This window comes from Parazoarcus communis, assembly GCF_003111665.1.
Taxonomy (GTDB): domain Bacteria; phylum Pseudomonadota; class Gammaproteobacteria; order Burkholderiales; family Rhodocyclaceae; genus Parazoarcus; species Parazoarcus communis_B.
The window spans coordinates 735,389-850,731 of the sequence record NZ_CP022188.1 but is presented as its reverse complement, the minus strand read 5'-3'; the positions used below and the strand labels follow the sequence as shown (position 1 = coordinate 850,731).

At 62.6% G+C, this 115,343-nt stretch carries 94 protein-coding genes (2 of these 94 running past the window's edge); 60 read left to right on the top strand and 34 right to left on the bottom strand.

Annotation, left to right across the window (positions count from 1 at the left end):
* The 10 genes from CEW87_RS03890 to CEW87_RS03845 form a co-directional block, all read left to right on the top strand.
* On the top strand, nucleotides 1-162 hold the 3' portion of the coding sequence (locus tag CEW87_RS03890; RefSeq protein WP_108971534.1) for a hypothetical protein. 144 nt of this gene lie to the left of the window's left edge; the window shows 162 of its 306 coding nt (coding positions 145-306); the start codon falls outside the window, past its left edge; its stop codon occupies nucleotides 160-162.
* Complete coding sequence (locus tag CEW87_RS03885) at nucleotides 162-1,799, top strand: hypothetical protein (protein ID WP_108971533.1); 1,638 nt, start codon at nucleotides 162-164, stop codon at nucleotides 1,797-1,799. The genes CEW87_RS03890 and CEW87_RS03885 overlap by 1 nt, the downstream gene beginning before the upstream one ends.
* Before the next feature lie 291 nt (nucleotides 1,800-2,090).
* Nucleotides 2,091-4,055, top strand: a complete 1,965-nt coding sequence (locus CEW87_RS03880; protein WP_199917111.1) for an AMP-dependent synthetase/ligase — start codon at nucleotides 2,091-2,093, stop codon at nucleotides 4,053-4,055.
* 10 nt (nucleotides 4,056-4,065) lie between these two features.
* The gene (locus CEW87_RS03875) at nucleotides 4,066-4,887 is read left to right on the top strand and encodes an ABC transporter ATP-binding protein (RefSeq protein WP_108971531.1); all 822 of its coding nucleotides are present in this window, start codon (nucleotides 4,066-4,068) and stop codon (nucleotides 4,885-4,887) included.
* Nucleotides 4,888-4,920: 33 nt separating this feature from the next.
* Nucleotides 4,921-5,847 (top strand): branched-chain amino acid ABC transporter permease, encoded by a 927-nt coding sequence (locus CEW87_RS03870; RefSeq protein WP_108971530.1) that lies wholly within the window; start codon nucleotides 4,921-4,923, stop codon nucleotides 5,845-5,847.
* 72 nt (nucleotides 5,848-5,919) lie between these two features.
* Nucleotides 5,920-6,987, top strand: a complete 1,068-nt coding sequence (locus tag CEW87_RS03865; RefSeq protein ID WP_108971529.1) for a branched-chain amino acid ABC transporter permease — start codon at nucleotides 5,920-5,922, stop codon at nucleotides 6,985-6,987.
* Nucleotides 6,988-7,076: 89 nt separating this feature from the next.
* Nucleotides 7,077-8,399, top strand: coding sequence for an ABC transporter substrate-binding protein (locus tag CEW87_RS03860; protein ID WP_108976909.1), 1,323 nt, complete (start codon nucleotides 7,077-7,079; stop codon nucleotides 8,397-8,399).
* Nucleotides 8,400-8,586: 187 nt separating this feature from the next.
* Complete coding sequence (locus CEW87_RS03855; protein WP_108951388.1) at nucleotides 8,587-9,423, top strand: ABC transporter ATP-binding protein; 837 nt, start codon at nucleotides 8,587-8,589, stop codon at nucleotides 9,421-9,423.
* An 86-nt stretch (nucleotides 9,424-9,509) separates the two neighbouring features.
* A complete protein-coding gene (locus CEW87_RS03850) occupies nucleotides 9,510-10,742 on the top strand; it encodes a phenylacetate--CoA ligase family protein (protein ID WP_108971528.1) in 1,233 nt (410 codons plus the stop codon).
* Nucleotides 10,743-10,857: 115 nt separating this feature from the next.
* Nucleotides 10,858-12,024, top strand: a complete 1,167-nt coding sequence (locus CEW87_RS03845) for a CaiB/BaiF CoA transferase family protein (RefSeq protein ID WP_108971527.1) — start codon at nucleotides 10,858-10,860, stop codon at nucleotides 12,022-12,024.
* A 26-nt stretch (nucleotides 12,025-12,050) separates the two neighbouring features.
* Here CEW87_RS03845 and CEW87_RS03840 read toward each other — a convergent pair whose 3' ends face one another.
* From CEW87_RS03840 to CEW87_RS03825, 4 genes are all read right to left on the bottom strand, one after another.
* Nucleotides 12,051-12,467: a PhaM family polyhydroxyalkanoate granule multifunctional regulatory protein gene (locus CEW87_RS03840; RefSeq protein ID WP_108971526.1), complete on the bottom strand. Its 417-nt coding sequence runs from the start codon at nucleotides 12,465-12,467 to the stop codon at nucleotides 12,051-12,053.
* Between the two features lie 90 nt (nucleotides 12,468-12,557).
* A complete protein-coding gene (locus CEW87_RS03835; protein ID WP_108971525.1) occupies nucleotides 12,558-14,480 on the bottom strand; it encodes a response regulator in 1,923 nt (640 codons plus the stop codon).
* Nucleotides 14,477-15,406, bottom strand: coding sequence for an ABC transporter substrate-binding protein (locus CEW87_RS03830; protein ID WP_108971524.1), 930 nt, complete (start codon nucleotides 15,404-15,406; stop codon nucleotides 14,477-14,479). The genes CEW87_RS03835 and CEW87_RS03830 overlap by 4 nt, the downstream gene beginning before the upstream one ends.
* A 6-nt stretch (nucleotides 15,407-15,412) precedes the next feature.
* Nucleotides 15,413-17,392 (bottom strand): TonB-dependent receptor plug domain-containing protein, encoded by a 1,980-nt coding sequence (locus CEW87_RS03825; RefSeq protein WP_108971523.1) that lies wholly within the window; start codon nucleotides 17,390-17,392, stop codon nucleotides 15,413-15,415.
* A 158-nt stretch (nucleotides 17,393-17,550) separates the two neighbouring features.
* Here CEW87_RS03825 and CEW87_RS03820 point away from each other — a divergent pair, with 158 nt between their 5' ends.
* A complete protein-coding gene (locus CEW87_RS03820) occupies nucleotides 17,551-18,180 on the top strand; it encodes a response regulator transcription factor (protein WP_108951387.1) in 630 nt (209 codons plus the stop codon).
* A 112-nt stretch (nucleotides 18,181-18,292) separates the two neighbouring features.
* Here CEW87_RS03820 and CEW87_RS03815 read toward each other — a convergent pair whose 3' ends face one another.
* The 4 genes from CEW87_RS03815 to CEW87_RS03800 all read right to left on the bottom strand — a co-directional run bounded on the left by CEW87_RS03815 (nucleotide 18,293) and on the right by CEW87_RS03800 (nucleotide 25,116).
* Nucleotides 18,293-19,000, bottom strand: coding sequence for a ParA family protein (locus tag CEW87_RS03815; protein WP_108971522.1), 708 nt, complete (start codon nucleotides 18,998-19,000; stop codon nucleotides 18,293-18,295).
* A 98-nt stretch (nucleotides 19,001-19,098) separates the two neighbouring features.
* Nucleotides 19,099-19,854 carry a class I SAM-dependent methyltransferase gene (locus CEW87_RS03810; protein ID WP_108971521.1) on the bottom strand — a complete coding sequence of 252 codons (756 nt, stop codon included), beginning with the start codon at nucleotides 19,852-19,854 and terminating at the stop codon, nucleotides 19,099-19,101.
* Between the two features lie 142 nt (nucleotides 19,855-19,996).
* Nucleotides 19,997-23,530 carry an indolepyruvate ferredoxin oxidoreductase family protein gene (locus CEW87_RS03805; protein WP_108971520.1) on the bottom strand — a complete coding sequence of 1,178 codons (3,534 nt, stop codon included), beginning with the start codon at nucleotides 23,528-23,530 and terminating at the stop codon, nucleotides 19,997-19,999.
* 182 nt (nucleotides 23,531-23,712) lie between these two features.
* A complete protein-coding gene (locus tag CEW87_RS03800; RefSeq protein ID WP_108971519.1) occupies nucleotides 23,713-25,116 on the bottom strand; it encodes an FAD-binding oxidoreductase in 1,404 nt (467 codons plus the stop codon).
* 151 nt (nucleotides 25,117-25,267) lie between these two features.
* On the opposite strand from CEW87_RS03800, the gene CEW87_RS03795 reads away from it, so the two are divergent.
* The 3 genes from CEW87_RS03795 to CEW87_RS03785 all read left to right on the top strand — a co-directional run bounded on the left by CEW87_RS03795 (nucleotide 25,268) and on the right by CEW87_RS03785 (nucleotide 28,023).
* Complete coding sequence (locus CEW87_RS03795) at nucleotides 25,268-26,425, top strand: CobW family GTP-binding protein (protein WP_420094126.1); 1,158 nt, start codon at nucleotides 25,268-25,270, stop codon at nucleotides 26,423-26,425.
* Nucleotides 26,426-26,598: 173 nt separating this feature from the next.
* Complete coding sequence (locus tag CEW87_RS03790) at nucleotides 26,599-27,357, top strand: DUF3047 domain-containing protein (RefSeq protein ID WP_108976906.1); 759 nt, start codon at nucleotides 26,599-26,601, stop codon at nucleotides 27,355-27,357.
* Nucleotides 27,358-27,480: 123 nt separating this feature from the next.
* On the top strand, nucleotides 27,481-28,023 hold the full coding sequence (locus tag CEW87_RS03785; protein ID WP_108971518.1) for a DUF2946 family protein: 543 nt from the start codon (nucleotides 27,481-27,483) through the stop codon (nucleotides 28,021-28,023).
* A 230-nt stretch (nucleotides 28,024-28,253) separates the two neighbouring features.
* On the opposite strand, the gene CEW87_RS03780 is transcribed toward CEW87_RS03785, so the two are convergent.
* The gene (locus tag CEW87_RS03780; RefSeq protein ID WP_108971517.1) at nucleotides 28,254-28,478 is read right to left on the bottom strand and encodes a DUF3079 domain-containing protein; all 225 of its coding nucleotides are present in this window, start codon (nucleotides 28,476-28,478) and stop codon (nucleotides 28,254-28,256) included.
* Nucleotides 28,479-28,713: 235 nt separating this feature from the next.
* Between CEW87_RS03780 and CEW87_RS03775 the strand changes: the two genes are divergently transcribed.
* The 15 genes from CEW87_RS03775 to CEW87_RS03705 all read left to right on the top strand — a co-directional run bounded on the left by CEW87_RS03775 (nucleotide 28,714) and on the right by CEW87_RS03705 (nucleotide 48,275).
* A complete protein-coding gene (locus CEW87_RS03775; RefSeq protein ID WP_234421658.1) occupies nucleotides 28,714-29,409 on the top strand; it encodes a TetR/AcrR family transcriptional regulator in 696 nt (231 codons plus the stop codon).
* A gap of 66 nt (nucleotides 29,410-29,475) precedes the next feature.
* Nucleotides 29,476-31,950: an acyl-CoA dehydrogenase gene (locus CEW87_RS03770; RefSeq protein WP_108971515.1), complete on the top strand. Its 2,475-nt coding sequence runs from the start codon at nucleotides 29,476-29,478 to the stop codon at nucleotides 31,948-31,950.
* The gene (locus CEW87_RS03765) at nucleotides 31,947-33,233 is read left to right on the top strand and encodes an acetyl-CoA C-acetyltransferase (RefSeq protein WP_108971514.1); all 1,287 of its coding nucleotides are present in this window, start codon (nucleotides 31,947-31,949) and stop codon (nucleotides 33,231-33,233) included. The genes CEW87_RS03770 and CEW87_RS03765 overlap by 4 nt, the downstream gene beginning before the upstream one ends.
* Nucleotides 33,230-35,239 carry a 3-hydroxyacyl-CoA dehydrogenase NAD-binding domain-containing protein gene (locus tag CEW87_RS03760; RefSeq protein WP_108971513.1) on the top strand — a complete coding sequence of 670 codons (2,010 nt, stop codon included), beginning with the start codon at nucleotides 33,230-33,232 and terminating at the stop codon, nucleotides 35,237-35,239. The genes CEW87_RS03765 and CEW87_RS03760 overlap by 4 nt, the downstream gene beginning before the upstream one ends.
* On the top strand, nucleotides 35,236-35,640 hold the full coding sequence (locus CEW87_RS03755; protein WP_108971512.1) for an acyl-CoA thioesterase: 405 nt from the start codon (nucleotides 35,236-35,238) through the stop codon (nucleotides 35,638-35,640). The genes CEW87_RS03760 and CEW87_RS03755 overlap by 4 nt, the downstream gene beginning before the upstream one ends.
* 86 nt (nucleotides 35,641-35,726) lie before the next feature.
* Nucleotides 35,727-37,001 carry an OmpP1/FadL family transporter gene (locus tag CEW87_RS03750; protein ID WP_108971511.1) on the top strand — a complete coding sequence of 425 codons (1,275 nt, stop codon included), beginning with the start codon at nucleotides 35,727-35,729 and terminating at the stop codon, nucleotides 36,999-37,001.
* 112 nt (nucleotides 37,002-37,113) lie between these two features.
* Nucleotides 37,114-39,495 (top strand): 3-hydroxyacyl-CoA dehydrogenase/enoyl-CoA hydratase family protein, encoded by a 2,382-nt coding sequence (locus CEW87_RS03745; RefSeq protein WP_108971510.1) that lies wholly within the window; start codon nucleotides 37,114-37,116, stop codon nucleotides 39,493-39,495.
* A 495-nt stretch (nucleotides 39,496-39,990) separates the two neighbouring features.
* Nucleotides 39,991-41,190: an acetyl-CoA C-acyltransferase gene (locus CEW87_RS03740; RefSeq protein WP_108971509.1), complete on the top strand. Its 1,200-nt coding sequence runs from the start codon at nucleotides 39,991-39,993 to the stop codon at nucleotides 41,188-41,190.
* A gap of 263 nt (nucleotides 41,191-41,453) precedes the next feature.
* Complete coding sequence (locus CEW87_RS03735; RefSeq protein ID WP_108971508.1) at nucleotides 41,454-42,791, top strand: Na(+)-translocating NADH-quinone reductase subunit A; 1,338 nt, start codon at nucleotides 41,454-41,456, stop codon at nucleotides 42,789-42,791.
* Nucleotides 42,792-42,793: 2 nt separating this feature from the next.
* Nucleotides 42,794-44,008: an NADH:ubiquinone reductase (Na(+)-transporting) subunit B gene (locus tag CEW87_RS03730; RefSeq protein WP_108971507.1), complete on the top strand. Its 1,215-nt coding sequence runs from the start codon at nucleotides 42,794-42,796 to the stop codon at nucleotides 44,006-44,008.
* Nucleotides 43,998-44,786: a Na(+)-translocating NADH-quinone reductase subunit C gene (locus tag CEW87_RS03725; RefSeq protein WP_108971506.1), complete on the top strand. Its 789-nt coding sequence runs from the start codon at nucleotides 43,998-44,000 to the stop codon at nucleotides 44,784-44,786. The genes CEW87_RS03730 and CEW87_RS03725 overlap by 11 nt, the downstream gene beginning before the upstream one ends.
* A 2-nt stretch (nucleotides 44,787-44,788) precedes the next feature.
* Entirely contained in the window at nucleotides 44,789-45,457 is a 669-nt protein-coding gene (locus CEW87_RS03720) for an NADH:ubiquinone reductase (Na(+)-transporting) subunit D (protein ID WP_108971505.1), read from the top strand.
* A gap of 1 nt (nucleotide 45,458) precedes the next feature.
* On the top strand, nucleotides 45,459-46,067 hold the full coding sequence (gene nqrE, locus CEW87_RS03715) for an NADH:ubiquinone reductase (Na(+)-transporting) subunit E (RefSeq protein ID WP_108971504.1): 609 nt from the start codon (nucleotides 45,459-45,461) through the stop codon (nucleotides 46,065-46,067).
* A 16-nt stretch (nucleotides 46,068-46,083) separates the two neighbouring features.
* Nucleotides 46,084-47,310 (top strand): NADH:ubiquinone reductase (Na(+)-transporting) subunit F, encoded by a 1,227-nt coding sequence (nqrF, locus tag CEW87_RS03710; RefSeq protein ID WP_108971503.1) that lies wholly within the window; start codon nucleotides 46,084-46,086, stop codon nucleotides 47,308-47,310.
* 164 nt (nucleotides 47,311-47,474) lie between these two features.
* Nucleotides 47,475-48,275, top strand: coding sequence for an enoyl-CoA hydratase (locus CEW87_RS03705; RefSeq protein WP_108971502.1), 801 nt, complete (start codon nucleotides 47,475-47,477; stop codon nucleotides 48,273-48,275).
* A 62-nt stretch (nucleotides 48,276-48,337) separates the two neighbouring features.
* On the opposite strand, the gene CEW87_RS03700 is transcribed toward CEW87_RS03705, so the two are convergent.
* The gene (locus CEW87_RS03700) at nucleotides 48,338-49,123 is read right to left on the bottom strand and encodes a YdcF family protein (RefSeq protein ID WP_108971501.1); all 786 of its coding nucleotides are present in this window, start codon (nucleotides 49,121-49,123) and stop codon (nucleotides 48,338-48,340) included.
* Nucleotides 49,124-49,259: 136 nt separating this feature from the next.
* Between CEW87_RS03700 and CEW87_RS03695 the strand changes: the two genes are divergently transcribed.
* The 9 genes from CEW87_RS03695 (at nucleotide 49,260) to CEW87_RS03655 (ending at nucleotide 57,274) form a co-directional block, all read left to right on the top strand.
* Nucleotides 49,260-49,841 carry a DUF2802 domain-containing protein gene (locus tag CEW87_RS03695; RefSeq protein ID WP_108971500.1) on the top strand — a complete coding sequence of 194 codons (582 nt, stop codon included), beginning with the start codon at nucleotides 49,260-49,262 and terminating at the stop codon, nucleotides 49,839-49,841.
* On the top strand, nucleotides 49,838-50,401 hold the full coding sequence (locus CEW87_RS03690) for an SPOR domain-containing protein (RefSeq protein WP_108971499.1): 564 nt from the start codon (nucleotides 49,838-49,840) through the stop codon (nucleotides 50,399-50,401). Before CEW87_RS03695 ends, CEW87_RS03690 begins: the two co-directional genes overlap by 4 nt.
* A gap of 59 nt (nucleotides 50,402-50,460) precedes the next feature.
* Nucleotides 50,461-50,895: a flagellar assembly protein FliW gene (gene fliW / locus CEW87_RS03685; RefSeq protein WP_108971498.1), complete on the top strand. Its 435-nt coding sequence runs from the start codon at nucleotides 50,461-50,463 to the stop codon at nucleotides 50,893-50,895.
* A 203-nt stretch (nucleotides 50,896-51,098) separates the two neighbouring features.
* Complete coding sequence (locus CEW87_RS03680; RefSeq protein ID WP_108949650.1) at nucleotides 51,099-51,479, top strand: RidA family protein; 381 nt, start codon at nucleotides 51,099-51,101, stop codon at nucleotides 51,477-51,479.
* 15 nt (nucleotides 51,480-51,494) lie between these two features.
* Nucleotides 51,495-53,564 carry an ATP-dependent DNA helicase RecG gene (gene recG, locus CEW87_RS03675; RefSeq protein WP_108971497.1) on the top strand — a complete coding sequence of 690 codons (2,070 nt, stop codon included), beginning with the start codon at nucleotides 51,495-51,497 and terminating at the stop codon, nucleotides 53,562-53,564.
* A 40-nt stretch (nucleotides 53,565-53,604) separates the two neighbouring features.
* Complete coding sequence (gene ubiA, locus CEW87_RS03670) at nucleotides 53,605-54,474, top strand: 4-hydroxybenzoate octaprenyltransferase (RefSeq protein ID WP_108976905.1); 870 nt, start codon at nucleotides 53,605-53,607, stop codon at nucleotides 54,472-54,474.
* 27 nt (nucleotides 54,475-54,501) lie between these two features.
* The gene (gene pyrF, locus CEW87_RS03665) at nucleotides 54,502-55,314 is read left to right on the top strand and encodes an orotidine-5'-phosphate decarboxylase (protein ID WP_108971496.1); all 813 of its coding nucleotides are present in this window, start codon (nucleotides 54,502-54,504) and stop codon (nucleotides 55,312-55,314) included.
* A 12-nt stretch (nucleotides 55,315-55,326) separates the two neighbouring features.
* Nucleotides 55,327-56,817 (top strand): 4-hydroxy-3-polyprenylbenzoate decarboxylase, encoded by a 1,491-nt coding sequence (ubiD, locus tag CEW87_RS03660; RefSeq protein ID WP_108971495.1) that lies wholly within the window; start codon nucleotides 55,327-55,329, stop codon nucleotides 56,815-56,817.
* A gap of 37 nt (nucleotides 56,818-56,854) precedes the next feature.
* Nucleotides 56,855-57,274 (top strand): DUF4870 family protein, encoded by a 420-nt coding sequence (locus CEW87_RS03655; RefSeq protein ID WP_108971494.1) that lies wholly within the window; start codon nucleotides 56,855-56,857, stop codon nucleotides 57,272-57,274.
* 43 nt (nucleotides 57,275-57,317) lie between these two features.
* Here CEW87_RS03655 and dacB read toward each other — a convergent pair whose 3' ends face one another.
* Nucleotides 57,318-58,772, bottom strand: a complete 1,455-nt coding sequence (gene dacB, locus CEW87_RS03650; protein WP_108971493.1) for a D-alanyl-D-alanine carboxypeptidase/D-alanyl-D-alanine-endopeptidase — start codon at nucleotides 58,770-58,772, stop codon at nucleotides 57,318-57,320.
* 112 nt (nucleotides 58,773-58,884) lie between these two features.
* On the opposite strand from dacB, the gene CEW87_RS03645 reads away from it, so the two are divergent.
* Nucleotides 58,885-59,229, top strand: coding sequence for a hypothetical protein (locus tag CEW87_RS03645; RefSeq protein WP_108971492.1), 345 nt, complete (start codon nucleotides 58,885-58,887; stop codon nucleotides 59,227-59,229).
* Nucleotides 59,230-59,262: 33 nt separating this feature from the next.
* Here the strand turns inward: CEW87_RS03645 and lysA are convergent, their stop codons facing one another.
* Together lysA and lptM are read right to left on the bottom strand one after the other, a co-directional pair.
* Nucleotides 59,263-60,525 (bottom strand): diaminopimelate decarboxylase, encoded by a 1,263-nt coding sequence (gene lysA, locus CEW87_RS03640; protein WP_108971491.1) that lies wholly within the window; start codon nucleotides 60,523-60,525, stop codon nucleotides 59,263-59,265.
* Nucleotides 60,522-60,707, bottom strand: coding sequence for an LPS translocon maturation chaperone LptM (lptM, locus tag CEW87_RS03635; protein ID WP_108949641.1), 186 nt, complete (start codon nucleotides 60,705-60,707; stop codon nucleotides 60,522-60,524). Before lptM ends, lysA begins: the two co-directional genes overlap by 4 nt.
* 45 nt (nucleotides 60,708-60,752) lie before the next feature.
* On the opposite strand from lptM, the gene cyaY reads away from it, so the two are divergent.
* Entirely contained in the window at nucleotides 60,753-61,079 is a 327-nt protein-coding gene (gene cyaY, locus CEW87_RS03630) for an iron donor protein CyaY (RefSeq protein ID WP_108971490.1), read from the top strand.
* Here cyaY and CEW87_RS03625 read toward each other — a convergent pair whose 3' ends face one another.
* Nucleotides 61,080-63,491 (bottom strand): penicillin-binding protein 1A, encoded by a 2,412-nt coding sequence (locus CEW87_RS03625; protein WP_108971489.1) that lies wholly within the window; start codon nucleotides 63,489-63,491, stop codon nucleotides 61,080-61,082. It abuts the gene before it with no gap.
* Between the two features lie 182 nt (nucleotides 63,492-63,673).
* Between CEW87_RS03625 and CEW87_RS03620 the strand changes: the two genes are divergently transcribed.
* The 11 genes from CEW87_RS03620 to CEW87_RS03570 all read left to right on the top strand — a co-directional run bounded on the left by CEW87_RS03620 (nucleotide 63,674) and on the right by CEW87_RS03570 (nucleotide 78,696).
* Nucleotides 63,674-64,750 (top strand): pilus assembly protein PilM, encoded by a 1,077-nt coding sequence (locus CEW87_RS03620; protein ID WP_108971488.1) that lies wholly within the window; start codon nucleotides 63,674-63,676, stop codon nucleotides 64,748-64,750.
* Nucleotides 64,747-65,319 carry a PilN domain-containing protein gene (locus tag CEW87_RS03615; RefSeq protein ID WP_108971487.1) on the top strand — a complete coding sequence of 191 codons (573 nt, stop codon included), beginning with the start codon at nucleotides 64,747-64,749 and terminating at the stop codon, nucleotides 65,317-65,319. Before CEW87_RS03620 ends, CEW87_RS03615 begins: the two co-directional genes overlap by 4 nt.
* Nucleotides 65,316-65,990 (top strand): type 4a pilus biogenesis protein PilO, encoded by a 675-nt coding sequence (locus tag CEW87_RS03610; RefSeq protein ID WP_108971486.1) that lies wholly within the window; start codon nucleotides 65,316-65,318, stop codon nucleotides 65,988-65,990. Before CEW87_RS03615 ends, CEW87_RS03610 begins: the two co-directional genes overlap by 4 nt.
* Before the next feature lie 107 nt (nucleotides 65,991-66,097).
* Entirely contained in the window at nucleotides 66,098-66,508 is a 411-nt protein-coding gene (locus CEW87_RS03605; RefSeq protein WP_332871694.1) for a pilus assembly protein PilP, read from the top strand.
* Nucleotides 66,505-68,610 carry a type IV pilus secretin PilQ gene (gene pilQ / locus CEW87_RS03600; protein WP_108971484.1) on the top strand — a complete coding sequence of 702 codons (2,106 nt, stop codon included), beginning with the start codon at nucleotides 66,505-66,507 and terminating at the stop codon, nucleotides 68,608-68,610. The genes CEW87_RS03605 and pilQ overlap by 4 nt, the downstream gene beginning before the upstream one ends.
* An 86-nt stretch (nucleotides 68,611-68,696) precedes the next feature.
* A complete protein-coding gene (locus tag CEW87_RS03595) occupies nucleotides 68,697-69,227 on the top strand; it encodes a shikimate kinase (RefSeq protein WP_108971483.1) in 531 nt (176 codons plus the stop codon).
* Nucleotides 69,215-70,297 (top strand): 3-dehydroquinate synthase, encoded by a 1,083-nt coding sequence (gene aroB, locus CEW87_RS03590; protein ID WP_108971482.1) that lies wholly within the window; start codon nucleotides 69,215-69,217, stop codon nucleotides 70,295-70,297. The genes CEW87_RS03595 and aroB overlap by 13 nt, the downstream gene beginning before the upstream one ends.
* Complete coding sequence (locus tag CEW87_RS03585) at nucleotides 70,294-71,427, top strand: deoxyguanosinetriphosphate triphosphohydrolase (RefSeq protein ID WP_234421656.1); 1,134 nt, start codon at nucleotides 70,294-70,296, stop codon at nucleotides 71,425-71,427. The genes aroB and CEW87_RS03585 overlap by 4 nt, the downstream gene beginning before the upstream one ends.
* 248 nt (nucleotides 71,428-71,675) lie before the next feature.
* Nucleotides 71,676-76,349, top strand: coding sequence for a glutamate synthase-related protein (locus CEW87_RS03580; protein ID WP_108971481.1), 4,674 nt, complete (start codon nucleotides 71,676-71,678; stop codon nucleotides 76,347-76,349).
* A 2-nt stretch (nucleotides 76,350-76,351) separates the two neighbouring features.
* A complete protein-coding gene (locus tag CEW87_RS03575; protein WP_108971480.1) occupies nucleotides 76,352-77,818 on the top strand; it encodes a glutamate synthase subunit beta in 1,467 nt (488 codons plus the stop codon).
* A gap of 122 nt (nucleotides 77,819-77,940) precedes the next feature.
* Nucleotides 77,941-78,696, top strand: coding sequence for a sulfite exporter TauE/SafE family protein (locus CEW87_RS03570; protein WP_108971479.1), 756 nt, complete (start codon nucleotides 77,941-77,943; stop codon nucleotides 78,694-78,696).
* Between the two features lie 22 nt (nucleotides 78,697-78,718).
* On the opposite strand, the gene CEW87_RS03565 is transcribed toward CEW87_RS03570, so the two are convergent.
* The gene (locus CEW87_RS03565; RefSeq protein ID WP_108971478.1) at nucleotides 78,719-79,906 is read right to left on the bottom strand and encodes an acetate/propionate family kinase; all 1,188 of its coding nucleotides are present in this window, start codon (nucleotides 79,904-79,906) and stop codon (nucleotides 78,719-78,721) included.
* The gene (locus tag CEW87_RS03560) at nucleotides 79,903-81,312 is read right to left on the bottom strand and encodes a bifunctional enoyl-CoA hydratase/phosphate acetyltransferase (protein WP_108971477.1); all 1,410 of its coding nucleotides are present in this window, start codon (nucleotides 81,310-81,312) and stop codon (nucleotides 79,903-79,905) included. The genes CEW87_RS03565 and CEW87_RS03560 overlap by 4 nt, the downstream gene beginning before the upstream one ends.
* Nucleotides 81,313-81,501: 189 nt before the next feature.
* On the opposite strand from CEW87_RS03560, the gene glmU reads away from it, so the two are divergent.
* The 3 genes from glmU to CEW87_RS22300 are packed head-to-tail and all read left to right on the top strand — an operon-like array spanning nucleotide 81,502 to nucleotide 85,048.
* A complete protein-coding gene (gene glmU, locus CEW87_RS03555) occupies nucleotides 81,502-82,860 on the top strand; it encodes a bifunctional UDP-N-acetylglucosamine diphosphorylase/glucosamine-1-phosphate N-acetyltransferase GlmU (protein WP_108971476.1) in 1,359 nt (452 codons plus the stop codon).
* Between the two features lie 48 nt (nucleotides 82,861-82,908).
* Nucleotides 82,909-84,735 carry a glutamine--fructose-6-phosphate transaminase (isomerizing) gene (gene glmS / locus CEW87_RS03550; RefSeq protein WP_108971475.1) on the top strand — a complete coding sequence of 609 codons (1,827 nt, stop codon included), beginning with the start codon at nucleotides 82,909-82,911 and terminating at the stop codon, nucleotides 84,733-84,735.
* A 22-nt stretch (nucleotides 84,736-84,757) separates the two neighbouring features.
* Nucleotides 84,758-85,048: a hypothetical protein gene (locus CEW87_RS22300; protein WP_159098073.1), complete on the top strand. Its 291-nt coding sequence runs from the start codon at nucleotides 84,758-84,760 to the stop codon at nucleotides 85,046-85,048.
* A 256-nt stretch (nucleotides 85,049-85,304) separates the two neighbouring features.
* On the opposite strand, the gene CEW87_RS03545 is transcribed toward CEW87_RS22300, so the two are convergent.
* Nucleotides 85,305-86,396, bottom strand: coding sequence for an IS5 family transposase (locus tag CEW87_RS03545; protein WP_108971474.1), 1,092 nt, complete (start codon nucleotides 86,394-86,396; stop codon nucleotides 85,305-85,307).
* Between the two features lie 104 nt (nucleotides 86,397-86,500).
* A complete protein-coding gene (locus tag CEW87_RS03540) occupies nucleotides 86,501-87,937 on the bottom strand; it encodes an IS1182 family transposase (RefSeq protein WP_108971473.1) in 1,437 nt (478 codons plus the stop codon).
* 279 nt (nucleotides 87,938-88,216) lie between these two features.
* On the opposite strand from CEW87_RS03540, the gene CEW87_RS22295 reads away from it, so the two are divergent.
* The gene (locus CEW87_RS22295) at nucleotides 88,217-89,557 is read left to right on the top strand and encodes an MBL fold metallo-hydrolase (protein ID WP_159098072.1); all 1,341 of its coding nucleotides are present in this window, start codon (nucleotides 88,217-88,219) and stop codon (nucleotides 89,555-89,557) included.
* Nucleotides 89,558-89,741: 184 nt separating this feature from the next.
* On the opposite strand, the gene CEW87_RS03530 is transcribed toward CEW87_RS22295, so the two are convergent.
* Both CEW87_RS03530 and CEW87_RS03525 read right to left on the bottom strand, forming a co-directional pair.
* Complete coding sequence (locus tag CEW87_RS03530; protein WP_108971471.1) at nucleotides 89,742-92,012, bottom strand: AAA family ATPase; 2,271 nt, start codon at nucleotides 92,010-92,012, stop codon at nucleotides 89,742-89,744.
* Nucleotides 92,013-92,449: 437 nt separating this feature from the next.
* Nucleotides 92,450-93,247 carry a hypothetical protein gene (locus tag CEW87_RS03525; protein WP_199917110.1) on the bottom strand — a complete coding sequence of 266 codons (798 nt, stop codon included), beginning with the start codon at nucleotides 93,245-93,247 and terminating at the stop codon, nucleotides 92,450-92,452.
* A 618-nt stretch (nucleotides 93,248-93,865) separates the two neighbouring features.
* Here CEW87_RS03525 and CEW87_RS03520 point away from each other — a divergent pair.
* On the top strand, nucleotides 93,866-97,483 hold the full coding sequence (locus CEW87_RS03520) for a response regulator (protein WP_108971470.1): 3,618 nt from the start codon (nucleotides 93,866-93,868) through the stop codon (nucleotides 97,481-97,483).
* A gap of 313 nt (nucleotides 97,484-97,796) precedes the next feature.
* Nucleotides 97,797-98,690 carry a diguanylate cyclase gene (locus tag CEW87_RS03510; protein WP_234421655.1) on the top strand — a complete coding sequence of 298 codons (894 nt, stop codon included), beginning with the start codon at nucleotides 97,797-97,799 and terminating at the stop codon, nucleotides 98,688-98,690.
* A gap of 133 nt (nucleotides 98,691-98,823) precedes the next feature.
* On the opposite strand, the gene CEW87_RS03505 is transcribed toward CEW87_RS03510, so the two are convergent.
* Nucleotides 98,824-99,504 (bottom strand): NAD(P)-dependent oxidoreductase, encoded by a 681-nt coding sequence (locus tag CEW87_RS03505; protein ID WP_108971467.1) that lies wholly within the window; start codon nucleotides 99,502-99,504, stop codon nucleotides 98,824-98,826.
* 87 nt (nucleotides 99,505-99,591) lie between these two features.
* Nucleotides 99,592-100,584 (bottom strand): cyclase family protein, encoded by a 993-nt coding sequence (locus CEW87_RS03500; protein WP_108971466.1) that lies wholly within the window; start codon nucleotides 100,582-100,584, stop codon nucleotides 99,592-99,594.
* A gap of 110 nt (nucleotides 100,585-100,694) precedes the next feature.
* Here CEW87_RS03500 and CEW87_RS03495 point away from each other — a divergent pair, with 110 nt between their 5' ends.
* Nucleotides 100,695-101,603, top strand: a complete 909-nt coding sequence (locus tag CEW87_RS03495) for a LysR family transcriptional regulator (protein ID WP_108971465.1) — start codon at nucleotides 100,695-100,697, stop codon at nucleotides 101,601-101,603.
* Here CEW87_RS03495 and CEW87_RS03490 read toward each other — a convergent pair whose 3' ends face one another.
* The 3 genes from CEW87_RS03490 to CEW87_RS03480 all read right to left on the bottom strand — a co-directional run bounded on the left by CEW87_RS03490 (nucleotide 101,604) and on the right by CEW87_RS03480 (nucleotide 104,325).
* Nucleotides 101,604-102,554: a DMT family transporter gene (locus CEW87_RS03490; RefSeq protein ID WP_108971464.1), complete on the bottom strand. Its 951-nt coding sequence runs from the start codon at nucleotides 102,552-102,554 to the stop codon at nucleotides 101,604-101,606.
* A 42-nt stretch (nucleotides 102,555-102,596) separates the two neighbouring features.
* On the bottom strand, nucleotides 102,597-103,226 hold the full coding sequence (locus CEW87_RS03485) for a nitroreductase family protein (RefSeq protein ID WP_108971463.1): 630 nt from the start codon (nucleotides 103,224-103,226) through the stop codon (nucleotides 102,597-102,599).
* A 370-nt stretch (nucleotides 103,227-103,596) separates the two neighbouring features.
* Nucleotides 103,597-104,325 carry a FadR/GntR family transcriptional regulator gene (locus CEW87_RS03480; protein WP_199917109.1) on the bottom strand — a complete coding sequence of 243 codons (729 nt, stop codon included), beginning with the start codon at nucleotides 104,323-104,325 and terminating at the stop codon, nucleotides 103,597-103,599.
* A gap of 49 nt (nucleotides 104,326-104,374) precedes the next feature.
* Between CEW87_RS03480 and CEW87_RS03475 the strand changes: the two genes are divergently transcribed.
* A complete protein-coding gene (locus CEW87_RS03475) occupies nucleotides 104,375-104,554 on the top strand; it encodes a hypothetical protein (protein WP_108971461.1) in 180 nt (59 codons plus the stop codon).
* Nucleotides 104,555-104,705: 151 nt separating this feature from the next.
* Here the strand turns inward: CEW87_RS03475 and CEW87_RS03470 are convergent, their stop codons facing one another.
* The 5 genes from CEW87_RS03470 to CEW87_RS03450 all read right to left on the bottom strand — a co-directional run bounded on the left by CEW87_RS03470 (nucleotide 104,706) and on the right by CEW87_RS03450 (nucleotide 110,229).
* Nucleotides 104,706-106,295 carry an aldehyde dehydrogenase (NADP(+)) gene (locus tag CEW87_RS03470; RefSeq protein WP_108971460.1) on the bottom strand — a complete coding sequence of 530 codons (1,590 nt, stop codon included), beginning with the start codon at nucleotides 106,293-106,295 and terminating at the stop codon, nucleotides 104,706-104,708.
* A 46-nt stretch (nucleotides 106,296-106,341) separates the two neighbouring features.
* Nucleotides 106,342-107,874, bottom strand: coding sequence for a tripartite tricarboxylate transporter permease (locus tag CEW87_RS03465; protein ID WP_108971459.1), 1,533 nt, complete (start codon nucleotides 107,872-107,874; stop codon nucleotides 106,342-106,344).
* 3 nt (nucleotides 107,875-107,877) lie between these two features.
* A complete protein-coding gene (locus tag CEW87_RS03460) occupies nucleotides 107,878-108,363 on the bottom strand; it encodes a tripartite tricarboxylate transporter TctB family protein (RefSeq protein WP_159098071.1) in 486 nt (161 codons plus the stop codon).
* A 55-nt stretch (nucleotides 108,364-108,418) separates the two neighbouring features.
* Nucleotides 108,419-109,384 carry a Bug family tripartite tricarboxylate transporter substrate binding protein gene (locus CEW87_RS03455; RefSeq protein ID WP_108971457.1) on the bottom strand — a complete coding sequence of 322 codons (966 nt, stop codon included), beginning with the start codon at nucleotides 109,382-109,384 and terminating at the stop codon, nucleotides 108,419-108,421.
* A 122-nt stretch (nucleotides 109,385-109,506) separates the two neighbouring features.
* Nucleotides 109,507-110,229 carry a ribonuclease activity regulator RraA gene (locus tag CEW87_RS03450; protein WP_108971456.1) on the bottom strand — a complete coding sequence of 241 codons (723 nt, stop codon included), beginning with the start codon at nucleotides 110,227-110,229 and terminating at the stop codon, nucleotides 109,507-109,509.
* A 432-nt stretch (nucleotides 110,230-110,661) separates the two neighbouring features.
* Between CEW87_RS03450 and CEW87_RS03445 the strand changes: the two genes are divergently transcribed.
* On the top strand, nucleotides 110,662-112,302 hold the full coding sequence (locus CEW87_RS03445; RefSeq protein WP_199917108.1) for an MFS transporter: 1,641 nt from the start codon (nucleotides 110,662-110,664) through the stop codon (nucleotides 112,300-112,302).
* 12 nt (nucleotides 112,303-112,314) lie between these two features.
* Here CEW87_RS03445 and CEW87_RS22550 read toward each other — a convergent pair whose 3' ends face one another.
* The 4 genes from CEW87_RS22550 to CEW87_RS03425 form a co-directional block, all read right to left on the bottom strand.
* On the bottom strand, nucleotides 112,315-112,446 hold the full coding sequence (locus CEW87_RS22550) for a hypothetical protein (RefSeq protein WP_234421654.1): 132 nt from the start codon (nucleotides 112,444-112,446) through the stop codon (nucleotides 112,315-112,317).
* A gap of 57 nt (nucleotides 112,447-112,503) precedes the next feature.
* Nucleotides 112,504-114,150, bottom strand: coding sequence for a sensor histidine kinase (locus CEW87_RS03435; RefSeq protein WP_159098070.1), 1,647 nt, complete (start codon nucleotides 114,148-114,150; stop codon nucleotides 112,504-112,506).
* A gap of 79 nt (nucleotides 114,151-114,229) precedes the next feature.
* Nucleotides 114,230-115,129 (bottom strand): PhnD/SsuA/transferrin family substrate-binding protein, encoded by a 900-nt coding sequence (locus CEW87_RS03430; RefSeq protein ID WP_108971452.1) that lies wholly within the window; start codon nucleotides 115,127-115,129, stop codon nucleotides 114,230-114,232.
* Nucleotides 115,126-115,343, bottom strand: partial view of a TolC family protein gene (locus CEW87_RS03425; RefSeq protein WP_108971451.1) — the end only. Its footprint extends 1,180 nt past the window's final position; 218 of the gene's 1,398 nt are visible here — the last part of the coding sequence; the start codon falls outside the window, past its right edge; it ends in the stop codon at nucleotides 115,126-115,128. The genes CEW87_RS03430 and CEW87_RS03425 overlap by 4 nt, the downstream gene beginning before the upstream one ends.

The window sequence follows — 115,343 nt, the reverse complement described above, 5'->3', positions numbered from 1 at the left end:
GCAACGCTGGTGTTCGAGGAGTCCGACTACACGCTGCGGCAGTATTGGACAGAGCGTCCCGTGGCTGTGTCGTCTGACGGGCTGCTGGTCGTCTATGCGGGGCCGATCAAGTCCGTCGATCTTGTCGGCGGGACTCCTGCAACTTTTGATGATCCAGTCTGATGGATAAAGGCGGCATCCTCCCGCAGCACCCGCTGGCAAAGCTTGGCGTGTTCGGGTCGCCCTACCATGGCCTTGTCACCGGTGGCTCGCTCACGCTCCCGACCGGGGCCGCTATTACGTACCCGCAGCCGTTCGGCGCGTGGCCGGATCTCGCCGGGGCGACGCACATGGTGCGTCACCCCTCCGCGCCAACGCTGTCGAGCACGCCGCTGCAGGACGCCATCTACGCATCGCATGGCCACCAGTGGCGCGACGTCGCGATGCTGTCAGGAAGTCGCATGCAGCTCTACGGCGTGCCGCTGGATGGCTGGATCTATATTGATAGCGCGGGCGACCGGTGGCTGGTTAAAACCGGCTCGCTGACCACCGCATACCAGACGTGGGCATCCGGTCTGCTGTTCTCTGTGACGCTGGAGCGGTTCGGGGATTTCGGCCGACCCGCAGAGATCTACACGTATTCGGTATCTCTGTCTGACGTCGGCCAGGCGACGCCAGATGCGACGTTCGGCGGTGTCAGTCAGACTCAGGGCTGGGTGTCGCTGTGGGCAGTGCAGCCACAGGGCCAGGCTGCGGCATTCATGCTGCACCCGACCCCGCGCACAGCGATGGCCCCCGGATCGCCAGTGATCGATAACCATGTTCACTACGCGCTGGGCTGGCTTGAACTGTCGATAACCGGCCTCGGTGGTGCTGCGTCCGTGTCGCTGTCGGTGCTGCGCACCCGGGCTCAGACGATCATCGCGACCGGCGATGCATGGGATACCGACGGGCTGACGGATGGGCTCCAGTATGGCGTCGTCGAGGTGTATTGGAACGGCGGCACGTCGAGCATGGCATACATCGAAAACCCGGGTGATCCGTATCCGCCTCCGGGGGTGACCGAGCCGTATTACGGGTTCTCGGTTCATCCCCGCACCCACAATCGCAGCGCGTCGGGATCGAGGTCGAGCATCGTCTCGATCATGGCAAAGCCTGGTGGCGGCTGGTCTGAGTGCAAGCTGTCTATGGAGCGCTCGCGGTGGCTGGAGATGACCGCGCCCGTGCTGCTTTCGTCGTTCCCGACTGTGGCCGAGCGCTCGCGGTCGGCGACTGCGTCGGTGTCGGCGTCTCTGACTGTTGATGGTGTAGAGGTCTGGTCGGAGTCTGGCAGTGCGTCGATGTCTGCGACCGAGCAGTGGGGGCTTTCTCCTGCGTTCAATACGGTCACAGCATCGTGGTCAGGTAGCTTTGGCGGGGTGTCTTTCTCCGGGTCTGAGACGATAGACCCTGTTCCCCCGTCAATGCTGAGGGATGACTCGGCCCGGCTTGATGCCTTCCCCCAGCCCGCCGCAGGTGACTGGTTTGCCGGGTTTCCATTTGGATCAGCGCGGGTGCTGTATCAGGACGGCGCTGTGGATTACGCGCGCGAGATCAACATGATTCGATACAGCGCCCAGGTGCTTGGACTGGCTCTTCTGACGCATACCGGAGACGGTCTCGGGACGACAACGTATCGTGCGCCGGTAACGCCGGACGGATCGAGTGGCACGCCTCAGACGAGGTCGTGGGGGGCGACAAGCCGGCGGCTCTACGGCTCGTGGTGCCCGCACACAGGAGCGGTGTCATGGCTGCAAGAACAGCCCGTCTGCTGGGTCTGAACTGCTGATACTGTTTTACGCGTAGCAATTCGTTTGCAGTGTGCACAACCTGCCTTTCGCGTAATTATTCAGCCAAACCTGCACCAGTTTTCGCGGCGCGCTTCATGTGAATGCAGATTTCTGCCAACTGCAACAATTCAGTACATTGCGCAAACAGTTGCGCAAACATGCCCTGCGACACTAAGACCTGACAAAAGACCAAGGCGCCAACAGTGCGCCACATCCGGGCAAGCGGAAACGCTGCGAATTCCGGGTGCGGAGACAGGCAGGATCAACCGAAGGAGGATGGGCATGTCCGATACTCACGGGCAGACGGGGCTCGACACGTTTCCACGGCTGCTGATGCAGCACGCAAAGCTCAGGCCGAACCGGCCGGCGATGCGGGAAAAGGCGTATGGCATCTGGCAAACCTACACCTGGGCGCAAGTGGCAGAGAGTGTCAGGGCGATTGCCTGCGGTCTCGCCGAGCTCGGTTTCAAGCGTGGCGACCGTCTTGCCATCATCGGCGACAACCGTCCGCGTCTGTACTGGTCGGTCGCAGCCTGCCAGTGCCTCGGCGGTATTCCCGTGATGCTTTACCAGGATGCGGTGGCACAGGAAATGGCCTACGTGCTCCAGGATGCCGAGATCCGCTTCGCGGTGGTCGAGGATCAGGAGCAGGTCGACAAAATGCTCGAGATCCAGCCCGAGGTGCCGCTGCTCGAGCGCGTGATCTACGACGATGCGCGCGGCATGCGTCACTACACCCAGACCCTGCTGATGGGGCTGGACGAGTTGCAGGAGATGGGTCGCATCCACGACCGCAACCAGAGCGACTTCCTCGATGGCGAAGTGGCCAAGGGGGCGTCGGACGACATCTCCATCATGCTCTACACCTCCGGGACCACCGGCAAGCCCAAGGGCGTGTGTCAGACCCACGGCGCCTTCATTGCTGCCGCCCGTGGCGGTGTGCAGTTCGACAAGCTGACCGATCAGGAAGACATCCTGTCCTACCTGCCGATGGCGTGGGTGGGTGATCACCTGTTCTCGTTTGCCCAGGCCATGCTGGCCGGTTTCACCATCAACTGCCCGGAATCGGGCGAAACGGTGATGACCGACTTGCGCGAGATCGGGCCCACTTACTACTTTGCCCCGCCGCGCGTGTTCGAGAACCTGCTCACCCAGGTCATGATCCGGATGGAGGATGCGGGCGCTTTCAAGCGCAAGATCTTCCATCACTTCATGGAAGTCTCCCGCCGCTGCGGTGCGGACATCCTCGACGGCAAGCAGGTCTCCGCGGGCGACCGCTTCCAGTACTGGCTCGGCAATCTGATGGTGTACGGTCCGTTGAAGAACGTGCTCGGCTTCAGCCGCATCCGCGTGGCCTACACCGCAGGTGCAGCCATCGGCCCCGACCTTTTCCGCTTCTATCGTTCGATCGGTGTGAACCTGAAGCAGCTCTACGGCCAGACCGAAACCTGCGCCTATGTCTGTCTGCAGCCCGACGGCGAGATCAAGCTCGACTCCGTCGGCAAGCCGGCACCCTTCGTCGAGGTGAAGCTCGCCGACAACGGCGAGATTCTGGTCAAGGGGCCGATGCTGCTCAAGACCTATTACAAGCGCCCTGATGCCACGGCCGAGTCGATCAATGCCGATGGCTACTTCATGACCGGCGATGCAGGTTTCTTCGATGAAGACGGCCATCTGAAGATCATCGATCGCGCCAAGGACGTGGGCAAGCTCAACGACGGTTCGATGTTTGCCCCGAACTACGTCGAGAACAAGCTCAAGTTCTTCCAGCACATCAAGGAAGCCGTCACCTTCGGCAACGGTCGCGATTTCGTCACCGCCTTCATCAACATCGACCTCGAAGCCGTCGGCAACTGGGCCGAAAGAAAAGGCATGGGCTATTCCGGCTACACCGATCTGGCCTCTCAGGACGCGGTGTACGAGCTGATCAGGGAGGGCATTGAGGCAGTGAATGCCGACCTCGCGGCCGATCCCAAGATGAGCGGCTCGCAGATCAAGCGTTTCCTCATTCTGCACAAGGAGCTCGATGCCGACGACGGCGAGCTGACGCGTACGCGCAAGGTACGCCGCAACTTCGTGGCGGAGCGCTATCAGGTGCTGGTCGATGGCCTCTATGCCGGCAAGAAGTCGCAGTACATCGAGACCCAGGTGAAGTACGAAGACGGTCGCACCGGCAAGGTCAGTGCCGACCTGCGCATCGAGGAGGTGAAAACCTTCACGCCGCAGGCCGCGAAGCAGGCCGCTTGAGGAGACAGGGATGATGATGAATGACATGGCGCAGGACGCTACGACTGGGGACGGTCGCCGGATCGGAGAAGTGATTCTCGATCTGCAGCACATCTCGCTGAGCTTCGGCGGGGTGAACGCGCTGACCGATATCAGTTTCGATGTGAGAGAGCACGAGATCCGCTCGATCATCGGCCCCAACGGGGCAGGCAAGAGCTCGATGCTGAACGTGATGAATGGCGTCTACCATCCGCAGAAGGGCAACATCCTCTTCCGTGGTGAGCCACGGCAGAAGATGGATCCGCACACCGCTGCGGCGCAGGGCATTGCCCGCACCTTCCAGAACATCGCGCTGTTCAAGGGCATGAGTGTGCTCGACAACATCATGACCGGGCGCAATCTGAAGATGAAGTGCAACCTGCTCGAGCATGCGCTGTTCTGGGGTCGGGCCCAGCGTGAGGAGATCGAGCACCGCAGGAAGGTCGAGGAAGTCATCGACTTCCTCGAAATCCAGAGCATCCGCAAAACGCCGGTTGGGCGCCTCCCCTATGGCCTGCAGAAGCGGGTCGAGCTGGGCCGCGCACTGGCAGCCGAGCCCACGCTGCTGTTGCTCGATGAGCCGATGGCCGGCATGAACGTCGAGGAAAAGCAGGACATGTGCCGCTTCATTCTCGACGTCAATGATCAGTTCGGCACCACCATTGTGCTGATCGAGCACGACATGGGCGTGGTGATGGACATCTCCGACCGCGTCGTGGTGCTCGATTACGGCAAGAAGATTGGCGATGGCCCTCCGGACGAAGTCAAGAACAACGCGGATGTGATCGCGGCCTACCTCGGCACCTCGCACTGAGCCCGCCAGAACAAGAAGGACAAGGAGACAACAATGGGTTTCTTTTTCGAAGTGCTGATCGGCGGACTGCTCTCGGGGGTGCTCTACGCCCTCGTTGCCCTCGGCTTCGTGCTGATCTACAAGGCCTCGGGCGTGTTCAACTTTGCCCAGGGGGCGATGGTGTTCTTTGCCGCGCTTACCTTTGTCGGCTTTCAGGAGTTGCTGCCCGGCTGGACCGGACTGGAAGAGGGCAGCGCGGTGGTGTTCTGGCTCGCCTTCATCCTTGCGCTGGCCTCGATGATCCTGCTCGGCATCCTGACCGAAAAAGTGGTGCTGCGGCCGCTGGTAAACCAGCCACACATCACCCTGTTCATGGCCACCATCGGCCTCACCTTTCTCGTCGAGGGCATCGCCCAGGCGATCTGGGGAGCCAACGTACGTGCCCTGGACCTCGGCATCACCGACGAGCCGATTGAATGGATTCTCGACAGCGCGGACATGATCGTGTCCAAGTTCGACGTCTTCGCGGCAGCTCTGGCGGGCATCCTGGTGGCGGCACTGGCACTGTTCTTCCAATACACCAAGGTCGGACGCGCCCTGCGTGCCGTGGCCGATGATCACCAGGCCGCCTTGTCGATCGGTATTCCGCTGCAGCACATCTGGGCAATCGTCTGGGGTGTGGCGGGCTTTGTTGCCCTGGTCGCAGGCCTGATCTGGGGCGCTCGCAGCGGGGTTCAGTTTGCACTCACCTTCACCGCGCTCAAGGCCTTGCCGGTGCTGATCCTCGGCGGTTTCACGTCGGTGCCGGGGGCGATCGTCGGCGGTCTGATCATCGGCGCGTCGGAGAAGCTGGCCGAAGTCTATATCGGCCCCTTCGTAGGCGGCGGTATCGAGGGCTGGTTCCCTTACATGCTTGCGCTGTTCTTCCTGCTGGTGCGGCCGGAAGGTCTGTTCGGCGAGAAGCACATCGACAGGGTCTGACCGCGAAAGCCTGCCGGCGCCCGCAAGCGCCCAGGCAGGCTGTCATAACGACAAGGTTTTCGGAGACAACACATGCTTTATCGTGAAGCCGGCCAATTCAAGGCCAGTTACAAGGAGGATCAGCAGATCCTGCCGATCCGCCAGGACAGGGTCGGCATGATGGTGATCCTCGCCATCTTCTTCCTTGCAGTGCCGATGTTTGCCAATGAGTACTGGTTGCAGGCAATCCTGATTCCGGTGCTGATCTTCTCGCTCGCCGCGATCGGTCTCAACATCCTCACCGGCTATGCAGGACAGCTGTCGCTGGGCTCTGCCGCGTTCATGGCGGTTGGTGCGTTCGGTGCCTACAACTTCATGCTGCGCATCGATGGCATGCCCTTCATCGTGGCGCTGATCCTTGGCGGTCTGTGTGCGGCACTGGTCGGTGTCGCGTTTGGCCTGCCCAGTCTGCGCATCAAGGGCTTCTATCTGGCGGTGGCGACGCTTGCGGCTCAGTTCTTCATTGTCTGGGCGCTGGTGAAGTTCTCGTGGTTCTCCAACTACTCGTCCTCGGGCGTCATCTCCGCACAGGAAGTGAATATCCTCGGCGTCGCCTTCAATACACCGATCCTGAAGTATCTGCTGACGCTTGCCATCGTCGTCGTGCTGGCGCTGCTGGCCAAGAATCTGGTGAGGTCTGCGACAGGTCGGCGCTGGATGGCGGTGCGCGACATGGACGTGGCAGCCGAGGTGATCGGCATCCGCCCGATGCGCGCCAAGCTCAGTGCCTTTGCGGTGTCGTCGTTCTACTGCGGTGTGGCCGGCGCACTCTACGCCTACACTTATCTGGGGACGGTGGAGCCTGAAGGTTTTAACCTCGACCTGTCGTTCAAGATCCTGTTCATGATCATCATCGGTGGCGTGGGCTCGATTCTGGGTTCCTTCCTGGGCGCCGCATTCATCGTGCTGCTGCCGATCTTCCTCAACGTTTTCATGCACTCGGTTTTTGCGGGAAGCCTGCCGGCCGGCCTCGGCTCGAACCTCGAGCTGATCGTTTTCGGCGGACTGATCATCTTCTTCCTGATCGTCGAGCCGCACGGCCTGGCGCGTTTGTGGACCCTGGCCAAGGACAAGTTGCGCCTGTGGCCATTCCCGCACTGAGCATTTTCGAGCATCAGGCCGACGCTGCCGCGTCGGTCGGTTTCAAGGCAGTACCAAGCAGCACCACACACATAAGAGAGGAGACACTCATGAAACTGAAGCAATCCGCACTCATCGGCGCCGCCATCGCAGGTCTGCTCGTGAGCGGCTATGCCGCCGCGCAGGAACAGTTCATCGGTCTGCCGAGCTATCGCGTCGGCCCCTATGGTTCGAACGGCGCCTCGCTGTATGGCGGCTGGATCGATTACATGGCCATGGTCAACGCCCGTGACGGCGGCGTAAACGGCGTCAAGCTGACCTGGGAAGAATGCGAGACCGAATACAACAACGCCCGTGGCGTCGAGTGCTACGAGCGCCTGAAGAACAAGGGGCCGACCGGTAACTCGGTGTTCCAGCCGCTGTCGACCGGTATCACCTACTCGGTGCTGGAGAAGGTCGAGCAGGACAAGATTCCGATGGTCACCATCGGCTACGGCCGTACCGACGCTGCTGACGGCAGCGTGTTCCCGTGGGTCTTCCCGATGGTTACGACCTACTGGTCGCAGGCTTCGGCCATCGTGAACTACATCGGTACCAAGGCCGGTGGCATGGACAAGCTCAAGGGCAAGAAGATTGGTCTGCTGTATCACGACTCGGCCTATGGCAAAGAATCGCACGCCATCATGGACAAGCTCGCCGAGAAGCATGGCTTCGAAGTGCAGAAGGTTGCCGTTGCCCACCCGGGTAACGAGCAGCAGGCCCAGTGGCTGCAGATCCGCCAGCAGAAACCCGACTACGTGATCCTGTGGGGCTGGGGCGTGATGAACGCGACCGCACTGCGCACTGCAGCCAAGACCGGCTATTCGCGTGACAAGGTCATCGGCGTGTGGTGGGCGGGTTCCGAAGAGGACGCGATCCCGGCGGGCGATGCAGCCAAGGGCTTCGTGGCTGCCGGCTTCAACGTGGCAGGTGCCAACTATCCGGTGATCAAGGACATCCAGACCAACGTCTACGCCAAGAACGCCGGCAACATGGAAGACAAGGAGCGCGTTGGCAGTGTGCTCTACAACCGTGGTGTGGTGCACGGCATCATCACCGTCGAAGCCATCCGCACGGCGCAGGAAAAATTCGGCAAGGGCAAGCCGATGACCGGCGAGCAGATGCGCTGGGGCTTCGAGCACCTCAACCTCGACACCAAGCGCCTCGCCGCACTGGGTGCCGCCGGCTTCATGCCTGACCTCAAGATCAGCTGCAAGGATCATGAAGGCGCAGGCAAGGTCAAGTTCCAGCAGTGGGACGGCGCCAAGTGGAACGTCGTGACCGACTGGATCGAAGCTGACAAGCCTCTGGTGCGCGGCATGATCGAAGAGTCGGCTGCGGCCTACGCCAAGGAAAAGGGCATCACCCCGCGCGACTGCTCCAAGGAGATGTAAGTCGCACAAGCATCCAGGCCGCATGGCGGCCTGGAACGCAGACGAAGCCGCCCGGCAGCAGCCTGGCGGTTGCAGGCTCCCCGCGCAAGCGGGGGTCTGCAGGGCGTTTGTACGGTTCGTACGAGCATCCTGCAGACCCTCTGCCGGCAAGACCGGGGAGGTGGGACGGAGACACAAGGCAAAAACCATGACTAATGCAGCCACCGCAAACGCCGCCAGCGCGGCGCCCTACCTCAGCATCAACAACGTCGAGGTGATCTACGATCACGTCATTCTCGTGCTCAAGGGCGTGTCCCTGCAGGTCGAGAAGGGCAGCATCGTGGCCCTGCTCGGAGCCAACGGCGCGGGCAAGTCGACCACGCTGAAGTCCATCTCGAACCTGCTCGGTGCAGAGCGCGGCGATGTCACCAAGGGCAGCATCGAGTTCAAGGGCCAGCGTGTCGACCAGATGACACCGAACGATCTGGTCAAGCGTGGCGTGATTCAGGTGATGGAGGGCCGTCACTGTTTCGGCCACCTGACCATCGAGGAGAACCTGCTGACCGGTGCCTACACCCGCAGCATTTCGCGTGCAGAGCTCAAGGACAGCCTGGAGAAGGTCTATCACTACTTCCCGCGGCTCAAGACCCGACGCTCGTCGCAGGCCGGTTACACCTCGGGCGGCGAACAGCAGATGTGTGCAATCGGTCGTGCTCTGATGGCCAAGCCCGAAATGATTCTGCTCGATGAGCCGTCAATGGGCCTGGCACCGCAGATCGTCGAAGAGATCTTCGAGATCGTGAAGGACCTCAACAGCAAGGAGCAGGTCAGCTTCCTGCTCGCCGAGCAGAACACCATGGTCGCGCTGCGTTATGCCGACTTCGGCTACATCATGGAGAACGGCCGCATCGTGATGGAAGGCGCTGCCAGCGAGCTCGCCACCAACGAGGACGTGAAGGAGTTCTATCTTGGCCTCGCGGGCGAGGGACGCAAGAGCTTCCGTGACGTCAAACACTATCGTCGTCGCAAGCGCTGGCTCAGCTGAGCGCTGCCAAACCGACCCCATGCCTTCGCCCGCTTGCGGCCGCGCCTTGTCAGGCCGCCGGGCTCACTCATATTCAGGATCCACGCATGAGCCATTACGATGACAGAGAGATTCGCGATCCAGCAGAGCGCGAGCGCGACCTGTTCGCGCGGCTGCCTGCGCAGATCGCTCACGCACAGTCCAGCGCTCCGGCGTTCGCGGCGAGCCTGAAGGGGATCGATCCCGCAACGGTGACGAGTCGCGAGGCGCTCGCCCGGCTGCCGGTGATCCGCAAGTCCGAACTGCTCGAGCAGCAGAAGCGCGCCAGGCCCTTCGGCGGTTTTTCCGCGGTGCGCTGGGGCGCGGCCTGCAAGCGCGTGTTTTCGTCTCCCGGGCCGCTGTACGAACCGGAGGGCGCACGCCCCGACTATTACCGGCTGGCACGCGCACTGTATGCGGCAGGCTTTCGCGAAGGCGACCTGGTGCACAATACTTTCGCCTATCACTTCACCCCGGCGGGATCGATGATGGAGACGGCGGCCCATGCGCTTGGCTGCACCGTGTTTCCTGCTGGCGTCGGACAGACGGAACTGCAGCTTGCTGCAATGGCGGACCTGCAGCCCAATGCCTACGTCGGGACACCGTCTTTCCTGCGCATCCTGCTCGACAAGGCTGATGAGATCGGGGTGAAGCCCACGTTCACCAAGGCCTTCGTCTCGGGTGAAGCCTTTCCGCCCAGCATCCGCGACGCCTTTGCCGCGCGCGGCGTTCGCGCCAGCCAGGCCTATGCTACCGCCGACATCGGGCTGATTGCATACGAGACGCCGGGTGGCGAGGGCATGGTGGTCGGTGAGGACATCGTGCTCGAAATCGTTCGCCCCGGCACCGGCGACCCGGTGCCAGACGGCGAAGTCGGCGAGGTGGTGGTGACGACCTTCAATCCGGACTATCCGTTGATCCGTTTCGGCACTGGCGATCTGTCGGCAATCATGCCTGGCACGTCCACTTGCGGCCGCACCAATGTTCGCATCAAGGGCTGGATGGGGCGGGCGGACCAGACCACCAAGGTCAAGGGCATGTTCGTGCACCCGGGGCAGATTGCTGATGTTGTCCGGCGCCATCCCGAGATCGGTCGTGGACGCCTGGTGGTCGACAATCCGGAGCTCAACGACCGCATGACGCTGCACTGTGAGAGCACGGTTGGCGGTGATACGCTTGCGGCGAATATTGCTGCGAGTATTCGCGAACTGACCAAGCTGCGCGGTGAGGTGAGCTTTTGTGCGCCCGGCAGTCTGGCCAACGATGGCAAGCTCATCGACGATATTCGCAAGTACGACTAGTACTGCACCCGGTGTTGTGTGTGGGCAGCTTCGGCCCGGCGATGCCGGGCCGATTTTTTTGACGCCCGGGCTCTTGCCCTGGCCCTTCCCGTTTACGCTTTAGCCGAGATCCGCCATGCAAACTCAACCTCTGTCCGGCCTGCGCATCCTCGACCTCACCCGGCTTCTGCCCGGCCCGCTGGCAACCCAGCATCTGGCGGATTACGGTGCCGAGGTCATCAAGATCGAGGATACCGGTGCGGGCGATTACGCCCGCACGATGGGTGCAATGGCCGGCGACAGCAGCTATTTCTATCAGGTGGTCAATCGCAACAAGCAGAGCTTGCGCCTCGATCTCAAACAGGAGGCCGGCCGGGCCGTGTTCCTGCGCCTGGTGGAGACGGCCGATGCCGTGGTCGAGGGCTTTCGGCCCGGGGTCATGGACAAGCTTGGACTCGGCTACGCACAACTGGCAGAGATCAATCCGCGTCTGGTGTTCTGCAGCATCACGGGTTACGGGCAGACCGGGCCCTATGCGCTCCGGGCGGGCCACGATATCAACTATATCGGCTACGCCGGCGTGCTCGACCAGATTGGCGTGGCCGGGGGCGCACCGGCGATCTCCAATCTGCAGATCGGCGATCTGCTGGGGGGAACGATGGCGGCCGTGGTCGGCATGCTGGTTGCGCTGCTGGACGCGCGCAGCAGCGGGCGTGGCCGTCACGTCGATGTGGCAATGACCGATGCCGCGCTCGCGCACGCAATCTTTCCGCTGGTCGAGGTCTTGGCGCAGGGTGCCGTGCGTCCGCGCGGAGAGGATCTGCTAACGGGCGGTGTGCCGTGTTATGGCGTGTATGAAACCGCAGATGGTCGCCACATGGCGGTCGGTGCGCTGGAGGAAAAGTTCTGGTACTTGCTGTGCGACACCCTGGGAAGGCCCGATCTCAAGCCCGCGCATCTCGATACCGGTGCGGCCGGCGCTGCTGCACGCGACGAACTGTCGGTGATTTTTCGCGGTCGCAGCCAGCACGACTGGAGCACTCTGTTCGACCAGATCGATTGCTGCGTGACCCCGGTGCTGCGCCTTGAGGAGAGCCTGTCGAACCCGCAGGTACAGGCACGCGGCATGGTTGTGGAGGTTGGCGGTGTGCGCCAGTTCGGCCCGCCGGTGAAACTGTCCGGCCATGTGCCGCCCGCACCGTCACCCGCGCCGGGCGCAGGCGCGGATACCGACGCGTTGCTGTCGGGTCTGGGTTTGGATAGCGAAGAAATCCGGCGCCTGCGAGACGCAGGCGTGATTTGAAGCTGCTGGCAGAAGCTGGACGCAGCTTACTTTTCAGCCGCCTTGCGCCGCGTACGAGGCTTGCTTTCTGCCGGCTTGTCGTCCGTCTCGGTGCTTTCCGGCGCGGCCTGGGTCATCATGCTCCACGGCCACATCGCGGCGGCAGAGGCAAAGGGGTTGTTCTCGCCGCTGGATGCCGGGTCAGTGCTTTCGCGCGCCTGCTGGCTCATGGCCTTCACTGCAGCGATGGTTGCGCGCTGCATGTCCAGCCCCTGGATCGAGATCTGCAGCATGTTCAGGTTCATCTTCAGCCAGCCCTCGACCGCCCGCATGTCGGCGATGCGCTTGTCGAGTTCGTCAACGTCCAGCGTCGGCGTCACCATTCCGGGCAGGTTGAAACCCATGTTGCTCCACATGCCACGCACGAATTCGAGCGGGTCTTGTGCTGCCTGATCGTTTGACATTTCTTGTTCTCCCGGTTGAGCCGTTATTCCATGGTAACCGATGCGTATGCGTGAGCGCATGGCGCACAGCAGCATTGGTATTAACGCAGCTTAGTTGTTGCCGATGAGCCGGTGAATGAGTGCGCGCAGGCGGGCCGGTCGCACGGGCTTGTGCAGCAGGGGGATGCCCGCCTGCTGGGCGAGACGCAGGGTTTCGGCGCCGGTGTCTCCGCTGATGAGGATGGCGGGCAGTCCCGGCCCGAGTTTGCTGCGTGCGGCATGGATGACGTCGATGCCGTGGTGCTCGCCGTGCAGGCGGAAGTCGCTGACCATCAGATCGAGTGGGGAGGTGCTGAGCGTCATCATCTTGAGCAGGACTTCCGGTGATTCGGCGGACATCATCCTGCATCCCCAGGAACGCAGCAGGCTTTCCATGCCGGCGCGTGCGAGGGGGTCGTCGTCCACGAGTGCGACGTGAAGCCCCTTCAGATCCCCCGGCGTGCGGGCCTGAGCGGACAGTTCAAGTTCGTGCTCCGGGGCTGCGGACTGCATCTCGATCGCAAACACCGATCCGATGCCAGGGGTCGAGCGCAGTGAGAGGTCGTGACCCAGCAGTGCCGCGAGCCGGCGCACGATCGCAAGGCCAAGTCCGAGTCCCTTGACCCGGGCACGCTCCGCATTGTCGAGCTGGATGAACTCCTGAAAAATGGCGTCATGCGATTCCGCAGGGATGCCCACGCCGCTGTCGCGTACCTCGATGCGTACCTTGTCACCGCGCTTGCGGCAGGCGATCAGAATGCTGCCGCTGGCCGTATAGCGGATGGCATTGCTCACGAGGTTGGTGATGATGCGCTCGAACAGCACCGGGTCGGTGTACGTCCAGCAGCTTGTCGGGCGCGCCTTCAGGCGCAGTTCGCGCTCTTCGGCCGCCGGCCGTTGCTCGGCGGCAATGCGTTCGAGAACGGGCTGAAGCGCAAACGGCCGCGGATTGGGATGGAGCACGCCGGCGTCGAGCTTGGAGATGTCGAGCAGACTGTCGAGCAGGTTGTCCATGGCCTCTGCGGAAGCGGCAATGCGCTGCACGAGACGCCGGCTCTCGGGCGCATGTGTGTGCTGCGCAAGCTCCGACACGAACAGGCCCAGTGCGTGCATCGGCTGACGCAGGTCGTGACTGGCCGCAGCCAGAAAGCGTGACTTGGCCAGATTGGCGCGTTCTGCTTCTTCCTTGCGTGCGCGCATCTCGGATGTGGCCTCTTCGACCTTGCGCACCAGCTCGTCGTGCGCGCCGGCCAGGCGCGCCGCCATTTCATTGACGCCTTCGGCCAGCGTGGCGAGGCTGCCGCCGCCGAGGACGGGAACGCGCTCCTGGAGTTGGCCCTGCCCGATGCGGGTGACGGTTTCAGCCACCTCGCGGATGGGCACGCTGACGCCCCGGCTGAGTCGTGTCGCCAGCAGGATGCTCCCGATCATCACCAGCAGCACCGAGCCTGCGCTGGTCCAGAGCAGATCGTCGCGCTGACGCTGCAGCCGGCGCAGCGAGATTTCCACCACTACGCTGCCCAGCGGCTCTTCGCCCAACTGAGCGGCTACGCCAGGGGTGATGGCCGCAAATCCGTCGTCGAGCTCAAGGCGGCTGGGACGAATGGGCTCGATCAGACGCAAGGTCGGCCCCTTGACCAGACGCAGGGGACCGCTCGCCGGGCTCGACGGCAAGGGTGGAAGCTGGCCGTCGAGCATGCCGCTGCGGGCGAGAATCTCGCCGACGTTATTGACGATGCTGATGCCAGCGATGTCGTCTTCGGACAGCACGGCACTGGTAATCTGCTGCAGCGCGTCGCGGTTGCCCGAGAAAACCGCGTACTCGCTTGCCGCAGCCAGCTGACGGGCGACGGCCCGGCCACGTGCGCTCAGGGCTTCGTCGAGGTCGGCCAGACGCGAGCGCGTGGAATACACGGTCAGAACCACCGCCAGTACGAGTACCGGCAGCACGGCTGCCAGCATCACCCGTGCACGGATGCCCCAGCGCTTGTTCATCGGCCTCCTGCCTCCTGCCGGGCCAGGGCGGCGGTCAGCGCCTGGGCACTGTCGAGCGAGATGCCGAGGGAGCGGGCGACGTTGGTGTTAACCGCGACCTCGAACGCTTGCGGCACTTGCGTCGGGGGAAGGGACTGGCCGTCCAGCAGGCGCAGGATCATGTCGGCCGTCTGCTGTCCGATCTGGGCTGGTGTCGAATACAGGCCAAGCAATGCGCCGGCTCGCACGTAGGCGGCGGAAAAACCAAGCACGGGAGAACGATGGCGGTAGGCGGTCAGGAGCACGTTCTGCACGGTATAGCCGTTGAAAATGCGTGAATCGGGGGTGACGATCAGGACTGCCGGCTCTCGCAGCACCCGCTGCAGCGCGGGAAAAAGCTCACGCTCGGAACTGACGGTAGCCTCTCTAACCTCAAACTGCGCGGCTTTTGCCGCAGTCGTCAATTGTCGTTGCGTCGGTCCTGTCTGGGGTCCGGCAAGCAGCGCGACACGCCGCCAGTCGGGAAGGGCCAATTCTAGCAGTGCCACCTGGCGCGTTGCGGGCTGATCCAGCAGGATCGCCGATGGACGTCCCGCGCCGTAGTGGTGCGCGGGCAGGCTTTGCCATGCACTTTCGGACAACAGGCTGTGAATGACCGGCTTGGAAAGCTGGCAGTCGGCCACGACGTGTGCCGCATGCGAGCCGAGGCTGACGATGACGCTGGCCTCAGCAAGGCGTGCCTTGGCGGTCGCCGAAATATCGATCTCGTTGACCTGCAGACCGGGCAGCGGGGTCTGCAAGGTGTCCCTGATCGCTGCAAGGGTCTCGCGATGCGCGTCATCGGCCGTGCGCATGACGACAGCAATCTCACCTCCCGCGCGCACATGTCCGCCGCCCAGCATCAGCGCGGCGGCAAGCAGCCAGAGCAGTACGCCGGGAGGTCGCATCGGAAATCAGAACTCCACGCGCAGGCTTGCGTGCGAGACGGGCCCCGATTTCTGGTCGGGCAGATAGTCTGCGTCGTGAGGTCCGGCATCCGAGACAGTGACCGCAAGCTCGTTTCGCGTCGGACCAAGCTGGAAGCGGTAGGCGAGCCGGATGTCCGTCCGGTAATGGGCGGGCAGCTGATCCGACGCGCTACGGTACCAGGACATGCTCCCGGTTCGGTGGTGATTTGCGCTCAGCGTCCATCGCGGGCTTGGGCTCCAGGCCGCCAGCACCGACCAGCTGGCACGCGGGGCCGAGCGGACATACCGGTCGTTCGCGCTGTCGATATCGATCCGGCTGTAGTTCACGCCAAGCCAGGTTCTTGCGGATGGGCGCCAGAGCACTGCCAGTTCCGCCCCGCGCACGGTAGCGCGCCCCAGGTTCTTTGCCTGGCCAGCCTCGAGTGAGGAGCTGAGCGGGCTGTCGGTACTCTCGAACTCGATCAGGCCATCCGTCCTTTCTTCGAAGAGCCGGAGGTCGATGCTTGTCCTGATTGCGCTGAACTCTCCAAGGTAGCCCAGTTCGCGAAAGCGCATGCGTTCCGCCTCGACATCCGGTGCAGGCTGAAAGGTGTGACGCAGCAAGGTGTTCGTCACCGCTTCGCTGAAGCGCATGTCGGCATAGCGCTCGAACGGTACCGGGTTACGGTAGGCCTTGCCTGCGGCAACGCGCAAGGTCTGACCGCTACCGAGATGGTAGTTGAGGCCAATGCGTGGTGATATCTGGGAATCATCCGTGCCGCTGCGCTCCGCCATTGCACCGATATTCGCAAGAAGGTCCGGGGTGATGCGCCATTCGAGGTTTCCAAAAAGTCGGGTCGAGCGGTACGACAGTGCATCGTTGCGGGCGAAGATGCCGGGGCTCAGAACCCTGTCTTCACGGTAACCCATGCCCCACAGGCCGCGTATGCCGTGCGTCAGGCTTACAGTGTGCTCGAGTTCTATGTCATCTCGCATGATATCGTTGTCATAGATGATATCAACATGCGCAAGTGGCGGGAATAGCCCCAGCAGCGGCACGTCTGCCGCTGTCAGCGTGTAGGCGTCGCGCGTCGATTCCTCCTGGTGCGAGTACGTGATGCTCAGCTCATCCCCGCCATCCTGTTGCCAGTTCCAGCGAATCTGGCCGAAGCTGACCTCACTTCGCTGGGTTCGAACCGGATCGGTCGTGGCGGGTTCGCTGTAGCCGATCTGCTCACGCAGCCTGATCGTTCCCGCCTGCAACTCGAGGCGCTGATTCAGTGCCAGTTGCAGCTCTGTGCGTAATTCAGCTTTCTGCCGCCGGTGGCTGTCGGCGAGTCCGGGCCGGCCCCTGTCCTGTTCCTGTCCGGCGTTCAGGCGCATTGCGAGCACATCCGTCGCATAGCCGAGACTGACGTTCCGGTCCTGTATCCCGTTTTCGCCCTGATCGATGCGCAGGCGCATGCGTGGAGTTTCCGCTGCCGTGCGCGTGATGATGTTGACTGTGCCCATGAAAGCCTGGCTTCCATAGGCCACGGTGTTGGTGCCACGGAAGACCTCGATGCGGTCGATGTCGTCGATATCGACAGACAGTTTCTGCCACTCGATGCCGCTGGTGACATAGGGGGCATAGGCCGAGCGGCCGTCGACCCGGACCAGCATCCGGCGCGGCGCGTTGTCGGCGAGACCATGATAGGTTGTGACTGCCTGGTGGCCATTGATGGCGCCGACCTGGAAGCCCGGGACGAGGCGCAGCAGTTCCGGGATGGAGCGTGCGCCGGAGGCCCGGATCATGTCGCGATCGATGACCGTTACCGCGCCCGGTGCGTCCCGCGTAGGCTGTGACAGGCGGGAGGCGGACAGGACAATCGGAAGTTCGCCGAGGAAGTTCGATTCGGAGATCTCGCCTTCAGCCGCATGAGCAGGCATTATTCGCAAGACCAGCGAGAGCGCCAGCACCGCTTTCGGAACGTTTCGCACTTTCATGGCCCGGATTTTATGACTAACGTCATGGTGCGCAGAGTACCCGGAGGTGATTCTTGCCGGTTTTCTGCTGTAGTGGTGGAGGAAAAACCAATGACAGTGCTGCTGTGATATGCTCCGCGCATCTTCCGCCTCGATGAAAGTGATTTATGGAGCCCTTTGTGATCAAGATACTCATCGTTGAGGATCACGCGCTTGTGCGTGAGGCCGTAGCGCAGACGCTGTCGCGTCTTCAGGAGGGTGTCGAATGCGTTGAGGCCAAGGGTGCGGACGATGCGCTGGCGAAGCTGGAAGCTTCGTCCGACTGGGATCTGGCGGTCATCGACCTGATGCTGCCGGACATGAACGGCTTTTCCCTGCTGGCAGTTCTCGCAAAGCGCTTCCCCGACGTGCCGGCCATTGTGGTTTCGGCGATGGATGACGAAGCCTCGGTCAGGCGTGCCATCAAGGGCGGCGCTTCCGGCTTCGTGTCCAAGTCCAGTTCCGGCGAAGAGATGCTGCAGGCGGTCAGGGTGGTGCTCGCCGGTGGCGTGCACACGCCGGATACCACCGATCGCGCCCCCGGACGCCGTTCAGGTGCGCCAGTCAGCGAGCGTTTCGGGCTGACCGCCGCGCAGACCCGCGTGCTCGAACTGCTTGCCCAGGGCAAGACCAATCGCGAAATCGCCGATCTCCTCGGGCTTTCGGAGGGCACCGTCAAGGTGCACATGTCGGCGATTTTTCGTGCGTTGGGCGTCTCCAACCGTGCTCAGGCGCTGGTCGTCATCTCGCGCCACGGCACCCGTCTCTGAGTCTGTCCGTTCGGTTGTGACGCAAGTGCGATATCGCCGCCCGTCGTACCGCTGTCCGGGTCCGGGTGCGCTGCGCAGCGGCCTTCAGCAGGCCACGCGCGAATTCAGTGCTTCAGTGCGGGCGACGTGATGTCACATTGAGCCGCATCGGCATCTCGGCGGGGGGCAGCCGGTCCGCCGTCCCGGTTTCACCCCGCATTTCGCAGGCGTTGCCGACGTCGATCTCAAGGACTTCAAGCACCTGACGTGCAACCGCGCGACAGGCGTTGGCCAGCGGCGTCGGAAGCTGGTCGGGTACCTGCTTCTGCAGCAGCAGCTTTGAAGCCGACAGCGCGCCCACCGGATTCAGGATGCGGTGCCGATACGTATTCATCAGGTGCGCCACGTTGCGGTCCGCGGCGTCGCGCTGCCAGGCGTTGCTTGGCCATTGTGAGGGCACTGCGTAGGCGCGGGGAAACATCTCCAGGTCGCGGATCACGGTACGGATGTCCTCGTGTGATTCGCGAAAGGGCAGCAGCACGATGTCGGAAAGCGCATAGAGTTTGCGGTCCATCTCGGTGCGGTTGCCGCCGCCGTCGATGATGCCGATCCAGTCGTCGAGCATGCGCAGTTTGTCGACCACTTTGGTCAGTGCGTCGCGGGTGCGGGCGTCGGCCGTGATATAGCGCCTCCCTTCGGGGGAGAGCGGTTCGCGGGATGTGTCGGTCAGCACGCAGGCGGAGCGATGTCCCAGCAGTCCGAGTCCCTGACACAGCATGTGCGAGAGAGTCGTCTTGCCGGTGCCGCCCTTGTTGCCGATCACGCAGATGATCTCAGCCATGAATCCATTCCTCAGCTCAAGGCAAGGGGTTGCCGTACGCTTGCATTATTTCGTGTTTGCAAGCAAAGGCAGGCGTGAAAAAGCGGCGTTTCGTCAGGCTAATTCCGCGCTTTCGCGGGTTGGATGCGATAGACGAGCAGTCGCGTTTTGCGGCGATCGTCTACTTCGACGACGCGCTCGGGGTCATGGCCCGGAATTGCGAAGCTGTTGCTGACCAGCATGCTGCCCGCAGGCATTTCCCGGTTTGCCTTCTGCCACACCGCGGACATCGGCACCGGGGAAAGGAAAGCATACACCACGTCCTGTCCCTGCCACGAGCGCGCAAAGAAGTCGCCGCGGCGCCATTCGAGGTTGGCAAGGCCCCGGCCCAGCACCCAGCCCAGGGCCCAGGGTGCCGGAGCGCTCTCGATTCCGGTGAAATGACTGTCAGGGCGCAGTCGCGCGAGCACTCGCAGCAGCGATCCGGTGCCGCTGCCAATGTCCAGTACCTGCAGCGGCCGGTCCGTGGGAAGCAGTTCAGCGAACGCGGTCGCAGTCTTTCTGTTGCTCAGGTAAAGCGGCACCTGGGTGCGGAAGCTGCTCCAGTAGATCAGCGCCAGCAAGGTGAATGCGGCCAGGTACCAGGCAGGTGCGAGGTCGATGCGCAGCGCGATGACGGCCAGCGGAGTGAACACGAGATGGATGGGCAGCCACCAGCGCGCGCTGCGAAGCAGCACGGCGCTCAGCGTGGCGCCAAGTGCCTGCGCGATGAGCAGTGGCCACAGGCCCGGTGGCAGGATGCCTGCGCGACCCAGCAGATAGGCGATCAACCAGCCCGCGATCTGGGCGACAAGGGCTTTGAGGGCAGGAGGCATTGGGCGCTGCGCGATGAAGGGTGGCTGGCATCATAGCGAAGAGGGCGGGGATGCGCGAAGTCCGGCCCTGCCGGTGTTCGGCGCGCCGCACCTGCCGGAGTGGCGTGTCCATCTGGACGAACCCCTCCGGCACAGCTTGCGCTCAGGCTACGCGGGCGTCCCCGGTCGTGCTGCGCCAGCGTGCGAGCAACTGCTCGCGCTTCAGTGCCGCAGCTTCCATGTTGCGCATCTTGACGTGGCCATAGCCGCGAATGCCCTGCGGCAAGGCGGCGATCTCCTGCGCCAGCGCAAGCCGGCTGTAGCTCAGGGTGTCGAGCAGTTCTCCGATGTCCTGCTCGTACTGGGTGATGAGCGCGCGCTCGGCGCGACGTTCGGCTGTGTGGCCGAACACGTCCCAGCGCGTGCCGCGTAGCCCCTTGAGCTTTGTCAGCATGCTGAACACGCGCATCATGCCCGCGCCGAAAGCCTTCTTCGGGATGCGTCCGGTGAGCGGGTCGAGGCGGGACACGAGCGGCGGGGCGAGGTGGAAGCGGACCTCGAAATCACCTTCGAAGCTGGCGTTGACCTTGTCCCAGAACGCCGGCTCGGTGAACAGGCGGGCGACCTCGTATTCGTCCTTGTAGGCCAGCAGCTTGAAGTAATTGTGGGCGACGGTTTCGGCCAGGCGGGTGCTGCCACGGCCTGCGCGGCGCTCCTCGGTTTCGCGCACGCGCTCGACCAGCAGGCGATAGCGCGCCGCATAGGCTGCGTCCTGATAGGCCGTCAGGAACTCGGTCCGGCGTTCGATCAGCGCATCCAGACCGGGCGGACGGATCGGGATCGCGGGCTCGGGGTGGGCAAAACGCTTGACTGCGGCAAGGTCGTGGGCAGCGCGGCGGCCCCACAGGAAGGCCTTGCGGTTCATGTCGAGCGCCACGCCGTTGAGTTCGATCGCGCTCATCAGGGCAGCATGCGATACCGGGACCATGCCTTTCTGCCAGGCAAAGCCGAGCAGGAAGAGGTTGGTGGCGATGGCGTCGCCCATCAGGGCGGTGGCCAAGCCTTGTGCGTCAAGGAAATCCACGTTTTCGTCGCCGACGGCTTCGCGTATCGCCGCCTGCATTTTCTCGAGCGGGAACTGCCAGTCCGGGTTGTGGGTGAAATCCGAGGTCGGGGTCTCGGAAACGTTGACCACCGCACGGGTGCGCTGGCCCGACATCTTTGCCAGTGCCTCGACGCTGGCGCTGACCACCATGTCACCGCCAATCACTGCGCTGGCCTCACCCGCTGCAATCCGCACCGCATGCAGGTCGTCGGGATGATCAGCAAGGCGGATGTGGCTGAAGACAGAGCCGCCCTTCTGCGCAAGACCGGTCATGTCGAGCACGGTCACACCCTTGCCGTCGAGGTGGGCGGCCATGCCGATCAGGGCGCCGATGGTGACCACGCCTGTGCCGCCCACGCCGGTCACCATGATGCCGAAGGGGCGGGCCGTGTCCTGCAGAACCGGCTCAGGCAGGGTGGCGAAGTGCGATTCATCGGCCTGCAGGGCGCTGCCCTTGCGCACCTTGCCGCCTTCGATGGTGATGAAGCTCGGACAGAAGCCGTTGAGACAGGAGTAGTCCTTGTTGCACGAGGACTGGTCGATTGCGCGCTTGCGCCCGAACTCGGTCTCGACCGGGACAATGGACATGCAGTTCGATTGCTCGCCGCAGTCGCCACAGCCCTCGCACACGGCATCGTTGATGAACACCCGGCGCGCGGGGTCGGGAAAGGTGCCGCGCTTTCTGCGCCGGCGTTTCTCGGCGGCACAGGTCTGGTCGTAGATCAGGGCCGTAACGCCGCCCGATGCGCGCAGCTCGCGCTGAATGGCGTCGAGTTCGTCACGGTGGCGGATGGGTACATGCGGAATGTCGGACGGGCCGTATGCGCGTGCTGTGCCGTCGGTGACGACAACGATGTTGTGCACGCCTTCGGCCTGCAGCTGGTCGACGATTTTCGGCACCGACAGTTCGCCGTCGTGCGGCTGGCCGCCGGTCATGGCCACCGCGTCGTTGTAAAGAATCTTGTAGGTGATGTTCACCTTGGCGGCGACCGCCTGGCGAATGGCGAGCAGGCCGGAGTGAAAATAGGTGCCGTCGCCGAGGTTGGCAAAGATGTGCTTCTCGCTGGTGAAGGGCGCCTGGCCCACCCAGGGCACGCCCTCGCCGCCCATCTGGGTAAAGGTGCCGGTGCGGCGCTCGGGCATCCAGGTCACCATGTAGTGGCAGCCGATGCCGGCCAGCGCGCGGCTGCCCTCGGGGACGTGGGTCGAGGTGTTGTGCGGACAGCCGGAGCAGAAGGTCGGCACGCGGTCTATCGAGAACAGCCGCTCGGACAGGGATTTCTCCTTCGCCTGGAGAAAGGCGAGCCGGGCCTGAATCCGGTCCGAGGTGAAGAAGCGTTCGATGCGCCCGGCAATGACGCGCGCGATCATCGCCGGTGTCAGCTCGCCGGCAGCCGGCAGCAGCCAGTCGCCGTGGTCGACCGTGCCGTCGCTGCGGCCGATATGCGCCCATTCGCCTTTCTCGTCGAACTTGCCGATCACGCGCGGGCGCACGTCTTCGCGCCAGTTGTAGAGCTCTTCCTTGAGCTGGTACTCGAGCAGCTGGCGCTTCTCCTCGATCACCAGGATCTCTTCCAGTCCGGCCGCGAACAGACGCACGCCGTCCGCTTCGAGGGGCCACACCATGCCGACTTTGTACAGACGGATGCCGATTTCGGCCGCCAGTGCTTCGTCGATGCCGAGGTCGTCGAAGGCCTGGCGCACGTCGAGATAGCTCTTGCCGCTGGTGATGATGCCAAGCCGTGCGTCGGGGGCGTCGATGATGACCCGGTTCAGCCGGTTGGCTCTGGCGTAGGCCAGTGCGGCGTAGAGCTTCTGATTGAGCAGGCGTTTTTCCTGCACCAGCGGCGGATCGGGCCAGCGGATGTTGAGGCCGTCGGCCGGAATGGCGAAGTCTTCCGGGATCACCACCTGCACCCGGTCTGGATCAACGTCGACCGAGGCCGAGGTTTCAACGGTGTCGGCCAGGGCCTTGAACGCCACCCAGCAACCCGAGTAGCGCGACATGGCATAGCCGTGCACGCCGAAGTCGATGTATTCCTGCACGCCGGCCGGCGCGAGCACCGGCATCATCATCGACTTGAAGAAGTGGTCGGTCTGATGCGGCAGCGTGGAGGATTTGGCTGCATGGTCGTCGCCGGCAATGGCCAGCACGCCACCATGCTTCGACGAGCCTGCTGCATTGCCATGGCGGAACACGTCGCCGCTGCGATCCACGCCCGGGCCCTTGCCGTACCACATGGCGAATACGCCTTCGTACTGCGCCTGCGGCGACAGGTTGACCTGCTGCGAGCCCCACACTGCGGTGGCCGCCAGATCTTCGTTGATGCCGGGCTGGAACACGATGTCGTGGCTGGCGAGGTGCTTTTTTGCTTTCCACAGGGTCTGGTCGAGTCCGCCCAGGGGCGATCCACGGTAGCCGGACACGAAGCCGGCGGTGTTCAGCCCGGCGGCGCGGTCGCGTTCCTTCTGGATCATCAGCAGGCGCACCAGCGCCTGGTAGCCGGTCAGGTACACGCGACCGGAAACGAGGGTGTATTTGTCTTCCAGGCTGGGTTTGTGCGTGCTGCCCAGCGGATCTGATTCGGCCATGAGAGGACTCCTGCCAAAAATCGTATTTCTGGAGTGCTGCACGTCGCTGCGCCCGCCCGCCTTGTGAGCGGACGACGCGGCAATGCTTCAGGTTAGTCGCGCGCAAGGCACGGCTCAATCCTTGGATACCCTAACCGAAGCAAAGGTTGCGGATGCGGCAAGGCCGCACCCGCGGGCAGTATTCAGGCAGGCGGGAGGATCTTGCCCGGGTTGAGCAGGTTGTCGGGGTCGAGCGCCTGCTTGACCAGGCGCATGGCGTCGATGGCGGCGCTGCCGTGCTCTTCGAGCAGAAAGGCCTGCTTGCCGATGCCGATGCCGTGCTCGCCGGTGCAGGTGCCACCGAGCGCGAGCGCGCGCTGCACGATCTTGTTGTTGAGCGCCTCTGCACGCGCGATCTCGACCTCGTCAGTCGGATCGACAAGGATGATGGTGTGGAAATTGCCGTCGCCGACGTGACCGACGATGGGGGCGATGAAGCCCGAGGCTTCGATGTCGTCGCGGGTGCCGGCGATGCATTCGGCCAGCTTCGAGATCGGGACGCACACGTCGGTGGTCACGCCGCGACTGCCGGGGCGCAGGTTGAGGCTGGCGAAATACACGTCGTGGCGGGCGGCCCACAGGCGGGTGCGGTCTTCCGGACGGCTGGCCCAGTCGAAGGCTAGGCCGCCGTTGTCATTGGCGATTTCCTGCACCGTCTGTGCCTGCTCCTCCACGCTTGCCGGTGAGCCGTGGAATTCGAAGAACAGCATCGGCGATTCGTGCAGCGTGGTCTTGCTATAGCGGTTGATCGCCTGCACGGTGAGGGCATCCACCAGCTCGATACGCGCCACCGGCACCCCGAGCTGAATGGTCTGGATCACGGTATTGACCGCGCTGACAATGTCGGGGAAGGCGCAGGTGGCGGCGGAAACGGCTTCCGGCAGCGGATGCAGGCGTACGGTGAGTTCGGTGGTGATTGCCAGCGTGCCCTCGGAGCCAACCAGCAGATGGGTGAGGTCGTAGCCGGCGGACGACTTGCGTGCGCGGCTGCCGGTGCGGATCACGCGACCGTCGGCCATGACCGCGGTCATGCCGAGCACGTTTTCGCGCATGGTGCCGTAGCGCACGGCATTGGTGCCCGAGGCGCGGGTGGCGGCCATGCCGCCGATGCTGGCGTCGGCGCCCGGATCGATGGGGAAGAACAGGCCCGTGCCGTGAAGCTCGGCATTGAGCTGCTTGCGGGTGACGCCGGGCTGGACGACGACGTCCATGTCGTCGGTGTTGATGGCGAGGACCCGGTTCATTTCCGAGAAGTCGATGCAGATGCCGCCGTGGATGGCGAGGATATGCCCTTCGAGCGAACTGCCGACGCCAAAGGGAATGATCGGCACCGCATGTTCGCGGCAGGCCTCGACGATGGCGACGACGTCTTCGGTGCTGTGCGCGAACACCACTGCGTCGGGCAGGGCGTCGGGGAAATGCGATTCGTCGTGGCCGTGATGGGCGCGCACGCCTTCGGAGGTGCTGAAGCGGGTGCCGAAGCGCTCGGTCAGGGTGTCGATGAAGGCTTGCGGAAGCGGCTTGCGAAAGGTGTGGGGCACGTTCATGTTCGTCTCGCTGACAGTCAGCCCCTGATTATCGGCTTTTGTGCGCCTCAATCAAATCCTCACGGCTGAGCTGAAGCTGCCGAATGTGGCTTTGCGTGCTGTGCTGTGACCGAATCGGTGCTTAAATAATGGCCCCATTCAGGCGACTCTGATGATGAACTCCCAAAGTGCAAGCGTACCGGCTGCTGGCCCGAGTGACACTGGCGACCGCCGGATACCGGTGACCGTGCTCACCGGCTTTCTCGGTGCAGGCAAGACCACCTTGCTCAACCACCTGCTGCGCCAGCCCGAGATGGACGGTGCCGCGGTGCTGATCAACGAGTTTGGCGAGATCGGCGTCGATCATCATCTGGTGGAGAAGGTCGACGAGTCCATCGTTCTGCTCGACTCGGGCTGCATCTGCTGCAGCGTGCAGGGCGATCTGGTGAAGGCGCTCAAGGGCATCTTCATGCGTGCCCTGCGCAAGGAGATCCCGCCGGTGCGGCGGGTGCTGATAGAGACCACCGGCCTGGCCGATCCGGTGCCGGTTGTGCACACCCTCATGGAAGAGCCCTTCATCGCCGAGCGTTACCGCTGTGACGGGGTGATCACCGCGGTCGACGTCACGCACGCGCTGGCGCAGCTGGGCGCGCACCGCGAGGCCGTGCGTCAGGTGGCGATGGCAGACCGTCTGCTGCTGACCAAGACGGATCTGGCAGACGAGGCTGTGCGTGCAGAGGTGGCGGCCCGATTGTCGGTGCTCAACCCGGGTGCGCAGCAGGTTTCCGTGTCGGGCGGGGTTGTCGCGCCCGATGTGGTCTTCGGCTGTGGTCTGTATGACGCCAGTGGCAAGGCGCCGGATGTCGCCGCATGGCTGGGCGAAGAGCGGGTGCAGCGCCAGCGCGCCCTTGCGCCCGCTGCTTCGGGGCCCGCTGCATGGCGCAAACCGGGACGCGTGGCCACGGCGCCTGCGGTACCGCGCCACGATGCCGGCGTAAGCAGTTTCGTGCTGTGCTTTGCCGAGCCGCTCAACTGGTTCAGCTTTTCCGATGCGCTCGGTTTGCTGCTGCAGGTGTATGGCGAGCGCATTCTGCGTATCAAGGGCATGCTCAACGTCGTCGGCGATCCGCAACCCCGCATCCTGCAGTGCGTGCAACATTCGGTGTATCCGCCCACCAGCCTGGCGGCCTGGCCGGATACGCCGCCCTGCAGCGACCGCAAGAGCCGGCTGGTGTTCATCGTCCGCGACCTTGGGCGGGACGACGTGGCCGACATGCTGTTCAGCATCGGCGGCATTGCCGCCGAGCCGGAGCCTGGCACTGCGGCTTGAGTCGCCGGCGAGCGCCCGGCAGCGTTGGCGAAGGCCTCTGCGCAGCGCTTTCGCGGCCTTCCGGCGCTGACGCTGTAAGCAAACGGGGCTTTGTGCCGACCAAAGGGCTCGAAGAACCGCCCGCGAACGCTGCGCCGCTGCAGCGCATTCCGGGCACCTGGAGGACGTTCCCGATGTACGCGTGTCTGATGCCGCAATCCCGCTTTCGTGCCCTGCTGCTTGTGCTCGGCCTTGGTCTCGCTGCCGGCGCGTCGGGGGCAGAGCTTCGTCCGCCGCAGCAGGTTTCGCCTTTTTCGGGCGCAACGCCGGCCGCGCAGGTGCCCGCGCCTTGGCTGCGTCAGTCCCTGCCTGGTGTGGAACGCCAGAACACCTTCGAGCTCGTGGCCGATGCCGGACGCACCGTGCTCGAGGTGCGCTCGGATGCCGCCGCATCCACGCTGACGCATGCGCTGGCGATCGATCCCGCGCAGTCGCCGCGGCTGCAGTGGCGCTGGAAGGTGTCGCGGGCGCTCACCGGGTCTGATTTCTCACGCAAATCGGGTGATGACTATGCTGCGCGCGTCTATGTGCTGTTCGACTACCCGGTGGAGAAGCTGTCGCTGGGCGACCGCGTCAAGATGTCGCTCGGGCGCACCCTGTATGGCGCCGAGCTGCCGACGGCTGCAATCGCCTATGTCTGGGGTACAGCCCAGAAACCCGGTGAAACAGGTCCGAACCCCTACACCGACCGGGTACAGATGATCGTGGTCGACAGCGGTGGCGGACAGGCCGGGAAGTGGCGCGAGGTTGAGCGCGATCTGGCCGCCGACTTCCGAGCGGTCTTCGGGGACGAGGCGCCGCGCGTTGTCGGTATCGCCGTCAGCGCGGATACCGACAACACCGGCGAGGCGGTGGTGACGCGCTTCGGGGATCTTCGCTTTCTGCCGCGCTGAGCGGGCGCAGGCACGCGGTTCAACGTGGGACAATGTGCCTGGCAGGACGCTCGGCGACTGCCGGACATCTCAGCGCGATCAATGACGAGATCGCCCCCACATGCAAACGCGAATGGAGCACCGATGCCAACACAGTCCGACCTTCCGCCCGACTGGCCTACTGTTCCCGCCTGTTATGGCTGGTTGTCACTCGATCGTCGTGGGGTGTGGCGACTGCGCGGCGAACCAGTCGTCCATCCAGGGCTGAGCGGCTTCATCAGTGCCAACTACGAAGCGGACGAACACGGCAACTGGCTGGTCAACAACGGTCCGCAGAAAGTCTATGTCGCACTCGATTACACGCCCTGGGTCATGCGGCTGGATGCGGATGGCACGCTGTGCACACATACCGGCCGCCTTGCCGGAGAGATCGGGGCGGTCCATCTCGACGATGAAGGTAATGTCCTGCTTGCAACTGCGGTCGGTCTTGGCTTGCTTGATGACCGCGACCTTTCCGCCTTTCTCGCGGATTGTCGTCTGGCTGACGGCAGTGAGGCAGATGATGAAGCCTTGCTGGGCGTGATGGCCGGAAAGGGGGGGGTATTCTGGCGTGGCATGCCGCTTGCCCGTGTTGCAGGCAATGAACTCGCTGCGCGATATCACTTCAACCCCACGCCGGTGCAGTGATGGCCGCAGGAGCCGGGCTTCCCCGTAACGATGGTGAGCGTCCTGACTGAAACGGCCTTATTTGGCAGGCGAGGAGGGTGAGATCAGGAGACGTTATTGGTGGATAAACACATTCATCTCAATGCTTGTTGCAGTGCAGCATAATTTTGGCTATTCTGCAGCTGTCTCCTCCACTCTCCTCCAAGATGTGGATTTCAGCCCGGGCCCGAAAGCGCCCGGGCTTTTTCTTTTTACGGGACGCCTTTTCCGTTTTCGCTGTCGTCAGCGGTCGGATCCTCCGCATCCTCGATGCCCCAGTCTCCGTACTCGAACCAGTCGTCACCGAGCATTTCGGACGGGTGAAGCGTTCTCCCTGCGCCGTTTCCACAGCGCAGCTCATTTGCAGCGCAATACTTGTCGCAGCCCCAGCAGATGCGCTCGGGGTGCTTCGGATGCAATGGGAATCGCTTGGCCATCTCGTGTCCAGCATGTAGGGCTGTCGGGTGACTCATGTTAATCGGCGCCAGAGAAACTGCCTTGATACCCGACAAGATGTCACCGATGGTGAGCCGGCGTGTGTGTGCCGCGTTTGCGGGCGACCCCGCAGCTTCAGTCGAAGCGCAATGCCAGAATCGAGCTTCCATAAATATCGCTTGACATGCCATCAGTGAAACGTATGATTAAAACAACTGTTTTAATCGGATGTTTCAAGTGACTACAGCAGACAGCCGTTCGCCCGCTCCGGAAACCCGCGACCGCATTCTTGATGCGGCGGAGGCCCTGTTTGTCGAGCATGGCCTCGAAGCGACATCGATGCGCATGATCACCAGCCAGGCGGGGGCCAACCTTGCTGCGGTCAATTATCACTTCGGTACCAAGGATGCGCTGATCCAGGAGGTGTTCCGTCGGCGCCTCACGGAGCTCAATCGCCAGCGCCTTGCTGCACTCGACCGAGTCGAGGCGGCTGCACAGGGGGCGCAGCCCAAGCCGAGTCAGATCGTCGAGGCTTTCTTCGGCACCTCGCTCGAGCTTGCAGCCGATACCGTGCATGGCGGGAACACCTTCATGCGCCTGCTCGGGCGGACCTATGCCGAGCCGAATGCATTTGTGCGCCAGTTTCTTGCCGAGGAATACGCCGAAGTGCTCGAGCGCTTCCTCGGTGCGCTGTACCGCTCGTTGCCTGGCGTGCCACGGGAGGAAATCCTGTGGCGCTTCCATTTCATGATGGGGGCGATGTCGTATGCGATTGCCGGCACCGATGCGCTGCAGCTTTTTGCGGGCACCTTTGACGATGCCGATCCGCAGCGGCTGATGCCGCGGCTGATGTCTTTCCTGCTGGGTGGCCTGCGTGCGCCGCTGGCGGAGTTTGCGCAGCCCGATGAACGACCCGGCCCGGACGTTGCCTGACGAATGACTGAACCCCAAGGCGAAACGCAGCAGCAAGACTGCTATCGCCGGTGAAAGGAGACCTTGATGATCTGGCTGATTCTGTTTTCCCTCCCTCCCTTGGCTGGTGCGCTCGCCTACGGGCGAGCGCCACTTTTTGCCTGGCTGGGGGTTGGTCTGGCGTGGATCGCGGGCTTTGCCGCGGTGGCGGGCTGGTCGTTCTGGACGGCCCTGATCGTGATGCTGGCATTCGCGGCAGTCATGGGGGTCTTCCTCAGTCGCGCGTTGCGGCGCGACTTCGTGACGGCGCCGATCTTCAAGGCCTTCCGTCGCGCGCTGCCGTCGATGTCACAGACCGAGCGCGATGCGCTCGAAGCCGGCACGGTATGGTGGGAGGGCGATCTGTTCGCCGGCGACCCGGACTGGAAGAAGCTTGCAGCCTATCCGTGGCCCAGGCTCAGCGACGAGGAGCAGGCCTTCCTCGACAATGAAACCGAGGAACTGTGCCGGCTGATCAAGGACTGGGATGTGACGCAGCAGCAGGACATGTCCGCTGAGGCCTGGGCGTACATCCGGTCCGCGGGCTTCCTCGGCATGATCATTCCGAAGGAATTCGGCGGCAAGGGCTTCTCCGCCTTTGCGCACTCTCAGGTGGTCACCAAACTGTCGACACGCTCGTCGACGCCGGCGGTGACTGTGATGGTGCCCAACTCGCTCGGCCCCGCCGAACTGCTGCTGCACTACGGCACGGAAGAACAGAAGGCCCATTATCTGCCGCGTCTGGCGCAGGGCAAGGAGATCCCGGCGTTTGCACTGACCAGTCCGTGGGCGGGGTCGGACGCTGCGTCCATCCCCGATGCCGGCGTGGTGTGCAAGGGAATGTGGGAAGGCGAGGAAGTGCTCGGCATGCGGGTGTCCTTCGACAAGCGCTACATCACGCTGGCGCCGGTGTGCACCGTGTTCGGCCTGGCCTTCCGCCTGTACGACCCCGAGCATCTGCTGGGCGAGGACGCCGATCTCGGCATCACCTGCGCGCTGGTGCCGCATGATCATCCAGGAGTGGATATCGGCCGCCGTCACTTCCCGCTCAACGCGGTGTGGATGAACGGGCCGATTCGCGGCAAGGATGTGTTCATGCCGCTGGAATTCATCATCGGCGGTCCGGCGATGGCGGGGCAGGGCTGGCGCATGCTGATGGAGTGCCTGGCCGCCGGCCGCAGTATCTCGCTGCCGGGCTCCAACACCGGGATGCAGAAGCTCACCGCGCGTGCCGTCGGCGCCTATGCCCGGGTGCGCTATCAGTTCAAGACCGCGATCGGCCGCTTCGAGGGGGTGGAGGAAGCGCTTACCCGGATTGGTGCCAACACCTATCTGAGCGACGCGACCCGCATCATGACTGCAGGGGCGATCGATCTCGGCGAGAAGCCCTCGGTGGTGTCGGCCATCGTCAAGTATCACGTGACCGAGCGTGCACGGCAGACGGTCAATGACGGCATGGATGTGATCGGTGGCAAGGGCATCTGTCTCGGGCCGCAGAACTTCCTCGGGCGCGCCTATCAGCAGATTCCGGTCGGCATCACGGTGGAAGGGGCGAACATCCTGACCCGCAGCCTGATCCTGTTCGGCCAGGGCGCGGTGCGCTGCCATCCGCATGTGATGGACGAGATGAAGGCGGCGCAGAAGGGTGATCTCGATGCCTTCGACAAGGCCTTGTGGTCGCACGTTGCCTACACTGTCACCAATGGCGCACGGGCGCTGGTGATGGGGCTCACCGGGTCGCATTTCGTCAGGATCGACGCTGACGTCGCACCCGAGACGCGTCGCTACTATCAGCAGCTCACGCGCTTCTCGGCGGCCTTCGCCTTCATCTCCGATCTGTCCATGGGCACCATGGGCGGCGCGCTCAAGCGCAAGGAAAAACTGTCCGCGCGTCTGGGCGACATCCTGTCGCTGATGTACCTGGCGTCGGCCACGCTCAAGCGCTTCGAGGCCGAAGGCCGGCAGCAGGCCGATGCACCGCTGATGCACTGGGCGATCTGGGACTGCATGTTCCGCGCGCAGAATGCCTTCGAGGGCGTGATTGCGAACTTCCCCAATCGTATCGCTGCGATGCTGCTGCGCAGACTGGTGGTGTTCCCGCTCGGCCGTCCCTACGTGGTGCCGTCCGACCGGCTGGGCCATGAAGTGGCGCAGTCGATGATCGAGCCGTCTGCCACCCGCGACCGCCTGACGGCTGACGTCTATTTGCCGACCGATCTCGAGGATCCGGTGGGCGCGCTTGAAGCCGCTCTGCTGGCGACGGTTCAGGCCGAGCCGGTCGACGCCAAGGTGAAGCAGGCGCTGCGCTCGGGCAGCTTCAAGCCGGGACTGCTGGTGGGTGGCGGCGTGGATGCCTTGTGGCAGCGCGCGCATGAAGCCGGCGTGATCAGTGCGGAGGAATATGCCCTGCTGCAGCGCCGTGGCGAGTTGCGCGACAAGGTGATCCGGGTCGACGACTTCCCCTTTGATTTCGGACTGCGTGCAGCCTTGTGTGACACGCCAGTGCTTAAGGAGGCCGCGTGAGTCGAGAGGTATTCATCATTGATGGGGCGCGCACGCCCTTTCTCAAGTCGCGCAACACGCCGGGGCCGTTCGCCGCGTCCGACCTGGCAACGGCCGCCGGCAGCGCCTTGCTGGCACGTCAGAGCTTTGCACCTGACCAGCTGAACGAGGTCATCCTGGGCTGTGCCAGTCCGGCGCCGGACGAGGTCAACATCGGCCGGGTCGTGGCGTTGCGCATGGGTTGCGGGCTGAAGGTACCGGGATGGACGGTGATGCGCAACTGCGCCAGCGGCATGCAGGCGATCGATTCCGCGATGGTCAATATCCAGGCCGGGCGTTCGCATCTGGTGCTCGCCGGTGGCGTGGATGCGCTGTCGCGTGCGCCGCTGCTGCTGTCGGATGCGATGGTGCGCTGGCTGTCGTCCTGGTATGCGGCAAAGTCGGTCAGCGAGCGCTTTGCGGTCGCACGGAAGTTCCGCCTTGGCAATCTCGCCCCGGTGATCGGCATCATGAAAGGCCTGACCGATCCGGTGGTAGGCCAGCTGATGGGGCAGACTGCCGAGAATCTGGCGTGGAAGTTCGGCATCACGCGTGAAGAGATGGACGCATATGCGGTGGAGAGCCACCAGCGCGTCGCGCTGGCGCAGGATGCCGGCCATTTCGATGCCGAGATCGTGCCGCTGATCGATCGTGACGGCACGGTGTACAAGGCCGATGACGGTCTGCGCCGGGATGCGTCGATGGCCGCGCTGGCAAAGCTCAAGCCGTTCTTCGACAAGCGCTATGGTCAGGTGACTGCCGGCAACAGCTCGCAGATCACCGATGGCGCGGCCTGGCTGGTGCTGGCCTCGGCCGAGGCGGTCGAGCGCTTCGGGCTGCAGCCGATGGGGCGCATCATCGACAGCGAATGGGCCGCGCTGGCCCCTGAGCAGATGGGCCTGGGGCCGGTGCATGCAGCTCAGCCCATCCTGGATCGTCATGGTTTGCGCCCGGCCCATCTCGATGCGTGGGAGCTCAACGAGGCTTTCGCCGCGCAGGTCATTGCCTGTCTGCGTGCGTTCGGCGACGACGCTTATTTCAACGAGCACTTCGGCATAGAGGCAGCGCCGGGCGCGCCCGATCTGGCACGGCTCAACATCGATGGCGGGGCGGTTGCGCAGGGCCATCCGGTGGGGGCGAGTGGCGCGCGCATTGTGCTGCATCTGCTGCAGGTGCTGCGTCGCACCGGGGGGCGCCGCGGCATGGCCAGCATCTGCATCGGTGGCGGACAGGGCGGCGCGATGCTGGTGGAGGCGATGCAATGAACCAGCCCGAAAACAACTGGCAGCACTGGACACTGCGCCGCGAGGCGGACGGCCTTGCCTGGCTCGAGCTCGACAAGGCCGACAGCACGACCAACGCGCTCTCGGCCGCGGTGATGGAAGAGCTTGGCAGCGTGCTGGATGTGCTCGACGCCGAGCCGCCTGCCGCACTGGTGATCGCGTCGGCCAAACCGGCGGGTTTCATCGCCGGCGCCGACATTGAAGAATTCTCGCAACTCGCCTCGGCCGCAGATGCACGCGTACTGGTCGCACGCGGGTGGACCCTGTTCGAGCGCCTCGCGGACGTCGACTACCCGACGCTGGCGTTGATTCGCGGCCACTGTCTGGGTGGCGGGCTTGAGCTTGCACTGGCCTGTCGTTACCGGATCGTGGTCGACGAGCCGGGTACAAAGCTCGCGCTCCCCGAAGTGATGCTCGGCATCGTGCCGGGTTGGGGCGGGATGAAGCGTCTGCCGGACCGTATCGGCCCGGCACTGGCGCTCGATCTGATGCTCACCGGCAAGGCTGTCGATGCGAAGAAGGCGAAGCGTATCGGCCTCGCCGACGACTGCGTACCGCCGCGGGTGATGGAAAACGCAGCGCGCATGCGGGTGCGTTCCGGCAGTGCCAATCCGCCTCTGCCGTGGATGGCGCGCCTGATGAACGGGCCGCTGAGGTCAAAGGTGGCGGATAAGGCGCGCAAGCAGGTGGCGGGTCGCGCGCGTCGCGAACACTATCCCGCGCCCTACGCAATCATCGACATGTGGTCGCGCTTCGAGGGCAATGCGCTGGCGGTGCCGGCAGGCGACCCGGCTTCGCTGGAGACGATTTCCGCCTCGCCGACCACACGTAACCTGCTGCGGGTGTATCACCTGCAGGAGCGCCTCAAGGGCTTTGGCAAGGGTGTCGATTTTGCGCCGCGGCATGTGCATGTGATCGGTGCCGGCGTGATGGGCGGCGACATCGCCGCCGTGTGCGCACAGCGCGGCCTGACGGTGACCCTGCAGGATCAGACCGTTGAGCGCATCGCGCCTGCGATTGCGCGGGCGGCAAAGCTGTTCGAGCGCCGCTTCAAGGGCGACCGCCGCCAGGTGCGCTTTGCGCTCGATCGCATGATCCCCGACCCTCAGGGCCATGGCGCGGTGCGGGCCGATGTCATCATCGAGGCCATCTTCGAGAATCTTGAGGCGAAGCGTGCGCTGTTCTCAGATCTTGAGCGCAAGGCGCGGCCGGATGCGATTCTGGCCAGCAATACCTCCAGTCTGAAGCTGGAAGATATTGCTGGATGCTTGTCCGACCCGAGCCGTCTGGTCGGGATTCACTTCTTCAACCCGGTGGCGATGATGCCGCTGGTCGAGGTGGTGGCGGGAGAGCAATCGGATGCGCTTGCCTTGCAGCGTGCGGCGGCCTTCGTGCGCAGGATCGACAAGCTGCCGCTGCCGGTGAAAAGTGCGCCGGGCTTCCTTGTCAATGCGGTGCTCGGGCCTTACATGCTCGAGGCCTTGCGTTGTGTCGAGGAGGGCATTGCGCCCGAAGCCGTCGATGCCGCGCTGGTCGATTTCGGCATGCCGATGGGGCCGATCGAACTGGTAGATACGGTCGGGCTCGATATCGCGGTGGCGGCAGGCAAGGCGCTGGCCGGCGACGGTGCAGCGCCGCCGCAGAAGCTCCTCGCGCTGGTGTCCGCGGGTAAGCTCGGCAAGAAGACCGGGGAAGGCTATTACCGCTGGAGCGACGGCAAGCCGAAGCGCGGCAAGACCAGTGCTGCGCCAGCAGGTCTCGCCGACCGCATTCTTGAGCCACTGCTTGCTGCCACCCGGCGCTGCGTGAATGAGGGGGTGGTCGAAGATGCAGACCTGGCCGATGCCGGCGTGATCTTCGGTACCGGCTTCGCGCCGTGGAGCGGCGGCCCGATGAATTATCAGCAGACCCCCGGGAATGTCCCGGCTGACGCCAATCCCGCCGTCGGCGGTCGTAATCCCCCAGTTATTCAACAGGACCCGATATGAGTTCCAGCGACATCTATACCGCCTTGCCCGATGGCCGCCAGCCTGCTTTGCGCGTCATGCCCATGCCTGCCGACCTCAACCCCGCCGGTGACGTGTTCGGGGGCTGGATCATGGCCATGGTCGACATTGCTGGTGCCATTCCCGCCCGCCGTCGCGCCAAGTCGCGGGTGGCCACCGTGGCGGTGAACTCCTTCATCTTCAAACAGCCGGTATCAGTGGGCGATCTGGTCAGTTTCTACGCCGAGGTGGTGTCGACGGGGCGGACCTCGGTGACCATTGATGTCGAGGTGTTTGCCGAGCGGGATCCGGAGAATCCGGTGGTCGTGAAGGTGACCGAAGCGCGGCTGACCTATGTCGCACTGGACGACAAGGGCAGGAAGCGGCCGATGCCGGCCGAGTGAGTTTGAAGTGGCCTTCGCGCAGCCGACGCGAGGGTGGAAGTGCAAAGGCATATATAAGTCGTCGTACATGACTGGAGGAGACACTCATGAGAAAAAACAGAATTGCGTTGCTGTTGTCCCTTGGGACGTTTTCGCTGGCATCGGGTGCGGTATCTGCCGCAGGGTTCCAGTTGCTTGAACAGAACGCGAGCGGCCTTGGCAATGCATATGCTGGATCAGCCGCAGTGGCCGAAGATGCAAGTACGATCTACTTCAATCCCGCTGGCATGACGCAGCTGCAGGAGCGGGAGCTCTCAGTCGGTCTGGCGGCAGTCAGACCCAGTTTCAAGTTCAAGGACAAAGGGTCGTCGAGCGGCTTTCTGACCGGTGATACATCCGATGCGGGCGACTGGGCAGCGCTGCCAAACGGCTACCTGTCGTGGGCCCTGAACAAGGATCTGTACGTCGGCGTGGGCATGGGTGCGCCGTTCGGACTGGTGACCGAGTACGACGATGATTGGGTAGGCGCTGCGCACTCGATCAAGTTCGACATCAAGACCTACAACATCAATCCGTCGATTGCGTACCGGGTGAATGACAAGGTCTCCATTGGTGCCGGCGTGAGCTGGCAACGGATGGAGGCCGAGTATCTGCGCGCGGCAGCGGTCGTGTCGCCTGCGCTCACGCAGACCTACGCGACGCTGGATGCGAGCTCCGATGCATGGGGCTGGAACGTCGGTGCGCTGTTCAACGTGTCGGATGCCACGAAAGTCGGGCTTTCCTACCGTTCGTCCATCAAGCACAAGCTCGAAGGGGATCTGAAGGTCAAGGGTCTTGCTGCCGGCGCCAGTGCAGCATTGACAACCGGCAAGGCAGAGGCTGATGTCGAATTGCCGGACACCTTCATCCTGAGCGCGACTCACAAACTGGACAGCCGCTGGGAACTGCTTGGCGACGTCTCCTTCACGGGCTGGAGTTCGATCAAGGAGGTGGACATCGTTCGCACCTCGGGCGCCCTTTCAGGGGCGACCGTGCAAACGCTCGACACCGAGTTCAAGGACACCTGGCGGGTGGCTGTTGGCGCCAACTACCAGATGAACGATGCCTGGAAACTGAAATTCGGTCTTGCCTACGACCAGACGCCGGTGAAGGACAAGGAGCGTCGTCTGGTTTCGCTGCCTGACAACGACCGGACGTGGTTTACCGTCGGTGCTCAGTGGAAGATGTCCAAGGCATCGAGGCTGGACCTTGCTGCTGCGTATCTCTACGTGCCCAAGACCAAGATTGACAACGATCAGGCCGCAGCCGGTCGTGGCCGCGTCACGGGTGAGTACGACTCCAGCGTGTGGATCCTGGGCGCCCAGTACTCGCTGGCGTTCTGAAGCAAGGCAGGCTCTTCGGGCGCGCGGGCGAAGCCTGCGTTTGCCCGGAAGCCGGGTTCAAGTCATGTGTACCGGCTAGCCGGGTGCTGCAAGGAAATCTGGGGAGACACGCGTGAGCAAATTCATCATCCGCAAGGTCGCCGTGCTGGGTGCCGGCGTGATGGGGGCGCAGATTGCGGCCCACTGCGCCAATGCCGATGTGCCGGTGATTCTGTTTGATCTGGCTGCAAAGGAAGGCGATGCCAATGCGGTCATCAACAAGGCGCTGGCAGGCCTGAAGAAGCTCGATCCCGCCCCGCTGGCGGCAAAGGATCGGGCACAGCATATCGAAGCGGCCAACTACGGCAGCGATCTCGCCCGCCTTGGCGAGTGCGATCTGGTGATCGAGGCGATTGCCGAGAAGATGGAGTGGAAGCTCGACCTGTATGCGAAGGTCGCACCGCACCTGAAAGCCGGCGCGGTGTTTGCATCGAACACGTCCGGTCTGCCCATCAACGCGCTGGCCGCGGGCATGCCGGATGCGCAGCGCAGCCGTTTCTGCGGCATCCATTTTTTCAATCCGCCACGGTACATGCCGCTGGTGGAACTGATCGCCACCGCCGATACCGATCCGGCGACGCTGGACAATCTCGAAACGTGGCTGACGTCCCGGCTGGGCAAGAGCATTGTCCGCGCCAGGGACACCCCGAACTTCGTCGCCAACCGGATTGGCGTGTTTTCGATTCTGGCGGTGATGCACCACACGGCCAGGCTTGGTCTGACCTTCGACGAGGTCGATCTGCTCACCGGCCCGCGCATTGGCCGCCCCAAGAGCGCGACCTTCCGTACCGCTGACGTGGTCGGGCTGGATACGCTGGCGCATGTGGTCGGCACCATGCAGGCGACGCTGCCGGACGATCCCTGGCATGTCCACTTCCGGACGCCGGACTGGCTGCAGGCCTTGATTGCCAAGGGTGCGTTGGGGCAGAAGACACGCGCCGGGGTCTACCGCAAGGAAGGGCGGAAGATCATGGTGCTCGATCTGGCCCATCAGGACTATCGCGAGAGCGGGGCGGAGATGTTCCCCGATGTGGACGACATCCTCAGCCTCAGGAATCCGGCCGAGAAGTTTGCCCGTCTGGCCGCACACCCCCACCCGCAGGCGCAGTTCCTGTGGTCGATATTCCGTGATGTGTTTCACTACTGCGCGGCACATCTGGGCGCCATTGCTGACAACGCACACGATGTCGATCTGGCCATGCGCTGGGGTTTCGGCTGGGCCCAGGGGCCATTCGAAACCTGGCAGGCCGCTGGATGGGCCGATATTGCCACGATGGTGAAGGAGGACATCGAGCACGGCCGGGCGATGTCGGACGCGCCCCTGCCTGCGTGGGTGTTCGAGCGCGAGGGTGTGCATGCGGCGGAGGGCTCGTTCAGTGCCGAAGCGTCGGCGCTCAAGCCGCGTTCGACGCTCGGGGTGTACCAGCGTCAGCTCTACCCCGACCGTGTGCTGGGCGAGGCGCCCGACGACAGGGGAGAGACCCTGTGGGAGAACGCGGGCTTGCGGCTGTGGCGGCGTCCGGATCAGGACGGGCGCATCGGCATCGTGTCGCTGACATCGAAGAAGCATGCGATCGGCGACGAGGTGCTGGACGGCATGCTGGAGGCGATCGGCCGTGCGGAGGCCGATCTCGACGGTCTGGTGCTGTGGAACGATGCGCCGTTCGCGGTGGGGGCCAACCTGCAGCAGGTCGGCGAGGCCTGCCGCGCGGGACAGTTCGACATGCTGGAGCAGGTGGTGGCGAAGTTTCAGCGCACTTCGATGGCGATCAAGCACGCTCAGGTGCCGGTCGTGGCTGCGGTGCAGGGCATGGCGCTGGGCGGCGGTTGCGAGTTCGTGATGCATGCTGCCCACCGGGTGCTGGCGCTGGAGAGCTATGTCGGCCTGGTCGAGGCGGGCGTGGGGCTGATTCCGGCCGGCGGCGGCAGCAAGGAGTTTGCGCTGCAGGCGCATGTGATGGCGCAGCGGGCGGCGGGCGGCGACGTGTTTTCCTACATCCAGAATGCGTTCCAGACCATTGCCATGGCGACGGTGGCCAAGAGCGGCATCGAGGCGGTGCAGCTGGGCTTCGGTCGCGCAGCTGACGACATCGTGTTCAACGCCCACGAACTGCTTTACGTGGCGATCCGGCGTGCGCGGGCGATGGCAGAGGCGGGCTGGCGGTCGTCCTTGCCGGGTTCTGCGGTGAAGGTGGCAGGCCGCAACGGTATTGCGACCTGCGAGCTGATGCTGGTGAACATGGCCGAGGGGGGCTTCATCTCGGAGCATGACTACAAGGTGGCGAAGGCGGCTGCGACGGCACTGTGCGGTGGGGAGGTGGATACCAATGCACGGGTGAGCGAGCAGTGGATTCTCGACGTCGAGCGCGCGCAGTTTGTCGAGTTGCTGAAGACCGAGAAAACGCAGAAGCGGATTCAGTACATGCTGGAGACGGGGAAGCCGTTGCGGAATTGAGGTTGTTGGGTTGGATTTCCGGGCGTTGGGGTTCGGGGGCGCTGCGCGGGGCATCGGTCATTTGCTCAAGGGGCTGCGGAACTCGCCCTGCGGGCTCGGACAGTCCTCGCCCCTTGCTCAAATGACCGACACCCCACTGCGGTTGGTTGGGTTCGTGTTTTGAGGGAAAGGCGGGGGGGCATGTACTGAGGCTCAGCGAGGTGGCGCCTCCGGTCGTGCCGAGGCGTGCTTCGGGAGAAGGGCTGTGGCTCTGAGGTTCCCTCCAGCAGCGAGTGTTTTGTGCCTTTGCTTCTACCTGCCTTGAGCAACCGTGATGCGCCGTGTCGGGGGTGAGTGTTTGTGGCGCGGGCGAGGACTGTCCGAGCCCGAAGGGCGAGTTCCGCAGCCTGCAGAACAAATACTCACCCTCGGCGCGGAGAACCGGCACAACTCTCCACGACAACCTGAAATGTGTAGAAAAGACGCTGACAAGCAGATCTTCTGGAGACAGAGCATATGAACAAACAGATTCAGGATGCCTACATCGTCGCCGCCGTGCGTACCCCTGTGGCGCGACGCAACGGTGCTTTCCGTCATGTCCGCCCGGACGACATGCTGGCCAAGGTGCTGCGCGAGGTCGTCGCCAAGGTGCCTGGGCTGGACCCGGCCGAGATCGGCGACGTGATCACCGGCTGTGCCATGCCGGAAGCCGAGCAGGGCATGAACGTGTCGCGTATCGGACTGCTGCTCGCAGGGCTTCCGGACACGGTGCCGGGCATCACCATTAACCGCTTCTGCGCTTCAGGCCTGCAGGCGGTGGCCGATGCCGCCAACCGCATCCGCCTTGGCGAAGCCGATGTGATGATCGCCGCCGGCACCGAGAGCATGAGCGCGATGCCGCAGATCATGGGCAACAAGGTCAGTCTCAACCCGGAAATCTTCAGCAAGGCCGAGAATATCGGCATCGCCTACGGCATGGGGCTGACCGCGGAGAAAGTGGCCGAGCAGTGGAAGGTCAGCCGCGAGGATCAGGACGCCTTTGCGGTTGAGTCGCACCGTCGTGCCTGCGCTGCGATCGCGGCCGGGCACTTTGCTGCCGAGATCGCCCCCTATGCGGTGCAGTCCTACCTGCCCGGCGAAGGGGGCAGCGTGCGCATCGCCGAGCGGGTGCTCGAGAACGACGAAGGGCCGCGAGCCGATGCCGCGATGGAGCGCCTTGCCAAACTGAGGCCGGTGTTTGCCGCGCGCGGTTCCGTGACCGCGGGCAACAGTTCGCAGATGTCGGACGGGGCTGGCGCGGTCCTGCTGATGAGCGAAGCGGCACTGAAACGCTTCAACGCGACCCCGATTGCACGGTTTCGCAGCTACGCGGTGGCCGGGGTGCCGCCGCAGGTGATGGGTATCGGCCCGGTCGAGGCCATCCCGCGTGCGCTGAAAATGGCCGGCGTGACACAGGACAGCGTGGGCTGGATCGAGCTCAACGAAGCCTTTGCCGCTCAGGCCCTGGCGGTGACGCGTCAGCTCGGGCTCGATCCGGAAAAGGTCAATCCGCTTGGCGGCGCGATTGCGCTTGGCCACCCGCTCGGCGCGACCGGCGCCATCCGCACCGCGACCCTGATGGCGGCGATGCAGCGCGACCCGGCATTGCACCTCGGCATGATCAGCATGTGTATCGGAACCGGCATGGGGGCGGCGGGCGTATTCGAACGAATGTAGCCGTCAGGGCGCGCATCGCATCCGATGCGGCAAACCCTTGATGGATCGGGCAGTTCCGGCCTCGGACTGCCCGATTCGCATTTCAACGAAAGCTTATATTGAAGAAATGTGTCTTATATCGGATCATCCTAAGTGATTGGCGGGTAACAATCTCTTATAATTCGGGGGTTTGTTTACGCGGGGTCATTGCCCGTGAGCCGGAAAACCCGGCTCTACGGCGTGCAGGACTCCACCATTCTCATGAGTGATTGGGCGATAGACGCATGATACAAATCAAACGCGGACTTGACCTTCCCGTCACCGGCGCGCCCGCGCAGCGCATCGAAGCCGGACGGCCGGTGCGCAGTGTGGCCGTCATCGGCTTCGACTATCACGGCATGAAGCCGACGATGGCGGTGCAGGTGGGCGACCGGGTGAAACTGGGACAGGTGCTGTTCTCCGACAAGAAGACGGAAGGCGTGCATTTCACCGCGCCCGCCGCAGGCGTGGTCAGCGCCATCCATCGCGGCGAGCAGCGTGTGCTTCAATCGGTCGTCATCGACGTCGAAGGTGATGAGGCCGTCGACTTCGCACGCTACAGCGACGCCGAGATCGACGCACTTGCACCTGAAGCTGTGCGCGAGAACCTGCAGCAATCCGGGCTGTGGACTGCGCTGCGCACCCGGCCGCTGAGCAAGGTGCCTGCGGTCGATGCCACGCCGAGCTCGATTTTCGTCACCGCGATCGACACGCATCCGCTGGCTGCCGACCCGGCCGTAGTCATTGGCGAGTATGCCGAAGACTTCAGCCGCGGGCTCAAGGTGCTCGGCCGACTGGCGCGGGTTTTCCTGTGCCATGCCGAAAATGCGAAGCTGCCCGGTGCCGGCTTGAACAACGTGACCGCAGAGTCATTCTCCGGTCCGCATCCGGCGGGTCTGCCCGGTACGCACATCCACTTCCTCGACCCGGTCGATGCGAACAAGTCAGTGTGGTACCTGAACTACCAGGACGTGATCGCGATGGGCAAGTTTTTTGCCACCGGCCGTCTGTGGGAAGAGCGCGTCGTGGCGCTGGCCGGTCCGGTCGTCGATAAGCCGCGCCTGGTTCGTACCCGTTTGGGCGCCAACCTCGACGAGCTGACCGCTGGTGAAATGGCCGTCGGGCGCAATCGCGTGATTTCAGGCTCGGTGTTCGGCGGGCGCACGGCGCGTGGCGCCTGTGCCTACCTCGGTCGCTATCACCTGCAGGTGTCCTGTCTCAAGGAAGGGACCGAGCGCGAGTTCATGCATTACCTGCGTGCCGGCACCAACAAGCATTCTGTGCTCAACATCTTCGCCTCGAAACTGTTCGGGGGGCGCAAGCTCGACTTCACCACCACTACCAATGGCAGCCCGCGTGCCATGGTGCCGGTCGGGAACTACGAAGAAGTGATGCCGCTCGACATTCTGCCGACGCAGCTGCTGCGTTACCTGATCGTCGGTGACACCGACATGGCGCAGAAGCTCGGCGCGCTCGAGCTCGACGAGGAAGACCTCGCGCTGTGTACCTACGTGTGTGCCGGCAAGTACGAGTACGGCCCAATCCTGCGGGATAATCTGACACGCATCGAAAAGGAAGGCTGAACATGGGTCTGCGTTCATATCTCGACAGTATCGAGCACCACTTCGAAAAGGGTGGCAAGCACGAGAAGTGGTATGCCCTTTACGAGGCGGTCGATACCGCACTCTATCGCCCTTCCAGCGTCACCCGCACCACCGCTCACGTGCGCGACGGTCTTGACCTCAAGCGCATGATGATCACGGTGTGGATGTGCACCTTTCCGGCGCTGTTTTTCGGCATGTGGAATATCGGCTTCCAGGCCAATACCATCTACGCCGCCAACCCTGACCTGCTCGCAGCTCAGGACGGCTGGCGGATGGCGCTGATCGCCGTTTTTGCCAGTTTTGACCCGGGCAGCGTATGGGACAACATGGTGCATGGCGCAGCGTACTTCCTGCCCATCTACCTGGTGACCTTCGTTGTCGGCGGTTTCTGGGAAGTGCTGTTTGCTTCGATCCGCCGCCATGAGGTGAACGAAGGCTTCTTCGTCACCTCGGTGCTGTTCGCCCTGATTTGCCCGCCGACCGTGCCGCTGTGGCAGGTTGCGCTCGGCATCAGCTTCGGCGTCGTGATCGGCAAGGAAGTGTTCGGCGGTACGGGCAAGAACTTCCTCAACCCCGCGCTGACCGGCCGTGCCTTCCTGTACTTTGCCTACCCGGCACAGCTGTCCGGCGATGCGGTATGGACGGCCGTCGATGGCTACACCGGCGCGACCCCGCTGTCGCTCGGCGCTGCAGGCGGGCTGGACCAGATCGTGGCCGGCGGCATTACCTGGATGGACGCCTTCCTCGGGCTGATCCATGGTTCGGTAGGCGAAACCAGCACCCTGGCGATCCTCATTGGCGGCGCGGTGCTGCTGATCATGAAGATTGCGTCGTGGCGCATCGTTGCCGGCGTGATGATCGGCATGATCGGCATGAGCCTGCTGTTCAACGGCATCGGCTCCGCAAGCAACCCGATGTTCGGATTGCCGTGGTACTGGCATCTGGTGGTTGGTGGCTTCGCTTTCGGCATGATCTTCATGGCGACCGACCCGGTGTCGGCGTCGATGACCAACACCGGGAAGTGGATTTTCGGTGCCTTCATCGGAATCATGACCGTGCTCATCCGGGTGGTGAACCCGGCCTTCCCCGAGGGCATCATGCTGGCGATTCTGTTCGCCAACCTGTGTGCCCCGCTGATCGACCACTTCGTGGTCTCGGCCAATATCAAGCGGAGGTTGGCGCGCAATGTCCAGTAAGAAAGAATCGACAAGCCGCACGCTGTTCGTGGCGCTGGCGGTCAGTCTGGTGAGCTCGGTGTTCGTCGCCGGCGCGGCGGTATCGCTCAAGCCGGTGCAGATAGAGAACCGTCAGCTCGACAAGCAGCGCAGCATTCTGGCAATTGCCGGGCTGGGCGATGCGGACCTGTCCGGGCGCGAAGTCAAGGAGCTGTTCTCCAGTCGCATCAGCTCGAAGCTGGTGGATCTGGAAACCGGTGAGTATTCCACCGAGTTCAATCCGGACAACTTCGACCCGCTGAAGGCTGCGCGCGACCCGAAACTCTCGGATGCGCTGCCCGGTGAAGATGACCTTGCCCTGATCAAGCGCCGCGAGCGTTACACCACGGTGTACATGGTGGAGCAGGACGGCAAGCTCGAGTCCCTGATTCTGCCGGTGCGCGGCTATGGCCTGTGGTCAACGCTGCACGGCTTCATGGCTGTGAAGGCTGATCTCAATACCGTGGTCGGGTTCGGCTTCTATCAGCATGCCGAGACACCGGGCCTGGGTGGCGAGGTCGACAATCCCAAGTGGAAGGCGCTGTGGCCGGGCAAGACCCTGTTCGACGACGCCGGCAAGCCGGTGATCGAGATCGTCAAGGGTGGTGTGGATCCGGCCAGTCCGGCCGCCGGTCATCAGGTTGACGCGCTGGCAGGGGCGACCCTCACCAGCAAGGGCGTCGACCGTCTTCTCCAGTTCTGGCTCGGCGAACAGGGCTTCGGTCCCTATCTCGCCAAACTGCGTTCCCAGGGGGTCTGATCATGTCGCAACCCACGATAAAAGAAGTCCTGCTCAACCCGATCTTTCATAACAACCCGATCGGGCTGCAGATCCTTGGCATCTGTTCGGCACTTGCCGTCACCTCCAACCTCAAGACTGCGGTGGTGATGTCGATTGCACTGACGCTGGTGACCGCGTTCTCGAGCATGTTCATCTCGATGATCCGCGCGCAGATCCCGGGCTCGATCCGCATGATCGTGCAGATGGTGATCATCGCCTCGCTGGTGATCGTAGTCGACCAGATCCTGCGCGCCTATGCCTTCACGCTCGCCAAGCAGTTGTCGGTGTTCGTCGGTCTGATCATCACGAACTGCATCGTGATGGGCCGGGCTGAAGCCTTTGCCATGCAGAACCCGCCGCTGCTGTCGTTCATGGACGGTATCGGTAACGGTCTCGGCTACAGCGCAATGCTGCTGACGCTGGGCGTGATCCGCGAACTGTTCGGTGCCGGCAAACTGTTCGGTTTTGAGATCCTGAGCCTCGCCAAGGATGGTGGATGGTATGTGCCCAACGGCATGCTGCTGCTGCCGCCTTCGGCGTTCTTCCTGATCGGCCTGATCATCTGGGGTCTGCGTACCTGGAAGACGGAGCAGGTCGAGGAGGCGTCGTTCAAGATGGCGCCCCAGGTGATCAACAAGGAGGCGTACTGATATGGAACATTACATCAGCCTCTTCGTGCGCGCGGTGTTCATCGAGAACATGGCGCTGTCCTTCTTCCTCGGCATGTGTACCTTCATCGCCATCTCGAAGAAGGTCGAAACTGCCATCGGTCTTGGTATCGCCGTGGTCGTGGTGCAGACCATCACCGTACCGGCCAACAACCTGATCTACACCTGGCTGCTGCGTGACGGTGCCTTGGCGTGGGCGGGCATGCCGGATGTCGATCTGTCCTTCCTCGGCCTGTTGTCGTATATCGGGGTGATCGCAGCCATCGTGCAGATCCTCGAGATGCTGCTCGACAAGTATGTTCCCAGTCTCTACAACGCGCTCGGTGTGTTCCTGCCGCTGATTACGGTGAACTGCGCGATCATGGGCGGCACCCTGTTCATGGTCGAGCGCGACTACAACTTCGGCGAAAGCGTCGTCTATGGTGTTGGCTCCGGGTTCTCCTGGGCGCTGGCCATCGCACTGCTTGCCGGCATTCGCGAGAAGCTGAAGTACAGCGATGTGCCTGAAGGCCTGCAGGGCCTGGGCATCACCTTCATCACCATCGGGCTGATGTCGCTGGGCTTCATGTCGTTCTCCGGCGTACAGCTGTAAGGGCGGGGGAGGACATATGAACAGTCAGGAAATCTTCATCGCCATCGGCATGTTTACGGCCATCGTGCTTGCACTGGTCATGATCATCCTCATGGCGCGTGCGCGTCTCGTGTCGAGCGGCGACGTCACCATCAACATCAACAACGAACGTACCATCACCGTGCCGGCTGGCGGCAAGCTGCTGCAGACACTCGCCGCAAACGACATCTTCCTGTCGTCGGCCTGCGGTGGCGGTGGCACCTGTGCGCAGTGCAAGTGCGTGGTCGAGTCGGGCGGTGGTGAAATGCTGCCCACCGAAGAGTCGCACTTCAACAAGCGTCAGGCCAAGGAAGGCTGGCGCCTGTCGTGCCAGACCCCGGTCAAGCAGGACATGAAGGTCGAGGTGCCCGAGGAAGTGTTCGGGGTGAAGAAGTGGGAATGCACGGTGGAGTCCAACCCCAACGTTGCCACCTTCATCAAGGAGCTCACCCTGCGCCTGCCCGAAGGCGAGAACGTCGAGTTCCGTGCCGGCGGTTATGTGCAGCTCGAGTGCCCGCCCCACGTGGTGAAGTACGCCGACTTTGACATCCAGCCCGAGTACCGCGGTGACTGGGACAAGTTCAACATGTGGCGCTTCGTGTCCAAGGTCGACGAGACCGTGATCCGTGCCTACTCGATGGCGAACTACCCGGAAGAGAAGGGCGTGGTGAAGTTCAACATCCGTGTTGCGTCGCCTCCGCCGGGGCGTGACGATATTCCGGCCGGCAAGATGTCGTCCTGGGTGTTCAATCTCAAGCCGGGTGACAAGGTCACCGTGTACGGCCCGTTTGGCGAATTCTTTGCCCGTGAAACCGACAACGAGATGGTCTTCGTGGGTGGTGGCGCAGGTATGGCGCCGATGCGTTCGCACATCTTCGATCAGCTCAAGCGGCTGTCGAGCACGCGCAAGATCAGCTTCTGGTACGGCGCGCGTTCGATGCGTGAGGCGTTCTACGTCGAGGAATTCGACAAGCTCGCGGAAGACAACCCCAACTTCAAGTGGCATCTGGCTCTGTCCGACCCGCTGCCTGAAGACAACTGGACGGGTTACACCGGCTTCATTCACAACGTGCTGTACGAGAACTACCTCAAGGACCATCCGGCCCCTGAGGATTGCGAGTTCTACATGTGCGGACCTCCGATGATGAACGCTGCGGTGATCAAGACCCTGCTCGATCTCGGTGTCGAACGCGAAAACATCATGCTCGACGATTTCGGCGGCTGATCGCTTCGCGTATCCGGGCCCGCAGTGGCCCGGTACATCTGCAGCGCCCCTGTTTCCGGCCAAGCCCGGGCACAGGGGCTTTTTTTATTCCGGCATTCCGCGCTAACCTGTCGGTCCCAACATACGGTGCAGAATGGTTGCCCGAAATACAAGAGGAAGACAGCATGGCCGGAACCGTATTGCTCGACGTCGCCGATGGCGTCGCTACCCTGACCCTCAACCGTCCTGCGGCCCTGAATGCGCTGTCGGTGGAAATGATGCAGGATTTAGCCGCCGCGGCGCATGATCTGGCGGGACGCAAGGACTTTGCCGTCGTGGTCATTACCGGGGCAGGAGATCACTTCATGGCCGGCGGCGACCTGAAGGACTTTGCCACCCATCTCAATCTTTCTCCAGAGGCGCGCCAGGCCACTTTCCGGGCCATGATCGAGCAGTACATCAACCCGACGGTAGAGACCCTGCAAGGGCTCGACCAGCCGGTGATAGCCAAGGTGCGTGGTGCCTGCGCCGGCTTTGGCCTCACCCTGATGATGGGGTGCGACCTCGTCGTGAGTGCAGACAGCGCCGTGTTTACCACCGCCTATGCCGCAATCGGCTTGTCCGGTGATGGTGGTGCGTCGTATTTTCTGCCGCGTATCGTCGGTCGGCGCAAGGCGGCCGAACTGCTGTTGCTGGGGGACCGCTTCGATGCAGCCGAGGCGCTGCGGCTCGGCTTGATCACGCGCAGCGTGCCGGCCGACAGTCTCGATGCCGAAACCGGCAAGCTATGCGCGCGCCTCAGGTCCGGCCCGTTGCAGACCTATGGCGAGATCAAGCGCCTGCTGGCGATGTCCCACGACAGCCAGCTCGAATCCCAATTGCATAGTGAGGCGCTGGCGTTCGGTCGTTGCGGCGGGAGCGAGGATTTTGCCGAGGGCGTGACCGCCTTTCTCGAGAAGCGGAAGCCGGTATTCAAGGGCGCGTAAATCTCTCGACGGGGCGAGACGGTTTCAAGCTGTCTCGCCACAGGCGTCCTCCGACGGTATGTTCAGCGTGACAGGCGATAGGCCAGCAGCCCCACCCACTCGTGTACCGCAAACCAGGCGGCGTAAGCCGAGCTGGCACTGGGCAGGTTCGGCAGGACCTCTTCGTCGACAGGGTTTCCAAGCGGGCGTGGCCCCAGCCATGCCGTCGGAGCGATGCTGACCTGCATTCCAGCCGCCTCGAATTCGGCGCGCGCTCGGCGCATGTGTGCGGCGTGTGTGACCAGCAGGATGCGGGTCACGCCCGAAGCCTTGAGCTGCCCGGCCGAGTAACGTGCATTCTGCCGGGTGTCGAGCGAGGAGGGCTCGGTCCACCGGACCCGCACGCCGAAGTCTTCCTCAAGGCTGCCTTTCATCAGAATTGCCTCGGGGATCTCCCCGCTCGGTGCGCCCCCGCTCACCAGAATCGGCAAACCGGTCTGACGTGAAAGTCTGGCGCCGTAGCGCAGGCGTTCAAGCGTGATGCGGTTGACGGTGTCGCCACCGTATTCCGGCGCATTGCTCATGCGCCCACCCCCCAGAATGACGATTGCCTGAGCGTCGGCGGCCGCTGACAGCGACACGGGCTGCCGTGGCTCGAGTGGCTCAAGCAGCAGACCGACTGGCGCCGGCGTGATCAGCAACAGACCGCTGACCAGTCCTGTCCATACCAGCGTTCGTCCGCTACGCGGCCGACGGCGGCCCATCAGCAGGCCGATCAGGATCAGTGCAAAGGGCATCAGTGGCGGCAGAATCAGTACCGAGACCAGCTTCTTGAGCCAGAACAGGGCAATCGCGGTGTCGAAATCCATTCGTGTTTGTCCTCTGGTGTCGTGCCCAGTATTATCAGTGCAATTCCATTCCCGCGGTTTCAAGCTCATGCCCATGCAGTGCCGGCTGGCGGTCTCCGTCCTTCCTGTCTCCGTTCTCGTGCTTCCCTGAGTCGTCATGGGATTTCGCCAACTTGTCTGGGCGTTGATCGCCGCACTGCTGATCTACGGTGCCTGGCAACTGCTGCGCGCCCTGCTCGCCGGACGCGGCCGCGCTGAAGCTGCGTCGCCGCCGGCGGCCGCTGCCTTGAAGGCCGATTCGACCGCTGCGGAAGATGAGGACGACGACGATTCGGATTTCAACTACGCGCCCTTGCCGTCAGACGTCGTGGCGCCAGCTGCGCCGCCGGCCCCCGAGGCGCCTGCCGCAGAGCGGCCCGATACCTTTGCGTTGGAACTCGAGTTGCAGCGCCTGCGGCGCGAAGTGGGCGCCTTGCGCGCGGCGCTTGACGTGCAGCAGGGCGAGATCGGTGCGCTGCACGAAACTGTGCAGCGCCTCCTGGATGCGCCGCCGGCCGTTTCAAACGCCTTCGAAGACAGTGCTGGCCAGAGCGCTTCGCCGGAGTACAGCGAGGCGCTGGTGCTGGCGCGACGGGGCTTGTCGGTTGAGGAGGTGGCTGCGCGCTGCGGCATTACCCGGGCAGAGGCGGAACTGGTCGTGTCGCTGGCTGCGCGTGGCGAGCTTGAGGGCGGCGTATGAGCACAATGACTGCAGATCAGGTCCGCTTGCAGCGTAGCCGTGCGCTGAAGCGGGCCGGGCTGGCGAGCGGGGTTGCTGTGGCGTTGCTGCTTGCCGTGCTGATGTTTGAGGATGGTCGTACGCCTGAGGCGGCCCCGGCCACAATGGCGGTGCAGGCTCCGCTGGCGGCGCAGGCCATACAGCCGGTGCTGCCGGTCGAAACCGCTGCCGTAGTGCCTGAAACCGAATCAGCTGACATCAAGCCAGCGGACGTCAAGGCGGAGAGCGATCCATTGCCGCTGACGCAGGTCGTGACAGCGTCAGCACCGCCGCCTGTCGAGAAGAAGGTATCCGTTCCGCTGGCAAATGGCTATCTGGTGCAGCTGGGCGTGTTCGGCTCCATGGATAATGCTGACGGATTGCGCGCCGATGTGGCGGCAAGGGGGCTGCCGGCGCATGTCGAGGGCCGGGTCGTGGTCGGACCGTTTCCCGACAAGGCGGCTGCGGAAGCGGCGCGCGCGCGGCTGAAACGCGAGGGGTTGGCAACCGGCATCCTGGTGCCGCCGCGCAAGAGCAAGTGAAGCCGGCAACAGCGCTGATTGCGGCTGGCAAATACATCGAAACAAGGGAGGAGAGACACATGAAGATCGAAAGCCCGGTGTTGGGCGTGTTCGAAGTATCCGACGACAAACTGATCGAGTTTCCGCAGGGCTTGCCCGGCTTCGAGGCGTGTCACCGTTTCGTGCTCGTGCATGAGGAGGGGGCCGAGGCAACCGTGTTCATGCTGCAAAGTGCGGACGACCCCGAAGTGGCGTTCTCCCTGACCGGGCCCGAGCAGTTCGGTATCAATTACGAATTCCCCTTGTCGGACGAAGAACTGGCCATCCTTAAGCTCGACCGGCCGGAGGACGCCCTTGTCGCCATCATCGTGCGCAAGGATGGGGACGATCCCGCTACTGCTGGCTTGCGCGCAAACTTCATGGCACCGCTGGTGATCAACGTCGGTGCGCGTCGCGGCATGCAGAAGGTCATCAACAAGCTGGGTTGCGATATTCTGCTGCGCGCACAGGCGTAAGTGTCGAACGGCAGGCAGCGCCCCACACTTTGGGGCGCTGTCGCCTTTCGCTGTCGGGGGTGCGACCCCAGGCACCGGCCGTCGCGTGAGCGCGGGCTTCGCGTGGCGATGTCCTTTGCCCCCAGCGCCCGCGTCGAACCGGGGTTTCACCTGCTCTGCACAGGTTAGAATCCGCCTACACTCATCTTTTCAGGGATTCAGTCATGAGCCGTTCCATCGTCTCCACGCCCAGCGCACCCGCTGCCATCGGTACCTACTCGCAAGCGGTAAAGACCGGCAGCACCGTTTATTGCTCCGGTCAGATCGGGCTGGACCCGACAACGATGCAGATGGTCGAGGGCTTCGAGGCTCAAACCGTTCGTGTGTTCGAAAACCTCAAGGCGGTTGCCGAGGCTGCGGGCGGTTCGCTCGCCGACGCGGTCAAGCTCACGATCTACCTGACAGACCTGTCCAATTTCGCCACCGTGAACGAAGTCATGTCGCGCTACTTTGCCGAGCCCTATCCGGCGCGCGCAGCCGTCGGCGTCAAGGAATTGCCGCGCGGTGCGGTGGTCGAGGCCGACGCCATCCTCGTGCTGGGCTGAGCGACAGCACCGCACGTGGGTTCGCGAGAACCGGGCGGGCGCTCGCCCGCGCAGGGTTGGCCGGGCGTTGGCGGGCAGTTGGCGGGGCGGTTGGCAAAGCTCGATCTCTATCGGCAGGAAGACCTTATCCTGCATCTGCCGCTGCGTTATGAAGACGAGACCCGGCTGACGCCCATCGTCGACGCGCGCCATGGTTTCCCTGCCCAGATCGAGGGCGAGGTTATCTCCTGCGAAGTTACGCTCCGTCCGCGCCGGCAACTGGTTGCCCGCGTGCGCGATGCGTCCGGCACGCTGGTGGCGCGCTGGCTCAATTTCTACCCTTCGCAGCAAAAGCAGCTGTCTGTCGGGCGCAGCGTGCGCCTGTTCGGAGAAGTGCGCGGCGGCTTTTTTGGCGACGAGATGGTGCACCCGCGCCTGCGTCCGGTGGAGCGGGGGGAGTCCTTGCCTGAGGCACTGACGCCGGTCTATCCCACCACGGCCGGCGTCGGGCAGGCGACACTGCGCAAGCTGATCGATCTGGCGCTTCGAACCGTCGCGCTGGACGATCCGATTCCGCCTGCCGTGTGTAACCGCCTCGGTTTGCCGGGCTTTGCAGAGGCAGTGCGTGCCCTGCATCACCCCGCGCCAGACGCCGACCCCGCTGCACTGGAAAACCGCGAGCACCCGGCCTGGCGGCGAATCAAGTTCGAGGAGTTGCTGGTTCAGCAGTTGTCGCTGCGCCGGGCCTATAACGCCCGCCGGGCGCTGGGGGCGGCAAGTCTGCCGCCACGCCGGCAGCTGACGCAGGCCTTGCTCGGGCAGCTTGCATTCAGCCTGACCGGTGCGCAGCAGCGTGCGGTCGCCGAGATCTCCGCCGATCTTGCCGCGGCGCATCCGATGCAGCGGCTGCTGCAGGGCGATGTCGGCAGCGGGAAGACGGTTGTCGCCGCCCTTGCGATGCTGCAAGCGGCCGAGAATGGTTGGCAGGCGGCCCTGATGGCGCCCACCGAGATCCTTGCCGAGCAGCATTTCCGCAAGCTGCACGACTGGCTGGCGCCGTTGGGCATCGAAGTGGCCTGGTTGTCGGGCAGTCGCAAGAAGCGTGAACGCGAGGTGGAGCTTGCGCGTCTGCACAGCGGCGAGTTGCTGCTTGCGGTCGGCACCCATGCGCTGATCGAAGACCCGGTGGCAATGCCTAAACTGGCGCTGGCCGTGGTAGACGAGCAGCACCGCTTTGGTGTGCGCCAGCGTCTGGCGCTGCGTGAAAAGGGGCAGGCCGGGCAGCGTCCGCACATGCTGATGATGTCCGCCACGCCAATCCCGCGCACGCTGGCGATGACCCACTATGCTGATCTCGACGTCTCGGTGCTCGATGAACTGCCGCCGGGACGCACGCCGATTCGTACCCGTCTGGTGTCCGACGGCCGGCGTGACGAAGTGGTGGGCCGTGTCCGCGATGCCTGTCTCGAGGGGCGTCAGGCCTACTGGGTGTGCCCCCTGATCGAGGAGTCCGAGGCGCTGCAGCTGCAGACCGCGGTGGATACCTTCGAGATGCTGTCCGCCGACCTGCCGGAGCTGAAGGTCGGCCTCATTCATGGGCGCCTGAAGGCAGACGAGAAGGCGGCAACAATGGCAGCCTTTGCTGCCGGAGAGCTGCAGGTGCTGGTGGCGACCACGGTGATCGAGGTCGGTGTCGATGTGCCCAATGCCAGCCTGATGGTGATCGAACATGCGGAGCGCTTCGGCCTTGCCCAGTTGCATCAGTTGCGCGGCCGCGTCGGGCGCGGGACGGCGGAGTCGGTGTGCATCCTGATCTACGCCCAGCCGCTGTCTGAAACCGCGCGGGCACGGCTGAAGGTGATTTACGAGCAGACGGACGGTTTCGTGATCGCCAGTGAGGACCTGCACATCCGTGGGCCGGGCGAGTTCGTCGGCGCGCGCCAGAGCGGGGTGCCGCTGTTGCGCTTCGCCAGCCTCGAAGAGGATGACGACCTGATCGAGCCGGCGCGTGCGCTGGCCGAACGCATGCTCGCACGCGAGCCGAAGCTCGCCGAGCGGCTGCTCACGCGCTGGGTGGGCGGACGCGAAGGCCTGCTGCGGGCCTGATCCGGGTAAAATGCGCGCTGCGCGAACCCGCTTTGATCCGATGACCTTAGCCGACCGATTCCCCCATTACCTTCGCCTGATGCGGCTCGACAAGCCCATCGGTACCCTGTTGCTGCTATGGCCCACCCTGTGGGCGCTATGGCTTGCGGCCGACGGCGTTCCGCCGCTGCACATCCTGCTGATCTTCGCGCTTGGCACACTGCTGATGCGCTCGGCCGGTTGCGTGATCAACGATTATGCCGACCGTGATTTCGACGGCCACGTCGAACGTACCCGCCTGCGACCGCTCGCCACCGGTGCGGTCAGCACCCGCGAAGCGCTGCTGCTTGCCGGCGGACTGGCGCTCCTCGCCTTCATGCTGGTCCTGCCCCTGCAGCCACTGGTGATCTGGTTATCCGTCCCGGCACTGTTTCTTGCCGGCAGTTACCCCTATACCAAGCGCTTTCTCGCCATTCCGCAGGCTTATCTCGGGATTGCCTTCGGCTTCGGCATCCCGATGGGGTTCGCTGCGGTGCTTGGCGAAGTGCCGGTGGTGGCCTGGGTGATGCTGCTGGCCAACATTTTCTGGGCCGTGGCCTACGACACCGAATATGCAATGGTCGACCGCCCGGACGACCTCAAGATCGGTATCAAGACGTCCGCCATCACCTTCGGCCGTTTTGACGTCGCTGCGGTGATGCTGTGCTACGCCATCGCCCTGTGTCTGCTGGCCTGGGTGGGCGTGGAGACGGCGCGCGGGTCGGCGTTCTACCTTGGCCTGCTGGCTGCGGCAGGCATTGCGCTCTATCACTTTACCCTCATCCGCCATCGCGAACGCGCCGACTGCTTCAAGGCCTTTCGCCACAACAACTGGCTGGGCGCCGCGATCTTTTGTGGTGTCCTTGTCGACGACCTGCTGCGCCGGCTCTGACCCGGCAGCCCTGACCCGGAATTCACCATGCACTTCATGACCGCCCTCAAGGGCGCCTGGCAGCAGCGCAACAGCCTGCTGTGCGTCGGCCTCGACCCCGATCCTGCCCGTTTTCCCGTGCACCTGCAGGACAGGCCGGATGCGATCTTCGAGTTCTGCAAGCAGATTGTCGATGCGACGGCCGACCTCGCCTGCTGCTTCAAGCCACAGATCGCCTACTTCGCTGCGCGCCGTGCCGAGGATCAGCTCGAAGCGCTGATCGATCACATTCATGAGCGCCATCCGGACACGCCCGTGGTGCTGGATGCCAAGCGCGGCGATATCGGCAGCACCGCCGAACAATATGCGGTCGAAGCCTTCGAGCGTTTCCGTGCCGACGCGATCACGGTCAATCCCTACATGGGGCGTGATTCGGTCGACCCCTATCTGGCCTACCCGGACAAGGGCGTGATCCTGCTGTGCCGTACCTCGAATCCCGGTGGCTCCGACCTGCAGTTTCTCGATGTCGGTGGTGAAAAGCTGTACGAGCGCGTTGCGCGTCTGGTGGCGGAAGACTGGAACGCAAGCGGCAATTGCGGTCTGGTGGTCGGCGCGACCTTCCCGGCCGAGATCGCGCGCGTGCGCGAACTGACGGGCGACATGCCCCTGCTGGTGCCGGGCATCGGTGCCCAGGGCGGCGACATTGCTGCCACCATGCAGGCCGGGCGCACTGCAGATGGTTGCGGACTGATGATCAACTCCTCGCGCGCGATCCTGTATGCGGGCAAGGGCGAGGACTTCGCTGCCGAAGCACGCAGGGTGGCGCTCGAGACACGCGACGCCATCAACGCGCAGCGCTGATACGGGAATGGCATGAAATACCACGACTTGCGCGACTTCATCACCCAGCTCGAGGCGCGCGGAGAGCTCAAGCGCATCAGCGTCCCGGTGGATACCCATCTCGAGATGACCGAGATTGCCGACCGCGTGCTGCGTGCCGGCGGGCCTGCACTGTTGTTCGAAAAGCCGGTGACCCGTGGGGTGCCGCAGGACATGCCGGTGCTTGCCAACCTCTTCGGCACGCCCGAGCGGGTGGCCTATGGCATGGGCGAAGACCTCACGGAGGGCGACTGGCAGGCGCCATTGCGTGAAGTCGGCAAGCTGCTGGCCTTCCTGAAGGAGCCCGAGCCACCAAAAGGCCTGAAGGATGCATGGGAGAAATGGCCTGTGCTCAAGCAGGTCATGAACATGTCGCCGAAAGAGGTGCGCTCTGCGCCCTGCCAGGAAGTGGTGTGGGAGGGCAAGGATGTCGACCTCGGTCGGCTGCCGATCCAGCACTGCTGGCCGGGCGACGCCGCACCGCTGATCACCTGGGGCCTGGTGGTGACGCGCGGTCCGCACAAGAAGCGCCAGAATCTCGGCATCTATCGCCAGCAGGTGCTGGGGCCGAACCGCGTCATCATGCGCTGGCTGGCACATCGTGGCGGAGCACTCGATTTCCGCGAGCACAAACTGGCGCATCCGGGCGAGCCCTTCCCGGTTGCGGTGGTGCTCGGCTGCGACCCGGCCACCATCCTCGGCGCGGTGACGCCGGTGCCAGATGCGATTTCCGAATATCAGTTTGCCGGTCTGTTGCGCGGGTCGAAAACCGAGTTGGTGCGCTGCGTCGGCTCCGACCTGCAGGTGCCGGCCTCGGCCGAGATCGTGCTCGAGGGCGTGATCCACCCGGACGACATGGCGCCGGAGGGGCCGTACGGCGACCACACCGGCTACTACAACGAGGTCTCCGACTTCCCGGTGTTCACTGTCGAACGCATCACCACGCGGCGCAAGCCGATCTATCACTCGACCTACACCGGCAAGCCGCCCGACGAGCCGGCCATGCTCGGGCTTGCGCTGAACGAGGTCTTCGTCCCCCTGCTGCAGAAGCAGTATCCGGAGATCACTGATTTCTACCTGCCGCCCGAGGGCTGTTCCTATCGCCTCGCAGTGGTGTCGATTCGCAAGCAGTATCCGGGGCACGCCAAGCGCGTGATGTTCGGGATCTGGAGCTTTCTGCGCCAGTTCATGTACACCAAGTTCATCATCGTGGTGGACGATGACGTCAATATCCGCGAGTGGAAGGAAGTGATCTGGGCGCTGACCACCCGGATGGATGCCACCCGTGACACCACGCTGGTGGACAACACCCCGATCGACTACCTTGACTTCGCTTCACCGGTCGCCGGGCTGGGCAGCAAGATGGGGCTGGATGCAACGAACAAGTGGGAAGGTGAAACGAATCGCGAATGGGGGCGTCCGATTGTCATGGACGACGCGGTCAAGCAACGCGTCGACGCGATGTGGCCCGAACTTGGCCTGTGATGCCCTGAAAACTGACGCATGACGCAAGGATGACCTGATGGCCCAATCCGATTACACCGCAGCTCCGCTTCAGCCCGGGCAGCCGACTGAAAATCTGGTCACGCTCACGCACCTGATCTACGCCCTGCACGCCTTTGCAGTCTTCACCGGGGTGGTCGGGTCGGCCACGATTCTTGGCAGTTTCATTGCCAGCGTGCCGTCGATCGCGGCCGTGATCATCAACTACGTGAAGCAGGGCGCCGTGCGTGATACCTGGCTCGAGAGTCATTTCCGCTGGCAGATCCGCACCTTCTGGTTCGCCGTGCTGTGGGTGATGGTGGCGGTGGTGATGATCATGACCATCATTGGCCTGCCCTTCGGCCTGCTGGCCCTTGGGGTCACCAGTCTGTGGGTGCTGTACCGCGTGGTGCGGGGCTGGTGGGCGCTTTCACAGCGGGAATCCCTGCCAATGGATTGAAGCCGTTGCGCCGGATTTCGGCGCAACGGTCTGCTCCATCAGTTCAACGACCGCCCGCCCATACCCATTCGAGCAGGGCGTCCTGTGCTGCACGTGTGCTGGCGGCTTCCGCATGATTCACCAGCATCACGACGACATGGCGCCGTCCGTCGTGGTCGAGCACATAGCCCGCGATGGCCCGCACGCCGTTGATGGTGCCGGTCTTGATGTGCGCCTGGCCGCGAGCAGGGCTGCCGACAAGTCGCTTGCGAGCCGTCCCGTCCTCGCCGGCAATCGGCAATGCGGCAATAAACTCGGCCATCCAGGGGCGCTGCCAGGCCGCGATCAGTAACTGACCCAGGCTATCTGCACGAACGCGTTCGATTCGCGACAGGCCGGCACCATTCTCGATCACGAGGCCGGCAGTCTGTACGCCCGCGGCCGCCAGTTGTGCAGTGGCGACCTGAGCGCCCGCTGCAACCATGTCCGCTACCCCGTCTGCGTTGGTGCTGCCCAGGTTGGCGAGGAGCTGGCGGGCGATGACGTTGCTCGACCACTTGTTCATGTCACGCACGATTTCGGCGAGCGCGGGCGAGTCGTCTACAAGCTGCGGACGGGCCTCGCGCGGCGCCGTTCCGCTACGTACCTGCCCCTGCAGCTGCCCGCCCACTTCCTTCCACAGGCCGGCGATCGTTGCGGTGCTGAAGTCCTCGGGCGGGAGGGGGGCGGCGCTCCAGTTGCGTGGCCCGCAGCTGGCTGGAAGGCTGCCGCTCAAGACCAGGCGAGGACCGGGCTCGACACGAGCCTCAAGATCGCGGTACCACACGCCGCAGCTGGCTCCCGAGGTCTGCAGGCGGTTGTCGATGACGACGCCGTTGAGTGGCGGCTCGCTGGCCACCGTGACTGCGTCGTTGGGGCCGTTGCCCGGAAAAAGCGCGAGTTGAAGGGTGTTGAAGTGCAGCAACAGGCCGTAGGGGCCGCTGTTGTACGGGCGAAGCCCGCGCCCGTCGAATGCATCCGGATCGTGCGCTGGGAGCCTGAGCACGGAGCCGTCGAGCACGATGTCGCCGGTGATCGTGTCCACGCCAAGCGCGCGCAGTCGCCTGAGCAGCTTCCACGCCCGTTCGTAGCTCAGCACCGGATCGCCGCCGCCAACGATGTAGAGATCGCCCTGCAGCACGCCGTTGCGCACGGTGCCGGTGCTGGAGATCCGGGTTTGCCAGGTGTGGGAGGGGCCGAAGTACTCCAGACTGGCGAAAGCCGTCACCAGTTTCATCACCGAGGCCGGGTTCATTGGCTGATCGGCATTGATCGCAAGTGCTGGCGTGTCTGAATCCACGGCCTGTACCCAGATGCCGACCGCGTCCGCCGGTACTCTGGCCTGATCGAGCGCCTGCCGGACACTGGACGGGAGCGTCTCTTCACCTGCCGCTCGCGCATCGACGGCGCTCAGCAGGCAGGCAAGAACAAGGCTCAGGATGACAAAAGGGCGTGGTTTCGAAGCGGTGCTTGCTGACATTGGATAGAGGCGTGCTGCGGTGCAGGGTAATTCGGAGTTAGAATGATCGTTCGATTAATTTGCGGCTACAAGACATCATTCTAGTAGCCCGCTTTGGACTGGGTGTGGACCAATGAGCGGATTTGGGCATTTCGCCCGGACAGCACTGGAGCTTGAACGCGAGATATTCAAGCGCGGGTTGTTGATTGGCCTTGACTGGCAGGACCCGGCGACAATGCGCGCGCTGGCGCACGAGGCACTGACGTGCACCACAGACTGCCGTCTGGGTTTGCTGCGCAATCATGATGCGAAAGCGCGGGGCAGGGGGGAGCTGTTTGCGCTCTCGGAAATGATGCTCGACACGATGCGTCAGAGCGCGCAGGTCGGTGTGCACACCCAAGGCGGCCCGGCCTGGAAGGCGTTCGGGCGTGCCTTGTACGAAGAGTCGGCACGCCTGGGAGCCGGCTCTTCGAATTGAGCGTTCGCGTGGCGAACGCTCACCCAGCATGCTTCAGCTCAGGACCTGCTCCAGGGCGAAGAGCGATTCGATCGTTTCGCGCTGGCGCACAAGGTGCAGCTTGTCGCCATCGACGATGACTTCAGCTGCCCTGCCGCGCGTGTTGTAGTTCGAGCTCATGGTCATGCCATAAGCACCAGCTGACAACAGCGCGATCAGGTCACCCTCTTCGATCGCAAGCTCGCGCTGGCGGGCAAGGAAGTCGCCGCTTTCGCAGATCGGGCCGACAACGTCGTAGCTTTGGGCGGGCTGGTCGCGCTCGATCACTGCAACCGTCTCATGATAGGCGTCGTATAGCGCCGGACGCGCGAGGTCGTTCATCGCCGCATCGACGATGGCGAAGTTCTTTTCCTCTCCGGGCTTCAGGTACTCGACCCGGGTGAGCAGCAGTCCTGCGTTACCCACCAGCGAACGGCCCGGTTCGAAGCACAGCTCTTCGGCGCGGCCTTCGAAAACCTTCAGCAGCGGGGCAAGATAGTCTGCGATCGCTGGCGGCGTTTCGTCGTCATAGCGGATGCCGAGGCCGCCGCCAAGATCGATATGATCGAGGCGGATGCCTTCGGCAGCGAGCTGATCGACAAGTCCGAGCACCTTTGCCGCCGCTTCGGCCATCGGAGCCGGGTCAAGCAGTTGCGAGCCGATATGGCAGGCAATGCCGCTGACCTCAAGATTTGGCAGGGAGGCTGCACGACGATAGAGGTCGAGTGCTTCGTCGAAGGCGACGCCAAACTTGTTGCTCTTCAGGCCGGTGGAGATGTAAGGGTGGGTCTTGGGGTCGACGTCCGGATTCACCCGCAGGGCGATCGGAGCGAACTTGCCAAGCTGCGCCGCAACGTCGTTGAGCCGGTCAAGTTCGGTTGCCGACTCGACGTTGAAGCAACGGATGCCGGCTTCGAGTGCCTGGCGCATCTCTGCGCGTGTCTTGCCGACGCCGGAGAACACCACCTTGGCCGGATCGCCACCGGCGGCGATGACGCGGGCAAGCTCTCCACCGGAGACGATGTCGAAACCGGCGCCCAGTGCGGCAAACACCGACAGCACGCCGAGGTTGGAGTTGGCCTTGACTGCGTAGCACACCAGCGCAGGACGTCCCTGCAAGGCATTGCGATAGGCTTCGAAGGCGCTAACCAGTGCAGCGCGTGAATAGACGTAGACCGGCGTGCCGAAGCGCTCGGCGACGGTCGTCAGGGCCACGTCCTCGAGGATCAGCTCGCCTTGCACGCGGCGCAGGGTCGGGATGGGGAAGGTCTTGCTCATCTGCTTGTGGTCGGAATCGAGGCGGGATTGAAATCGGGTTTGCTATTATTGCCAGCCGCCTTTTCGGTGTTGCCGGACTGTTCTGCCTGAGGCTTTTCGGGCAAAAAGAGCGGCCCTTTGATGCCGCAGGCGGACAGGAGCAGTGCGCTGATCAGCGCTACCGCGGGAATCATCGCTCGCATGGCCGTTCTTCGATAAAAAACGGAATGCTAACAGAAGGAGTCGGCATGGAAGAATCCGCATTCAATGCTCTGGCAGAAGCCGAGCTGGCAAAAATCGAGTCTGCACTTGAAGCGTGCGGGGTGGACATGGATATCGAGCTCAAGCCGGGAGGCATTCTTGAGCTGGAGTTCGACAACGGCAGCAAGGTCATCATCAATCGTCACACCGCTGCGCGGGAGATATGGGTGGCCGCGAAATCCGGCGGCTTCCACTTCCGTCCTGAAAACGGAGGCTGGATCGCAGGGCGCGATGGGGCAGAGCTCTATGCGCTGCTCTCCCGCGTTGTCAGCGAACAGTCGGGAGAGCAGGTGGTATTGAGCGCTAGCGCCTGATCAGCGCCGTATCGGCGTCGGCATGCGATCGACGACCGGGGCCGGCGGCTGCATTTGTGGCACCGGCCGGGGGGCGGGCTTGGGCGCCGGCGCCACAGGCGGAATCGCCTCTTCGGGGGCTTCGAGAACCGGGGTGTGGCTCGAGAAGAGTTGCTCCAGCCAGTCGGGTTCGGGCTTCAGCGCCGGGGGCTCGTTCTCGGCATAGTAGAAATCCTCCACGCTGCCGTCGGCCACGGGCGCGCTCAGCAGGCCCTCGGGGCGCGCGAGCGACTTTTCCGGTACGCCCTTGAGTGCTGCACGCATGTAGTTGATCCAGATCGGCAGTGCGGCTGCGCCGCCGGTTTCTCCACGCCCCATGTTCTTTGGCTGTGAGAAACCCATCCAGGAGATGGCTACAAGATCCGGGCTGTAGCCGCAGAACCAGGCGTCGAGGTAGTCGTTGGTCGTACCCGTCTTGCCGGCAATGTCACCACGATTGAGGCTGCGCGCGCGCGCGCCCGTGCCGCGGCGTACAACGTCCTGCAGCATCGAATCCATCAGCCACGCATTGCGCGGGTCAATGACGCGGGGCGCACTCTCGCCGGCCACGGGCGGGTCGATCTTTGCGATCAGCTTGCCATTGCCATCGTGGATCTCCTTCACGATGTAAGGGTCGATTCTGTAACCGCCGTTGGCAAACACGGAGTACGCGGTCGCCATTTCCCACGGGGTTGCCGATCCGGCGCCCAGTGCCATGGTCAGATAGGGCGGATTGCGCGCGGGGTCGAAGCCGAAGCGGCCGATGTAGTCCTGCGCATAGTCCGGGGTGATGTTCTGCAGCAGCCGGATCGAAGCCATGTTCTTTGAACGTGCGAGCGCTTCGCGCAGCGTCATCAGCCCTGCGAACTTGCCGTCATAGTTCTTTGGCTCCCACGCCTGGCTGCCGGTGACGCCGGCAGGGAAGTAGAGCGGCTCGTCCTCGATCAGGGTGCCTGGGGAGTATCCCCGCTCCAGTCCCGCCGAATAGATGAAGGGCTTGAAGCTCGACCCCGGCTGGCGCTGCGCCTGGGTGACGTGGTTGTATTTGTTGCTGTTGAAGTCGAAGCCGCCAACGAGGGCGCGTACTGCCCCGGTATGAGGGTCGACCGAGACCAGTGCAGCCTCGACCTCCGGCAGTTGTGCGATTTCCCAGCCCTGCTTTTCCATGCTGCGGATGCGAATTACCGCGCCGCGACGGACGCGTCGGGTTTGCGGCGATTTTTCACTGAGCATGGGCGCAGCAAAGCGCAGTCCGTCGCCCGTGATGTCGTAGGTTTCGCCGCGGCGGAACACCTTGACGCCCGAAGGCGATGCTTCAAGAACGACCGCGGCAAGGAGGTCGTCGTGATCGCTGGAGTCGGCGAGGATGTCGTCCAGCGCTTCAGCATCTGCGCCCTGTGGAAGCTCAACGAAGCGCTCGGGGCCACGATAGCCGTGGCGCCGGTCGTAATCCATCACCCCCTTGCGCAGCGCAGCGTAAGCCGCTTCCTGGTCATCGCGGGTAATGGTCGTGACGATCTTGATGCCGAGCTGGTAGGCCTCTTCGCCAAACTGTTCGACCGCAATCTGGCGTGCCATCTCAGCAACGTAGTCGCCATGCATCGGGGTGCTGTTGCCGCCGTTGCGCGCCACGCTGCCGGTCTGAGTGCGCAGAGGCTCCTTGAGCGCCTTCTGATAGCTCGCATTGTCGCTGAACCCGGCCTCGACCATCCGGCGCAGCACGTAATGCTGGCGCAGGGTCGCGCGAGAGGGGTTCGCGATCGGATTGTATGCAGACGGGGCTTTGGGAAGGCCGGCCAGCATTGCGGCCTCGGCGAGGCTGATCTCGCTCAGCGGCTTCCCGAAGTACGCACGTGCGGCTGCCGAGAAACCGTAGGCGCGCTGCCCGAGGTAGATCTGGTTGATGTACAGCTCCAGAATCTGGTCCTTGCTCAGATTGCGTTCAATCTTCAGCGCCAGCAGGATCTCGTAGAGCTTGCGGTTGTAGGTTTTTTCGCGCGACAGGAAAAAGTTGCGCGCGACCTGCATCGTGATGGTTGACGCACCTTGGCCGCGTCCGCCTGAGGTAAGGTTTGCCAGCGCCGCACGGGCGATGCCAATCGGGTCGATGCCGGGGTGCTCATAGAAGCGTTCGTCCTCAGCGGCAAGAATTGCGTGCTTTAGAATGGCTGGAACGTCTTCGATCTTCACTACCGAGCGGCGTTCCTCGCCGAATTCGCTGATAAGATGGCCGTCGGCAGTGTAGATGCGGAGCGGGACCCGCGGACGGTAGTCGGTCAGCACTTCCAGTGAAGGCAGGTTGGGCCAGGCCAGGATGGAAATTGCTGCCAGCGTCGCGAGCCCGAGCGTCACCAGGGCCGTGAGTGCGGCGACGGGGTAGAGAACCCAGCGCATTTATTTGTCCGGGAAAGTGGAATAGGCGCGCATTATATAAGGCGAAAACTGCGGACGCCTCCTTGCGAGGCCGTTGATGCAAATTGATGCAAATTGCTTTACACCTCGTGCGCTTGTTGCTAGGATTTGAGAGCCTTATTCAGCATTGGCGCCTAACATAAAGAAATTTAAGGGTTTTCTTTGTGATTGACTTCTCAATATTCGGTTCGAAGGCGCGACAGCTCGCAGGGCTGGATATCTCTTCTTCATCCGTGAAGATGGTGGAGCTCGTCGAGAGTGAGAAAGGCGGCTTTCGCGTTGAACGCTACGCGATCGAGCCCCTGCCGCGCGATGCTGTGGTCGATGGCAATATCGCCAACCTTGATGCCGTTACTGAAGGCGTCAAGCGCCTCGTCCGGCGCTTCGGCCCAGGCGTGAAGAATGTGGCCATGGCCTTGCCTGCTTCGTCCGTCATCACCAAGAAAATCATTCTCCCGGACGGTCTGCGCGAGCAGGAAATGGAGCTCCAGGTCGAGTCCGAGGCTAATCAGTACATTCCGTTCGCCCTCGACGAGGTCAATCTCGACTTCCAGGTCGTCGGTCCCGCCGGCGGTAGCCCCGGCGAAGTCGAGGTGCTGATTGCCGCGTCGCGTAAGGAGAAGGTCGAAGACCGGGTCGCCGTCGCGCAGGCTTGCGGCCTCAAGGCGGTGGTGCTCGACGTCGAGTCACTCGCAGTCGAGTCTTCCTTTGAACTGGTGAGCCGGCAGTTGCCGGGTGGTGGCGCCGGGAAGGTGGTCGCCCTGATCGATATCGGCGCTTCGGCCATGAATGTGGCTGTGCTGCGCGACGGGCATCAGGTTTACGCAAGGGAGCAGGCTTTTGGCGGTAGCCAGCTGACCCAGGACATTGCGCGGCAGTACGGAATGAGCGTGGATGAGGCTGAGGCCGCCAAGCGTTCGGGAAGTCTCCCGGATGACTATGCGCGTGACCTGTTGCGCCCGTTCATGGACAGTCTTGCGCTTGAGGTTTCGCGCGCATTGCAGTTTTTCTTCACTTCGACTCAGTACAACCAGGTCGACCATCTAGTCCTTGCTGGCGGTTGCGCGGTCATGCCGGGTCTTGCCGAAGTCGTGGGCGGCCGGACTCAGGTCGAGACCATTGTGGCCAACCCCTTTGCGGGGATGGCGCTGTCCTCGAAGGTCCGTCCCAAGAATCTGCTGGCTGATGCACCGTCGTTGATGGTCGCGTGTGGGCTGGCTTTGCGGAGATTCGACGCATGATCCGGATCAACCTGCTGCCCCATCGCGAGGAAAAGCGAAAGGAGCGGCGTCAGCAGTTTTATACGCTCTCGGGCGCCATGGTGTTGCTCGGCGCCGCGATTGCCCTGCTGGTGCACACAGTTTACGCCGGCTACATTGAGCGCCAGGAAACCAAGAACGCTTTCATCAAGGCGGAAATCGTGAAGCTCGACGAAGAGATCGTTGAGATTCGGCGCCTTCGCGAGCAGATTGATTCGCTGCTGGCGCGCAAGCAGGTCATTGAAGCGCTGCAGAGCAGTCGGGCCGAAACGGTGCATCTGTTCAACGAGTTGGCGCGGAAGATGCCAAACGGGGTGTATCTCAAATCGGTGAAGCAGTCCGCGCAGCAGGTCACGCTGGTCGGCTATGCACAGTCGAATGCGCGGGTTTCGACCCTGATGCGCAGCCTTGACGAGTCCCCTTTTTTGCAGAATCCCGGGCTGGTTGAAGTCAAGTCTGCCACTGTGAATAATCGCAGGGTCAGCGAGTTCATCCTGAATATTGGTATTGCGCCCCCGTCGGCAGAGAACGCCCAGGGAGGTGCTCAATGACGTCCAAAGATGTGCTTTCCGGACTTCGCGGCATTGATTTTCAGCGCTTGCAGCAGGATTTCCAGAATCTTGATCCGAATGATCCGGGTGTTTGGCCGCTTGCGCCGCGTGTTGCAGTTTTCGTATTCCTGTTCGTTGCGACCATCGCCGCCGCCTGGTGGTTCGACTGGAGCGATCAGGGAATTCTGCTGGAGCAGCGCGAGGTCGAAGAGCAGCAGTTGCGCCAGGACTGGGTTGGCAAGAAGCGGCTCGCGGTCAACCTTGATGAACACAAGCGTCAGCTTGCCGAGATTGACCGGCAGTTCGGCGCGCTGCTCAAGCAACTGCCCAATCGTGCCGAGATGGATTCACTTCTGTCCGACATCAACCAGGCCGGGTTGGGGCGTGGTCTGCTGTTCGAGCTCTTCAAGCCGGGTAGCGACCAGGTGAAGGAGTTTTACGCCGAGATGCCCATTGAAATCAGGGTGACGGGCGGATATCACGATCTCGGCGAGTTTGCGAGCGATGTTGCCCGCATGCCCCGGATCGTCACGCTGAATAACATCTCGCTTGATGCTGCTGCGGAAGGGCGTTTGAAGCTTGACGCCAGGGCCACCACCTATCGTTATCTGGACGAAGAAGAGGTGGCTCAGAAGCGACAGGCAGCCAAGGCTGCGCAGGGGAAGAAATGATGAGGAAATTAGCGCTTCTCATCAGTTGTATTGCACTTGCCGGATGTGCGGACGACCAAGAGGACATTCAGTCGTGGATGGCGGAGCAATCCGCAGGCATGCGCGGGGTGGTCAAGCCGCTGCCTGAAATCAAGGTTTTTTCAGTTGTTGATTACGCAGCCGCTGCGCTCATTGAGCCTTTCAAGGCGTCGCGGATCGAGCCCGAGCGCAAGAACGGCGGTGGTGGGTTGCGCCCGGACCCCGATCGCAGGCGTGAGCCGCTGGAAGCGTATCCGCTGGAAAGTCTGCGCATGGTGGGTGTCCTGACTCAGGACAAGGTTTCGCAGGCCCTGATACAGGCGGATAAATCACTCTATCGCGTCAAGGCGGGTAATTATCTCGGGCAGGATTATGGCGTGATTACTGCGGTGACCGATTCGTCGGTCGAACTGCGTGAGCTGGTTGAGGATGTAAATGGTGACTGGGTTGAGCGCGCCAGTTCGCTGCAGTTGCAGGAGCGGCAGGAGGCCGGAAAATGAAGAATAGAATCGGAACGGTGCTGCTCGCAGCGGTGGCCACAGTGCTGATGCCAATGGGCACTGTGTTTGCGCAGGAATCGGGTGTGGCTCAGGTGGCGTCCAACCGCATCGAAGCGCTTGAGGTTGCTGAGCAAGGGGGGGCAATCTATGTCCGGCTCGCTATGAAGGAGCCGCTTGCTGCGCCTCCGGCAAGTTTCAGTGTCGCGAATCCAGCGCGGATTGCCTTTGATTTTCCGGCAACGGCGAATGCGCTCGGGCGCAATGTGCAGACGATCGAGCGTGGGGATCTTCGCAGCGCGAATATTGTTCAGGCCGGTGAGCGTACCCGTCTGGTGCTCAATCTGGTGAAGATGTCGCCCTACGAGACCCGGGTCGAGGGGCGTAACGTCATCATCGCGCTCACGCCGGTCAATGTTCAGACCACGCAAACTGTCGGAGAGCAGGCATATGCCAATTTCGCGACGGCAAATCCTGCCATCAGTGGTGGAAAGAGCATCCGCGACATCAATTTTCGGCGCGGTAAGGACGGCGAAGGGCGTGTTTTTGTTCAGCTCTCCAGCGCAGAAACCGGTATCGACATCCGGCAGCAGGGTGGCAATCTCGTCGTCGAATTCCTCAAGACCACGCTGCCTGAGCATCTGCGCCGCAAGTCTGATGTGACTGACTTCGCGACGCCGATTACCGGCATGATGGCGCAACAGCAGGGCGACAATGTCCGTCTCGTGGTGACCCCGAATGGACTTTGGGAGCACAACGCGTACCAGAGTGACGACCAGTTCGTGCTTGAGGTGAAACGCGTCATCGAAGATCCGAACAAGCTGGTTCAAGGTACGCGTGGTCAGTATCAGGGCGAGAAGCTGTCGCTCAACTTCCAGAATATCGATGTGCGTTCAGTGCTGCAGGTCATTGCCGACTTCACGAACTTCAACATCATCACCTCTGATTCGGTTCAGGGAAATCTGACCCTGCGGCTGAAGGATGTTCCTTGGGACCAGGCCTTGGATATCATCCTTCAGGCCAAGGGTCTGGACATGCGAAAGAGTGGCAATGTGATCTGGATCGCTCCGGGTGACGAGCTTGCTGCACGCGAAAAGCTCCAGCTCGAAGCCAAGGCGCAGATCAGTGATCTTGAGCCGCTGCAGACGGAAAGTTTTCAGATCAATTACCACAAGGCGAAGGAAATCTTCGACTTCCTGAAGAGCAAGGATCAGACGATGCTCTCCAAGCGCGGTAGCGTCGTCGTGGATGAGCGGAGCAACAAGGTCTTCGTGACTGATATCGGCTCGCGCCTGGCAATGTTGCGCAAGCTGGTGGGAGAAATCGACGTTGCGCCGAAGCAGGTCTTGATTGAGGCGCGGATTGTAGAGGCCTCCAAAACCTTTTCCAGGGATATCGGCGTGCGGCTCGGTCTTGGCAACAACAAGGCGGTGAATCTGGGGGGCGGAGCAAAGCTTGGATTCGGGTCCTCGTCAGTTGGTACGACTTCGAACACCTTCACGCCGGGGCTGGCTCAGAGCGGAACCGGGTACTTGCCTTCAGGCTATGGCTCGGTCAATCTCAGTCTGTTCAACAGTTCGCTCACCCGATTCCTGAATCTCGAATTGCAGGCGCTGGAGTCGGACGGCCGTGGGCGTGTGATCTCCAGTCCGCGAATCCTGACTGCGAACCAGGTAGAGGCGTCAATCGAGCAGGGTACGGAAATTCCCTACCTTGAGGCGAGCAGTTCCGGGTCAACGAGTGTTTCCTTCAAGAAGGCCGTGCTTTCACTCAAGGTCAAGCCGCAGATTACGCCTGACGGGCGTCTGCAACTGGCAATCCAGGTAAATAAGGATCGTCCTGCTTATGAGGATGCGCTTCTCAACGTGCCGCCGATTGAGACCAAGAACATCAAAAGCGAAGTTCTGGTCGAGAATGGCGGAACGGTCGTGATTGGCGGGATCTATCTGGAAGAGGAAACCAAGGGTGTTGATCGCGTCCCATTCCTTGGCGAGCTTCCTGTCGTGGGGGGCTTGTTCAGGAGTACCAGCACGGTTTCAGAGCGGAGTGAGTTGCTGATCTTCGTGACACCACGAATCGTTACAGATTCGCTGACGCTCCGATAAGCCGGTTCGGCTGCTGCTACAATTCGGGGGCGGTGACTCCATGGGGGTCGCCGCCCTTTCGTACATTTGAAGCCGGCGATATTCGTGTGACTTGTCTGATACTGATCGGCATGATGGGTGCCGGAAAAACGACTGTAGGGCGCGAGCTTGCAAAGCGCAGAAGGATGCGCTTTGCCGATTGCGACCATGAGATCGTTGCGCGTACAGGGGTCACCATACCCACCATTTTTGAAATTGAGGGTGAAGACGGCTTTCGTCGGCGCGAAGCGCAGGCGCTTGACGAGCTCACGCTTGAGACGGATCTCGTTCTGGCTACGGGTGGTGGCGTGGTGCTTGACGCCGGAAACCGGGCTTTGCTCACGCAGCGGGGTATCGTGATCTACCTGAACGTCCCACCCCAGATTCTCTGGGAGCGCACGCGCCATGATCGCAACCGGCCGTTGCTGCGGGTTGAGAATCCGCGTCAGCGGATCGAGGAGCTTCACCGCATCCGTGATCCGCTCTATCGTGAAGTTGCAGACCTGGTGGTTGATGGCGGTCGCGGAAACCCCGGCGCCATGGTGCGTCAGATCGAGAAGGCGCTTGCTACTCTGGATAAGACTTCATGCGAACACTGAATGTGGCGCTCGGTGCCCGGGCGTATCCAATTCACATCGGCGGCAGTCTTCTTGATTGTCCCGAATTGATTCTTCCTCACCTCAAGACGCGACGCGTGGTGATCGTCACCAACGACGTGGTTGGGCCGCTTTACCTCGCGCGACTGCAGTCCGGACTCGAAGCGCTGGACGTAGGGGTGAGCGCGGTCGTGCTGCCCGATGGCGAACGTCACAAAGACTGGCAAACCCTCAATCTGATATTCGATGCACTCCTCGGAGACCGCTGTGAGCGCTCTACCACGCTGATTGCGCTTGGCGGGGGCGTCGTGGGCGACATGGGCGGATTTGCAGCTGCCTGCTACCAGCGCGGCATGCCATTCATTCAGGTCCCCACCACCTTGCTTGCTCAGGTGGACTCTTCGGTAGGTGGCAAGACTGCAATCAATCATCCGCTCGGCAAGAACATGATTGGTGCCTTCTATCAGCCACGACTGGTGCTCGCAGATACCTCCGTGCTTAATACACTGCCGCCCCGCGAACTGGCCGCTGGTCTCGCGGAGGTTATCAAGTACGGATTGATTCGCGACCACGAGTTTCTGGAATGGCTTGAAGCCAATCTCGACCGACTGCTTGAGCGCGATCCGGAGGCCCTGGCCTTTGCGATCGAGCGCTCCTGCAGCAACAAGGCCGAGGTGGTCGCGGCAGACGAGACTGAGCAGGGTGAGCGTGCCTTGCTCAACCTGGGCCATACCTTCGGGCATGCGATCGAGGCTGGTCTCGGTTACGGGGTGTGTCTGCATGGCGAGGCCGTGGCGATCGGTACCATGATGGCAGCGGAGCTCTCGCTGCGCCTCGGGTGGCTGAGTGCCGCCGAGCTTACGCGCATCGAAACCTTGTTTTGCCGAGCGGGATTGCCGGTGACCGGGCCGAAGCTTGGCGTGGAGCGCTATCTCGACTTGATGTCGCATGACAAAAAGGTCGAGGCCGGGCGCTTGCGTCTGGTCCTGTTGCGTGGGCTCGGCAAGGCAGTCATGCATGCTGATTCGCCCGCGACCGACCTTGCTGCGGCTATCGAGGCCCGGTGCCCGTGAGTCAGGAAAGCGGGCTGGCGAGCTACGCCGTAACGGTCGGAAACAGCCGCGGACGCCAGCACGATGAGCCGCCACCCAGCGGGCGCTCGGACTTTCAGCGCGACCGCGATCGGGTGATTCACTCCACGGCGTTTCGGCGTCTTGAGTACAAGACACAGGTCTTCGTCAATCACGAGGGCGACCTGTTTCGCACGCGCCTCACCCACAGCATCGAGGTTGCCCAGCTCACGCGCAGCATTTCACGCGCGCTGTGCTTGAACGAGGATCTCGCCGAGGCGATTGCGCTGGCTCACGACCTCGGGCACACGCCTTTCGGTCATGCGGGTCAGGATGCGCTCAATGCCTGCATGAAAGCTTATGGCGGGTTCGAGCACAACTTGCAGTCGTTGCGCACGGTCGACCTGCTCGAAGAGCACTACGCGGCCTTCGACGGGCTCAACCTGATGTACGAAACACGCGAGGGGGTGCTGAAGCACTGCTCGCGTCCGAATGCGGAGCAATTGGGCGAACTTGGAAAGCGCTTTCTTGATGGCACTCAACCCTCTCTCGAAGCGCAGTTGGCAAATCTTGCTGACGAGATTGCCTACAACAACCACGATGTCGATGACGGTTTGCGATCGGGCTTGATTACCATGGAGCAGCTCGATGAAGTGCCGGTGTTTGCGGACCACAGGCGTGCTGTCGAGGCGCGCTGGCCGGGGCTGAACGGACGCAAGCTCATTCATGAAACGATCCGGCGCATGGTGGATAGCATGGCGCTGGACCTGATCGCTCAAACGCGTCGGAACATTGTGGATGCCGGGGTGAGTACGCTTGATGAAGTGAGGCTTGCGCCGCGGCTGGTGTCTTACTCGGCCGAGCAGTGGCCTCGTCTGCAGGCGCTGAAGGTCTTTCTGCGCGAAAATCTGTACTGGCACTATCAGGTGCTGCGCATGACTGACAAGGCGCGTCGCATCATTGGCGATCTGTTTTCGGCGTTCATGGCGGATCCTCGCCTGCTGCCGCCGCAGTATCAAACCAAGGCGCAGACCGACAAGCCGAGGGCGATTGCCGACTATATCGCCGGGATGACAGATCGCTACGCGATGAAAGAGCATCGCCGGCTCTTCGCTGTCGGCGAAATACACTGATTTGTCATAGCTTTACCGCACTGCAAAAAACGCTTGAATCGAGCGTTTTGCGAGGGTATATTCGAGCATCCGTTTGATGTGTTCGTAGTGATTGGCTGTTAGATAGTCGATCGTGCAAGCCGGGGTGCCCGCGCGCCCGGCTTTTTTGTGTCCGCATGGTTTACGTGTGCGGGTTTGAGCAGCGGCGAGAGCCGCCCGAACTTCGTCGGCAATTTCCCGGCGAGCGTGTTGTTTCGAGGACAAACGAGATGGATCTCCCCCAGAAGCAGGGTCTGTACGATCCCGCGAACGAACATGATGCCTGCGGCGTGGGTTTCATTGCCCACATCAAGGGTAAGAAGTCTCACGATATCATTCTGCAGGGCCTTGAGATCCTGAAGAATCTGGATCACAGGGGCGCAGTTGGTGCAGACCCCCTGCAGGGCGATGGTGCCGGCATCCTGATCCAGATTCCCGATCAGCTTTATCGCGAAGACATGGCGGCCAGGGGCGTCACCCTGCCGGCGCCCGGTGAGTACGGCGTTGCCATGGTGTTCATGCCCAAGGAAGCGGCTTCGCGTCTTGCCTGTGAGGAAGAAATCGAGCGCGCCGTGCGCGCCGAAGGTCAGGTTCTGCTGGGCTGGCGTGATGTGCCGACCAACGCCGACATGCCGATGTCGCCGACGGTCAAGGCCAAGGAGCCGGTGATTCGCCAGGTCTTCGTCGGCCGTGGTCCCGACGTCATGGTGACCGAAGCGCTTGAGCGCAAGCTCTACGTGACCCGTCGTCGTGCCGCAAACGCGATCAACGCGCTCAACCTCAAGCACGGTCAGGAGTTCTACATGGTTTCCATGTCGGCCCGCACCGTGAACTACAAGGGCCTGCTGCTCGCGACCCAGGTTGGCGAATACTTCCTCGACCTCGTCGACCCGCGTGCCACCTCGGCGTTGTCGCTGGTGCACCAGCGCTTCTCGACCAACACCTTCCCGAAGTGGAACCTCGCGCACCCGTTCCGCTACATCGCGCACAACGGCGAAATCAACACCGTTCGCGGCAACTACAACTGGATGCGTGCCCGCGAGAAGGGCGTGTCGTCGCCGCTGCTGGGTGCCGATCTGGAAAAGATCTGGCCGCTGATCTACCCCGGTCAGTCCGACTCTGCCGCCTTCGACAACGCGCTCGAATTGCTCGTGATGAGCGGCTACTCGATGGCGCACGCGGTGATGATGATGATTCCGGAAGCCTGGGAATCGCACACCCAGATGGACGAGAAGCGTCGTGCCTTCTACGAATACCACGCTGCAATGATGGAGCCGTGGGACGGCCCGGCTGCGGTCGCGTTCACCGACGGCCGCCAGATCGGCGCGACCCTCGACCGTAACGGCCTGCGTCCCGCGCGTTATCTCGTCACCGATGACGACCTCGTAGTGATGGCGTCCGAGTCCGGCGTGCTGCCGATCCCCGACAGCAAGATCGTCAAGAAGTGGCGTCTGCAGCCGGGCAAGATGTTCCTGATCGACATGGAGCAGGGTCGCATCATCGACGACAAGGAACTCAAGGACAGCCTGGCCTCGGTTCGTCCCTACACCGACTGGCTGTCGCGTATCAACATCAAGCTTGACGGTCTCGACGTACCTGCCGGTGCCGCCGCACCCGACTGCGTTGCCAGTCTGCTCGATCGTCAGCAGGCATTTGGCTACAGCCAGGAAGACATCAAGTTCATTCTTGAGCCGATGGGCAAGACGGGCGAGGAAGGCACGGGCTCGATGGGTAACGACTCGCCGCTGGCGGTGCTGTCGTCCCGTGAGAAGGTGCTCTACAGCTACTTCCGTCAGCTCTTCGCACAGGTCACCAATCCGCCGATCGACCCGATCCGCGAGCAGCTGGTGATGTCGCTGGTGTCCTTCATCGGACCCAAGCCGAACCTGCTCGAAATCAACGAGATCAACCCGCCGTTCCGCCTCGAAGTGACGCAGCCGGTGCTGGATTTCGGCGACATGGCCAAGATCCGCAACATCGCGCGCTTCACCAACAACAAGTTCCGTTCCGCAGAACTGGATATCTGCTATCCGGTCAGCTGGGGCAAGGAAGGCGTGGAGGCACGTCTGGCTTCGCTGTGCGCCGAGGCAGAAAACGCGGTGCTGCAGGGCAGCAACATCCTGATCGTCTCCGACCGCAAGGTCACGGTCGACCAGGTCGCGATTCCTGCACTGCTGGCGCTGTCGGCCATTCACCAGCACCTGGTCACCAAGGGGCTGCGTACCCGTGCGGGCCTGGTGGTCGAAACCGGTTCGGCGCGCGAAACGCATCACTTCGCAGTACTGGCAGGTTACGGTGCGGAAGCGGTTCACCCCTACATCGCCCTCGAAACGCTCCAGCAACTGGCGGGTGACGAGGAAACCGGTGCGAAGTACATCAAGCACTTCGTCAAGGGTGTGGGCAAGGGCCTGATGAAGGTCATGTCCAAGATGGGCATCTCGACCTACATGTCCTACACCGGTGCGCAGATCTTCGAAGCCGTCGGCCTGCAGAGCGCGATGGTGGACAAGTACTTCACCGGCACCACCACGCAGATCGAAGGGATCAGCGTGTTCGAAGTCATGGAAGAGGCAATCCGCCTGCACCAGAAGGCGTTCAGTCCCGACCCCGTGCTGGCGAACATGCTCGACGCCGGTGGCGAGTACGCGTACCGCATCCGTGGCGAAGAACACATGTGGACGCCGGACGCGATTGCCAAGCTGCAGCACTCGACGCGCTCGAACAAGTACGACACCTACAAGGAATACGCCAAGATCATCAACGACCAGAGCCGTCGTCACATGACGCTGCGCGGTCTGTTCGAGATCAAGCCTGCAGGTGCCCCGGTTGAGCTCGACGAAGTCGAGTCGGCCAAGGAGATCGTAAAGCGCTTTGCAACGGGTGCGATGTCGCTCGGTTCAATCTCGACCGAAGCGCACACCACGCTGGCCGTGGCGATGAACCGCATTGGCGGCAAATCGAACACCGGCGAGGGTGGCGAAGACCCGATGCGCTTCAAGCCGATCACGCAGACGACGAAGCTGTCGCAGATCATCGGCGAAGGCCGGATCGAGCGCGACCTCGAACTGGGTGCCGGCGATTCGCTGCGTTCGTCCATCAAGCAGGTCGCATCGGGACGCTTCGGTGTCACCACCGAGTACCTGGTCAACGCCGACCAGATCCAGATCAAGATGGCCCAGGGCGCCAAGCCCGGCGAAGGCGGTCAGCTGCCCGGTCACAAGGTGTCCGAGTACATCGGCTTCCTGCGTCACTCGGTACCGGGCGTCGGCCTGATTTCGCCCCCGCCGCACCATGACATCTACTCGATCGAAGATCTGGCGCAGCTGATCCATGACCTCAAGAACGCCAACTCGCGCGCCGATATCTCGGTGAAGCTGGTGTCCGAGATCGGTGTGGGTACCGTTGCCGCAGGCGTGGCCAAGGCCAAGGCCGACCACATCGTGATCGCCGGTCATGACGGTGGCACCGGTGCGTCGCCGTGGTCGTCGATCAAGTACGCGGGTTCGCCGTGGGAACTCGGTCTTGCCGAAACCCAGCAGACCCTCGTGCTGAACCGTCTGCGCAGCCGTATCCGCCTGCAGGTTGACGGTCAGATCAAGACCGGTCGCGACGTCGTCGTCGGCGCCCTGCTGGGTGCAGACGAGTTTGGCTTTGCCACCGCGCCGCTGGTCGTCGAGGGCTGCATCATGATGCGCAAATGCCACCTCAACACCTGTCCGGTGGGTGTGGCGACGCAGGACCCGGAGCTGCGCAAGCGCTTCTCCGGTCAGCCCGAGCATGTGGTCAACTTCTTCTTCTTCATTGCCGAGGAAGTGCGCGAACTGATGGCCCAGCTGGGCATCCGCAAGTTCGACGACCTCATTGGCCGTGCCGACCTGCTCGACATGAAGAAGGGCATCCAGCACTGGAAGGCGCGCGGTCTCGATTACTCGCGCATCTTCTATCGCCCGAATGTGCCTGCCAGCGTGCCGCGTCTGCATACCGAGATCCAGGATCACGGTCTGGAGAAGGCGCTCGACAACCAGCTCATCGCTCTCGCCGCACCTGCGCTCGACAAGGGTGAGCGCGTGTCCATCGACCTGCCGGTGCGCAACGTCAACCGTACGGTGGGCACCATGCTCTCCGGCCGTGTTGCACAGAAGTACGGTCATGCCGGTTTGCCGGACGGCACCATTCACGTCCGTCTGACGGGGACTGCAGGCCAGGCCTTCGGTGCCTTCCTTGCGCGTGGCGTCACGCTTGAGCTGATCGGCGAGGGTAACGACTACGTGGGCAAGGGCCTGTCGGGTGGTCGCATCATCGTGCGTCCGCAAGCCGAGTTCCGCGGCACCACGGCGGACAACATCATCATCGGCAACACCGTGCTCTACGGTGCGACCGAAGGTGAGGTCTATCTGGCGGGCGTCGGCGGCGAACGCTTTGCCGTGCGTAACTCCGGCGCGACTGCGGTGGTCGAGGGTGTGGGCGACCATGGTTGCGAATACATGACTGGCGGCACCGTCGTCGTGCTCGGCGAGACCGGCCGCAACTTCGCTGCCGGCATGTCGGGTGGTGTGGCTTACGTGCTCGACCAGGACGGCAGCTTCGAGCAGCGCTGCAACATGGCGCAGGTGGCGCTTGAGCCGCTGCCCGAGGAAGTCGAGGCGCGCAAGGGCACGGAGGCCGGTGACGACCTCGAGTCGCATGGCCGCGTCGCGATCGACCACCTGAGCATGGGCGACGAGCTCATTCTCAAGGGGCTGATCGAGCGTCATGCGCGCTTTACCAGCAGCCCGCGTGCGCGAGAGATTCTCGACAACTGGACGGCGTGGCGGACCAAGTTCGTCAAGGTAATGCCGAATGAATATCGTCGTGCGCTCGCCGAGATGGCCGAGCAACGTCAGAAGCAACTGGAGGCGGCGTAAAAATGGGCAAGCCAACCGGATTTCTGGAGTATCAGCGTCTGTCGGAGGGCTACGAGCCCGTTCCGGAGCGACTGAAAGGGTACAAGGAGTTCGTGCTTCGTCTTTCCGACGAGGATGCGGCAATTCAGGGTGCGCGCTGCATGGACTGCGGCATCCCATTCTGCAATAACGGCTGCCCGGTAAACAACATCATTCCGGACTGGAATGATCTGGTTTATCGCGGTGACTGGAAGCAGGCGATCGAAGTGCTGCACTCCACCAACAACTTCCCCGAGTTCACCGGCCGTATTTGCCCGGCACCGTGTGAGGCGGCCTGTACGCTGAACATCAACAATGAAGCGGTGGGCATCAAGTCGATTGAGCACGCGATCATCGACAAGGCCTGGGATGAGGGCTGGGTGCTGCCGCAACCGGCTGCGGTCAAGACCGGCAAGAAGGTTGCCGTGGTCGGCTCCGGCCCTGCCGGTCTGGCCAATGCCCAGCAACTGGCGCGTGCGGGTCACGACGTTACGGTGTTCGAAAAGAACGACCGTGCAGGTGGTCTGCTGCGCTACGGCATTCCCGACTTCAAGATGGAGAAGGGCCTGATCGATCGTCGTATCGAGCAGATGGAGGCCGAAGGGGTCACCTTCCGCACCGGCGTGGTGGTCGGTACGAAGGACATGCCGTCCCGCATCATCTGTGATGCGAAGGAAGTCGTCACCGCCGAGTCGCTGATGGCCGAGTTCGACGCCGTGGTGCTCGCGGGTGGTTCGGAAGTGCCGCGCGATCTGCCGGTTCCGGGGCGTGATCTCGACGGCGTGCATTTCGCGCTCGAGTTCCTGATCCCGCAGAACAAGCAGGTTGCAGGCGACAAGCCGAATCCGATCTCCGCCGACGGCTGTAACGTGGTGGTGATCGGCGGTGGTGACACCGGCTCCGACTGTGTCGGCACCAGCTATCGTCACGGCGCCAAGTCGGTGACCCAGTTCGAAGTGATGCCGCAGCCGCCCGAGCAGGAGAACAAGGCGCTGACCTGGCCGTACTGGCCGATCAAGCTGCGCACCTCTTCCTCGCACGTCGAAGGCGATACCAAGCGTGAATACGCGATCGGTACCAAGGAGTTCGTCGGCGAGAACGGCAAGCTGACCGGCGTGCGCACCGTTCATCTCGAGTGGAAGGATGGCCGCATGGCTGAAGTTGCTGGCACCGAAAAGGTCTACCCGGCCGAGCGTGTGTTCCTTGCCATGGGCTTCACCAATCCGGTGGGCGGTGTGCTCGAAGCCTTCGGTGTGGATAAGGACGGGCGCGGCAATGCCAAGGCAACGACCGATGGCGAGGGCTGCTACGCGACCAACGTTGCGAAGGTGTTTGCCGCGGGCGACGTCCGTCGTGGCCAGTCGCTGGTGGTGTGGGCGATCCGTGAAGGCCGTCAGTGCGCGCGTGCGGTGGACGAGTTCCTGATGGGGGCGAGCGTTCTGCCCCGTTAAGCGGCAACACGTCGGACGGGCTCGGACGAGCACTGGCTGGCGTAGCAACTGATCACGAAGGCGACCCTGCGGGGTCGCCTTCGTTTTTTCCGGACAATGCAGGGGCAGAGGGAGCGGCAGGAATGGAGATGGATGCAAGCGGCTGGATTGTCACTGCAGTGGCGATTCTCCTGACCGGCATTTCGAAGTCGGGGCTCGGCGGTGCGCTGGGCGGACTGGCCGTGCCCTTCATGTCGATGTGGATCTCGCCGCGTGACGCCGTGGCGGTCGTGCTGCCGATCCTGATTGCGATGGACCTGGTCGGGATTCGTGCCTGGCGTGGCAAGGCGGATGTTGGCGACCTCAAACTGCTGATCCCTTCTGCGCTGGTCGGTATTGCGCTCGCTACGCTGGCGTTCGGGGCGATGTCGGATGCGGTGGTGAAAGTGGTGCTGGGCGTGATCTCGATCGCGTTTGCGCTTGATCGGCTGCTGCGCAGGGCAGGCCATGCGGTGTCGGCGACATCGCATGCAGGACGCTGGTTCGGCTGGCTCTGCGGCGCTGGGGCAGGATTTACCAGCACGCTCGCGCATGCCGGTGGTCCACCGTTGATGGCCTATCTGTTGAGCCGTCGACTGCCGAAGCAGACTTACGTGGCAACCTCGGTGTTCTTCTTCGCGGCGATCAATCTCGCCAAGCTACCCTTCTATATCGGGCTGGACCTGTTTTCGCGGGATACCCTGGTGATGTCGGCCACGCTGCTGCCGCTTGTGCCTCTGGGCGTATGGCTAGGCATGCGCCTGCTGGCGAAGATCCCCGAGCGCCCGTTCTACTTTTTTGCCATCGCGGCCTTGGGGCTGTCGGGGGTAAAGCTGTTGTGGGACGGTCTGCTCGGCTGAGCCGCCCGTCCCGTACGCAGGCTCAGAGGCCCAGCACTTCGACCGTGTAGCGGGCAATCATGCCTTCTTCGTTGGTAGGCACCACGGCGACGGCCACCTTGCTCGACGGGCTGTCGATCCGGCTCGCATGTGCGGTGTTGGCCTCGGGGTCGATGTCGACGCCGATCCAGCCCGACAGCTTTGCCACCTTTTCACGCACCTGGGCTGCGTGTTCACCAATGCCGCCGGTGAAGACCAGCGCATCTAGTCCGCCAGCAGCGGCCGCGAGCGAACCAAGCTCACGCGCGATCCGGTAGCAGTAAAGATCCACAGCTTCACTCGCTTCCGGCGCGGTGGACGCGAGCAGGGTGCGCATGTCCTGACTGATGCCGGATACGCCGAGCAGCCCCGATTCCTTGTACAGAAGATTGGTCAGCTCCTTGGAGCTCATCCCTTTCTGATCCATCAGGTAGAGCAGCACGCCGGGGTCGAGGCTGCCGGTACGGGTGCCCATCATCAGCCCCTCGACCGCGGTGAAGCCCATCGTTGACGCGACGCTGCGTCCGTCGCGCAGCGCGCACATCGACGAGCCGTTACCCAGGTGGGCAATGACGACGGCGCCCGAGGCCTTGTCGCCGATCACCGATGGCAGCTGGCGTGCAACGTAGTCGTAGGAAAGACCGTGAAAACCGTAGCGCTTGACGCCCTCGGCGCTGATCTTGCGCGGCAGCGCATAAGCCTGGGCGACGGCCGGCTGGGTGCGATGAAAAGCCGTGTCGAAGCAGCCAACCTGCGGGATGTCGGGTGCCATGGCCGAAATCGCCTGCACCGCATTCAGGTTGTGGGGCTGGTGCAGTGGCGCAAGCGGTACGAACTTCTTGAGCTTGAGCATGATGTGGCCGTACAGGCGCACAGGTTCACTGAACAGGTCGCCGCCATGCACGATGCGGTGGCCTGCGGCGGCAATCTCAAGCGCGGGGTTGTGTGCTGCCAGCCAGTCGAGCAAATGGGTGAGCGCGTCGCGGTGCTGCTCGCGCTGGCTCGAAGAGGTGGTCGGGACCGCCTCCTCGAAGCGCTCGCCTGCGGCGCTTTTCGCATTGAATTGCGGCGTGGTGCCGATGCCGTCGATCTGGCCCGACAGGGCAGGGTGTTCGGCCAGCTCGGGTTCGATGGCAAACAGTGCAAACTTCAGGCTGCTCGAGCCTGCATTGAGAACAAGTACCGCTTTCATAGCATGGCCTCGCGCTTGCGGTGGGCCATCAGCTGCGCAATTGCGCACGATGCGGCCCGTGTTTCTGCCGTGTCGGCACGACTGGTGAGCACGATGGGCACGCGTGCGCCGAGCACAACGCCGGCCATCAGCGCATCGGCCAGGTACTCAAGCTGCTTCGCTACCATGTTGCCCGATTCGAGATCGGGCACGACGAGGATGTCTGCGTTGCCGGCAACTGCCGAGCGGATGCCCTTGGTCTTGGCTGCAACCAGCGACACTGCGTTGTCGAATGCGAGCGGGCCGTCGAGCAGGCCGCCGGTGATCTGGCGACGGTCCGCCATCTTGCACAGTGCGGCAGCGTCGATGGTCGAACGCATCTTGGGGTTAACCGTTTCCACTGCGGCCAGGATGGCAACCTTGGGTTCGGGCAGGCCGAGCATGTGGCCGAGGTCGATCGCGTTCTGGATGATGTGAACCTTGTCCTCGAGCGTCGGTTCGATGTTGATGGCCGCGTCGGTGATCATCAGCGGATGCGGATAGGTCGGCACGTCCGCGAGGAACACATGGCTGATGCGGCGCGCGGTGCGCAGGCCGTTGGTCCTCGATACGACTGCGGCCATCAGCTCGTCGGTGTGCAGCGAGCCCTTCATCAGGGCCTCGATGCCGCCGTCCCGACACAGGGCGACAGCAGTTTCAGCCGATGCATGGCTGTGCGGTACGTCAACGATACGGAAACCCTTGAGGTCCAGCCCTTCTTCCTCGGCAACGGCGCGGATCTTCGCCTCTGGGCCAATCAGAATGGGGTCGACCAGGCCTGCCTGTGCGGCCTGAATGGGGCCGCGCAGCGATTCTGCGTCGCACGGATGCGCAACCGCGATCGGAATCGGCGACATCCCCGCAGTAACCGACAACAGGTGACGGTAACGCAGCTCGCGATCGGAAATCGTGACTTCGGGCAGTACGACCCGCGCGCGCGAGATCTTCTCTGTTGGTGCGGCGACTTCGGCTGCGCCGTCGATGACCTTGAGTCCGTCCTGATTAACGGCGAGGCAGTCGAAGATGATGTGATGATTGTGTTCGAACTTCTCACGGCAGGTCACCGAAATGGTGAGCGTGTCACCAATGGTGATGGGGCGCCAGAAGTTGAGCCCCTGCGACACATACACGGTGCCGGGGCCGGGGAATTCGGTGCCGAGCACGGTGGAGATCAGTGTGCTGCCCCACATGCTGTGGCCCACGACCTCGCGGAACTGACTTGAGCGCGCGAACTCCGGGTCAACGTGCGTCGGATTGACGTCGCCCGACATGGCGGCGAACAGGTGGATGTCCTCCGGGCGGAGCGTCCGTACCAGCTGTGCAAAGTCACCGACCTGTATCTCGTCGAAGATGCGGTTCTGGATGAGCGATTGAGCTGCGTGTTCCATATCTGACCCTTTTTGCGTGCATTGCAACAAGCCCATTCTACTTTCAGTATTATTACGGAGGTTGGAATCCGATGGGTTTTAGTGCACTGCAGCACGAACTTCGTATCACTTCGACAACAGGGCACGCGTCACAGGGCGGGGGCATGCCACATGCTAAAATCCGCGTCGATAAATCTCACGGGATGCTCCATGGAAGTCGTGATTCTCGCTGCGGGTCAGGGCAAGCGCATGCGTTCGGTTCTGCCCAAGGTGCTGCAGCCGATTGCAGGCAAGCCGATGCTGGCCCATGTGCTGGGTGCAGCCCGTGAACTTGATGCGAAACGGATTTGCGTGGTGTACGGACACGGTGGCGAAGTCGTCCGCGAGCGCCTCGATGCCCCGGATCTGTCCTGGGCGCTGCAGTCCCCGCAACTGGGCACCGGGCATGCAGTGCAACAGGCCTTGCCGCATCTGACGGACGGCTCGCTTGCGCTCGTGCTGTATGGCGATGTGCCGCTGATCGGCGTGCCGACGCTCCGTCGTTTGGCGCAGGCGGCGGGAAAGAGCCGACTCGCGCTGCTTACCGTCGAACTCGAACAGCCCACCGGATACGGCCGCATCCTGCGCGATGGCGCGGGTCGAGTGCAGCGCATCGTCGAAGAGAAGGACGCCTCTGATGCCGAACGTCAGGTGCGGGAAGTCAACACCGGCATTCTCGTCGCTCCGGTTGCCCGCCTGCGTGACTGGCTGGGGCGTATCGGCAACGACAATGCCCAGGGCGAGTATTACCTGACCGACATCATCGGCATGGCCGTGGCCGAGGATGTCGAAGTGGTCACGGTGCAACCTGACGCCGTGTCCGAGACCCTTGGCGTCAACAGCAAGTCCCAGCTCGCGCAGCTCGAGCGCCTGCATCAGGCTGCGATTGCAGGGCGTCTGCTCGACGAGGGCGTGACCCTGATCGATCCCGCCCGCATCGATGTGCGTGGCGAACTGATCTGCGGGCGCGACGTCGAGATCGATATCAACTGCGTGTTCGAAGGGCGTGTCGAACTCGGCGATGGCGTGGTCATCGGTGCCAACTGCGTGGTGCGCGACAGCCGTATCGGTGCAGGCACCCGCGTCGCACCGTTTTCGCATCTCGACAGCACCACCATGGGCGAAGCCTGCGTCATCGGCCCCTATGCGCGCACCCGTCCGGGCACGGTGCTTGGTCAGGATGTGCACGTCGGCAACTTCGTCGAGATCAAGAACAGCGTGGTCGCCGATCACTCCAAGGCCAATCATCTGGCCTACGTGGGTGATGCGGATGTCGGTCAGCGCGTGAATATCGGCGCCGGCACCATTACCTGCAATTACGATGGTGCGTTCAAGCACCGCACCGTCATCGAGGATGACGTTTTCATCGGCTCGGACACCCAGCTTGTGGCACCGGTCAGAGTCGGGCGTGGTGCCACGCTGGGTGCGGGCACCACCCTCACCAAGGATGCGCCGCCCGAGCAGCTCACCGTTTCGCGTACCAAACAGCTCAGCATCAGCAGCTGGAAGAAACCGGTCAAAACCAAGTAACCCTCGTCTGCAGCCGGTCTGCAGCGTCCGGATCAAAGGATCAGCGTCATGTGCGGTATCGTCACAGCAATCGCCACCAACAACGTCGTGCCCGTGCTCCTCGAGGGCCTGCGCAAGCTCGAATATCGTGGCTATGATTCCGCCGGGCTGGCGGTGTTGTCCGGCGAGCTGACCCGCCTGCGCTCGGCTGGTCGCGTTGCAGAGCTTGCGGCGCTCGCGGATCAGGCCGGACTGTCGGCCAACATCGGCATTGCCCACACACGCTGGGCAACCCACGGCGTGCCCTCAGAGCGCAACGCCCATCCGCACATCTCGGCGGGGCTGGCAGTGGTGCATAACGGCATCATCGAGAACTTCGAGTCGATCAAGCTCAGCCTGCAGGCGCGTGGCTATGTGTTCGAGTCCGAGACCGACACCGAAGCCATCGCCCACCTCATTCACAGCAAGCTCGCGACTACGCCCGATCTCTTCGATGCGGTGCGTCTGGCAACCAACGAACTGATCGGAGCCTACGCCATCGGCGTGCTGTCCGAGGCCGACCCCTTCCGCGCCATCGTCGCGCGCCGTGGTTCGCCACTGCTGCTCGGTATTGGCGAGGACGGCATGTATGCCGCATCCGATACCGCTGCGCTGCTGCAGGTCACGCGCAAGGTGGTGTATCTCGAAGACGGCGATCTGGCCGAACTGCGTCGCGACAGCTACCGCGTCATGCTGCCCGACGGCTCACCGGTCGAGCGCGAGGTACATATCTCCAGTCTGTCGGCCGATGCGGTCGAGCTGGGTCAGTTCCGCCATTACATGCAGAAGGAAATCTTCGAGCAGCCGCAGGCACTGGGCAATACGCTGGAGATGATTGCCGGTGGCGGCTCGATCTCGCCGCTGCATTTCGGCGCGCGCGCCCCTGAGGTTTTCGACGGTGTGCGTCGCGTACTCGTACTCGCCTGCGGTACCAGCTACCACGCCGGTCTGGTCGCGCGCTACTGGCTGGAGTCGGTCGCAGGCATCCCGTGCACGGTCGAGATCGCCAGCGAATACCGCTACCGCAAGTCAGTGCCCGAAACCGATACCCTGGTGGTGGTAATTTCCCAGTCAGGCGAAACCGCCGATACCCTGGCTGCGCTCAAGCATGCCAGTGCGCTGGGCATGACCCGCACCCTCGCGGTGTGCAACGTGCCCGAATCGGCCATCGTGCGCGAAGCCGCCCTGCGCTTCATCACCCGCGCAGGCCCTGAAATCGGTGTTGCGTCGACCAAGGCCTTCACCACCCAGCTTGCCGCGCTGGCCCTGCTCACCCTGTCGCTGGCCAAGATCAATGGTCGTCTCTCCGAGACCGACGAGGCCGACTACCTCAGCGCCTTGCGTCACCTGCCGGTCGCCATCCAGAAAGTGCTTGAGCTTGAACCGCAGATCGAAGCCTGGGCGCAGCGCTTCGCCAGCAAGGAGCACGCACTCTTCCTCGGTCGCGGCCGCCATTGGCCGATTGCGATGGAAGGTGCGCTCAAGCTCAAGGAAATCTCCTACATCCACGCCGAAGCCTATGCCGCCGGCGAACTCAAGCACGGCCCGCTCGCGCTGGTGGACAAGGACATGCCGGTCATCGCAGTTGCCCCGGCCGACGAACTGCTCGAAAAGCTCAAGTCCAACCTGCAGGAAGTCCGCGCCCGAGGCGGAGAACTCTATGTGTTCGCCGATGCCGGCAGCGAGATCCCCGAGTCCGAAGGCGTGCACATCCTGCACATGCCGGAGCACTACGGCATGCTGTCGCCGGTGCTGCACGTGATCGCACTGCAGTTGCTGTCCTATCACGCTGCGCTGGTGAAGGGCACGGACGTAGATAAGCCACGGAACCTGGCGAAGAGCGTCACGGTGGAGTGATCTGGCCGCGATCGGCGCGAGCTTGTTCCTTGCCAATAAAGTCGAAAACGTGGCAATAAAGTTGAAAGCGCCCCGGCATCTCGTCGGGGCGTTTTCGTTTACCTGGATTTACAGTTACCTGCCCCCGATCTGCGCATGGATCGCCGTTCGGGGGCGTCCTTCGGCTTTGGGCGACATCGGTGACTGGCTGGTGATCGGCCTGACCCGCCGTTGGTCCGGTGCGCGCAATCAGGCGGCAATGCGCCGGTTACCTGTCGCTCACCTGCGAGGTGACGACGAACGACAGCTTCTCCATTCTGTGAGCGGGGACTGACGACCCAGGCTGTGTAAAAACTCCGTTCTGCTGCGTTCACCGCAGCGGCCATGTGAAGCACAGTTATCCAAATTGATTCAGAAATCAGCGTCACTGCATTTAACAGGATGATGCAAAAACCGGCGATTCCGCGTCAGCATTGAGGTTCAGGTCGAATTTCATCGTGACATCGTTTTCCGAAATAGCTTTCTCGCCACTTTCGAATAGCCTTCGTGGCCGCAACGGCGGCCGCGAAGGCTATTTTGTGCGCCTGCACTCATGCCTTTACCTCCGTAACGCTCAATTTCGCGATTCGGAGCAGGTTGTATGCAGCGCCGGAAATAAAGGCCGCCATCTGGGTCTTCGCCTGGCCGATGAAGCGGGTTTTTCTCAACCCGCCGACCGTTTTCAACCAGCCGAATATTTCCTCAACGCGCTTTCGCTTTCGCTGGCTGACCCGGTAGCCCTCGGTCCGGGTGGTTCGCCCATCCAGTCCAGGTGTCTTCCGACCCTTGATGCGTGCAATGTGCGGACGGATCTGATGCTCGCGCAGATGCTCGACGAACGCCTTCACGTGATAGCCCTTGTCCGCACCCAGTGTCTCGGGGTGAATGTGCCTGCGTCGCGCTCGCGTGAGCAACTGCCGGGCCGCACGGTGCTCGGCCTGAATCGATTCGGTGATGAGGATATCGACGCACAACCCGTTGCGATTTTCCATGAGCACATGTCCGCCGTAGCTGAGTTTGGCCGGCTGGCCGTTGCCCTTTCTCATGAGGCGGGACTCGGGGTCCGTTGTGCTTTGATGCGTGGCGTTCGAGCGCTTCTCGCCCTTGAAGTCGACCATCCCCGTGCCATCATCACCGTCATTGGGCGGGGTCCCGTCCTTGCGTTTGAAGCTCTTGAACGAGGCCCAGGCGTCGATCAGCGTGCCGTCTACCGTGAAATGGTCCGAGGACAGCAGATTCTGCTTCCGGGCCAGATTGACGACCTCGTCGAAGAAGCGTCGGGCTACGTCAGTGGCGACCAGGCGCTCACGCAGACGGCTGAAATTCGATTGGTCCAGCGTCGGACTCTCGAGATCCATGTCGAGGAACCAGCGGAACAGGATGTTGTAGTCGAGTTGTTCGCAGAACTGCCGGTCGGAGCGAACCGAATACAGCGCGATCAGCAATTGCGCCTTGAGCAGACGCTCTGGCGGAATCGACGGACGGCCGACCGACGAGTAAAGCGCATCCAATTCTGCGCAAATCAAACCAAGGGCTCGATCCGCCAAACGCTTCACCCGTCGCAGCGGATGATCGGCAGGCACACGCGATTCCGGCGAGAAATAATGGAACATCGAGGACTGGGGGTCGAGTTGGCCGCGCATCGTTGCAGTACAAGGAGTTTGGAGATGGTTCTATGACAAGCAGCTTGATGGATCGTTCACTGACTTTTGCATCACCCTGTTAAAAGAAAGAAATAGAGCCTGCATCAGGCCCGAATTGCTTTCATTACTGCTTCATTTCCGAGGATTTTCATCACTCGCTTCAGGTTATATGCGAGCACATGCAAGCTCATCTCGGTACGCACTCGATCCAGCGTTCGGGTGAGAAAGTGCGTAGCGCCCATCCAGGCTTTGAGCGTACCAAATGGGTGCTCGACCGTTTTTCGACGTATAGCCATCGCGTCTGGCGTCCGATCCAGTCGCCTCTGCATCGACTCGAGAACTTCTTCATGCTGCCAGCGTGTGACCCGCCGCTCGCTGCCGGTCGTGCACTGAGATTTCAAAGCGCACTGCTTGCAGTGGGAACTCCAGTAGCGATGGACGGTTAGTTCACTCTCGGTAGTCTGGTAACGCCAAATCAGGCGCTCTCCGGCAGGACAGCGATACTCATCCGTATCGCGATCGTAGATGAAGTCGTCTTTGCCGAATCGACCCTCGGCCTTTGAGTTGGAAGTCATTGGCTTGGGAACGAACGCGGTAATGTCGGCCTTCTCACAGGCAAGAATCTCCTCGCCCCGGAAGTAACCACGATCCGCAACGACGCTCAACTCTGACACCCTCATCGCCTTCTTGGCCTGGATCGCCATGTTGGCAAGTTGGGTGCGGTCGTGGCCTACATTGGTTACCTCGTGCGCGACGATCAGGTGGTGCTTGGTGTCGACGGCAGTCTGGACGTTGCAGCCTACCGTGCCGGTACCGCGGCCACTGGTTGCCATGGACCGGGCGTCGGGATCAGTCAGTGATATCTGCTTGTCCGGTGTTTCCTTCAAGCGGGTCTCGATTTCCCCGAGCTTCGCCATCTGCTCTTTGAGCACGGCGATTTTATCCCGCAGGCGAGTCGTCTTCGCCTCGGCAATGTCCGGTTCCTGGCGGTCGGCCGTTTCGATCGCGGCCAAGTAGCGCTCGATGCTTGCCTCGATCTGTTCGCGACGCCGCTCAATTTTGTTAGCGGTGAAGTTTCGGTCCCGGTTGTTGACCGCCTTGAACTTGCTGCCGTCGATTGCCACCATGGCTTCCGAAAACAGCTCGAGCTTTCGGCAAATCGTGATGAACTGACGGCAGACGTTGCGGATCGCCGGGCCGTTCTCCTTGCGAAAGTTCGCGATGGTCTTGAAGTCCGGCGCCAGTCGGCTGGTCAGCCAGATCAATTCAAGGTTACGGCCTGCCTCGCGTTCTAACCGTCGGCTGGACTGGATCCGATTGAGGTAGCCGTAGATATAGATCTTGAGAAGGACTGCCGGATGGTAGGCAGGACGACCATTCGATGCGCGATCAACGGCCTCGAATCCGAGCTTGCGCAAATCGAGCTGCTCAACGAAAGCATCAACGACGCGCACCGGGTTGTCTTCTGTGACGTAGTCATCCAGATGTTCAGGGAGCAACACGGCTTGATTTCGGTTTTCGCTTTGAACGAAACGCTTCATGTCAGCCCCCTTTATCTATTCATACATCATATCATAAAGGGGGTTTTGACACAGTCTGGACCCCTAACGGCCGTTGGTTTGATGCGCTCAATCGGGCAGTAATCCGCCGCTTACCTGCCGTTCAGCCTTGAGAGGTCGCGAACGGCAGCTTTCCTTTCTGGCGAATGCGTACTCCGTGCCCATATGAAAATAGCTTTGCATAAGGGCACAAACCGGCTCCTCGCAGACCACTGTCGTAGCTTATGATTAAGCCGAATTCAATCGATAGAGGAACACTTAATGCTAGAAGCACGGGTGACGACTCGTCAAATGGCCGTGGGTCAAGGCGGCCTTATGACTTCGGAGATCGTTGTACGCGATGCCCCAAGACCACCCTACGCCTTCAAGATAGCGTTTGACTGTGGATCGGTGAATAGAGAACACCTTCGGCAAGGCATCGATGCGCTGGAAGACAGAGCGGTAGACATACTGTTCATCTCTCATCTCGACGCTGATCATGTGAATGGAATAGATCTCTTGCTTAGTAAAGTTGATGTCGACACGGTCGTTCTACCTTGCCTAGATCCGCTCAACATGACGGCAATAGTGTGCGAGGAACTCAATCGCGGCGGCATTCCCGGCGGTCTGAAAAACTTCTTGCGCAACCCGGCTACCTGGTTCGCCGATAGAGGCGTCAAACGTGTGCTATTCCTGAGTCGGGATACGCCGGGAGATGACTCTGCTCCTCCCTTCGGCCCAGATTCGCCGAGTCCACTCCAGGTGGGTGAGCCTCTTGCCCCCAATCAGCGGCAAGAGCCTCGCCGCCTCAAGTGTTTAGTTCACTCTTCCGCAAGTAGTCCGGTGCATCTTCCCACGACAAAGATATCGGCAAGCGTGCTGCCATCCTCAAGTGCGTTCGAGGTAGATCTCTCTATAGGCTCTGCTTCACAGTTGACTTGGCTCTTTGTGCCGTATGTTCATCCGTTTCCCGAGGACCGAGTAAAAGCGTTTCTGAAGGCGGTCCGAACGACGTTGAGTGTGCCGGATACCGAAGCGATTGCCACTCCTGCATTCGCGAGACGGTTGTTCGCCGCGCTAACTGATGTGGCAAAGCGCGAAAATCTCAAGAGGTGCTACGCCCTCCTTTCCTCGAACAATAACAAGCCTTCCTTATCGCTCTACAGCGGCCCCTTCCCCGGTCGGGGCGATGTGTGGGAAATACAGACGTTGGGGTCAGGGTACTACCACGCGCACTGGCCTCTGCACGTGAGGTGGCACTATATCCCCTCTGCACTCGTATCGGAACCACTTTTCTATCCAGAACGAGCAGGTTGGATCAGTACTGGCGACGCGGATCTCAAGAGTCGCAACACCCGCTCGGCGTGGCTACGGCGCTATAGCCAGTTATTAAAGGAGACCGGAACTTTTCTCCTGCCTCACCATGGAAGCAACTCAAGCGTTCACAGTGAGGTACTCGAAGAGGCCTCGCATGCGATGACTATTTCCTGTGCTGCAACGGGCCGTAGCCACCATCCACACCCCGTGCTTGTTTCAAAGATTAAAGGACTCGGCATCGGCATGTGGCAAGTGTCTGAGGATGCTGCAAGCGAATTTGTCGTAACAGTTGCAGCGAGTTTTTAGGATCAACCTCGCCAGATAGCCGCCATTGATCACTTCCCAAACGATCAGACGAAGTGGGGCGAGGAATCGGCGCGGCGGGGCTCTGAGAGGGCAAAAGGCTAGTAGCAGTCTTCGTCTTCCTCATAGTGTGGTTTACTAACCTACGTCGCCTACGGCAAGTCAAAAAAATTGAAACAGGCCGGCCTTATGCTGCCGACGCTTCTTCCGCCGCAGTGGCCCCAGTTCCAACATGAGCGAAATCCTCAAGTTCCACGTAATCATTCCCCATCATCATCTTGTAGTGAGCCTCGTGCTCAGACAACTTAAAGATCAGGTGGAAGACCTTCAAATAGGTCTGGACCGCTCCATGATCCATGCTCACGTAGATATCGTCTTGGGCATAGTGCGAACCGTCATTCACCCATGACAGAAGGCTGTTGCAGATCGATTGCTCCTTGCCCGGCAGTCTTGCGCATATGTCTCTCGGCTCAATCCCACCAAAAAACTTGAAGTAGTTTTCAAGGATTCTGCGCATGATGTTCTGAATGGTCAGCAGCGAAGGATTCGGGTTTTTGACCTCTGACCAAAGCAGCTCATAAGAAGTCTGGATCGGATTCCCATCGTGCTTCTCCAGTTTCGATTGCTTAGCCGGCTTGCGCACAACCCAAAATGTTTCGTCTTTGAGAGCCTTGTCCGTTCGGGAGTTGTTGAACGAGACTTCCTTATGGAAATACACGTTGTGCGTCAAAACGAAGACTTGCTTAATCAGGCTCGTTCCGCTGCGCGCTTCATCGAAGACATTTTTAATGAGGCTTCCGACGATGAACAGAATCTCGCTATCCAGACTTGATACTGGATCATCGAACACCACAACCCGATCCGTGGTGATCCCGCTTTCCGTGTCACTGCCTTTGAGCAGATGGTAAAAATACAGGAAGGTCACGAAGGTCTTTTCCCCCTCGCTCAGCGTCTCCTTTGCATCCGACTTGTCTTCCCTAACAAGCTGGTATGAGGTTCCGTTATCCGCTATCGCAAGCGAGAAGCCATGAAACCCGAATGAAGCAAGCAGGGAATTGATCGCGTCAATCGTCGGCTTCACGCTTGTGGTTTGTTTTTCCAGCTCCCGAATGGCCACTTCGCGTGCGCGAACCTCTTGGCCGAAATTTTGAACCCTTTCTTCAAGCGACTTTATGGCCCCTTCCAGCCCACCCTTCGTGTCCTTGTAATGGGCATATGCCGCGCTCAAATCCCTATTAATCATGTACTTCCAGACATCGGAAACGAGTTTTGCCTTTTCCTTTCCGATGTTCTTCACCAAGGCGTTGTGGTCGGCCACCTTTTTGTTGGCCTCCGCTATCAGTCCCGCAATCGAGGCGGCGATGTTGCCAACGGATTCAAGCTCAAAAATCTGGCTGGGCTCTTTGCTCTTTCTGACTAGTTGCTGGGTATTCAGACTTAGCTTCGCTTCCAGAAAATCTCGTTCGCTCTGGAACTTGGCAACGTCCAGGAACTTGGAGGGCGAAGCCGAAATCTGCCCCAACTCCTGCAGAACGCGGGTTGCTTCTGTTTTGTAGTTGTCGAGCAACGCCCCTATCGCCTTGCTGTCCCGCTCGAACGACTCGTTGAAATACTCGTTGAGGCTCTTTTCAAACGCCTCGTCAGTCGCCTGCTGACAAAACGGGCACACCCGATCATTTACGTCGTAGAAGGTTCTGCCCTCCCTCACCCAATCGCTATTACCCAGTTTCTTGATCATCTCGGCGATATCGACATCTTCCTTGCCGATCACTCGCTTTTTAATGATCGGATCGCTTTCGTAGCCAAGCAAAATGGATAAGCTGACATCAGAAACAACACTCGCCTCGCTGAGGGCCTGCCCGAAAATCGTTTCAGCCCGTTTATGCAGCTCATCTAACGGCACGGTTTGGGATGTGTTGGAGGCAGCTTCACGTAGCGCCCTAGCCTTAAACTCTTTCTTGCTGTTTCGGACCCCATCAAACGCGTGGGAAAGCTTTTCCTTATGCTTGCCGTAGGCTTCCCAGCACTGATCGAGAAATCTGTCTTCAAGCGCCGCCAAATCGCCTCGTTTTCCGGACTTTCCATCATCTCCTTCAAGAACCATTTTGTCGGCAGCGATCTTGTCTTTGTAGCGGTCAGCTTCCCGCTTCTTCTCCTTCATCTCTTCTTGGGCCTTGACCTGCTTTTCGCCGAGGGTGAATACCCCTTTGAGCTCCGCTGACCGGCTGAAATTATGCTCAACAAAATCCCGGTTATAGACCAAAGCCTGTAGAGGCTGACCGTTCTTCCAGGCAACTCCGCAAGCGGCATAGCCTGTGTCGTCGGCAATCACCCTGCTGATCGTGGTCTTGCCTGTGCCGTTAGTGCCAAAGATGAAATTTACGCGTCTGAGCGGCCCCAGAATTTCGGGTTGATCACCGTAGGTCGCCGTCTTCGATAGGGAAATGGTCTCGATCATCCCGCTGTCCCGTATAGGTCTGGTATTTGACATCGAAAGATGCCGAGGACATTGAGAATAAATCTACCCGTACAGGAATGACAAGCCCTGTGATTGAAGTTCTGGCCATTATAGAAAGTGCCGCTCTCTAGCTTCCAATGCGTAGCGGCAGGAAACCGGCGGATTGCAGCCCGATTCAGCGCGCTAGGCCAGCGACCGCTTTGGCCGATCACCAGCCAGTCACCGATGTCCCCCACAGCCGAAGCCCCCCGAAAAGCGATCCATGCGCAGACCGGGGGGCAGACACCTGTAAATTCAGGCAAACGAAAACGCCCCGACGAGATGCCGGGGCGTTTTCAACTCTATTGCCACGTTTTCGACTTGATTGGCAAGGAACAGTCCGGTTTTCTGATTGTTGAACGAGAAGGTCCAGTCTGAAGCGGAAATTGCCGGACTCTTCATGGATCAATCGACTTTGAGCCCTTTGATTCCGCTTCCTTAGGCTGAGATTGATCATGCAAGGCCTTTTTGATGTCGGTGACCAAGGCTGTTGCACAGTCCTCGGTCAGTCCGCCTGCAAGAATGCTGGCTGCGCTCATGCCGTCTTCGCGGATCATTACCGTATAGCCGCGTTTTGATTGACGTCGGCCCATATGGCGCCCGGCCATTGAGGCAATCGGTACGCCGTTGGGTCCTGGCATGAGAGGGTCGGGATCCACGACCAGTCCTTCATGTGCGACGTACACGTCCGTCACGGCTTTCATTTCGATGCTGACGTCACCGCTCTGAACCCCCTGTGGGGAGACCGAGATCCTTGCGGGTTTTCTGTCGCGTGCCCCAGGCAGCACGAAGGTGCAACCCACACCGATGAACACGAGCGCGACGATGAAAAGCCCCGCAAATCCGCCGGATGATCTTGTGCCTACCAAGAGTGCGTTGAGCAGCAGGAAGACTCCAATGGCGAACAGCGGCAGCGCAGGCATGCGCGCTGCGCGTGCGGGCTGCACATCGAAAAGATAGCCGCCCGTTGCCGGATCGTCGTGGCGTGTGAAGCTGGATGTTGGCGGATTGCGCCATGTGCGCAACACGTTCAGGCCGTGCCACTTCCACAGCGGTATGCTCACCACCGCGCCGACCAGCGCGATCCGAAGCAGCATGCCCATGTTGAGGCTCGGCGATACGAAGAAGAGCGCCACAACAAGCGTGTTGAGCAAGAGAAAGGCGATGCCGAGCCAGATCAGGGCGCGCAGCCACATCGGTCGGTTCCTGCCCAAGGCGTTACTGACAGCTTCGTTCTCTTGCATCACGCCTCCCAAGGGCTCTGACGTTTGACATGAGAGGCTGCGCCCGGCTTTTCGGGCGACACCCTCTCGAGCGGCCTGCTGGACGCCACCGCGACGGCCTTGCCGTATCTCCAGGCTCGATTTCCAACAGTTGCTAACGGAAGCCGTCGGCTGGCAGCTTCATTGGAATAAAGACGATTTTTAGCAATTCGTCCAGCATCTTTGGATAAAGGGACAGGAGCGAACTCTGAGCACTCGGGCGATGCTTCGCCTTCACCGAAGTTTGCCTTCGAGCGCCGGGATCAAGGGGGGCTGTCGTCCGTCAGGTGATTATCGCGGCCTGCCAAGCAGGGAGCAGCGCGAGCATTTGACGGTTCTTGCGAACGTCAGCAATTCGTCACGGCACTGTTTGTCAGACTGGCTGGCCAGGTCACGCGGTGACTTCAGCCTTCCAACAGGGGGCCGACTGTTGTGCAGTTCACTAACGCCATCTATAACCGAAGGCATAATTGGAGTCCCTTCCTTGTCGCGGCAGTTTTTGTGCTGGAATGCAGGCTCCTGGCATGAGTTGCCCACGCAGAGAAAAGTGCAATGCCCCTGATTACCCGTAACCGCTTCCTGGCCGAGTGGCTTCTGCTTCTGAGCGGGCTGTTCATCGTTGCTGCGGTCATCGGGCTGACGCTCTACCGTGACCACACGGCCATCGGCGTCCTCGAGCGCGACCGGCTCGCCACCCAGGCGCGCGTCATCGACAAGAACCTCGGTCGCGCCTTGCTCGTGGTCGACCGCGCCTTGATCGGTATCCGCGATGATCTGCCCGGCTGGCAGCAGGAGAGGGACGGCATGGCCCGCGCCAGCCACCGGTTGCGGGCCTTCGCCGATGCCATGCGCAGTGTGCGCACCTTGCTGGTCTTCGATCCCGAGGGCAATGTCGTCGCGGCGAACCGGCCGGCGCTGCTCGGCATGAACTTCGCTCACCGGCCCTACTTTCAAAGGGCGCAGGCCGACGCCAATCCCGACGTGCTCTACGTCTCGCCGCCCTTCGAGACTGCGCTCGGGGTCTGGGCGATGAACGTGGTGCGCGTGATCATGACCGCTGACGGAAAGTTTGCGGGCATCGTCTCTGCCACGCTCGATCCGGACGAGATTCGCTCACAGCTGAGCGCTGTCCTTTACGGGACGGACATGTGGGCGGCCATCGCCCACGGCGACGGTCTGCAGGTCATCATGGAGCCGGACCGGCCCGGTCAGTCCGGCAAGAATCTGGCTCAGCCCGGTTCCTTCTTCTCGCGCCACATGGCGAGCGCGCATCCGGCAGAGGTGCTCGAGGGCGTGGTCGCGGCGACAGGCGAGCTGCGCATGATGGCGCTGCACACCATCCTGCCGGAGGATGTGCCGATGGACCAACCTCTGGTGGTCGCGGTCGGGCGCGACATGGGCGTGCTCTATGGTGCCTGGCGGGGCCAGGCCTGGATGGGGGGCGGCTTGTTCGTCCTGCTTGCGGGCTTGAGCGTGCCCGGGTTGGCAATCGACCAGCGCCGCCGCCGCCGCGTCGAGGCGGAAAGGGAGCAGGCCGCCGCTGCCTTGGCGCGCAGCGAGCATTTCATGCGTTCGCTGATCGACATCATTCCTGGCATGGTCGGCTACTGGGATGCCGACCTGCGCTGCGGTTTTGCCAACATCGCCTATCGCGAATGGTTCGGCAAAACGCCGGAGCAGATGCGGGGCATCCACATTCAGGAGCTCATGCACAAAGCCCTGTTCGAGAAGAACGAGCCCTTCATACGGGCGGCGCTGGCTGGCGAGTGCCAGCACTTCGAACGCACCCTGACCAAGGCTGATGGCAGCACCGGCTACACCTGGGCCCACTACATTCCCGACGTGGTCGAGGACCAGGTGCGCGGATTCTTCGTGCTCGTCAACGACATCACGGAGCTCAAGCAGGCACAGCTGCAACTGGAGGCCACCAACGCTGCCCTCGAGAAACGCAGCGTCGAATCCGAGGCCGCCAGCCGGGCCAAGAGTGCCTTCGTTGCCAACATGAGCCACGAGATCCGTACGCCAATGAACGCGGTGCTTGGCCTGCTGGAACTCCTGCAGCACACCAGGCTGGACGGGCATCAGCTCGACTACGTGCGCAAGGCTGAAGGCGCGGCGCGCTCCCTGCTCGCCATCCTCAACGACATCCTCGATTTCTCCAAGGTCGAGGCGGGCAGGATGCAGCTGGACGACACCCCTTTCCGCCTCGACGAACTGCTGCGCAACCTCTCGGTGATGCTCTCCGCTGCGCTGCAGGACAAACCGGTGGAGGTACTGTTCGATATCGCTCCCGAGTTGCCTCGCGCGCTGCGTGGCGACCCGCTGCGCCTGCAGCAGGTGCTGCTCAACCTGGCCGGCAACGCGGTGAAGTTCACCGAGCGGGGCGAGGTCATTGTCAGCCTGCGTCCGGTCGAAACGCGGGCCGAGTCTGCCCGCATCGAGTTTGCGGTCCGCGACACCGGCATTGGCATTGCGGCTGAGCGTCTGCAGGCGGTATTCGAGGGTTTTACTCAGGCGGAAGGCTCGACCACGCGCCACTACGGCGGCACCGGCCTCGGCCTGGCCATCAGCCAGCGCCTGGTGGGCCTGATGGGCGGCGAACTGCAGGTGGAAAGCACGCCCGGGGCCGGAAGCCGTTTCCATTTCACCCTCGACCTCCTTCGCGACGAGGCGACCGAGCAACTCGTCCAGCGCGAGCTCGACCCCGGGCGCCTGCCCAAGCCCCCGCATGTGCTGATCGTGGATGACAACGCCACGGCCCGCCAGGTCCTGGCCAATGCGACGCAGTCCTTTGGCTGGTCTACCGAAACCGCCGCCAGCGGCGAGGAGGCTGTCGAGCGCGCAGACGCGGCCATCGCCGCCGGGCGGCCGTTCGACATCATCTGCCTGGACTGGCTCATGCCCGGTCTGAACGGCTGGGATACGGCCGAACGCATCCGCGCAATGGAGCACGGCCCGCGCGAGCCTGTCCTGCTGATGGTGACCGCCAAGGGCCGCGAAATGCTCGAGGAGCGCATTGCCGGCGTCGACGACAACCCCCTCGACGGTTTTCTGGTCAAGCCGGTCACGCCATCCATGCTGTTCGACGCCATTGCCGTCGCCACCGGCGGCGAATCGGTCACGACGGAACACCAGGGCGGCGCACACCTCCTTGGCCGGCCGCTTGCCGGGCTGCGGCTCTTGCTGGTCGAAGACAATCCCTTGAACCAGCAGGTCGCGCGGGAACTGCTGGTTCATGCCGGCGCCTGGGTGACGGTGGCGGACGACGGCCAGGCCGCGCTGACACTGGCGCAACGGGCCGAGGCGCTCTTCGATGCCGTGCTGATGGATATCCAGATGCCGGGAATGGACGGCTATGAGGCCACGCGCCGCCTGCGCGCGGGTGGTTTCAAGGTGCCGATCATCGCCATGACAGCCAACGTGCTGGCGGCCGACCGCGACGCCTGTCTTGCCGCCGGCATGAACGACCACGTCGGCAAACCCATCGATTCGCGGGAACTGGTAGCCACCCTGTTGCGGCAATGTGGCCGGGCAGAGGTTGTGGCCCCGGTGGTTCAGCCAGCCGGGCCGCTTCCGGAAAGCCCCGAAGGCTTCGACCTGGGGCCTGCGCTGGCAAGACTGAATGGCGATCGCAGGTTTTTTGCGCAACTGGCGCGCGATTTTGTTGCCGATCAGGGCGATAGTGCCGACCGCATCGATCAGGCCTGGAGCCAGGGCGACTTCACGACGGCGACACGCGAACTGCATACGCTCAAGGGGCAGGCGGCGATGCTGGGCGCCCAGCCGCTGGCGAACCTGGCTGCGGAGACCGAGTCTGCCGTCAGGTCGGGCGAGGACGCAGCCCACCATGCCGAAAACCTCACCCGGTTGCGCACGCTGATCGACACGAGCGCCGCGTCCCTGCTGACCCTTGCCGAGGCGTTCGATCCGCCGCAGGCTTCCGTTGAGCCTCAACCGGCCGAGCCGGGTCGCGTGGCCGAATTGTTCGACGAACTGGTGCCCCTGCTGGCAGAGCACAACCTGCGTGCGCTCGATGTTTTCGCGGCGTTGAAACAGGCAGCAGGCGGGCACGGCGAACGCTTCGCCGAACTGGATCACGCCGTGCAGCGACTCGATTTTGCCGCTGCGCGGACCCTGGTGGCGAGCTTGCGCCAGGAGGGTGCGATATGAGCTGGCGGCCAGGTCCGCTGGTCGTGGAGGGTCCGGCGGACTGCGTCCCGGCCTTCGGCCCGCTTTTCTGCGCCGACCTCGACGTCTTCAGCGCAACCGGGGGTGAAAAGCTGAGGGCATGTCTCTGTGGAACCGGACCCTTGGCGCAGAGTCCCCTTGTATTGATAGAGGGCGTGACCGAGGCAGCCGGGCGCGGCTCGCCGGATCACGCCGATACGTTCCGAATCACGGTAGTGAGAGAGCGCTCATGACAGGTTCCGCACACGCACACGCCGGGGAAGGGCTGCTGGCCGATCCACGAGATCGGCCCCGTTTGCTGCTGGTCGATGACCTGGCTGCCAACATCCAGGTGCTTTACCGGATTTTTGCGGAGGACCATGAGGTCTTCATGGCCACGAGCGGTGAACAGGCGCTGGCCTTGTGCGACAGAGACCAGCTGCCCGACCTGATCCTGCTCGACGTGGAGATGCCGGGCCTCGATGGACTGGAAGTCTGCCGCCGCCTCAAGGCCAATCCTGCCACGCGCGACATCCCGATCATCTTCGTCACGGCTCAGACGGACGCGCTGGACGAAACACGGGCCCTGGAGGCCGGCGGGGTCGATTTCATCAGCAAGCCGGTCAACCCGGCCGTGGTGCGCGCCAGGGTCAAGACCCATCTCACCATGAAGGCGCAGTCTGACCTGCTCAAGGCGATTGTCTTCATCGATGGTCTGACAGGCATCGCCAACCGCCGCCGCTTCGATGAGGCTATTCAGACAGAATGGCGCAGTTGCCGGCGCGGCGGGCTGCCGCTCACGCTGTTCATGATCGACATCGACCATTTCAAGCAATACAACGATCGCTACGGCCATCAGGAAGGCGATGCCTGTCTCAGGAGGGTCGCGACCGCCGTCAGGCTGCAACTCGGCCGACCACACGATCTCGCCGCCCGCTATGGCGGTGAGGAGTTCGTCTGCCTGCTTCCCGAGTGCGATCTGGAGGCGGGACGCGTGAAAGCCGAGGAAGTGTGCGCGGCGGTCGAGGCGCTCGCGATTCCCCATGCTGGTTCGGCGACCGCAGCGGTGGTCACGGTCAGCGTTGGGGTGGCAAGCGCCTTCCCTCAGGACGGCAGTGGAGCTGAAATCCTGGTGGCAGCGGCCGACGCAGCTCTCTACCAGGCCAAGAGTTCGGGCCGAAACCGGGTCTGTTTCAAGCCTGCCGCATAGCTGCGGGCATTCTGGTTAGCCGGTTTGTTTGGCACTGGCACACGATGCCCGACGCCGATATGAACCTGCCGGCCCTCGAGGCCTGGACGCCTGTAGCGCACCTGCTACGCGTCGACTGATCCGATTGGCCGCATCAAGCTTTGCCGGCGAGCGCCGACGGCGTCTGACAGCCCACGATTGCGGGTGCTTCATGAATGAGTTCGTCGTTCTCGAGCGCTGCCACCATGAACAGGGCGAAGTCCACGCGGCGTGTGAGATTGCTTTCGAGGATGGCGTCGCCAACGTGCCGGCTCCAGACCGGCAGGCCCTGGCTGTCCCCTTCCTCAAGGTCGCTTGCGCGGACGACGGTCCACTTCGTCGTGCTGGCGAAGATTCGTCGGCACGCCTCAACCTGATCGTCCAGCTCCACCAGGCGGAAGAGGCGTGCGATGGGGCCGGCAATGGCCACCAGGGCTTTCAGTTTCCACGAGTAGCGGTCCTTGCCGTCGCGGCTGATATGCCAGCCGCAGGAGAACACGAGCCGTGCATCCGTGGATGAATAGTCCATCACGGCCTGGGCCGTGCCCGATGAATACTGCTGGACACCCCAGGGGACCAGTACGGTTAGCACGCCATCACAGCCTGCGACCGCTTTCCTGATGACTTCGCGGTCGTTTGTGGCGCCCGGGACGATGGTGATGCGACCCTTGAACCGGTCGAGCTTGCCGACGCTGCGCTCACGGCAGACGCCGACGACCTCATGGCCGCGGTCGAGTGCATGCTGGACCATGTACTGGCCGAGTTTCCCGGATGCGCCTACAACGCAGACCTTCATGATGTTCCCTCCTGTTCGTCACGCCTCTCGTGCAGGTGGGCTGCCCGTGGCGAAATTACGCGCCCTTGCGGGCGCGTGTCCGGTGCCTCAGCGCAGCGGAATGGCAATCGGCCGCAGAGGTGCGGCGTCCGAGCCCCGAAGCTTGAGTGAGCCGCCGATGAAGGCAAACTCATACACGCGGTCGCGTGCCAGTTCCTCCAGATAGGCCAATTCTATGATCGGCGTGCCGGTCTGGGCCAGCAGATAGGTGTGAAGTGGCACGTAGTTGCCCTCGATTTCCGAGGGGAAGCTCTCGAAGCTCAGGTTGTCGGCACCGACCACCATGGCACCGCTTTCTTCCACCAGGAAGCGTGCAGCCTCCATTCCCATCCCCGGAGGATTCGCCATGTAGGCCTCGGCATCGTCGTAATGACGCATCCGGCCCGTGCGGATCAGTACGACGTCGCCGGGTTCGAGCCTGGTTTGCTGATGTGAGAGCGCAGCGCGCAGGTCCTCACGCGTGACGCGATAGCCGTCCGGCAGCATGTCCACGCTCTTGGACGCCGCCACGTCGATCAGGACGCCGCGGGCGATGATGGGCGGGATCTTCTCTGCGCCCGCTACCGTCCATCCGCGGTCGCCGAGGTGAGTCCTCGCGTCGAAACCATTCCAGATCCGGCCGTCGAGGCCGAAATGACCAAGGGCGTCGATGTGGGTGCCCATGTGCGTGTACATCGAGATGGCCGCGCCGGTGTAGCTCACATGTTCGTTCATGGCCTGGCCCAGACCGAGCGGGTCGGCGACAACGTTGCCATGGGGCGTGTGGGTCATCCAGATGCGGTAGTGCGGGTCACCGGCGGCCTGCCAGCTGGGCATGCCGATGTGGTACTCGACGGACAGGTCGTAGCTCTTGCCGCCTGCCAGTCGCGCCAGCACTGCGGCCTGCGAGTCTGCGGTCATCAGGTTGAGGCGGCCGATTTCGTCCTGCGGGCCCCACGGGCTGATGCCCACCTCCTGTGCCGCGTGCGTTGCGGGTGAGCCCGTTGCAAGCGCGAGTCCGAGCAACATCGCACTCAGGGTGGTTTTCATTTGCGTGTTCATCGCAGATCTCCGTTGTGTTCAAGGTGTCTCAACGATAGAGATCTTCATGGAATTGATAATCTGGGCTGATGGAATAAGATTGTTCTCAACGCTTGAGTAATGGGGGCGCTATGGACGCACTCAGTGATGTGGCCGTGTTTGTTCAGGTCGTCAGTCGCGGCAGTTTCACAGCCGCAGCCGAGACGCTGGGACTCTCGAAATCGGTGGTGAGCAAGTATGTGACCCGTCTTGAGGACAGGCTGGGCGCGCGCCTGCTGAACCGCACGACGAGGCGGCTGAGTCTGACCGAGGTGGGGCGGGCGTTCTTCGAGCGCAGCCAGCGGGGTTTGCTGGAGATCGAGGAGGCCGAGGCAGAGGTTTCGCGCATGCAGGGCGAGCCGCGTGGTGAGTTGCGCCTGAGCAGCCCGATGTCCTTCGGCATCCTGCACCTTGCGCCCCTGCTGCCGGCGCTCCAGGCGCGCTACCCGGAACTGACGGTGGATATGGTGCTGGACGACCGCAAGGTCGACCTCGTGGATGAGGGTTTCGATCTGGCGATCCGGATCGGAGAGCTGCCCGATTCATCGCTGGTGGCGCGCCGACTGGGCCCGTGCCGGCATGTGGTGTGCGGGGCGCCGGCATATTTCGCGCGCAATGGCGTTCCCCTGTCGCTCGAGGATCTGTCGCAACATGCGGCCATCACCTACCGTTACACGAATGCGCCGGACGAGTGGCACTTTCTTGCCGCGGATGGCGGCCATCGTCAGGTGACCGTCACCAGCCGCATCAAGATGAACAGCAGCCTGGCCTTGCGCGAGGCCTTGCTCAATGGTGCCGGCGTGACCCTGACGCCCACCTTCGTGGTCGGCGCCGATATCCGGGCAGGGCGGCTCAGGGCGGTGCTGCAAGGCTACCGGACGATGGAAGTGTCGATCTATGCCGTCTATCCGCAGCGCAAGCACCTGTCGCCAAAGATCCGTGCCTTTGTCGATTTCCTCGCCGAGTACATCAAGGACCCGCCTTACTGGGATGCAGACTGATCAGTTGCGTCGGGCGTTGCCCGCTCTGCGCGCTCCAAGTTGCGCAACGATGGTGACGCCGATGCCCAGGGCGATGACGCCCGCACCGGCCCAGGTCGCCGGCGCGTAGCGTTCGCCGAGGAAGACCGTGGCCACGACAAGACCCACCGCCGCCGCAACGTAGCCGATCTGGCTCAGCAGCACCGGCCCGCCGAGTTGCTGCAGCCGGTAAGACACCGGAAAGGTGATGCCTGCGACCAGGATCTGCATCAGTGCAGCGCCGCCTGCGGGAAGGAGTTCGGCAATGGGCAGGGTCCCGTGTGTGAGCCATAGCAGCAACAGGAGCACGCCGCTGGAGAACGCCTGGCCCCAGAAGGCGAGGGTATTGGGCGACTCTCCGTGCGGCCAGTGCAGTGTTCGATAGACGTTGCCCGCTGCCAGTGCCATCGGAATCAGCAGGGGCGCAAGCAACCAGCCGAGTGCGGGCGCGTCTGCCGCCGCACCGCGGGTCAGGCTGACGATGGCGGCGCCTGCCAGCCCCAGTGCAATCCCGAGCAGCCCGGTGCGGCCCGGCGTTTCGAGCCGGCACAGGCCTGCGAGCAACACCGTGCACACTGGCGAGAGGGCGAACATGAGCCCGGTGTAGCCCGCACCCGCGTGCGGAATCGCGGAGAACAGCAACAGGTTGGGCGCGATGAACGAGATCAGCGCCGAGCATGCGGTGTAGCGCATTACCCGCAGCGAGGGCCATGCCAGTTCGCGGCGCGCGATCAGCACCGGCAACAGGGTCAGGCTGGCGCCGGTGGAGATCAGCAGCGCCCAGAGCATGGGCGAGACGCCCGCCGCAGCGCCGACCTTGCCAAGCGGGAAGTTCAGGCCGATCAGGGTGCCGGTCAGGAGCAGCAGCACCGACGGTTCATGAAGCAGGGAGGCGACGGAGGCAGGCGCCCCCGGTCTGATGGATGTGTTCATGATGGAAGACTCCAGCGAAGCGGGGCAGGGTGGGGGCGCCCCTCAGTCGAGCGCAGGGTCGGGAAATCGTCCGGCAAACGCGATCTGGGCGAGCGCCAGTCGCGTGCTGGGCACTTCGCGCTCGCGCAAACCGCCGGGCAAGCTCGCAGGCGACGCCTGGCGGCCGACTGCGATGGCGATCTCGATCTCAAAGTTGTCCGGGACCGCGAGCTTCGTGCGCACTTCGTCGCGCATGATTCCCGCCATTGCATGCGCCTGGTAGCCCAGCATCGTGGCCTGCAGTGCCAGCTGCGCCCACGCAGCGCCTGCGTCGAACGCATGGGTGCTCGAGGGCGTGGCAGGCCCGGCGTCGCGCGCCGGCATGAAGCGGTCCGACAGCAGGAAGATCAGCGCGGATGCATTGCGTGCCCAGCGCGCGTTGAAGGGGTCGAGCAGGCCGACAAAGTCGTCCCAGTGTGCGTCCTGGCGCATCGCATGGACGAAGCGCCAAGGCTGGATGTTGTATGCCGACGGCGCCCAGCGTGCCGCCTCGAGCATCGTCATCAGCTCAGAGCGGGGCATGGCCGACGCAGTGAAGGCGCGCGGCGACCAGCGTTCGATGAAGACCGGATCGACCGGATGGGCGGGTGTGCGATGCAGTTGCGCTGCATTCCTGGGGAGTGGTGCGTTCATGATGTCCTCCTGTCCTTGTCAGTACCTTGCGAAGGCACGGCGGAACGGGTGCTCCGTCGTACTGGAGGCAAGCGTACCGATTAAGGCGCGACGGATAATCCGGGGCGATGGAAAGACACTGTTCATGAACGTCGACTAATCGAGCGTTACCTGACTGAATCTGCGGACGCGATGGCGCGCCGGTGCGGCGGGCGGCGCGGTGCCTGAAGCAGCAAGGGGAATGGGCTTGGTGCGGGGAGCCGAACCGGCGCCGCGACGACATGTGTCGCGGCCGTGATCGAGCGGGTTGTACGCAGCGTGCGGCAGGGACACGCATCGGCCGGTCGCGCGGACGGACGTTGCGAGTGCAGGTCCCGCGGCGGTGCGCGACTTACTTGTCGCGGCGCCCGTCGATCAGGCGACGGCGTGCCTGACCAAGATGGAACTGCATCGCGACGCGCGCTTCTTCGCCCTCGCGGGCGCGGATCGCGGCGACGATGGCGGTGTGCTCGTCCAGCACGGTGAGCGCGCGCTTCTTGGATGCGGTGCGGGTCAGCCCCAGCGTGAGCCGCATCAGGCCGGTCATGGCCTCGTGAATGCTCTCCAGCAGGCTGGAATAGAATTCGTTGCCGCTGGCTTCAGCGATGCGCGCATGAAAATCGAGGTCGGCAGCAGGCTCCAGGTTGCCGCTGCGCACGCCCTCGGCAAACGCCTCGTGGGCTGCAACCAGGGCTGCAAGCTGTTCATCGGTGTGACGCTCTGCGGCGAGGCGGGCGGCATCGCCTTCGAGCGTGATGCGCACTTCCTGGCAGCGCAGGTAAGAGGCGATGTCCTGCGCCTTGGCAAAGGTCTTGATGCGCGGGGCGGGTTGATGGCTGACAAAGGTCCCCAGGCCCTGGCGCGAGGTGATCAGCCCGTCGACGCGCAGCCGCAGGAGCGCTTCCCGCACGACGGGTCTCGACACGCCGAAACGCTCCGAAATCTCGACTTCGGATGGCAGCTGCTCGCCCACCTTGATGCTGCCCGACGTGATCTGCTCGAACACCTTGCCGTACAGCTGATCGGACAGCCGGTCGCGTGGGCCGGAGGCATGCAGCCGCTCTCCGGCGGGCTCCTCCACAAGGGCCGGTTCCTGCGGTATGGATGGTTCAGCTGCTTTGCGGCGCGCCATGTATTTGATCGAAGCCTATGATATTTCGGTGGAAGATTATAGGAACAGTGCTGTGGACGGTAAAGGAATTGCCCGGCAGCGTTCCGGTACAGTGCTCAGCGCGGCCCGTCCCGGCGGCGTGCGCGAGGCGGGTCCATTGCGCTTGCTGCCGAGGCGTCTCGACTGCAGCCAGAAATGATGGCGTGCCGGTTGCCCGAGACGCAGACGCCGCGATGGTGCGCGCTGGGCTGTGCGCATGTCGTCAGCGCAGCCCAGCGGCGGATCACTGCGCCAAGCCCGGTTTCAAGCGCTTCGGGGCCTGGTTTTCCCTTCAGCACTGCTGCGGTTTTCTACGCGGATGCCGGCACCATGCGTGTCCCGCCCACCAGTCTGGACACGCCTGACGGATTGCCGTCGCGGAGGGCTTCGGGCAACAGCGCCTGGGGCAGGTTCTGATAGCAGACCGGGCGCAGAAAGCGCTGAATCGCCGCCGTGCCGACTGACGTCGTGCGGGCGTCGGAGGTTGCGGGGAAGGGGCCGCCGTGCACCATCGCGTGGCACACCTCCACGCCCGTCGGCCAGTTGTTGACCAGCAGGCGCCCTGCCTTCTCCTCAAGCACCGGCAGCAACTGAGCCGCCTTTTCGAGGTCGCTTTCATCCATGAGCAGCGTGGCCGTCAACTGACCTTCAAGAGATTGCGCAACGCGTTCGACCTCGGCCCAGTCCTCGCATTCGACGACCAGCGAGGTCGCCCCGAACACCTCGCGCTGCAGCACTTCATCCTCGAGGAAGTCGGATGCCGCCGTAACGAACACCCTGGCCTGGCATTGGCAGGGGCCTTCGGCAGCTGCGCCCTGGCCCACCGGCCTGACCCTGGCGTGGCCCGCGAGCGCCCCCGAACCGTCGTTATACGCAGCATGAATGCCTGGCGAAAGCATGGTCTGGGCGCCAACGCCGGAGACCGCCTGCGCGACCGCATGCAGAAAGGTGTCGAGCGCCGTGCCGCGCACGCCGACCACCAGGCCGGGATTGGTGCAGAACTGCCCAGCGCCCATCGCAAGCGACGCCACAAAGCCTTCGGCGAGTGCAGCGCCACGTTGCTGGAGTGCATCGGGGAGCAGAAATACCGGGTTGATGCTGCTCATCTCCGCGTACACCGGGATGGGCTGGGGCCGTGCCTGAGCGGCCTTCATCAGTGCCATGCCGCCGCTGCGCGAACCGGTGAAGCCCACGGCCTTGATGCGTGAATCCGATACCAGCGCGAGGCCAAGCTCGTTGCCCGTGCCGAACAGCAGGGAGAACACCCCCTCGGGAAGGCCGCACTTGGAGACCGCGGTCTGAATCGCACGGCCGACGAGTTCCGAGGTGCCCGGATGTGCCGCGTGCGCTTTCACGACCACAGGACATCCTGCAGCGAAGGCCGAGGCCGTGTCGCCACCGGCGACGCTGAATGCCAGCGGAAAGTTGCTGGCGCCGAATACTGCCACCGGGCCGATGGCAATGTTCTGCAGGCGCAGATCGGAGCGGGGCAGGGGCTGGCGCTCGGGCAAGGCCGGTTCGATGCGTACATCGAGCCACTCGCCGGTGCGTACCACCGACGCAAACAGGCGCAGCTGGCCGCAGGTCCGGGCGCGTTCGCCTTCCAGGCGTGCGCGCGGCAAACCGGATTCCAGCATGCAGCGCTCGATCAGTGCGTGACCGAGGGCTTCGATCTCGGTCGCGACGGTCTCAAGGAAGTTCGCACGGACTTGAAGCGGCGTATTGCGAAAGGCCGTAGCCGCCGCTGCCGCGAGCGCGCAGGCGCGGTCAAGCTCTTCGGCGCCGCAGCCTCTGAATGCAGGTTCGATGAACGCCCCCGTTGCGGGGTTGAGTGCCTGAATCGGCTTGCCGGTCGAAAGCACGGCCTGGCTGCCGATCAATGATTGTCCTGTTACTTGCATGTGGATGTATCCCGGATATGGTGAAGGTGGGCTGAGCGGGTCGGCATCAGGCGCTGGTTTCGGCAGCGCACACCGGTGTCTTGGGCGGCTTTCTGATGCAGAGGAAATAGATGAACACCAGGGTCAGGCCGACGAAGAACAGACTGTCCGGGCTCGTCAGGAAGGTCATCGGATTCCCGTTCGAGATCGCCAGTGAGCGACGGAAGAACTCTTCAAGATTGGGCCCGAGGATGAAGCCGAGGACCATCGTGATGACCGGAAAACCGTTCTTTCTCATGCTGTACGCAAGCACGCCCATGGCCAGTGCCACGATCATCTGGAACACCGAGTACGTCGACACATAGCTGCCCAGGACCGCAAGCAGGGCAATGGCGCCATAGAGCACATCCCGCGGTATGGAGACGACCTTGACGAAATACGGCCCCAGCAGATAAAGCGTCAATGGGATGAGAACGAGCGCGCTGAACAGCAGCGAGGCCAGCATCGGTGCGATGAGGTCGGCCTGATTGCTCATCAACTGCGGGCCGGGCTGAATGCCGTTGATGACGAGAACGCCAAGCATGATCGCCATGACCGGATCGCCGGGAATGCCGAACGTGAGCGTCGGGACCAGTGCGCCACCACATACCGCATTGTTGGCGGACTCTGCGGCAGCGATGCCCGCCGGGTTGCCCTTGCCGAAGCTCTCGGGGTTCCTGGAGGTGCGAACGGTCTCCACGTACGCGAGGAAGCTCCCCATGGAGCCGCCTGCGCCCGGCAGCACGCCGACCGCGTAGCCGATCACGCTGGACTTGATGTAGCAGCCGATGCCGACGGCCTTGATCTGCGACAGGGGCGGGAAGAAGTCACGGCGCCGGATGGTGATCTTGTTGAGCGCGCTGACGATCTTGTTCGCGACCTGCTGATCGCCGGCCTGCATCAGAATCTCGCTGATCGCAAAGGCCCCGATGATGACGGGCATCAGGTCGATGCCGCTTGTCAGATCACTGAGCCCGAAGGTGAAGCGAGCCAGGGGCTCCACGCCGTCCAGTCCCATTGTCGCCAGCATCATGCCGATGCAGGCAGCGAGCGCGGCCTTCAGGACCTTGCCGCGTTCGGAGATGACGATCACGATGATCGCGAAAGCCAGAAGGGAGAACTTCCCGCTGGTCTTGACCAGCAGCGACAGCTCGGCGACCAGGGGGGCCATCAGGATCAGAAGAATGCAGCCAAAAGCGCCGCCGAACATCGACGCGAAACTGGCGTGCCCCAGGGCCAGGGCGCCCTTGCCCTGCTGCTGCATGGGATAGCCGTCGAGCGCGGTCATCATCGATGAAGGCGCCCCCGGGATATTGACCGTGATTGCCGTAATGCTGCCGCCGCACATGCCGGCCATGTAGATGCTGGCGCATGCCATCAGGGCGGTGGTGACGTCGAGGCTGTAAGTGAGTGGCAGCAGCAGCGCCAGGGCCAGCGTGGCGGTGAGCCCGGGGATCGCCGCAAACACGGTGCCGATCAGGAAGCCCGCGACCACGTAGGTCAGGGTCAGCGGGTCGAGGAGCATGCCGAAGCCGCTGCCGACAAGACTAATGAATTCCACGATTTATCCCCACAGTGTCGGCAACCGAACGCCAAAGAGTTGCTCGAAAACGATGTATCCGAAGGTGACGATCGCGGCCGAGCTTGCGAGCTTCAGCAGCCACTTGCCTGGGTCGGAGAAAATCGTCGTGATTGCGAAGACGAAAAGCAGCGATGACAGGGCGTAGCCAATGATCGAGAACAGTGCGATGTACAGCGATATGGCAACGATGGTCAGAACAGCCGGTACGACGGAGGCGCGCTCTGCTTCGGGTTCGCTTCCGTCGGATGCGGACGTCACGTCATCGCCTGCGCGCTTCGCCAACACTGTGGCTTTGAGGGTCAGGACAAGGCTGAAAATCGACGACAGCGTTCCCAGGACCAGTGGGACGAATGATGGACGAATGCCCTCTTCGGTAACGGGGTGTCCGAGCTTGATGGCTTCAATCAAATAGAAAATTGAAAGAATCAGAATAAGAAGCGGGAATAGCGCTTTTCTGTTCAGAATCATCTGGCGTGGCCTCCGCCATGCCTTTGGTGCGCCCAAAGGCATGGAGATTGTGGTGTTAGAGACTCAACTCATCCATGACTTTGAATGTCGTCGACTGCAGTTGGTCAATCCACTTTTGCACGCCGTCCGAGCCCAGCCAGCTCGGGGTTACGCCGATCGTGACCAGCCAGGCCTGGAAGTCCTTGCTGTCGTATGCCTGCTTGAACGCAGCCTCGAGCTTGGAAAGCGCGGCTGGCGGCGTGTTCTTTGGCGCTGCCAGCAGGATGAAGCTGCCGGTTTCGAGCTCATATCCCAGCGTGCTGATAGGGGGGACGTTGGGGAAGGACGGATTCTGCTCGGATGACAGCTCGACAATGCCCAGCGCATCGCCGGAGCTGATGATTCCATTGAAGTCGCCCAGGCTTGAAATCGCCGCGTCGAGTTCTCCGGAAAGCAGGGCCTCGGCTTCAGCGCTTGAAGAGCCGGCGTAGCTGATCACGTTGAACTTCACGCCCGCCATCTTCTCCAGACGGCGGACTGCGAGATAGGGGCCGGAACCCTTGGGGGCCACGCCCACGCGAACCGTATTGGGTTTCGCCTTCGCCGCGCTGATCAGTTCCTCGAAGCTCTTGAATCCGGACTGCTTCGAGACGACGATCGCATCCGCTTCCTTCGTGATTCGCGCGATCGGGGTCATCTTGTCGAGCGAGTAGCCCGGGACCATCTTGCCGCGCGGAAGCGTGATGATGCTGTCGTAGGTGAGCACGCCGATCGTGTGTCCGTCGGGCCGTGCCTTCGTCATCTGCATCAGGCCGGTTGCCGTTACGGCGCCGCCAATGTTCTCAACGTAAATGGATTTATCCAGATTCTTCTCGGCAATCTGACTGATCTTGCGCGAAATGCCATCGGCGCCGCCGCCGGCCGGCCATGGCACGATGAGGCGGATGTCGCGCGCCGGAAAGTCGGCAGCCGAAACCGAAGCGGCGAGTGCGCAAAGGCCTGCGGCCATGATGATGCTGGACTTGATTGACTTGATGAACATGGTGTCTCCTCAGTTCTGAGAATTTGATTCGATGTGTTTTTCTTTGATGCTCAAGATTGCCGGGTGTGTTTTCGCTGGCACAGCCTCCATCTGAAAAATATGAGCGTGGCGCTCGCGTTTGTTTACTGACTGAGCCTGTTGTATTCCTCGAGCGCCTCGTCGTTGGGCGGGTAGAGTCCGATCACGCGGCTGCCGGCACGAACCTTGGTCAGCACGTAGCTTTCGAACTGCTCCATCTTTATGGCTTCTGCAGCGATCTCGTCCGCGATCTCGAGCGGAATGACAATGACGCCATCGCCGTCGCCTACCAGAACGTCGCCCGGGTTGACCGCAACACCGCCGCAGCCGATCGGCACCTGAATATCGACGCCATGGTGTTTGGTCAGGTTTGTCGGCGCGCTCGGCTTGGCGCAGAAAATCGGCAGCGCCATCGCGGCGGCATCGTCGGAGTCCCGGATCCCGGCGTCGGAAACGAACCCGCCGCACTCGCGAACCTGCAGGCGTGTCAGCAGGATGCTGCCCGCCGATGCTGCACTGGCGTCCTGCCGGCAGTCGGAGACCAGAATCATTCCCGCAGGGACGGTTTCGACGGCGAGGCGCTGGGGATGGCGCGGGTCCTTGAATGCCGCAACCGTGTCTACATCTTCACGGGCCGGGATGTAGCGCAGCGTAAATGCCTGGCCGACCATCTTCAGCTTCGCCGTGTTGATCCGGCTTACGCCTTGTATGTAGGTGTTGCGCAAGCCCCTCTTGAACAAGGCCGTGTGCAGCGTTGCAGTGGAGACGTGCTCGAGAAGCTCTTTTGTTGAGTCCTTGAGCTTGTCGTATTCGCAAGCGGTGTTCATCAAATTCTCCTTCTTACTTGTTGGATGCGGAAGCCGGGGCGTGCGGGTTTCCGGTTTTCCACATTGGTGCGGCAAGCGATCTGTCTTGTGTGAGCGTTGAATTGCGAGACATCTGGCGTGTCGGGCGCATGGCGCTGAGTAGCCGTTCTCAATCCGTTGATCGGTAGTGTAGTTGTTTTACAAGTGGTGTCAAACGGTTTTAAAGGTATTACAAGTGAGCCTGCAATTCGGTCTTTGGCTTCAAGGCTGTGTCAGGGGGGAAGTCGCGGCGCCAAGTGTCTGGCGTGTCGCCTCGGGCTGGCGTTGCGGCCCCGCTTTCCCCTGGTAGAGGCAGGGTTTTGAGACCCAGCGTCTCGATTGACTGCGCGCGCCGCCGCCAGTGATACTTCGGCGGGAGCCGTTGAAGCTCTCACCCTAATGAGGCCCGAACCGATGACGACGCAGGCCGATCCGAAGCAAGCGCCTTCCACGATGGCTCCGCTGCGCGACCCGGTGTTCCGGATGCTGTGGATGGCCTGGCTGGCGGCCAACGTCACCATGTGGATGAATGACGTCGCTTCGGCGTGGGTGATGACGACGCTGACCGACAGCGTGCTCATGGTGGCGATGGTGCAGGCGGCTTCGACCCTGCCGGTTTTCGTGCTTGGGCTTCCGAGCGGTGCATTGGCGGACATCGTCGACCGGCGGCGTTACTTTGCGGTCACCCAGCTATGGGTCGCGGCGACGGCGCTGGTGCTCAGCGCGCTCGCGTTTGCCGACGGTCTCAGTGCGCCCCTGCTGCTGGCGCTCACCTTTGCCAACGGTATCGGGATGGCAATGCGCTGGCCGGTGTTCGCGGCAATCGTGCCCGAGGTCGTGCCGCGGCATGACCTTTCTGCCGCGCTCGCGCTGAACGGCATTGCCATGAACATGTCTCGCATCGTCGGGCCGGTGGTGGCCGGCATGCTGCTCGCCAGCGTCGGCAGTCAGTATGTATTCCTGCTTAATGCCTTACTGTCGATCATCGCCTTCGTGATCATCCTGCGCTGGCGCTCGCAGCCGAAAGTGAGCGCCTTGCCCGGCGAACGCTTCTTTGGCGCGATGCGGGTGGGACTGCAGCACGTCGTGCAATCGCCGCGAATGCGCGTGGTACTGCTGAGAATCTTCGGCTTCTTCCTGCAATCGAGCGCACTGCTTGCACTGCTGCCACTGATTGCGCGCAAGCTCGAGGGCGGCGCGACAACCTTCACCGCATTGCTGGCTGCGATGGGAGCGGGCGCGATTCTCACCGCGCTGTTCCTGCCCCGCCTGCGTCGCGGAATCAGTCGGGACGAATTCGTGGCATGGGGCACCGGCGTGCATGCGGTCGCGGCGCTGCTGGTGGTGCTCGCGCCCAATATCTGGCTTGCGATGCCGGCAAGTGCCCTGGCCGGCATGGCCTGGATTGCGACGGCGAACTCGCTCACCCTGGCCGCCCAACTCGCCTTGCCCAACTGGGTGCGCGCGCGCGGCATGTCGATCTACCAGATGGCGCTGATGGGCGGCAGTGCGGTGGGGGCTGCACTGTGGGGCTATGTGGCGAGCCTGACCACCGTAAGCTTGAGTATCGCGATTGCGGCCGTGCTGGGGCCGCTGCTCCTGGTGCTGACGCGGCACTTGAGCGTAGGTGGCGGGCCGGATGCCGACCATACGCCGGTATCACCTGCAGGGCGGGCGCCGGAGCCGATCATCGAGATCGCGCCCAACGAGGGGCCGGTCATGGTAACGATCGAGTATCTGATTGACCCGTCCACCGCTGCCGGCTTCAATGCGGTGATGCAGAAGACGCGTCGCGCGCGATTGCGCCAGGGGGCGCTGTCATGGGGCCTGTTCAGGGATACGACCTTGCCGGGGCGCTATATCGAATACTTCCTCGACGAGAACTGGATCGAGCATCAGCGCAGGCTGGAGCGATTTACTGCAGCCGATGCGGGGCTTCGCGAGCAGCGTCTGTCTTTTCACATGGGGCCGGACGAGCCTCGCGTTCAGCGCTATGTGGGTGAGCCGATGGCGACGCAACATGTCGAGCCGTCCGTGGGTCCCGCGCCAATCTGAGTCGGGCGCAGCTCAGACCAGTGTCAGGGTGACCTTGATGTTGCCACGGGTGGCGTTGGAGCAGGGGCAGACGATGTGGGCACGGTCAACGATGTCCTTGAGCGTTTCCTTGTCCATGCCTGCGGCGGTGATGCGCAGTTCCACCTCGATGCCGACGATGCCCTCGATGGTGAGGTCGCCCGGCAGCGCCGGCTCCGGCGCTCACGCGACCTGTTCCGACGCCGTTTCGGAGTTCCGGCCCGGGGTGTCGAGCTCGATCGTGAAGCGGGTGCCCTCGTCGGTGTTGCTCGCCTCGAGTCGCCCGTGCATGTTGTTTTCAACGATCATCTTCGACATGTAGAGGCCGATGCCACTGCCCTTGCCGTCGTTCTTGGTGGTGAAGTAGGGCTCGTAGATCCGGTCCATGACCTCTGGCGCAATGCCCCCGCCGTTGTCGTCCACGCAGATGCGGACGCGGTCGCTGTCGCGGCTGGCGTGGACCTGGATGCGCGGCGAGCGCTGATGGGTGTCCTGTACCGCATCCTTGGCATTGCTCAGCAGGTTGAGAATGACTTGGGAGAATTCCCCCGGGATACCGAACACTTCGATGTCGTCATCGCAATCGATGCTCAGCGCGATGCAGTGATTGTTGAACACGCCGTCCATGATGCCCGCCGACGAGCGGATGACCTGTGCCAGGTTGAAGGTTACGGCGTGTTTGTCGGGCTTGAAGAAGTCGCGAAAATCGTCGATGGTCGATGACATGCGCTGGACCAGTTGCTCCGACTTTTCCTGCATGCGCGCCATCGATTGCTCGGTTAGCCGGCCGCTGCGGTGCTGCATGCGGATGTTCTGCATCACCAGGCTGAGCGCGTTCAGCGGCTGGCGCCACTGGTGGGCGATGGCGCCGATCATCTCGCCCATTGCCGCCAGGCGCGATTGGTGGATGAGCAGGGTCTCCTGCTCCTTGCGCTTGCTGATCTCGTCGCGCACGCGCTGGTCGAGGGTGCGGTTCAGTTCGTCGAGTTCGTGGGTGCGCTCGGCCACTTTCTGTTCAAGCTCCTGGTTGTAGAACCTGACTCTGGTCCTGCTCTCTTGCAATGCGTCCACCATCTGGTTGAAGCTGCGTGAGAGCTGGCCGATTTCATCCTGTCGCGCGATGTCGACATGCGCGTCTAGGTCGCCCTGCGCAACACGCGATGCGGCCTGGCTGATGTCCGCAATCGGTCGGATCAGCCACAGGGCGAAAAAGTAGCCTACGGGCAGGATGGCCAGGACGACCAGGATGGAGATGAACAGGAGTTGCTTGTACATCTCGCGCGTGTTGGCGTCGTATTCGCTGGTGGTGAAGTTGATTTCGATCGACCCCCAGCTCAGTCCGCTGAAGCGGATCGGCGTGCTGTAGCGGTAGTGCGTGGTGCCATCGGCATTGCTGACAATGCCGTACGTAGTGTTCTCCAGTGTCTTGTCTGGCTCCGCCTGCGGGGCGCTGTCCTGCATGGCCCAGCCTTCTGGTGCGATCCGAATGATCGTGCCGCGCTTGGGTGTGATCAGGACCGAGCGAATGTTGCGGTTGTTCTGCAGGACCTGCAGATTGTGTTCGACGATGAAGCCGAAGTCATCGGTGATCATCGCCTCGGAGCATGCCTGAATAATCGAGCGCGAGACGATGTCAGCCTGCGAGTACATGACCTTGAGCAGCGAGTCCTGTTGCAGCGGGACAATCAGCATGCCGTACAGTGCAGTCATGGCCAGCAGCAGGCTGCCGAAGACCAGGAACACGCGCATGAACATCCGGTGCGCCGGCAGCCAGCGCAACAGGCTTCGGCGCCGCTCCGGCTGCTGACTGGTATCGGCTGTCAGCGCCACGTCGCGTACCTGCCCCGGCTGACGACCCGGTAAGGTGGCGAAGCATGTGGCCTGGCGCGCATGATTCCGGATTGCGGCATCATTGGCGTGAACCTCCCGCTTTGTCTGCGAGCTTGGCATACGCGTCCAGCAGTTCGCGGTAGGGGTTCAGGTCCGAAACATCGGTCTTGACCATGGCGTCGGCCTGATAGATATCGAGCAATTGCCGTCCGCGTGCTGTTGTGCCGATTTTCAGTGCGGCCTGGGTGATGAAGTCGCGATGTTCGGGGCTGATACGCGCGGAGAACAGGCCGGTGCCGGACGCGCGCGCCTCGAAGGTGTAGGCTTCGAGCACCTCCAGGCGTTCGCCGATCTGCGGGTTCATGGTCCGTGCGATTTCGAACGCATTGCGGTTTATCAGCGCTGCATCGCCCTGATTGAAGAACAGCTGCAGCACCAGGCTGTTCGAGCGCTTCTCCTTCTTGATGGCCGCGAGGCGGTTGGGCGACAGCGAAGCTTTCATCAACAGGGTTTTGAGGTAGACCTCGCTGAGCTCGTCCTGGTCCAGCACCAGGACACGTTTTCCGGTGAGATCGGGCAGGGTGCGGATGCCTGCTGCGCGACGCACGACCAGGAGCAGATTTTCCGGCGTGGACTTCACGCCAGAGAAGCCGCCCGCCAGTTCCTCGTTGGAAAAATGCTGTGCGACGGCCATGGCGCTGGCCACCATGAAGTTGATCTTGTCGGCCTGCATGTCGCGCTTGAGTTCGTCCATGCTGTCATAGAGGCGTACCGGCCGATAGGTCAGGTTGAACGGCTTTGTCAGCTCTTCGACCCAGTATCGCAGCGTGACCTCCACGTCCTTGCGCGGTACATCGCGGATCAGCGGCATGTAGAAGCCGATCGCGATGGGTGGTGGCTCATCGGCGTGGGCAGCACTCGTGGCGAGGGCGAACAGCAACATGAGCAGCCCTTGCCGCAGGTAGCGCATGGCCCTCATGGGCTGTCTCTCTGCAGCGCCCGCCCGAGCTTGTAGTCGAGGTCGGCCAATGCTGTGCGCAGTTCGTGGCCGGCACGGTACAGACTGGCCTGGGTGAAGCTCTCGACGATCTGGGCTTCGATCACGTCCTTGGTTTCGACCATTTCCTCCTGATAGGCGCGCACATGCAGTTTGCGGTTCTCTTCCGCATAGGCCTGTGCCTTGAGGTTGTCGT

Excerpts from the sequence above, each read along its gene's own strand:
- CEW87_RS03470 (WP_108971460.1), bottom strand. The coding sequence starts at position 106,295 with ATGCAAGTAACAGGACAATCATTGATCGGCAGCCAGGCCGTGCTTTCG.
- CEW87_RS03565 (WP_108971478.1), bottom strand. The coding sequence starts at position 79,906 with ATGAAAGCGGTACTTGTTCTCAATGCAGGCTCGAGCAGCCTGAAGTTT.
- CEW87_RS03750 (WP_108971511.1), top strand. The coding sequence starts at position 35,727 with ATGAGAAAAAACAGAATTGCGTTGCTGTTGTCCCTTGGGACGTTTTCG.
- CEW87_RS03615 (WP_108971487.1), top strand. The coding sequence starts at position 64,747 with ATGATCCGGATCAACCTGCTGCCCCATCGCGAGGAAAAGCGAAAGGAG.
- CEW87_RS03695 (WP_108971500.1), top strand. The coding sequence starts at position 49,260 with ATGGGATTTCGCCAACTTGTCTGGGCGTTGATCGCCGCACTGCTGATC.
- CEW87_RS03430 (WP_108971452.1), bottom strand. The coding sequence starts at position 115,129 with ATGAGGGCCATGCGCTACCTGCGGCAAGGGCTGCTCATGTTGCTGTTC.
- CEW87_RS03645 (WP_108971492.1), top strand. The coding sequence starts at position 58,885 with ATGAGCGGATTTGGGCATTTCGCCCGGACAGCACTGGAGCTTGAACGC.
- CEW87_RS03875 (WP_108971531.1), top strand. The coding sequence starts at position 4,066 with ATGATGATGAATGACATGGCGCAGGACGCTACGACTGGGGACGGTCGC.
- nqrF (WP_108971503.1), top strand. The coding sequence starts at position 46,084 with ATGAACAGTCAGGAAATCTTCATCGCCATCGGCATGTTTACGGCCATC.
- CEW87_RS03570 (WP_108971479.1), top strand. The coding sequence starts at position 77,941 with ATGGAGATGGATGCAAGCGGCTGGATTGTCACTGCAGTGGCGATTCTC.
- lptM (WP_108949641.1), bottom strand. The coding sequence starts at position 60,707 with ATGCGAGCGATGATTCCCGCGGTAGCGCTGATCAGCGCACTGCTCCTG.
- CEW87_RS03780 (WP_108971517.1), bottom strand. The coding sequence starts at position 28,478 with ATGGCCAAGCGATTCCCATTGCATCCGAAGCACCCCGAGCGCATCTGC.
- CEW87_RS03730 (WP_108971507.1), top strand. The coding sequence starts at position 42,794 with ATGGGTCTGCGTTCATATCTCGACAGTATCGAGCACCACTTCGAAAAG.
- CEW87_RS03835 (WP_108971525.1), bottom strand. The coding sequence starts at position 14,480 with ATGAACAAGCGCTGGGGCATCCGTGCACGGGTGATGCTGGCAGCCGTG.
- CEW87_RS03485 (WP_108971463.1), bottom strand. The coding sequence starts at position 103,226 with ATGAACGCACCACTCCCCAGGAATGCAGCGCAACTGCATCGCACACCC.
- CEW87_RS03800 (WP_108971519.1), bottom strand. The coding sequence starts at position 25,116 with ATGAACGTGCCCCACACCTTTCGCAAGCCGCTTCCGCAAGCCTTCATC.
- aroB (WP_108971482.1), top strand. The coding sequence starts at position 69,215 with ATGCGAACACTGAATGTGGCGCTCGGTGCCCGGGCGTATCCAATTCAC.
- CEW87_RS03505 (WP_108971467.1), bottom strand. The coding sequence starts at position 99,504 with ATGAAGGTCTGCGTTGTAGGCGCATCCGGGAAACTCGGCCAGTACATG.
- CEW87_RS03460 (WP_159098071.1), bottom strand. The coding sequence starts at position 108,363 with ATGATTCTGAACAGAAAAGCGCTATTCCCGCTTCTTATTCTGATTCTT.
- CEW87_RS03700 (WP_108971501.1), bottom strand. The coding sequence starts at position 49,123 with ATGGATTTCGACACCGCGATTGCCCTGTTCTGGCTCAAGAAGCTGGTC.
- CEW87_RS03500 (WP_108971466.1), bottom strand. The coding sequence starts at position 100,584 with ATGAACACGCAAATGAAAACCACCCTGAGTGCGATGTTGCTCGGACTC.
- CEW87_RS03760 (WP_108971513.1), top strand. The coding sequence starts at position 33,230 with ATGAACCAGCCCGAAAACAACTGGCAGCACTGGACACTGCGCCGCGAG.
- CEW87_RS03610 (WP_108971486.1), top strand. The coding sequence starts at position 65,316 with ATGACGTCCAAAGATGTGCTTTCCGGACTTCGCGGCATTGATTTTCAG.
- ubiD (WP_108971495.1), top strand. The coding sequence starts at position 55,327 with ATGAAATACCACGACTTGCGCGACTTCATCACCCAGCTCGAGGCGCGC.
- CEW87_RS03795 (WP_420094126.1), top strand. The coding sequence starts at position 25,268 with ATGATGAACTCCCAAAGTGCAAGCGTACCGGCTGCTGGCCCGAGTGAC.
- CEW87_RS03855 (WP_108951388.1), top strand. The coding sequence starts at position 8,587 with ATGACTAATGCAGCCACCGCAAACGCCGCCAGCGCGGCGCCCTACCTC.
- lysA (WP_108971491.1), bottom strand. The coding sequence starts at position 60,525 with ATGAGCAAGACCTTCCCCATCCCGACCCTGCGCCGCGTGCAAGGCGAG.
- CEW87_RS03825 (WP_108971523.1), bottom strand. The coding sequence starts at position 17,392 with ATGAAAGTGCGAAACGTTCCGAAAGCGGTGCTGGCGCTCTCGCTGGTC.
- CEW87_RS03740 (WP_108971509.1), top strand. The coding sequence starts at position 39,991 with ATGAACAAACAGATTCAGGATGCCTACATCGTCGCCGCCGTGCGTACC.
- CEW87_RS03455 (WP_108971457.1), bottom strand. The coding sequence starts at position 109,384 with ATGTTCATCAAGTCAATCAAGTCCAGCATCATCATGGCCGCAGGCCTT.
- CEW87_RS03625 (WP_108971489.1), bottom strand. The coding sequence starts at position 63,491 with ATGCGCTGGGTTCTCTACCCCGTCGCCGCACTCACGGCCCTGGTGACG.
- CEW87_RS03690 (WP_108971499.1), top strand. The coding sequence starts at position 49,838 with ATGAGCACAATGACTGCAGATCAGGTCCGCTTGCAGCGTAGCCGTGCG.
- CEW87_RS03705 (WP_108971502.1), top strand. The coding sequence starts at position 47,475 with ATGGCCGGAACCGTATTGCTCGACGTCGCCGATGGCGTCGCTACCCTG.
- CEW87_RS03575 (WP_108971480.1), top strand. The coding sequence starts at position 76,352 with ATGGGCAAGCCAACCGGATTTCTGGAGTATCAGCGTCTGTCGGAGGGC.
- CEW87_RS03790 (WP_108976906.1), top strand. The coding sequence starts at position 26,599 with ATGTACGCGTGTCTGATGCCGCAATCCCGCTTTCGTGCCCTGCTGCTT.
- CEW87_RS03475 (WP_108971461.1), top strand. The coding sequence starts at position 104,375 with ATGTATTTGATCGAAGCCTATGATATTTCGGTGGAAGATTATAGGAAC.
- CEW87_RS03520 (WP_108971470.1), top strand. The coding sequence starts at position 93,866 with ATGCCCCTGATTACCCGTAACCGCTTCCTGGCCGAGTGGCTTCTGCTT.
- CEW87_RS03850 (WP_108971528.1), top strand. The coding sequence starts at position 9,510 with ATGAGCCATTACGATGACAGAGAGATTCGCGATCCAGCAGAGCGCGAG.
- cyaY (WP_108971490.1), top strand. The coding sequence starts at position 60,753 with ATGGAAGAATCCGCATTCAATGCTCTGGCAGAAGCCGAGCTGGCAAAA.
- CEW87_RS22295 (WP_159098072.1), top strand. The coding sequence starts at position 88,217 with ATGCTAGAAGCACGGGTGACGACTCGTCAAATGGCCGTGGGTCAAGGC.
- CEW87_RS03655 (WP_108971494.1), top strand. The coding sequence starts at position 56,855 with ATGGCCCAATCCGATTACACCGCAGCTCCGCTTCAGCCCGGGCAGCCG.
- CEW87_RS03580 (WP_108971481.1), top strand. The coding sequence starts at position 71,676 with ATGGATCTCCCCCAGAAGCAGGGTCTGTACGATCCCGCGAACGAACAT.
- CEW87_RS03545 (WP_108971474.1), bottom strand. The coding sequence starts at position 86,396 with ATGCGCGGCCAACTCGACCCCCAGTCCTCGATGTTCCATTATTTCTCG.
- CEW87_RS03810 (WP_108971521.1), bottom strand. The coding sequence starts at position 19,854 with ATGCCTCCTGCCCTCAAAGCCCTTGTCGCCCAGATCGCGGGCTGGTTG.
- CEW87_RS03725 (WP_108971506.1), top strand. The coding sequence starts at position 43,998 with ATGTCCAGTAAGAAAGAATCGACAAGCCGCACGCTGTTCGTGGCGCTG.
- CEW87_RS03885 (WP_108971533.1), top strand. The coding sequence starts at position 162 with ATGGATAAAGGCGGCATCCTCCCGCAGCACCCGCTGGCAAAGCTTGGC.
- CEW87_RS03880 (WP_199917111.1), top strand. The coding sequence starts at position 2,091 with ATGTCCGATACTCACGGGCAGACGGGGCTCGACACGTTTCCACGGCTG.
- CEW87_RS03490 (WP_108971464.1), bottom strand. The coding sequence starts at position 102,554 with ATGAACACATCCATCAGACCGGGGGCGCCTGCCTCCGTCGCCTCCCTG.
- CEW87_RS03805 (WP_108971520.1), bottom strand. The coding sequence starts at position 23,530 with ATGGCCGAATCAGATCCGCTGGGCAGCACGCACAAACCCAGCCTGGAA.
- CEW87_RS03865 (WP_108971529.1), top strand. The coding sequence starts at position 5,920 with ATGCTTTATCGTGAAGCCGGCCAATTCAAGGCCAGTTACAAGGAGGAT.
- CEW87_RS03845 (WP_108971527.1), top strand. The coding sequence starts at position 10,858 with ATGCAAACTCAACCTCTGTCCGGCCTGCGCATCCTCGACCTCACCCGG.
- glmS (WP_108971475.1), top strand. The coding sequence starts at position 82,909 with ATGTGCGGTATCGTCACAGCAATCGCCACCAACAACGTCGTGCCCGTG.
- CEW87_RS03525 (WP_199917110.1), bottom strand. The coding sequence starts at position 93,247 with ATGTGGCTGCGCGCCCTGATCTGGCTCGGCATCGCCTTTCTCTTGCTC.
- CEW87_RS03755 (WP_108971512.1), top strand. The coding sequence starts at position 35,236 with ATGAGTTCCAGCGACATCTATACCGCCTTGCCCGATGGCCGCCAGCCT.
- CEW87_RS03540 (WP_108971473.1), bottom strand. The coding sequence starts at position 87,937 with ATGAAGCGTTTCGTTCAAAGCGAAAACCGAAATCAAGCCGTGTTGCTC.
- CEW87_RS03735 (WP_108971508.1), top strand. The coding sequence starts at position 41,454 with ATGATACAAATCAAACGCGGACTTGACCTTCCCGTCACCGGCGCGCCC.
- glmU (WP_108971476.1), top strand. The coding sequence starts at position 81,502 with ATGGAAGTCGTGATTCTCGCTGCGGGTCAGGGCAAGCGCATGCGTTCG.
- CEW87_RS03720 (WP_108971505.1), top strand. The coding sequence starts at position 44,789 with ATGTCGCAACCCACGATAAAAGAAGTCCTGCTCAACCCGATCTTTCAT.
- CEW87_RS03680 (WP_108949650.1), top strand. The coding sequence starts at position 51,099 with ATGAGCCGTTCCATCGTCTCCACGCCCAGCGCACCCGCTGCCATCGGT.
- ubiA (WP_108976905.1), top strand. The coding sequence starts at position 53,605 with ATGACCTTAGCCGACCGATTCCCCCATTACCTTCGCCTGATGCGGCTC.
- CEW87_RS03860 (WP_108976909.1), top strand. The coding sequence starts at position 7,077 with ATGAAACTGAAGCAATCCGCACTCATCGGCGCCGCCATCGCAGGTCTG.
- CEW87_RS03530 (WP_108971471.1), bottom strand. The coding sequence starts at position 92,012 with ATGATCGAGACCATTTCCCTATCGAAGACGGCGACCTACGGTGATCAA.
- fliW (WP_108971498.1), top strand. The coding sequence starts at position 50,461 with ATGAAGATCGAAAGCCCGGTGTTGGGCGTGTTCGAAGTATCCGACGAC.
- CEW87_RS03450 (WP_108971456.1), bottom strand. The coding sequence starts at position 110,229 with ATGAACACCGCTTGCGAATACGACAAGCTCAAGGACTCAACAAAAGAG.
- CEW87_RS03770 (WP_108971515.1), top strand. The coding sequence starts at position 29,476 with ATGATCTGGCTGATTCTGTTTTCCCTCCCTCCCTTGGCTGGTGCGCTC.
- CEW87_RS03815 (WP_108971522.1), bottom strand. The coding sequence starts at position 19,000 with ATGGCTGAGATCATCTGCGTGATCGGCAACAAGGGCGGCACCGGCAAG.
- CEW87_RS03840 (WP_108971526.1), bottom strand. The coding sequence starts at position 12,467 with ATGTCAAACGATCAGGCAGCACAAGACCCGCTCGAATTCGTGCGTGGC.
- pyrF (WP_108971496.1), top strand. The coding sequence starts at position 54,502 with ATGCACTTCATGACCGCCCTCAAGGGCGCCTGGCAGCAGCGCAACAGC.
- nqrE (WP_108971504.1), top strand. The coding sequence starts at position 45,459 with ATGGAACATTACATCAGCCTCTTCGTGCGCGCGGTGTTCATCGAGAAC.
- pilQ (WP_108971484.1), top strand. The coding sequence starts at position 66,505 with ATGAAGAATAGAATCGGAACGGTGCTGCTCGCAGCGGTGGCCACAGTG.
- dacB (WP_108971493.1), bottom strand. The coding sequence starts at position 58,772 with ATGTCAGCAAGCACCGCTTCGAAACCACGCCCTTTTGTCATCCTGAGC.
- CEW87_RS03445 (WP_199917108.1), top strand. The coding sequence starts at position 110,662 with ATGACGACGCAGGCCGATCCGAAGCAAGCGCCTTCCACGATGGCTCCG.
- CEW87_RS03495 (WP_108971465.1), top strand. The coding sequence starts at position 100,695 with ATGGACGCACTCAGTGATGTGGCCGTGTTTGTTCAGGTCGTCAGTCGC.
- CEW87_RS03830 (WP_108971524.1), bottom strand. The coding sequence starts at position 15,406 with ATGCGACCTCCCGGCGTACTGCTCTGGCTGCTTGCCGCCGCGCTGATG.
- CEW87_RS03870 (WP_108971530.1), top strand. The coding sequence starts at position 4,921 with ATGGGTTTCTTTTTCGAAGTGCTGATCGGCGGACTGCTCTCGGGGGTG.
- CEW87_RS03785 (WP_108971518.1), top strand. The coding sequence starts at position 27,481 with ATGCCAACACAGTCCGACCTTCCGCCCGACTGGCCTACTGTTCCCGCC.
- CEW87_RS03560 (WP_108971477.1), bottom strand. The coding sequence starts at position 81,312 with ATGGAACACGCAGCTCAATCGCTCATCCAGAACCGCATCTTCGACGAG.